This window comes from Devosia epidermidihirudinis, from assembly GCF_000971295.1.
Classification (GTDB): Bacteria; Pseudomonadota; Alphaproteobacteria; order Rhizobiales; family Devosiaceae; genus Devosia; species Devosia epidermidihirudinis.
The window spans coordinates 1-115,343 of the sequence record NZ_LANJ01000046.1 but is presented as its reverse complement, the minus strand read 5'-3'; the positions used below and the strand labels follow the sequence as shown (position 1 = coordinate 115,343).

The 115,343-nt window shown below is 61.8% G+C and carries 106 protein-coding genes, 3 tRNA genes and 1 riboswitch (1 of these 110 running past the window's edge); of the genes, 39 read left to right on the top strand and 70 right to left on the bottom strand.

From position 1 onward, the window contains the following. The 5 genes from WH87_RS17210 to WH87_RS17190 all read right to left on the bottom strand — a co-directional run. A protein-coding gene (locus WH87_RS17210) for a TIM barrel protein (RefSeq protein ID WP_046138926.1) crosses the window boundary here: on the bottom strand, positions 1-430 show its beginning. It extends 482 nt beyond the left edge of the window; the window shows 430 of its 912 coding nt (coding positions 1-430); its start codon is at positions 428-430; its stop codon lies off the left edge, out of view. A 14-nt stretch (positions 431-444) separates the two neighbouring features. Continuing rightward, positions 445-1,557, bottom strand: a complete 1,113-nt coding sequence (locus tag WH87_RS17205; RefSeq protein ID WP_046138927.1) for an ABC transporter ATP-binding protein — start codon at positions 1,555-1,557, stop codon at positions 445-447. 8 nt (positions 1,558-1,565) lie between these two features. Continuing rightward, a complete protein-coding gene (locus WH87_RS17200) occupies positions 1,566-2,483 on the bottom strand; it encodes an ABC transporter permease subunit (RefSeq protein WP_046138928.1) in 918 nt (305 codons plus the stop codon). 9 nt (positions 2,484-2,492) lie between these two features. Beyond that, positions 2,493-3,377: an ABC transporter permease subunit gene (locus WH87_RS17195; RefSeq protein ID WP_046138929.1), complete on the bottom strand. Its 885-nt coding sequence runs from the start codon at positions 3,375-3,377 to the stop codon at positions 2,493-2,495. Between the two features lie 74 nt (positions 3,378-3,451). After that, on the bottom strand, positions 3,452-4,792 hold the full coding sequence (locus WH87_RS17190; RefSeq protein ID WP_046138930.1) for an extracellular solute-binding protein: 1,341 nt from the start codon (positions 4,790-4,792) through the stop codon (positions 3,452-3,454). A gap of 381 nt (positions 4,793-5,173) precedes the next feature. Here WH87_RS17190 and WH87_RS19170 point away from each other — a divergent pair, with 381 nt between their 5' ends. The 5 genes from WH87_RS19170 (at position 5,174) to WH87_RS17165 (ending at position 11,409) form a co-directional block, all read left to right on the top strand. Further along, complete coding sequence (locus WH87_RS19170) at positions 5,174-7,897, top strand: DUF4344 domain-containing metallopeptidase (protein ID WP_052726386.1); 2,724 nt, start codon at positions 5,174-5,176, stop codon at positions 7,895-7,897. Positions 7,898-8,107: 210 nt separating this feature from the next. Further along, positions 8,108-8,722 carry an outer membrane protein gene (locus WH87_RS17180; RefSeq protein ID WP_046138931.1) on the top strand — a complete coding sequence of 205 codons (615 nt, stop codon included), beginning with the start codon at positions 8,108-8,110 and terminating at the stop codon, positions 8,720-8,722. Between the two features lie 35 nt (positions 8,723-8,757). Next, a complete protein-coding gene (locus tag WH87_RS19165) occupies positions 8,758-9,204 on the top strand; it encodes a BA14K family protein (protein WP_052726387.1) in 447 nt (148 codons plus the stop codon). A 190-nt stretch (positions 9,205-9,394) separates the two neighbouring features. Beyond that, complete coding sequence (locus tag WH87_RS17170) at positions 9,395-10,069, top strand: response regulator (protein WP_046138932.1); 675 nt, start codon at positions 9,395-9,397, stop codon at positions 10,067-10,069. After that, on the top strand, positions 10,066-11,409 hold the full coding sequence (locus tag WH87_RS17165; RefSeq protein ID WP_046138933.1) for a sensor histidine kinase: 1,344 nt from the start codon (positions 10,066-10,068) through the stop codon (positions 11,407-11,409). Before WH87_RS17170 ends, WH87_RS17165 begins: the two co-directional genes overlap by 4 nt. Positions 11,410-11,511: 102 nt before the next feature. On the opposite strand, the gene WH87_RS17160 is transcribed toward WH87_RS17165, so the two are convergent. From WH87_RS17160 to WH87_RS17120, 9 genes are all read right to left on the bottom strand, one after another. Continuing rightward, positions 11,512-11,916, bottom strand: a complete 405-nt coding sequence (locus tag WH87_RS17160; protein ID WP_342667191.1) for a YbaN family protein — start codon at positions 11,914-11,916, stop codon at positions 11,512-11,514. Positions 11,917-12,216: 300 nt separating this feature from the next. Continuing rightward, positions 12,217-13,242, bottom strand: a complete 1,026-nt coding sequence (locus WH87_RS17155) for an NAD(P)-dependent alcohol dehydrogenase (RefSeq protein WP_046138934.1) — start codon at positions 13,240-13,242, stop codon at positions 12,217-12,219. A gap of 5 nt (positions 13,243-13,247) precedes the next feature. After that, positions 13,248-14,237, bottom strand: a complete 990-nt coding sequence (locus WH87_RS17150; RefSeq protein WP_052726389.1) for an ABC transporter permease — start codon at positions 14,235-14,237, stop codon at positions 13,248-13,250. Between the two features lies 1 nt (position 14,238). Then, positions 14,239-15,741, bottom strand: coding sequence for a sugar ABC transporter ATP-binding protein (locus WH87_RS17145; RefSeq protein WP_046138935.1), 1,503 nt, complete (start codon positions 15,739-15,741; stop codon positions 14,239-14,241). Positions 15,742-15,824: 83 nt separating this feature from the next. Beyond that, on the bottom strand, positions 15,825-16,829 hold the full coding sequence (locus WH87_RS17140) for a substrate-binding domain-containing protein (RefSeq protein WP_046138936.1): 1,005 nt from the start codon (positions 16,827-16,829) through the stop codon (positions 15,825-15,827). 108 nt (positions 16,830-16,937) lie between these two features. Further along, positions 16,938-17,651 (bottom strand): GntR family transcriptional regulator, encoded by a 714-nt coding sequence (locus WH87_RS17135; protein WP_046138937.1) that lies wholly within the window; start codon positions 17,649-17,651, stop codon positions 16,938-16,940. Positions 17,652-17,794: 143 nt separating this feature from the next. Next, positions 17,795-19,027, bottom strand: a complete 1,233-nt coding sequence (locus tag WH87_RS17130; RefSeq protein ID WP_046138938.1) for an enolase C-terminal domain-like protein — start codon at positions 19,025-19,027, stop codon at positions 17,795-17,797. A 29-nt stretch (positions 19,028-19,056) separates the two neighbouring features. Further along, positions 19,057-20,247: an AGE family epimerase/isomerase gene (locus WH87_RS17125; protein WP_046138939.1), complete on the bottom strand. Its 1,191-nt coding sequence runs from the start codon at positions 20,245-20,247 to the stop codon at positions 19,057-19,059. Positions 20,248-20,252: 5 nt separating this feature from the next. After that, the gene (locus WH87_RS17120) at positions 20,253-21,044 is read right to left on the bottom strand and encodes an SDR family NAD(P)-dependent oxidoreductase (protein ID WP_046138940.1); all 792 of its coding nucleotides are present in this window, start codon (positions 21,042-21,044) and stop codon (positions 20,253-20,255) included. 153 nt (positions 21,045-21,197) lie between these two features. Here WH87_RS17120 and WH87_RS17115 point away from each other — a divergent pair, with 153 nt between their 5' ends. The 3 genes from WH87_RS17115 (at position 21,198) to WH87_RS17105 (ending at position 24,723) form a co-directional block, all read left to right on the top strand. Then, on the top strand, positions 21,198-22,106 hold the full coding sequence (locus WH87_RS17115; protein ID WP_082092777.1) for an SMP-30/gluconolactonase/LRE family protein: 909 nt from the start codon (positions 21,198-21,200) through the stop codon (positions 22,104-22,106). An 83-nt stretch (positions 22,107-22,189) separates the two neighbouring features. Continuing rightward, positions 22,190-23,026, top strand: a complete 837-nt coding sequence (locus WH87_RS17110; RefSeq protein WP_052726390.1) for an alpha/beta hydrolase family protein — start codon at positions 22,190-22,192, stop codon at positions 23,024-23,026. Positions 23,027-23,301: 275 nt separating this feature from the next. Further along, complete coding sequence (locus tag WH87_RS17105; protein ID WP_046138942.1) at positions 23,302-24,723, top strand: mannose-1-phosphate guanylyltransferase/mannose-6-phosphate isomerase; 1,422 nt, start codon at positions 23,302-23,304, stop codon at positions 24,721-24,723. 67 nt (positions 24,724-24,790) lie between these two features. On the opposite strand, the gene WH87_RS17100 is transcribed toward WH87_RS17105, so the two are convergent. The 11 genes from WH87_RS17100 to WH87_RS19690 form a co-directional block, all read right to left on the bottom strand. Continuing rightward, positions 24,791-25,135 (bottom strand): hypothetical protein, encoded by a 345-nt coding sequence (locus WH87_RS17100; RefSeq protein WP_156458274.1) that lies wholly within the window; start codon positions 25,133-25,135, stop codon positions 24,791-24,793. 158 nt (positions 25,136-25,293) lie between these two features. Beyond that, positions 25,294-25,369 (bottom strand) — tRNA-Phe (locus tag WH87_RS17095). 273 nt (positions 25,370-25,642) lie between these two features. Continuing rightward, positions 25,643-26,572, bottom strand: coding sequence for an ABC transporter substrate-binding protein (locus tag WH87_RS17090; protein ID WP_046138944.1), 930 nt, complete (start codon positions 26,570-26,572; stop codon positions 25,643-25,645). Between the two features lie 92 nt (positions 26,573-26,664). Beyond that, entirely contained in the window at positions 26,665-26,856 is a 192-nt protein-coding gene (gene yacG / locus WH87_RS17085) for a DNA gyrase inhibitor YacG (protein WP_046138945.1), read from the bottom strand. Next, positions 26,856-27,494: a Maf-like protein gene (locus tag WH87_RS17080; RefSeq protein ID WP_046138946.1), complete on the bottom strand. Its 639-nt coding sequence runs from the start codon at positions 27,492-27,494 to the stop codon at positions 26,856-26,858. The genes yacG and WH87_RS17080 overlap by 1 nt, the downstream gene beginning before the upstream one ends. Before the next feature lie 12 nt (positions 27,495-27,506). Next, the gene (gene infA, locus WH87_RS17075) at positions 27,507-27,725 is read right to left on the bottom strand and encodes a translation initiation factor IF-1 (protein ID WP_046138947.1); all 219 of its coding nucleotides are present in this window, start codon (positions 27,723-27,725) and stop codon (positions 27,507-27,509) included. Between the two features lie 75 nt (positions 27,726-27,800). Beyond that, positions 27,801-28,760, bottom strand: a complete 960-nt coding sequence (locus WH87_RS20355) for a UPF0262 family protein (RefSeq protein WP_197410842.1) — start codon at positions 28,758-28,760, stop codon at positions 27,801-27,803. 8 nt (positions 28,761-28,768) lie between these two features. Continuing rightward, on the bottom strand, positions 28,769-30,061 hold the full coding sequence (gene hisD, locus WH87_RS17065; RefSeq protein ID WP_046138948.1) for a histidinol dehydrogenase: 1,293 nt from the start codon (positions 30,059-30,061) through the stop codon (positions 28,769-28,771). An 8-nt stretch (positions 30,062-30,069) separates the two neighbouring features. Further along, positions 30,070-30,501: a DUF2948 family protein gene (locus tag WH87_RS17060; protein WP_046138949.1), complete on the bottom strand. Its 432-nt coding sequence runs from the start codon at positions 30,499-30,501 to the stop codon at positions 30,070-30,072. A gap of 264 nt (positions 30,502-30,765) precedes the next feature. Next, on the bottom strand, positions 30,766-32,058 hold the full coding sequence (gene murA / locus WH87_RS17055) for a UDP-N-acetylglucosamine 1-carboxyvinyltransferase (protein WP_046138950.1): 1,293 nt from the start codon (positions 32,056-32,058) through the stop codon (positions 30,766-30,768). Between the two features lie 131 nt (positions 32,059-32,189). Further along, the gene (locus tag WH87_RS19690) at positions 32,190-32,471 is read right to left on the bottom strand and encodes a hypothetical protein (protein WP_156458273.1); all 282 of its coding nucleotides are present in this window, start codon (positions 32,469-32,471) and stop codon (positions 32,190-32,192) included. 17 nt (positions 32,472-32,488) lie between these two features. Here WH87_RS19690 and WH87_RS17050 point away from each other — a divergent pair. Then, a tRNA-Thr gene (locus WH87_RS17050) sits at positions 32,489-32,563 on the top strand. Between the two features lie 391 nt (positions 32,564-32,954). Here the strand turns inward: WH87_RS17050 and WH87_RS17045 are convergent. The 3 genes from WH87_RS17045 to WH87_RS17035 all read right to left on the bottom strand — a co-directional run bounded on the left by WH87_RS17045 (position 32,955) and on the right by WH87_RS17035 (position 35,523). After that, entirely contained in the window at positions 32,955-33,437 is a 483-nt protein-coding gene (locus WH87_RS17045) for a RidA family protein (protein ID WP_046138951.1), read from the bottom strand. Positions 33,438-33,505: 68 nt separating this feature from the next. Continuing rightward, a complete protein-coding gene (locus tag WH87_RS17040; RefSeq protein ID WP_052726391.1) occupies positions 33,506-33,919 on the bottom strand; it encodes a c-type cytochrome in 414 nt (137 codons plus the stop codon). Between the two features lie 5 nt (positions 33,920-33,924). Beyond that, positions 33,925-35,523, bottom strand: coding sequence for a flavin monoamine oxidase family protein (locus tag WH87_RS17035; RefSeq protein ID WP_342667190.1), 1,599 nt, complete (start codon positions 35,521-35,523; stop codon positions 33,925-33,927). Positions 35,524-36,034: 511 nt separating this feature from the next. On the opposite strand from WH87_RS17035, the gene WH87_RS17030 reads away from it, so the two are divergent. Further along, the gene (locus WH87_RS17030) at positions 36,035-36,229 is read left to right on the top strand and encodes a hypothetical protein (protein WP_046138953.1); all 195 of its coding nucleotides are present in this window, start codon (positions 36,035-36,037) and stop codon (positions 36,227-36,229) included. Between the two features lie 68 nt (positions 36,230-36,297). Here the strand turns inward: WH87_RS17030 and WH87_RS17025 are convergent, their stop codons facing one another. Then, positions 36,298-36,690, bottom strand: coding sequence for a PRC-barrel domain-containing protein (locus WH87_RS17025; protein ID WP_046138954.1), 393 nt, complete (start codon positions 36,688-36,690; stop codon positions 36,298-36,300). Between the two features lie 238 nt (positions 36,691-36,928). Between WH87_RS17025 and WH87_RS17020 the strand changes: the two genes are divergently transcribed. After that, positions 36,929-37,537, top strand: a complete 609-nt coding sequence (locus WH87_RS17020; RefSeq protein WP_342667189.1) for a L,D-transpeptidase — start codon at positions 36,929-36,931, stop codon at positions 37,535-37,537. A gap of 78 nt (positions 37,538-37,615) precedes the next feature. On the opposite strand, the gene WH87_RS17015 is transcribed toward WH87_RS17020, so the two are convergent. Beyond that, positions 37,616-38,278, bottom strand: coding sequence for an OmpA family protein (locus WH87_RS17015; protein WP_046138956.1), 663 nt, complete (start codon positions 38,276-38,278; stop codon positions 37,616-37,618). Positions 38,279-38,379: 101 nt separating this feature from the next. Then, positions 38,380-39,150, bottom strand: coding sequence for an SDR family NAD(P)-dependent oxidoreductase (locus WH87_RS17010; RefSeq protein WP_197410841.1), 771 nt, complete (start codon positions 39,148-39,150; stop codon positions 38,380-38,382). A gap of 476 nt (positions 39,151-39,626) precedes the next feature. On the opposite strand from WH87_RS17010, the gene hemA reads away from it, so the two are divergent. Beyond that, a complete protein-coding gene (gene hemA / locus WH87_RS17005; RefSeq protein WP_046139705.1) occupies positions 39,627-40,907 on the top strand; it encodes a 5-aminolevulinate synthase in 1,281 nt (426 codons plus the stop codon). On the opposite strand, the gene WH87_RS17000 is transcribed toward hemA, so the two are convergent. From WH87_RS17000 to mscL, 4 genes are all read right to left on the bottom strand, one after another. Continuing rightward, complete coding sequence (locus WH87_RS17000; RefSeq protein WP_197410840.1) at positions 40,904-41,683, bottom strand: nucleotidyltransferase domain-containing protein; 780 nt, start codon at positions 41,681-41,683, stop codon at positions 40,904-40,906. The two genes, hemA and WH87_RS17000, sit on opposite strands and share 4 nt — an antisense overlap. A gap of 69 nt (positions 41,684-41,752) precedes the next feature. Next, the gene (locus tag WH87_RS16995) at positions 41,753-42,430 is read right to left on the bottom strand and encodes an HAD family hydrolase (RefSeq protein ID WP_046138959.1); all 678 of its coding nucleotides are present in this window, start codon (positions 42,428-42,430) and stop codon (positions 41,753-41,755) included. A gap of 77 nt (positions 42,431-42,507) precedes the next feature. Next, the gene (locus tag WH87_RS16990) at positions 42,508-43,143 is read right to left on the bottom strand and encodes a response regulator transcription factor (protein ID WP_046138960.1); all 636 of its coding nucleotides are present in this window, start codon (positions 43,141-43,143) and stop codon (positions 42,508-42,510) included. A 268-nt stretch (positions 43,144-43,411) separates the two neighbouring features. After that, a complete protein-coding gene (gene mscL / locus WH87_RS16985) occupies positions 43,412-43,846 on the bottom strand; it encodes a large conductance mechanosensitive channel protein MscL (protein WP_046138961.1) in 435 nt (144 codons plus the stop codon). A 175-nt stretch (positions 43,847-44,021) separates the two neighbouring features. Here mscL and WH87_RS16980 point away from each other — a divergent pair, with 175 nt between their 5' ends. Continuing rightward, positions 44,022-45,644: an ATP-binding response regulator gene (locus tag WH87_RS16980; protein WP_052726392.1), complete on the top strand. Its 1,623-nt coding sequence runs from the start codon at positions 44,022-44,024 to the stop codon at positions 45,642-45,644. Between the two features lie 151 nt (positions 45,645-45,795). Here the strand turns inward: WH87_RS16980 and WH87_RS16975 are convergent, their stop codons facing one another. Next, complete coding sequence (locus tag WH87_RS16975) at positions 45,796-46,467, bottom strand: response regulator (RefSeq protein ID WP_046138962.1); 672 nt, start codon at positions 46,465-46,467, stop codon at positions 45,796-45,798. A gap of 265 nt (positions 46,468-46,732) precedes the next feature. On the opposite strand from WH87_RS16975, the gene WH87_RS16970 reads away from it, so the two are divergent. The 3 genes from WH87_RS16970 to WH87_RS16960 all read left to right on the top strand — a co-directional run bounded on the left by WH87_RS16970 (position 46,733) and on the right by WH87_RS16960 (position 52,081). After that, a complete protein-coding gene (locus WH87_RS16970; protein WP_082092765.1) occupies positions 46,733-50,275 on the top strand; it encodes a peptidoglycan-binding protein in 3,543 nt (1,180 codons plus the stop codon). 121 nt (positions 50,276-50,396) lie between these two features. After that, complete coding sequence (locus tag WH87_RS16965) at positions 50,397-51,323, top strand: sulfite exporter TauE/SafE family protein (protein ID WP_046139707.1); 927 nt, start codon at positions 50,397-50,399, stop codon at positions 51,321-51,323. After that, the gene (locus WH87_RS16960) at positions 51,320-52,081 is read left to right on the top strand and encodes a TIGR02186 family protein (protein WP_046138964.1); all 762 of its coding nucleotides are present in this window, start codon (positions 51,320-51,322) and stop codon (positions 52,079-52,081) included. The genes WH87_RS16965 and WH87_RS16960 overlap by 4 nt, the downstream gene beginning before the upstream one ends. Positions 52,082-52,228: 147 nt before the next feature. On the opposite strand, the gene pdeM is transcribed toward WH87_RS16960, so the two are convergent. Beyond that, complete coding sequence (gene pdeM / locus WH87_RS16955; RefSeq protein WP_407060055.1) at positions 52,229-52,891, bottom strand: ligase-associated DNA damage response endonuclease PdeM; 663 nt, start codon at positions 52,889-52,891, stop codon at positions 52,229-52,231. A 41-nt stretch (positions 52,892-52,932) separates the two neighbouring features. Next, positions 52,933-55,416, bottom strand: a complete 2,484-nt coding sequence (locus WH87_RS16950; protein ID WP_046138965.1) for a ligase-associated DNA damage response DEXH box helicase — start codon at positions 55,414-55,416, stop codon at positions 52,933-52,935. 219 nt (positions 55,417-55,635) lie between these two features. Here WH87_RS16950 and WH87_RS16945 point away from each other — a divergent pair, with 219 nt between their 5' ends. The 3 genes from WH87_RS16945 to WH87_RS16935 all read left to right on the top strand — a co-directional run bounded on the left by WH87_RS16945 (position 55,636) and on the right by WH87_RS16935 (position 58,131). Further along, positions 55,636-55,929, top strand: coding sequence for a DUF6460 domain-containing protein (locus tag WH87_RS16945; protein ID WP_156458271.1), 294 nt, complete (start codon positions 55,636-55,638; stop codon positions 55,927-55,929). Beyond that, positions 55,929-56,594 (top strand): nucleoside/nucleotide kinase family protein, encoded by a 666-nt coding sequence (locus WH87_RS16940; protein ID WP_052726395.1) that lies wholly within the window; start codon positions 55,929-55,931, stop codon positions 56,592-56,594. The genes WH87_RS16945 and WH87_RS16940 overlap by 1 nt, the downstream gene beginning before the upstream one ends. A gap of 184 nt (positions 56,595-56,778) precedes the next feature. Continuing rightward, on the top strand, positions 56,779-58,131 hold the full coding sequence (locus WH87_RS16935; RefSeq protein WP_046138966.1) for an MATE family efflux transporter: 1,353 nt from the start codon (positions 56,779-56,781) through the stop codon (positions 58,129-58,131). A gap of 6 nt (positions 58,132-58,137) precedes the next feature. Here WH87_RS16935 and WH87_RS16930 read toward each other — a convergent pair whose 3' ends face one another. After that, entirely contained in the window at positions 58,138-59,247 is a 1,110-nt protein-coding gene (locus WH87_RS16930) for a quinone-dependent dihydroorotate dehydrogenase (RefSeq protein WP_052726396.1), read from the bottom strand. Then, positions 59,244-59,600 carry a DUF952 domain-containing protein gene (locus WH87_RS16925; protein ID WP_046138967.1) on the bottom strand — a complete coding sequence of 119 codons (357 nt, stop codon included), beginning with the start codon at positions 59,598-59,600 and terminating at the stop codon, positions 59,244-59,246. Before WH87_RS16925 ends, WH87_RS16930 begins: the two co-directional genes overlap by 4 nt. A 134-nt stretch (positions 59,601-59,734) precedes the next feature. Here WH87_RS16925 and WH87_RS16920 point away from each other — a divergent pair, with 134 nt between their 5' ends. Both WH87_RS16920 and aac(6') read left to right on the top strand, forming a co-directional pair. Continuing rightward, positions 59,735-60,376 (top strand): S24 family peptidase, encoded by a 642-nt coding sequence (locus WH87_RS16920; RefSeq protein ID WP_046138968.1) that lies wholly within the window; start codon positions 59,735-59,737, stop codon positions 60,374-60,376. Continuing rightward, on the top strand, positions 60,373-60,816 hold the full coding sequence (aac(6'), locus tag WH87_RS16915; RefSeq protein ID WP_046138969.1) for an aminoglycoside 6'-N-acetyltransferase: 444 nt from the start codon (positions 60,373-60,375) through the stop codon (positions 60,814-60,816). Before WH87_RS16920 ends, aac(6') begins: the two co-directional genes overlap by 4 nt. Positions 60,817-61,082: 266 nt before the next feature. Here aac(6') and WH87_RS16910 read toward each other — a convergent pair whose 3' ends face one another. Beyond that, a complete protein-coding gene (locus tag WH87_RS16910) occupies positions 61,083-62,696 on the bottom strand; it encodes a lysine--tRNA ligase (RefSeq protein ID WP_046138970.1) in 1,614 nt (537 codons plus the stop codon). A 134-nt stretch (positions 62,697-62,830) separates the two neighbouring features. Between WH87_RS16910 and WH87_RS16905 the strand changes: the two genes are divergently transcribed. Beyond that, the gene (locus tag WH87_RS16905; RefSeq protein WP_046139712.1) at positions 62,831-63,244 is read left to right on the top strand and encodes a tellurite resistance TerB family protein; all 414 of its coding nucleotides are present in this window, start codon (positions 62,831-62,833) and stop codon (positions 63,242-63,244) included. Positions 63,245-63,506: 262 nt separating this feature from the next. On the opposite strand, the gene WH87_RS16900 is transcribed toward WH87_RS16905, so the two are convergent. Continuing rightward, entirely contained in the window at positions 63,507-64,328 is an 822-nt protein-coding gene (locus tag WH87_RS16900) for a transporter substrate-binding domain-containing protein (RefSeq protein ID WP_046138971.1), read from the bottom strand. Positions 64,329-64,485: 157 nt separating this feature from the next. Next, positions 64,486-65,694, bottom strand: a complete 1,209-nt coding sequence (metZ, locus tag WH87_RS16895) for an O-succinylhomoserine sulfhydrylase (RefSeq protein ID WP_046138972.1) — start codon at positions 65,692-65,694, stop codon at positions 64,486-64,488. A 38-nt stretch (positions 65,695-65,732) separates the two neighbouring features. Beyond that, positions 65,733-65,808: riboswitch (SAM riboswitch) on the bottom strand. A 77-nt stretch (positions 65,809-65,885) separates the two neighbouring features. Here metZ and WH87_RS16890 point away from each other — a divergent pair. The 3 genes from WH87_RS16890 (at position 65,886) to WH87_RS16880 (ending at position 67,539) form a co-directional block, all read left to right on the top strand. Further along, positions 65,886-66,998, top strand: a complete 1,113-nt coding sequence (locus WH87_RS16890) for a 2'-deoxycytidine 5'-triphosphate deaminase (RefSeq protein WP_046139713.1) — start codon at positions 65,886-65,888, stop codon at positions 66,996-66,998. Positions 66,999-67,030: 32 nt separating this feature from the next. Then, positions 67,031-67,270 carry a type II toxin-antitoxin system PrlF family antitoxin gene (locus tag WH87_RS16885; protein WP_197410839.1) on the top strand — a complete coding sequence of 80 codons (240 nt, stop codon included), beginning with the start codon at positions 67,031-67,033 and terminating at the stop codon, positions 67,268-67,270. 195 nt (positions 67,271-67,465) lie between these two features. Beyond that, positions 67,466-67,539, top strand: a tRNA-Gly gene (locus WH87_RS16880). A gap of 35 nt (positions 67,540-67,574) precedes the next feature. Here WH87_RS16880 and WH87_RS16875 read toward each other — a convergent pair. From WH87_RS16875 to WH87_RS16815, 13 genes are all read right to left on the bottom strand, one after another. After that, on the bottom strand, positions 67,575-68,342 hold the full coding sequence (locus WH87_RS16875; protein ID WP_046138973.1) for a phosphodiester glycosidase family protein: 768 nt from the start codon (positions 68,340-68,342) through the stop codon (positions 67,575-67,577). Positions 68,343-68,454: 112 nt separating this feature from the next. Beyond that, positions 68,455-70,515 (bottom strand): DUF4139 domain-containing protein, encoded by a 2,061-nt coding sequence (locus WH87_RS16870; RefSeq protein ID WP_245622469.1) that lies wholly within the window; start codon positions 70,513-70,515, stop codon positions 68,455-68,457. Between the two features lie 119 nt (positions 70,516-70,634). Then, complete coding sequence (locus WH87_RS16865; protein ID WP_046138974.1) at positions 70,635-71,675, bottom strand: NAD-dependent epimerase; 1,041 nt, start codon at positions 71,673-71,675, stop codon at positions 70,635-70,637. Then, positions 71,672-73,024 (bottom strand): UDP-glucose dehydrogenase family protein, encoded by a 1,353-nt coding sequence (locus WH87_RS16860; RefSeq protein ID WP_046138975.1) that lies wholly within the window; start codon positions 73,022-73,024, stop codon positions 71,672-71,674. The genes WH87_RS16865 and WH87_RS16860 overlap by 4 nt, the downstream gene beginning before the upstream one ends. A 79-nt stretch (positions 73,025-73,103) precedes the next feature. Then, positions 73,104-73,499, bottom strand: a complete 396-nt coding sequence (gene mnhG, locus WH87_RS16855) for a monovalent cation/H(+) antiporter subunit G (RefSeq protein ID WP_046138976.1) — start codon at positions 73,497-73,499, stop codon at positions 73,104-73,106. Beyond that, positions 73,496-73,777: a K+/H+ antiporter subunit F gene (locus WH87_RS16850; RefSeq protein ID WP_046138977.1), complete on the bottom strand. Its 282-nt coding sequence runs from the start codon at positions 73,775-73,777 to the stop codon at positions 73,496-73,498. Before WH87_RS16850 ends, mnhG begins: the two co-directional genes overlap by 4 nt. Next, positions 73,774-74,262 carry a Na+/H+ antiporter subunit E gene (locus WH87_RS16845; RefSeq protein ID WP_046138978.1) on the bottom strand — a complete coding sequence of 163 codons (489 nt, stop codon included), beginning with the start codon at positions 74,260-74,262 and terminating at the stop codon, positions 73,774-73,776. Before WH87_RS16845 ends, WH87_RS16850 begins: the two co-directional genes overlap by 4 nt. Beyond that, positions 74,262-75,893 (bottom strand): monovalent cation/H+ antiporter subunit D, encoded by a 1,632-nt coding sequence (locus WH87_RS16840; protein ID WP_046138979.1) that lies wholly within the window; start codon positions 75,891-75,893, stop codon positions 74,262-74,264. Before WH87_RS16840 ends, WH87_RS16845 begins: the two co-directional genes overlap by 1 nt. A gap of 1 nt (position 75,894) precedes the next feature. After that, the gene (locus WH87_RS16835) at positions 75,895-76,230 is read right to left on the bottom strand and encodes a Na+/H+ antiporter subunit C (RefSeq protein ID WP_046138980.1); all 336 of its coding nucleotides are present in this window, start codon (positions 76,228-76,230) and stop codon (positions 75,895-75,897) included. Then, positions 76,230-79,169: a monovalent cation/H+ antiporter subunit A gene (locus tag WH87_RS16830; RefSeq protein ID WP_082092762.1), complete on the bottom strand. Its 2,940-nt coding sequence runs from the start codon at positions 79,167-79,169 to the stop codon at positions 76,230-76,232. Before WH87_RS16830 ends, WH87_RS16835 begins: the two co-directional genes overlap by 1 nt. Before the next feature lie 151 nt (positions 79,170-79,320). Beyond that, complete coding sequence (ligD, locus tag WH87_RS16825; protein ID WP_046138982.1) at positions 79,321-81,861, bottom strand: DNA ligase D; 2,541 nt, start codon at positions 81,859-81,861, stop codon at positions 79,321-79,323. 3 nt (positions 81,862-81,864) lie between these two features. Continuing rightward, on the bottom strand, positions 81,865-82,719 hold the full coding sequence (gene ku / locus WH87_RS16820; RefSeq protein ID WP_046138983.1) for a non-homologous end joining protein Ku: 855 nt from the start codon (positions 82,717-82,719) through the stop codon (positions 81,865-81,867). Positions 82,720-82,790: 71 nt separating this feature from the next. Then, positions 82,791-83,267 carry an Lrp/AsnC family transcriptional regulator gene (locus WH87_RS16815; RefSeq protein ID WP_082092761.1) on the bottom strand — a complete coding sequence of 159 codons (477 nt, stop codon included), beginning with the start codon at positions 83,265-83,267 and terminating at the stop codon, positions 82,791-82,793. A gap of 129 nt (positions 83,268-83,396) precedes the next feature. Between WH87_RS16815 and WH87_RS16810 the strand changes: the two genes are divergently transcribed. From WH87_RS16810 to WH87_RS16755, 12 genes are all read left to right on the top strand, one after another. Further along, a complete protein-coding gene (locus WH87_RS16810; RefSeq protein ID WP_046138984.1) occupies positions 83,397-85,775 on the top strand; it encodes a transketolase in 2,379 nt (792 codons plus the stop codon). Between the two features lie 320 nt (positions 85,776-86,095). Continuing rightward, positions 86,096-86,869, top strand: a complete 774-nt coding sequence (locus tag WH87_RS16805; RefSeq protein ID WP_197410838.1) for an IclR family transcriptional regulator — start codon at positions 86,096-86,098, stop codon at positions 86,867-86,869. Between the two features lie 10 nt (positions 86,870-86,879). Next, positions 86,880-87,185, top strand: coding sequence for an L-rhamnose mutarotase (locus WH87_RS16800; RefSeq protein WP_046138986.1), 306 nt, complete (start codon positions 86,880-86,882; stop codon positions 87,183-87,185). A 28-nt stretch (positions 87,186-87,213) separates the two neighbouring features. Further along, on the top strand, positions 87,214-88,395 hold the full coding sequence (locus WH87_RS16795) for an enolase C-terminal domain-like protein (RefSeq protein ID WP_052726398.1): 1,182 nt from the start codon (positions 87,214-87,216) through the stop codon (positions 88,393-88,395). 1 nt (position 88,396) lies between these two features. Beyond that, positions 88,397-89,458, top strand: a complete 1,062-nt coding sequence (locus WH87_RS16790) for an aldo/keto reductase (RefSeq protein ID WP_046138987.1) — start codon at positions 88,397-88,399, stop codon at positions 89,456-89,458. An 18-nt stretch (positions 89,459-89,476) separates the two neighbouring features. Then, a complete protein-coding gene (locus tag WH87_RS16785; RefSeq protein WP_046138988.1) occupies positions 89,477-90,226 on the top strand; it encodes an SDR family NAD(P)-dependent oxidoreductase in 750 nt (249 codons plus the stop codon). Positions 90,227-90,476: 250 nt separating this feature from the next. Further along, positions 90,477-92,078 (top strand): peptide ABC transporter substrate-binding protein, encoded by a 1,602-nt coding sequence (locus tag WH87_RS16780; protein WP_046138989.1) that lies wholly within the window; start codon positions 90,477-90,479, stop codon positions 92,076-92,078. A 59-nt stretch (positions 92,079-92,137) separates the two neighbouring features. Beyond that, on the top strand, positions 92,138-93,904 hold the full coding sequence (locus WH87_RS16775; protein WP_046138990.1) for an ABC transporter ATP-binding protein: 1,767 nt from the start codon (positions 92,138-92,140) through the stop codon (positions 93,902-93,904). Between the two features lie 13 nt (positions 93,905-93,917). Then, positions 93,918-94,850, top strand: a complete 933-nt coding sequence (locus tag WH87_RS16770) for an ABC transporter permease (protein WP_046138991.1) — start codon at positions 93,918-93,920, stop codon at positions 94,848-94,850. Further along, entirely contained in the window at positions 94,847-95,743 is an 897-nt protein-coding gene (locus WH87_RS16765; RefSeq protein ID WP_046138992.1) for an ABC transporter permease, read from the top strand. Before WH87_RS16770 ends, WH87_RS16765 begins: the two co-directional genes overlap by 4 nt. 1 nt (position 95,744) lies before the next feature. Continuing rightward, on the top strand, positions 95,745-96,920 hold the full coding sequence (locus WH87_RS16760) for an aminotransferase class V-fold PLP-dependent enzyme (RefSeq protein WP_197410837.1): 1,176 nt from the start codon (positions 95,745-95,747) through the stop codon (positions 96,918-96,920). 71 nt (positions 96,921-96,991) lie between these two features. After that, on the top strand, positions 96,992-97,705 hold the full coding sequence (locus tag WH87_RS16755) for a FadR/GntR family transcriptional regulator (protein WP_046138993.1): 714 nt from the start codon (positions 96,992-96,994) through the stop codon (positions 97,703-97,705). Between the two features lie 40 nt (positions 97,706-97,745). On the opposite strand, the gene WH87_RS16750 is transcribed toward WH87_RS16755, so the two are convergent. The 12 genes from WH87_RS16750 to WH87_RS16695 all read right to left on the bottom strand — a co-directional run bounded on the left by WH87_RS16750 (position 97,746) and on the right by WH87_RS16695 (position 111,173). Further along, positions 97,746-98,657, bottom strand: a complete 912-nt coding sequence (locus WH87_RS16750) for an ABC transporter substrate-binding protein (RefSeq protein WP_046138994.1) — start codon at positions 98,655-98,657, stop codon at positions 97,746-97,748. Positions 98,658-98,678: 21 nt separating this feature from the next. Next, positions 98,679-99,644, bottom strand: coding sequence for an ABC transporter substrate-binding protein (locus WH87_RS16745; RefSeq protein WP_046138995.1), 966 nt, complete (start codon positions 99,642-99,644; stop codon positions 98,679-98,681). Positions 99,645-99,666: 22 nt separating this feature from the next. Next, entirely contained in the window at positions 99,667-100,494 is an 828-nt protein-coding gene (locus WH87_RS16740) for an ABC transporter ATP-binding protein (protein ID WP_046139719.1), read from the bottom strand. Positions 100,495-100,505: 11 nt separating this feature from the next. Continuing rightward, the gene (locus WH87_RS16735) at positions 100,506-101,576 is read right to left on the bottom strand and encodes a FecCD family ABC transporter permease (RefSeq protein WP_046138996.1); all 1,071 of its coding nucleotides are present in this window, start codon (positions 101,574-101,576) and stop codon (positions 100,506-100,508) included. Continuing rightward, on the bottom strand, positions 101,573-102,640 hold the full coding sequence (locus WH87_RS16730) for an iron chelate uptake ABC transporter family permease subunit (RefSeq protein WP_046138997.1): 1,068 nt from the start codon (positions 102,638-102,640) through the stop codon (positions 101,573-101,575). The genes WH87_RS16735 and WH87_RS16730 overlap by 4 nt, the downstream gene beginning before the upstream one ends. Before the next feature lie 151 nt (positions 102,641-102,791). After that, positions 102,792-103,679, bottom strand: coding sequence for a siderophore-interacting protein (locus tag WH87_RS16725; protein WP_046138998.1), 888 nt, complete (start codon positions 103,677-103,679; stop codon positions 102,792-102,794). After that, positions 103,676-104,578, bottom strand: a complete 903-nt coding sequence (locus WH87_RS16720; protein WP_046138999.1) for an ABC transporter substrate-binding protein — start codon at positions 104,576-104,578, stop codon at positions 103,676-103,678. The genes WH87_RS16725 and WH87_RS16720 overlap by 4 nt, the downstream gene beginning before the upstream one ends. A 69-nt stretch (positions 104,579-104,647) precedes the next feature. Next, positions 104,648-105,571 (bottom strand): ABC transporter substrate-binding protein, encoded by a 924-nt coding sequence (locus WH87_RS16715; RefSeq protein ID WP_082092755.1) that lies wholly within the window; start codon positions 105,569-105,571, stop codon positions 104,648-104,650. Positions 105,572-105,637: 66 nt separating this feature from the next. Then, complete coding sequence (locus WH87_RS16710; protein ID WP_052726400.1) at positions 105,638-107,494, bottom strand: glycosyltransferase family 2 protein; 1,857 nt, start codon at positions 107,492-107,494, stop codon at positions 105,638-105,640. 227 nt (positions 107,495-107,721) lie between these two features. Continuing rightward, complete coding sequence (locus WH87_RS16705) at positions 107,722-108,723, bottom strand: Hsp33 family molecular chaperone (protein WP_245622467.1); 1,002 nt, start codon at positions 108,721-108,723, stop codon at positions 107,722-107,724. A gap of 198 nt (positions 108,724-108,921) precedes the next feature. Further along, positions 108,922-109,854 carry an ornithine carbamoyltransferase gene (gene argF, locus WH87_RS16700; RefSeq protein WP_046139001.1) on the bottom strand — a complete coding sequence of 311 codons (933 nt, stop codon included), beginning with the start codon at positions 109,852-109,854 and terminating at the stop codon, positions 108,922-108,924. A 119-nt stretch (positions 109,855-109,973) separates the two neighbouring features. Continuing rightward, on the bottom strand, positions 109,974-111,173 hold the full coding sequence (locus WH87_RS16695; protein ID WP_046139002.1) for an aspartate aminotransferase family protein: 1,200 nt from the start codon (positions 111,171-111,173) through the stop codon (positions 109,974-109,976). Between the two features lie 367 nt (positions 111,174-111,540). Here WH87_RS16695 and WH87_RS16690 point away from each other — a divergent pair, with 367 nt between their 5' ends. Next, positions 111,541-112,110 (top strand): GcrA family cell cycle regulator, encoded by a 570-nt coding sequence (locus WH87_RS16690; protein ID WP_046139722.1) that lies wholly within the window; start codon positions 111,541-111,543, stop codon positions 112,108-112,110. Positions 112,111-112,162: 52 nt separating this feature from the next. Here the strand turns inward: WH87_RS16690 and WH87_RS16685 are convergent, their stop codons facing one another. Both WH87_RS16685 and WH87_RS16680 read right to left on the bottom strand, forming a co-directional pair. Continuing rightward, positions 112,163-112,561: a VOC family protein gene (locus WH87_RS16685; RefSeq protein ID WP_046139003.1), complete on the bottom strand. Its 399-nt coding sequence runs from the start codon at positions 112,559-112,561 to the stop codon at positions 112,163-112,165. Positions 112,562-112,733: 172 nt separating this feature from the next. Then, on the bottom strand, positions 112,734-114,023 hold the full coding sequence (locus WH87_RS16680; RefSeq protein WP_197410836.1) for a sensor histidine kinase: 1,290 nt from the start codon (positions 114,021-114,023) through the stop codon (positions 112,734-112,736). Positions 114,024-114,120: 97 nt separating this feature from the next. Between WH87_RS16680 and ppk2 the strand changes: the two genes are divergently transcribed. Next, positions 114,121-114,978 (top strand): polyphosphate kinase 2, encoded by an 858-nt coding sequence (gene ppk2, locus WH87_RS16675; RefSeq protein ID WP_052726401.1) that lies wholly within the window; start codon positions 114,121-114,123, stop codon positions 114,976-114,978. Positions 114,979-115,343: the final 365 nt, after the last annotated feature.

Sequence of the window (115,343 nt, the reverse complement as noted above, 5' to 3'; positions counted from 1 at the left end):
AGGGGCGGGCAAATTCGGCCAGTTCGGTCAGCGCTTCGCGTTCGCGATTGTCGGCCCCGGCCCGCTCATGCAGCTGATCGGCACGCAGCGCGCCGCCATGCTGAACGAGAATGCGGGCATCTACGCGATCACAGAGTTCGACCAGCGCCTTGGCTGCCTGCATCTGGAACGGCGCCGTGTCGGGATCCATGAAGTTGGACGAGACCAGGCCGTGCACGGTGTAGCGGAAGTCGAACTGGCTGGTGATGGCCAGCAGGCGCTGCAGGCGCTCTGGCAGGATGCGGCCACCCGAGATCAGATCGATGCTGGTGAGGCCCAGCTCGACCGTATCGACGCCGATATCGGCGAGGTGACGCAGGTCTTCTTCAAGGCTGAAAAGCTCGCCGTCGTCTGAACCGGAATTGAAGCCGGTGGCGATAATATTGCCCATTGGTGATCTCCCGATCAGGCGTTGATGAGTGCAGCGGTGGCAGCAAGGCCAGTAGCGATATCGAGGCGGCGGCCATCGTCATTGCTGAAGACGTGCAGGTCGGCGGTGTCGAAGGCGAAGTGGACCGGCATGCCAGTGCCCAGCGCGTCGTTGGCGCTATCGACCGCGACGATGCGGCTGCCGTCGACATCGGCATAGATCAGGCGAGATGCGCCCAATTCTTCGATGTAGTCGACCACGGCATTGATGGCGCCCTTGGTGCCGGCGGGAACGCGGCGGACGTTTTCGGGGCGAACGCCGACTGAGACTTCCTTGCTCAGCAGATTGGGCGCGATGGTTGGCAGGTGGATCATGCCGCCCTTGCCGTGGCGGAAATAGCCATCATCGGCAAAGAAGCCGCGCACCAGATTCATGGCGGGCGAACCGATAAAGTCAGCCACGAACAGGCTTGCCGGGCGGTTGTAGACTTCGCTGGGCTTGCCGACCTGTTCGACGACGCCTGCATTCATGATGATGAGGCGATCAGCCAGAGTCATGGCTTCGGTCTGATCGTGGGTCACGAAGACCGAGGTGACGCCAAGGCCACGATGCAGGCTGCGCACTTCGGCGCGCATGGCGACGCGCAGCTTGGCATCGAGGTTGGAGAAGGGTTCGTCGAACAGGAACACCTTGGGCTCACGCACCATGGCGCGGGCCATGGCGACGCGCTGACGCTGACCGCCGGAGAGTTCGCCGGGCTTGCGATCCAGATAGGGTTCGAGGCTGACCGATTTGGCAACCTTGAGCACCTTGGCGTCGCGTTCGGCGCGCGGCATGCCGGCAACCTTGAGCGCATAACCGATGTTCTGGGCGACGCTCATATGGGGGTAGAGCGCATAGTTCTGGAACACCATGGCGCAGCCGCGTTCGCGGGGCTCGAGGTTGTTCACCACGGTATCGCCAATGGCGATGGTGCCCGAGGTGATTTCTTCGAGGCCAGCGATCATGCGCAGCAGGGTCGACTTGCCGCAGCCCGATGGCCCGAGAATGACGACGAACTCGCCGGATTCGATCTCGACGTCCACGCCGTGCACGACATCGGTTTTCTGGTAGCGCTTTTTGACGCTGGAGAGAGTGATGGCGGTCATAATGGGTCTCACTTGTCGCGGGAGATGAGGCCACGCACGAACCAGCGCTGCATCAGGGCAACGACAAGCAGGGGCGGCAGCATGATAATGAGGGCACCCGCCATGGTGACGTTCCAGTCGGGCGTACCGTTCTGGGCGGGGATGAGGGCTTTGAGCTGCATGACGACGGTGCCGAAATTGGCGCGGTCGGTGGTGATGAGCAGCGGCCAGAGATACTGGTTCCAGCTGGAGACGAACATGATGGTGGCCAGCGCCAGCATGTTGGTGCGGCTGAGTGGCAGCAGCACTTCAAAGAAGAAGCGCAGCGGGCCCGAGCCGTCCATCTTGGAGGCTTCGACCAGCTCGTCCGGAATGGTCATGAAGAACTGACGATACAGGAACGTGCCGGTTGCCGTCGCCACCAGAGGCAGGATGAGGCCGGTATAGGAGTTCAGCAGGTTCCACTCGAGACCAACGCGCACGCCAGACACGGTTTCCACCAGCCAGGTGATGCCCAGCGTGTCGAGAATAACCTGGAACGGCTGCAGCGCATTGGCGGCAATCGAATAGGTCGGCACGATACGCACTTCGAGCGGCAGCATCAGGGTGATGAAAATCAGCCAGAAGCAGAGCATGCGGGCGCGGTAGTTGAAGAACACGATGGAGAAGGCCGACAAAGCCGCCAGCGTGATCTTGCCCACGGTGACACCGACCGCGACGATCAGGGAATTGATCATCTTGGGGCCGAGATCGGCACGGGTCCACGCGACTTCCAGGTTTTCCAGCAGGTGGTTCGATGGCCAGAGCTTGAGCGGCACCTGGCTGACTTCCTGCAGGGACAGGCTGCCCGCCACGATGACGATCCAGAACGGCGTCAGAACGAGCAGCAGACCAAGGATCATCGTCGCGTAGGTGACGATGTTGAAGATGGGGGAGCGTTCAATCATGGCGCGTCCTCAGTTGTAATGGACGCGCTTTTCGACCCAGCGGAACTGGACGAAAGTGAGCGCGATGACGAGAAGCATGAGCACGATGGACTGCGCGGCGGCGCCCGAGTAATCGAGGCCTTTGAAGCCATCGACATAGAGCTTGTAGACCATCACTTCGGTGGAATTGATCGGGCCACCCTCGGTCATCACGTCGATCAGGCCGAAGCTGTCGGTGAAGCTCGATATCAGGTTCATGATCAAAAGGAAGAACACGGTCGGCGCGATCAGCGGCAGTTGCAGGTCGATCATGCGCTGGAACGGACGCGCACCATCCATGGCACCAGCCTCGGTGAGCGAGCGCGGCAGCATCTGCAGGGCAGCCAGGAAGAAGATGAAATTGTAACCGATGCCAAGCCAGGCGTGGCAGACGATGACCATGGCGAGGGCGTGGCCGCCATTGGTGGCGGGATTCCAGATGCCGGGCCACATCTCGTTGATCGAGCCGATAATGCCGGCCTCTGGCGCGAAGATGAAGCGGAAGGCCACGCCAGCAGCGGGTGCGGCAATGGCGTAGGGCCAGACAAACACCGACTGGAACAGCTTGGTGCCCTTGAGGGCGCGGTCGGCGAACATGGCCAGGGTCAGAGCGATGACCATGGAGATGCCGGTGGCTGCAATAGCGTAAAACGCGCTGCGACCGACAGTGGCCCAATAGCGGCCATCACCGAAAATGGACAGGAAGTTGGACAAGCCAACCCAGCTATTGCCGCCGCCCCAAGGTTGTTCAAGCGTGAACGCCCAATAGAGAGCCTGCGACGTTGGCCAGTAAAAGAACACCAGCACAAGGATGAGCTGGGGGGCGATCAGCAGCCAGGGCAGCGTGCCGTTGCGATAATATGCGCGTCGTTCCATGAGCCGTCTGCCTCAGTGGAGAAAAAAGGTGGCGCGGACGGCAGAACCGTCCGCGCCGTCATGATCGGAAAGGCTTATGGGAGCGTCTTGCCAGCGTAGGTGGCTTCGAACTTGCGGAGCACTTCGTTGCTGCGGGTGGCTGCGTCATCAAGCGCCTGCTGGACAGGAACGTTGTTGAAGAGCACGGCGCTCATTGCGTCCTGGATTTCCTTGCGGACGGCACCGAAATTGCCGAGGCGCACGCCGCGGGTGTATTCGGATGGCGGGGTGAAGGTCAGGCTCTTGAGAGCGAGTTCACGGCCCTTGTATGGCGCTTCGCTGTAGAAGCCCTTGGCAACCATGGCGTCGTAGCCCGAGTTGGTCACTGGGATGTAGCCGGTAACGGTCGACCACCATTCAGCCTGTTCTGGCTTGGCGATGAAGGCGTAGAACGCAGCAGCGCCCTTGTATTCTTCAGCCGACTTGCCCTTGAGGGTCCAGAGAGCGGCGCCACCAACCAGCGAGTTCTGGCGTTCGGTGCCTTCCCAGACTGGGAGCATGGCAACGTCCCAATGCATGCCTTCGACGGCCTGCTTGCCGATGAAGCCGTGGTCGGCAACCGAGCTCGAGCTCATCTGGCAGCGTGCATTGACGAAAGCGTCGTTGGCGGTGTCGCCGGTGGCCTTCGACTTCACGACGAACAGACCCTCGTCGTACATCTTCTTGAACCAGCCGAGCTGATCGACGAACTTGCCCTGGTTGAAGAGCACTTCGGCGTCGAGACCGCCATAGCCGTTACCGTTGGAGGCGATTGGCTGGTTGTGGATGGCAGAGAACTGCTCCCACCACTGCCACTGGCCGGTCGGGTCGAATGCGACTGGGCAATCATAGCCAGCAGCCTTCAGATCGCGGGCGATCTTTTCGACCTGTTCCCAGGTCTCTGGGGCGCCTTCAAAACCAACGGCCTTCAGCGCATCGGTGTTGTAGTAGAACATTGCGGTCGAGTTGTTGAACGGCATGGCCAGCAGTTCGCCGGTCGAGGTGGCGAAATAGGATGCGACGCCCGAGAAGTAGTCTTCCCAATTGATGTCGTAGCCGTTTTCTTCCATCAGCTGACGCACGGGCAGGTAGGCGCCCGAGAGCATCAGATCAACAGTGCCGCCGTCGCTGATCTGCGCGATGGTTGGCTGCTTGTTGGCGCGGAAAGCCGCGATGGTGTTCTGCAGGTTTGCTTCGTAGTTGTCCTGGCTGACGCAGACGATTTCGTAATCGGCCTGGGACGCGTTGAAGTCCTTGCACATGTCCTGGATACGGTCGGAAAGGTCGCCCGAAAGGCCATACCAGAATTCGAACTTGGTCTGAGCCAGAGTGGGGGCAGTTGCCAGCGCGAGCGCTGCGACGGTGGTTGCTGCGCCGAGCAGCCGGTTGAATGTCATTTTGGGCCTGTCTCCGAAAGGATTGCCTTGAGGCGGCGGCCGGACATCTAGGCGGTCTAATTGACAGCTAGGATTCCATGCGGTGACGGTTCACCGACAATTGGACGACGATCTTGTGACAATGCGGCGGGCGAGTTGCGCCGCATCGCCGACGGTGCGGCACATTAACTTTGTGATCGCGCTACACCCACTTTGGTGTCCCAAAAAAATTGCGCGATGGCGCCCAAGGACCTATTCATCTGGTACGTCTTAGGAAAAGTGCGAGTGCCAGAAGTGCCTGGTGCGGGGTTGTCCGTACCGCTGGGGAGCGGCTGTTTGCCAGGGGTTGAGGCCCCCTGCTCTTCACATTTCTGGCGGCAAGTTGGATGTCTAGGAAACAGAATGAACGCCGCTAAATTCGTATTCTCTCTTGCCATCTTGGCACTCGCCCCGATGACCCACGCCGTGGCTCAGGAAGAATTAGGGCCCCTGTCTGGCACCGTTCCCCAGCAATTGCTGAAGGGTTGGAAGGGTGGTTCGCAAGACGGCTGGTACGTGCTGCGCAATGATGCCGAGGCCGAATCCGAGCAGACGCTGGTGATCAATGCCGGCCCACCGCCAGAAAGCGGGCGCACCACCTCGGTCAATGTGTCGCTGAACTCCAAGATCCCGGACGCGGCCATCGGGATTTTGGCGCGCCACGTCACCAAGAACGACCTCTGCCTGATGGAAATCACGGCCAGTGCCACCGCAAACCTGTTTTGCCTGATCGACGGCAAGCGGCAGAACATCGCGAGCGTCGCCAATGCCGCCAAGATGGACGGCAGCGACATCATCGAGATGCTCGAAATCCCCGGCATGGCGCGATTCTTTCTCAATGGCACAGCCATTGGCGATGTCGACGCGGCCTCTGCTCTGGGCGGCGAGCTGGGCATCATGGCCTATGAACGCGGTACTTTCGGTATCGCCGATGTGTCGATCGTCGAGGAAAAGGCCCAGGCGAGTGGCTCAGGCCTGCCCCCCAAGGGTGGATCAACATCGAGCGATAGCGGCGGCTTGCCACCCAAGGGTGGTGCGGGCGCTGCAACATCAGGCCAGGGCACGGCCAGCGATAGCGTGCCCGCTGGCAGCACGGATGCGGCCACCCGCATGGCCGGAATTATGGGGCCACTGGCCGATACCATCATTTCGGCTCCCGACAGGGACGGCTGGCAGCTTGCCTTTGAGGGCAATTGGGCGGTGCTGGTCAACGACGAAAAGGCGTCGAGCGAGAACTATTTCACCGTGCATGCCGGCCCGGTCGGCAATGGCGAGCGGGTGACACGACTTGAGGTCGGCATCCTGCCGCCCCAGGGCAAGAAGGCCAGCGACTTCTCGAAATCGGCAGCGGGCATCGTCATCGAAAGCGAAGACGGCGCCACTTCATGCCTGGGGGAAATCACCGCAGCACGCGAGGGCCTGGTGCTGTGCTTTGCGGCAGACGGCAAAGCAACCGAAATTGGCCTGGTACCCAATGCCGCCAAGGGCGACGGCAGCGACGTGCTGGAGTTTGTCGAGCGCACCGGGCGCGGCGAGTTTTTCCTCAACGGGAAGTCCATCGGCGTCGTTGAGGGCCACCCATCGCTGGGCGCCGATATCGGCATCCTGGCCTATGAACGCGGCGAGTTTTACTTCGGCGGCTTCAGCATTTCATCGGGTGGCGCAAGCGGCGCGTCTTCGGCGGCAGCGCCGGCATCGGGCGCGTCGACCAGCTCGGACGAAGGCCCTCTGCCGATGTTCGGGGGCGAGGAAAGCCGCATTATTGGCGTCTATCTGGGCATCACCAATGGCATTTTCATGCACGAATTTGGTCATGCGCTGATCGGCGAATTGCAGGTGCCCTCCACGGGCCCTGAAGAAGATGCCGTGGATATTTTCTCGGCGCTGAAGGTGGTTGACCCGACGATGTACCCATCGGGTGACCCCAAGATCGACGCCATCGGGAGGCAGGTCGCGATCTATTCCGCCCTGCCCTGGTACTATGGCGGCCTAATCAACGAGGCGCGTGGCAGCTCGACGCCCTGGCAGGACGAACATACGGGCGACCTCAAGCGCTTCCGCAACGTGTTCTGCGTGATCTATGGCGGCAATCCCGAGCTCTATTCGAGCATCGCGGCCGAAGTGGATATGGATGAGCGCACCCTGGGACGCTGCGAGGAAGAGTTTACCCGGCAGAGCCGCGCGTGGCGCACGATTCTCGCCCCCTACACCCGCGTCGACGCTTGGCATCCTGAGGGGCTGCTGCCGGCCAATGCACCGGGGGCCGGCATCGAAGTGGTTTTTGAGCCGTCCCAATCGCGCATTGGGCGGTTTATCACTGAGGCGTTCTCCGAAGGCATTACTGGATTTGCCGATGATCTGGCCAAGACCTACGCCCTGCCACGTGGGCTGAAGGTCATCTACAAGGATTGCGGCGAGCTCAACGCCTGGTACAGCCCGCGCGAGGGCACGATCACCATGTGCTACGACCTGATCGAAGATCTGGCGATCATGATCTCGGACGTGGAAATGGGGACCAAGGGCGGCATCGAGACCAGCGCGGCGGCCTCGACCTCGTCCAATGCAAGCTCGAGCACCACCGCCAATGCCGACGCCAGCGACGCGCGTGCCTCGATTGCAGCGATCGGCGCCCGTGCCAATCTGGCCGATGAAGAGGTCGACTTCGGTATTCCGGGCACCAATGTGCTGTTCCCGTCGCCCTATGCCGGGCCCACCCCGCGCACCCATCCGCGCGCCAAAGTGCTGACCACGGCCGACTTGGCAAAAATGTTCGGTGATTCCACGCCCATGCTGCTGATCGACACCAGCGGCAAGATGGACACGATTCCAGGTGCCTATACCGTGGTGGACGCCGGCAAGGATGGCAGCGTAACCGATAGCTTCCAGAAGATTGTCGACAGCTGGCTCACCGAGGAAACCACCAACGACAAGTCGTTGCCCGTGGTGTTTTTCGGCAAGAGCCTGCAGGACCGTTCCGCCTACAACGCCGCCCTGCGTGCCGGCCTGCTTGGCTGGAACGCCCAGTGGTATCGCGGCGGCGCCGAAGCCTGGCAGGCCAATGGCCTGCCCCTCGTGCCACAGGACTAAATGCTTTGAGCGATTGGCGCCCACTGCGCCAATCGCCCCATTGCGGCGCAGGTTGAGCTCTGCCCCACCATCCCGTTCCAAAAAATCCATCATGTAATATTGCCGTAAGTCCCGACGGCAAAATGGCACGCGTGTTGGCGGGCAGTTTGTCCCGCGATCATCCACGCGTACCGCGCAGGCTCAGGTCTGGCGCCATATGGAGTTCAGCAAATGAACGGAAAAAATGTACTGCGCCTGGCGGCGCTTGCGGTAATTGCCGCGGTAGGATCGGCCACAGCAGCCCACGCGCAGAACTATGGAACCTATGGGTCCGCCTTTGACTGGAGCGGCTTTTACGCCGGCGTCTATGGCGGCCTGGCCCCAAGCGAAATTGGCAGCCCGTTTTCGGACGTAACCCTGCAGGGTGGCGCAGTGGCCGGTTACAATCTGCAGATCGGCCCCGGCGTGATCGGCGCGGAACTGGAAGGCGGCTATCTTCATGGCCGGAGCTATCAGACCAGCGCAGGCGGCGAGCTGACCCAGGACTGGTCCGCAGCAGCCAAGCTCAAAGCCGGTCTCGCGCTGGACCGCACCATGCTTTATGCGACCGCCGGCTATGGCGTTGCTCGCCTCGACCCGCAGGGCAATGTCAGCTCCAAGGCTGCTTGGCAGGGTGGCTGGATTTTTGGTGGCGGCGTGGAGCAGAGCATCACCAGCAACCTGTCGGCCAAGCTGGAATACACCCAGATGCGTCTCGACAACGTGCCGACCACCATTGCTGGCACCAACTACTCTGATGACCTGGTCAATCATTCGATCAAGGCCGGCCTCAACTTCCGCTTCTAGGCGCCATTCACGCTCTGAACTTCAAGGAGACCAGCATGTCCTGGAAACCCCTGCTGCATGTCGGCATGATTGCCTGCCTGCTCGTTTCGGCCACCGGACCATCGATGGCGCAATCCATGCGGCCCGTGCCGCCAACGGGCCAGCCCATGGCCCCTGTCGGCCAGCCGGTCGCGCCGGTCTATGGACCGGACTACCAGAGCTGCAATCACATTCGTGACCAGCGCGAGCGTCAGCGGTGCCTGAACTCCCCCAGCCAGAGCCCCAAGAACAACGATTGGGGCGCGGCGGTCGGCGCAGGCATTATCGGGCTTACGCTGGGCGCGATCATTGCCGGTGCTGCCGCCTCGGCAGAGAACAACAAGGCTCGCCCGCAATCGGACTATGAGCGCTGGCTGGATTATTGCCGCGCCAAATACCGCAGTTTCGATGCCGCCAGCGGCACGTTCAGAGGCAATGACGGTCGGCGGTATCAGTGCCGCTAACCGCGCGGGGCCAAGTATTGCGTACCCGCATCGCTTTCCCGGCGCTCCAATAGACCGGGAACAGGCCGGCGCGACCCCAGCGGTTGCGCCGGCCCAATTGCAACCTCTATCCCGTGCCAAGCGTCATGGCAGATGGAGGCCGGTCTCCAACGCCGCAGCCTGACCCTGTCTGGATCAACCAGGAACATCAATGCGCCTCCTTCTCGTGGAAGACGAACAGCAGATGGCGGAAGCCCTGAGTGCGGCCATGGCCCGCTTCAACATTGTGGTGGACCATGCGCCAACCCTGCAATTTGCCGAAGAAGCGGTTCAGAACAATGTGCATGACGTCATCGTGCTGGACCGCCAATTGCCAGATGGCGATGGCATCACGCTTCTGTCCTATCTGCGCTCCATTCGCTCGTCGGTGCCCGTGATCGTACTGACTGCGATGGACAAGCTGGATGACCGTATTCACGGGTTGGACCTGGGGGCAGACGACTATCTGGCCAAGCCCTTTGCCGTGGAAGAACTGCTGGCGCGCGTACGGGCGCTGCTGCGCCGACCAACATCACTTGTTCCATTGGTGACGCGGATCGGACGACTTGATTTTGACCTCGGTCGACGCGAGGCCAGCATCGATGGCACCCCGCTGCCGCTGACGCGGCGCGAACTCAATATACTGGAATCGCTGGTGCGGCGACAGGGGCGCACGGTGTTGCGCTCGACGCTTGAAGACGCGGTCTACAATTTCGACGACGAAATCCAGTCCAATGCACTGGAGGCCAATGTTTCGCGCCTGCGCAAAAAACTCTCCGATGCCGAGACGGGCGTCGAAATCCACGGCATTCGTGGCGTTGGCTATTTGATCCGGGCGGCAGAATGAAACCTTTTCCTCGCAACTCGCTGCGCCTGCGGCTGATCTGGCAATTGCTGGCCTTTCAGGCGGGGATTGTGGTGCTGCTTGCTGCAGCGCTCACCGCCCTGATCATGCAATCGGACCTGCGGGGTCTGCTGGTTGATCCGCAGGCGCTGGACATTCCGGCGAGCGCCGTGCGCATCGTCGACGGACGCCTGGTGCTGGAGGATACCGCAGAACTCAAACAGCTCCGCGCATCGGCCCCGGGGCTGTGGTTCGTCATCCGCACCGACGATGGCCTGTCGCTCGAAGACGGCCCGGTGCCCGAAGCCTATTCAGAGCTCAGCCGCAAGCTATCTAACGTCAATCACGTCGATATCCGCGACTTCGAGGCGCCCTATACCCTCTCCACCTCCGGACGGCGCATCGCCGGACCGAACGGCACCTTCAGTGTTCTGGCGGGCGGCGCATCATCCTATCCCGTCAGTGTGACCGTGATGTTCCTGGCCTATGGCCTGCTCGGCCTCGTGTTGGTGCTGATCGGGTTGATCGCGCTGGTCACCATTCCCTGGATTGTCTCGCGCGGCTTCAAGGGATTGTCGGCCGTGGCCGAAGAGGCATCGGGGATCAATATCGACCAGCGCGGAGGCCGGCTGGCACATACCGACGTGCCGTCAGAAGTGCAGCCGCTGGTGATCGCGGTCAACGACGCACTGGCGCGGCTCGACAAAGGGTATGAGCAGCATCGCCGCTTCATTCTGGACGCTGCCCATGAGCTGCGCACGCCCATCACCATTCTGCAGACCCGCATCGAATCCCTGCCCCCCGGCAAGCTGCAGGCGCGGCTTCTGGCCGACGCGGCACGCATCGGAGCGCTGGCCGAACAATTGCTCGATCTGCAACGGCTCGACCGCAAGGAAGAGACCTTTGCATCGGTCGACCTTGTGGCCATCTGCGAGCATGTCGCGGCCGAGCTCGCCCCCCTGGCCATCGCCTCGGGCTATCAGATTTCGCTGAGCAGCGAGGACAGCTTGATTTTCGTTAGGGGATCGGCCGGGGCGATCGAGCGCGCCGTGATCAATCTGGTGCAGAACGCCATCGACCATGGCGGCCAGAACGGTACGATCGATATCGAGGTGACGCGCAATGGCACCATCGAAGTCACTGACGACGGCCCGGGGATTCCCGAAGGCGAACGCGACCAGATTTTCGAACCCTTCTACCGCGTGCATCCGCGCGAGCGCGGCGCGGGACTGGGCCTGAACCTCGTGCGCGAAGTGATGCGCCATCATGGCGGACAGGTAACCGCTTTTGAAAGCCCCAGCGGTGGCGCCGGTTTTCAACTGGCCTTCCCAGCGCAGAAATAACCTCGCTCACGCCCCGACGCAAACGGCACGCCGTCGGCTGTAAAATGGAGATCGTGCAGGAACGCCTCTCCTCACATCTTGGGATGTCAAAGCACGTTTTGTCTATGACTGCCCATCGGGCTCAGGGCGGGACACGATGAACCAGGCACAAGCTAACATCACTGCCAGCACTCCGAGCCACAGCCAGAGACCGGGACGGGCCCCAATCCAGAACAATACGAAACCGAGCGTTATGCCCAGGCACGCCATGATCTTAGCGCGGCGGGAAATCGCCCCGTGTTCGCGCCAGGCTCGCAAGGTGGGGCCGAATTGCCGGTGATTGAGCAACCAGTTTTCCAGCCGCGGCGACGAGCGCGCAAAGCACCACGCGGCCATGATCAGAAAAATGGTGGTTGGCATCAAGGGCACGAAGGCACCGATAATGCCAAGTGCAAGCATCACCAAGCCGGCAATCAGATAAAGTGGACGCATCATGGGGTCGGTCGCGAGGCACAGCTGGTCACGCAACCAGCAGATGCCGTAGCTCTCCTTGTCTGCGAACCGCCTGGGAAATGCGGCGCGGCACAATCACTTCATGCGGCCAATCGGTAGTTATTTCAACCCGGCTCGCTGCAGTGCTTGCCAAAACAAAGCTTGATCGAAATTGTCCACCGGCTTCCTTGAGGCCAGCGCGTGTGCCGCAAAATGACAACAGCACCCCGCCCTTTCGGGGGGATGCTGTTGCGACATGCGACCTGAAGTGTGAGCCCTTTAAGGACAGATCAAGCGCGATCCGGCCTACGTGGCGAGGGCCTCCAGAAAACTGGCTTAGATGCTCACAACAGATTTCAGAGACGACATGTCCTTGGCGGACTGCCCCAGCGCCGCCGCCGATTCATCGAGCGTGAAACGATGGGTGATGAGGGCCTTGAGATCGACCTGTCCCGTAGCCGCCAGCGCGATGGCACGAGGATAGATCGAGGCGTAGCGGTAAACACCGACGATGGTGATTTCCTTGGCCATGACCGGCCAGAGATCAATCGGGCCAGCGCCATGCACATTGATTCCGACCAGGGCGAGGCCGCCACGCGGACGAATGCGCTTGAGCACGCGATCAACAATGCCCGGTGCGCCACTGCATTCGATGACGTAATCGACCGGCTCGACATTTTCGAGCTGCGGGTCTTCGGCAGCATTATGCGCCTCAAAGCGCGGGAAGCGCTTGAGCACATCGAGGCGGGCCGTATTGATGTCGGAGATCACGATGCGCCCCGCGCCGCGCGCAGCGGCCATCTGTGCCGCCAGAACACCAATGGGCCCTGCCCCGGTGATCAAAACGCTGGTGCCCGGCTGCAGATCGAGACGGTCGACAGCCCAGAAGCCAACGGCCAGCGGTTCGATCAATGCAGCTTCTTCGAACGAGAGGTGATCGGGCACGACGAAGGTGAAATCGGCCGGATTGACCACGCGACGCGCAAAGGCACCGTGATAGGGCGGGTTCGCCATGAACTCGACGTCGGGGCAGAGGTTGTAGGCGCCGGACCAGCACTGCTCGCAATGCCCGCAGGGCCGCTGCGGCTCAAGGGTGACGCGATCACCAATCTTAAGATGGCGCACATTGGCGCCAATAGCGGTGACGGTCCCGGCGGCCTCATGACCGAGGACGATGGGCTTGTCGGCTATGGTATCGCCGATCCGGCCATGGCGGAAATAGTGGACGTCCGAGCCGCAGACGCCAACGGCAGCGATATCGACCACCACATCATCGGGGCCACAGACTGGCTCATGCCAGTCCATGATCTCGATGGTTTCAGGCGCCATCAGAACGGCAGCGCGATTGGGCAGAGTTGTCACGGATCTTACCTGGAACGAACGCGTCGGATGGAGATGATGTTGATCATCACGGCGGCCAGAATGACGAAGCCACGCACGATGCCCTGCGCGAAGGGATCGACACCCATCAGCACGAGACCATTGACCAGTGCGCCGATGAACATGACGCCGAGCAGCGTGCCGAGCATGGTGCCGCGACCGCCAAACAGGCTCGTGCCGCCCACGACGACTGCGGCGATGATGTCGAATTCCAGCCCCGTCGCCGCGCCGCTATTGCCCGAACCAAGACGGCTGGCCATCAGAATGCCGGTGAGCGCTGCGAGCACACCCGAAATAGCAAAGACAATGGTACGAACCTTGGCAACCGGAATGCCGGACAGGCGCGCCGCTTCCGCATTGCCGCCCACGGCATAGACCGAGCGGCCGAAGACCGTGCGGGTGGCGATGAAGGTGAAGACCACGAACAGCACCAGCATGATGATGGCCGGGATCGGAATGCCGAACAGGGCGCCCGAGCCGAAGCGCTGGAAGTCGAAGTCCATGATGACGATCGGCACGGCATTGGAAATGACCTGAGCGATACCCCGCAGCGCCAGCCACAGCGAGAGCGTGACGATGAAGCTTGGCACTTCAAAGCGCGCGCGGAGGAAACCGGCGACGGTGCCAATGAAAGCGCCGAGCACCAGAACCAGCAGGACGGCCATGGGCAGTGGCACGCCCGACGCCGCCAGTTTGGCCAGCACGACGCCGGCAAAGGCCACGTGTGGACCAACGGAAATGTCAATTTCGCCGCTGATCAGCACCAGCGTCATGCCCCAGGCAATGATACCGACAAAGGCAGCGTCGCGCAGGATGTTGAGCTGGTTGGCTGGCGTCAGGAAGTTTGGCGCCATAAACGCCAGGAAGGCGTACAGAACGACGATGCCGACGACCAGACCAACTTCGTTGGCACGGCCCGACAGGAAACTGGACAAGCTGAACGCTGGCTTGGCCGGTGAGGTTGGTGTCGCGGTCATTTTATGCTGGTCTCCTCTCGCCCATGGTTGCGTCGAGCAACACCTGGGTACGAACGTCATCTCCGGTCACTTCACCGGTAATTTGGCCATCGCGCAGGATCAGCACCCTGTCGCAAACTTCTGGGAATTCCTCGAGCTCGCCCGAGACGAACACAACGGCGAGGCCCTGCGTCGCGAGGTCACGCATCAGGGCGTAGATCTGCCCCTTGGCACCAACGTCGACACCGCGGGTTGGCTCATCGAGCAGCAGGACTTTTGGCTTGGCATTGAGCGCCTTGCCGATCACCACCTTCTGCTGATTGCCGCCGCTGAGATTGGCCAGCGCTTCGCCGGGGCGGGCAAGCTTGACGCCAAGCTGGGCGATCGACTGGTTGACCGTCTGGTTCATCTTGCCCGACTGGATGATGCCGAACTTGGACACCGAAGCCCAGCTGGCCATGACGAGGTTTTCGTCAATGCCCAGCATGGTCACAGCGCCTTCGTGGCGGCGATCTTCCGGGGTCATGAACACACCAGCAGCGAGTGCAGCGCGCAGATCCTTGGGCGCATAGGCAGCGCCTTCCAACGTCATCTGGCCGGACGCCGGACGGCGCAGACCAACGAGCGCCTGCAACAATTCGGTGCGGCCCGAGCCAAGCACGCCGGCAATACCGAGCACTTCACCGGCACGCACTTCAAAGCTCGCCGAAGTGACGCGTGGCAGCACGGCCAGATTGGTCGCCGACAGAATTGCCTTGCCGGCAACGTGGCCCGCTGGTGCACGGTGTGAGCTGGCGGTCGTGGCGTCGCCCAGCATCAGCTTGACGATGTCGGAATTGCTGACCTCGTCGACCGGCGCGGTGCGAATATGGGTGCCATCACGCAGCACGGTGACCGAGGTCGCGATGCGGCGGATCTCGTCCATGCGATGGGAAATGTAGATGATGCCTACGCCAGCAGCCGACAGGCGCTGGATAACGGCCAGCAGCACTTCGACTTCCTGAGTCACCAGCGAGCTGGTTGGCTCATCGAGAATGAGCACCTTGGCGCCCTTGCTGATGGCACGGGCAATCTCGACCAGCTGACGCTGCGCCACCGAAATCTGCGACGCGGAGACGCGCGGATCAATGTTGAACCCGAGTTGCGCCAGAATGGCAGCGGCTTCGGCATTGAGCGTGTTCCAGTCGATGGAGCCAGCGCGGCGCGGCCAGCGACCGAGGAAAATGTTTTCGGCGACCGACATCTCAGGAATGATGCTGAGTTCCTGATGCACGGTGGCAATACCGGCCTTGATGCCTTCGGCGGGGCTGCGCAGGGCGCCCTTGCGGCCATCGACATCAATATCACCGCTATCGGGCGTTTCGACGCCCGCCATGATCTTGATCAGGGTCGACTTGCCCGCGCCGTTCTTGCCGAGAAGCGCACGCACCTCGCCGCGAGACAGTTCGAAATCGACGTTACGAAGCGCCGTAACACCGGGGTAGGCTTTAGAAATGCCGCGCATTTCAATGAGGCGTTGCTGCATGCCCTAAATCCTTGCTGAGCGGCCCGTCACCATGAAGTATGCGGCCGCTCGGGGGGAGCGGCCGCACAAGCATTATTCCACGATCAGGGGATACCGTCAGCGTGTGCCTCGAGCCAGGCCTTGACCTGATCGGGGTTGGCGGACAGGAACAGCTCGGTTGGAACGGTGGTGAGGTAGTTCTCGATGGTCTCGCCACGGACAGCAGCAAGCGCTACCTTGATCGAGTCGCGGCCCATTTCCTGTGGCTGCTGACCATTGGTCGCAATCAGGGTGTCTGGGCTGTTGATCAGGTACTGGGCCAGCTGGGCGCTCATGTCGTTGCCGAATACGACAACCTTGCCTTCACGACCAGAAGCCTGAATGCCCTGCACCGCGCCAACGGTGCCGTTGTCGGTGGTGGCAAACATGGCGACGATTTCGGAATCGCCGGTCAGCATGGTGGTTGCAGTCTCGGTCGACTTGCCTGGCTCAAAGCCAGCCTGGTCGGCGCCCCAGATCACGCCTGGAACGAGTTCTTCAACGGCCGCCTTGAAGCCAGCCTTACGCTCAACGCAGGCCTCGTAGACGTCGCAGTTGAGGATGCCAAAGCGAGGAGCAGTGACGCCCTTGTCGACGAAGTACTGGCCAGCAACGACGCCAACGTCATGGCCGAGCTTGTACTGATCGGTGGTGACCAGAGCGGCAACATACTGCTTGGCGAATTCGTCGCTGATGCAGGTGTTGTAGCAGATCACTGGAATGCCGGCTTCGAAGGCCTGACGCACGACTGGAACCGATGCGGTTGCCGACACTGGCGACATGATGATCGCGTCAACACCGCTGGAGATCAGCGTCGAGGCAAACTGTGCCTCGCGGGACGCATCGCCCTGGCTGTTCTGACCGAGCAGACGCAGGTTCTCATCGGAAGCGCCGGCTTCGATGCCCTTCTTGATGCCGCCGTAGAAACCCTGTGCGTCGAGGTAGAGCGCGCCGATCGAGATCTCTTCCTGCGCGAATGCGACGGAGGAAAACGCGGCAAGAGCAATCACCGAAGCAGCGCAGGCACGGCCAGCGCGGCGCACGGAGAGCAGTTCATTTGACCAATTCATAAGGACCTCCCTGAAGTTTGGTATATTTGTATACACGTATCCAAAACAATGAGTCAACGTGCGTCATCAGCCAGATAAACCGGCAAATTCATTATATTTTACAGTGAGTTAGGCGATTACTGAATCGGAATCGCGAAATTCCAGATCGGCGATTTCAGGCTCGAAGTAATCCGGGAAGCGCTTGGCCAATTCACGCAGGTCGGACATGACCCGGCGCAGATGCAGCCGCATGATTTCCTGGGCACTGGCAGCATTGCCTTCACTGACCGCCGCGAGCAGTGCGAGGTGATCCTGCAGCAGCAAATCGAGGTGGCCAGTCTGCACTGAAAGACGCCGAACGCGATCCATGTGCTTCTTGGCATCGGCGATCACTGCCCATACGCCTTCACGATCTGCCAGACCGCAGAACATAAAATGCATGCGCTCGTCGGCCTCAAAGAAGTGCTCGGCAACCCCTTCCGAGATGGCTAGTTCCTGCTCTTCGATGGCCTGACGAATACCCAAGAGCACGCGCTTGTCGGTGCGACCAGCCGCATCGGCGATCACCGCCATTTCGAGCTTTTCGCGCACATATTGCGCAGTGCGAACCGCCTCATAGCGGATCGGCGAGATGACAACGCCACTGCGCGCCCGCAGATCTACCAACCCTTCAACTGACAGACGGGACAGCGCCTCGCGCACCGGCGTGCGGCTCACCGACAACATCTCGGCAAGCATCTGCTCGCCGACGGCCTCGTTTGGCTTGAGTTCGAGCGAGATGATCTTGCGATAGAGGATGCGGTACGATCGTTCCGCAGCTGAAATCTGGTTTTCTTGAGCCATGGTCCACTTGAGTCTGATGCGCCACTCTTGTGGGGATGACGCTGAACTATCGTCAACCCCACAGGCAGCTGTTTCACGCTAACCAGTCAACCTAGTCACGTCTGCCTCGGCGCATTTCTGCGCCATGGCCGTTTGAACGGGCGTTATGCGCCGGTCTTGGGATCGGCCCAACGCGTGTTTGGCGTCAGAGCGAACCAACCCGGACGAGCTGGATCGCGGTCATATGGATAGCCGCCGGTCTGGCGGTAATATTCGGCATACTGGCCGAGCTTTTCGCGGTCGAGTTCCACGCCAAGGCCCGGGCCGGTCGGCACGGCGATAGCGCCATCGACATACTTCATCAGGCCGCCGACGATGATGTCGTCCTTAAGGTGGTGGTAGTGCGCGTCGGCGGTGAACACCAGGTTTGGCAGCACGGCACCGAGATGGAGCATGGTGGCCAGCTGAATGCCCAGCTCACCGGACGAGTGTACAGCAACACCAAGCTGGAAGGTTTCGCAGACCGCAGCGGCCTTCACGCAGGCGCGGATACCGCCCCAGAACGTGGTGTCGAGCAGAATGACGTCGATCGAGGGATCGCGGACGTTGGTGGCGAGCTGCTCGAAATTGATCACGACTGTATTGGTCGCGGTCGGAATGCGAACGGCTTCGCGCACGCGGCGCATGCCATTGAGGCCCCAGGTTGGATCTTCGAAATAGTCGTTGTTCAGATCTTCGATGGCCCGGCCAAAGCGGATCGCCTCTTCTACCGAATGGGCAGCGTTGGGATCGTAACGAACGGTGTCGCCGGGGAATTCGTGCGCCAGCGCGCGGAACAGCTCCAGTTCGTAGTCTGGCGGATAAACGCCGGCCTTGAGCTTGTGGGCGTGGAAGCCGTGCTTCTGCTTGAGCTCGCGCGCATGGTCGAGCAGCTGGTCCAGCGTGCGCACCTCGCCCTCGCCAGCCTCATTGGCATGACGGAAGAACAGGTAGGAGGCAAAGCCAACTTCGTCGCGCAGCTTGCCGCCGAGCAGATCATAAACCGGCACGCCCAGATGCTTGCCCACGATATCGAGGCAGGCAAATTCAATGGCGGCGTGCAGCTGCGTGCGGTTGTTGTAAAGGCTCGCAGTCGGGTTGCAGATCTTGAAGCGCAGGGCTTCGAACTCGAACGGATCGTGGCCGATCAGGTACTGCTTGAGGCCAGCGAAGGCCAGCTCGGCAGACTCGCCGCCACCGCCCATTTCGCCGAGGCCGATAATGCCGGTGTCGGTCTCGACTTCAACAATGGTGCGGACAAACTTGCCCCAGTGGGCCCCGTTGGAATGGCGCAGTGGCGCCTCGAGCGGGACCGCAACCGTGGTGGCGCGGATGTCTATGATTTTGGGTCGTTTCAACGCGTAAACTCCAGTATGCGGCGCGCAGATCAGTGGTGATCGGCCAGGCGCAATGCCTCGATAACCTCGAAGCATGCAGCCAATGGGTGATAGTCGGTCTTGGATGGGGGGCTTTTCTGGTTGCTGTATTTGCGACCATCACGATCCAGCAGGCGGTACCAGCCGCCATAGCTGTGATCGACAAAGTGCTTGTCGGCATAGGCCCAGACCTTGTCGTAACACTGCCAATAGGCGTCATCGCCCGTTGCCAGCGCCAACAGGGCCGCGCCGCCGAAGGTCTCGGAGAACACCCAGTGATAGCGGTCGGTGTCGAGGATTTCCCCGTCCGGCGCATAGGAATAGTTCATGCCGCCATGGACATCGTCCCAGCTCTTGGCCAGCGCCACATCAAACAGATGCTTGGCGCGCTCGATGTGCCAGTCCTCTGGACGATAGCGATTGAGGATGACCAGCAGCTTGGTCCATTCGGTGAAATGGCCGGGCAGATAGCCATAGGGCTTGAACAGATGCTTGGGATCGTCCTTGTTGTAATCCCAGTCGTGGCTCCAGTCGGTCTTGTAGTGTTCCCACACGACGCCATCGGAGAGATCGGCCAGATCCTTGCAGATACGCTTGGCAAGCAGCGCCGCACGATCAAGGAACCGCTCATCCTTGGTCGCCTCATAGGCGGCCAGCATGGCCTCGCACATGTGCATGTTGCAGTTCTGGCCGCGATAGGGCGAGACGGCAGACCAATCGCCAGCGGCGATTTCATCGACATAGAGCTGCGCTTCGGCATCCCAGAACCGCTCTTCGAGCAGGTCGTAAACCTCGCGCGCATAGTCAGCCGCGCCGTCGATACCGGCCTTGACGGCACCGGCAGCGGCAAGCAGCACAAAGGCATGGCCGTAGCAGAAGCGTGTGCCATCCTCGACCACCCTGCCCTGCAGGATCCAGGCATAGCCGCCATCGGGCTGGCGATGCACATTGCGCAGGAAATCGAGGCCATGCTTGGCCGCGTCACGATAGCGCTCATCGCCGAAGGTCAGGTAGCCGAGCGAATAGATGTAAACAAAGCGGCAGGTGCCAACCAGATGCTTGGTCATCCGGTCAAAGACGGTGCCATCATCGAGCAGCTGATTGATGTAACCGCCATATTCCTGGTCGATCGACCGGGGATAGTAGAAATCCAGAATGCTCTGGATTTCATGGCGCAGGTGCTCGGGGGAACGATACGTCACGAGACTTACTCCGGCAGAATGATGGCAAGCTTGGACAGGGCGCCGCCATCAACCTTGATGTCCGCGCCAGTCATGAAGCCGCATTCGTCGCTGGCGAGGAACGAAGCCAAAGCGCCGATTTCCTCGACGGTGCCGACGCGACCCAGCGGATGGGCTTTGCCCCAGCCCGCCATGGTGGCCTCGGCAGTGCTATCGCCTTTCCACAGATCGGCGGCCCAGCGCAGCATTGGGGTATCAATCGAGGCCGGGCAGATTGCGTTGACGCGGATGCGGGCGGGTGCATGATCGAGCGCCATGGCGCGGGTCAGCGCCAGAATGGCACCCTTGGTTGCTGTATAGGCCGCGACATTGGCCTGGGAGGCATAGGCCTGCACCGAAGCAATATTGATCACCGAACCACCGCCGCGCTCTTCCATCTCGGGAATGGCATGCTTGGAGGCCAGGAAAATGCCTTTGATATTGACGTTGAAGACTTCGTCCCAGGTCTCTTCTGTGGTGTCGACCACCGTGCCGTAGCGCTGCAGGCCCGCTGAGTTCACCAGAATATCGACACCGCCGAAAGCCGCGACGGCATCTGCCGTCAGGCGCGCCATATCGGCGTTTTTGGACACGTCGGCGACGCAAATGCGCACGCGATGGGGCGTGGCAAGCGCAGCCGCTGCGGCTTCGAGCCCAGCCTGATCGATGGCTGCAAGCACAACGCTGGCGCCGTCGGCAACAAGACGCTGAGCGATACCCAGGCCCATGCCGCTTGATGCGCCGGTGACGATGGCGACTTTACCTGTCAATTTCTGCATATGACGCCGCTTCCTTCTGTTCGTACGATGCGCGCTAGCCTACCAAAGCTGCACGGCTCAAAGTTTCGGGGTCAGAATCCAACACTTTGCTTGCATACAAGTATTCTTGCATGCGAAATCTCATCTGGTCAAGCGAGCCAAGGAGAAATGCATATGGGTTCGACCGAGGTCACACAGGTCTTTGCCGCCGCCGATATCGTGGGCGAATCCATTGTGTGGGATGAGCGAAATGCCGAACTGTTCTGGGTCGATCTGGTCGGCAAGCGGCTGCACCGGATGCATCCCGAAAGCGGCCGCCATGCAGTGTTCTCAGCCGATCAATTCGTAACGTCTGTTGGCCTCTGCGCCGATGACAGCGGCCGCCTCATTGTCGGCCTCGAACGCGACGTTGCGCTGTGGAGCTGGGGCGAGGACTTCAAGATCGTCGCGACGCCCGAGCCAGATCTGGCAGACAATCGGCTCAATGAGGGTAAGGTTGGTCCCGATGGCGCCTATTGGGTAGCCACCATGCGCACCAATCTTCATCCCGATGGGCAGCCCAAGCCTATGAACACCCCGGCCGGGCACCTTTATCGCATCGCTGCCGACAGCACCTGCGTCACCGCCACACCAGAGATCTTCACGCTGCCCAATACGCTGGCCTGGACAGACGATCGGCGGCTGATCATCGCCGACACCGCCGCCAACACCATCTATCAATACACCCTCGGCGCCGACGGGCTGCCACAGGGCGAGCGCCGCACCTTCGCCCTCCCCTTCGAGCGCGGGTTCCCCGATGGTTCCTGCATGGATGATGAGGGCTACCTGTGGAACTGCCGCGTCGATGGCGGCTATGCCGTCGCCCGCTATGCGCCCGATGGCACGCTAGACCGCGTCGTCGAACTGCCCTGCGCGTGGCCGACCAGCTGCTGCTTCGGCGGCCCCAATCTCGATCGCCTCTACATCACCTCCGCCCGCTTCACCATGAGCGAAGACCACCTCGCGCAGAACCCGCAGGAAGGCGCGCTGTTTTCGGTCGATGTCGGCGTAAAAGGCCGCCTGGAGCACCGGTTCGGCGGCTGACAGATCGCGGCTGAGGGACCTTGTGCGCCCCATGGCATCGGATAGGCTCATCGCACCATCTCACCACTAGAGGAGACCGTGCGATGAAATTGTTCCCCACCCTGGCGATCGCCATTATGGCCCTGCCGAGCCTTGCTCAGGCGGCCGATCAGGACGTCACGATTGCCGGCACCCAGCGCCCCATAGCGGCAACGATTACCCTGCCGGACGGCGATGGGCCGTTTCCTTTTGTGGTGATGTATCACGGCACCGGCTCCAACCGGCACGAGGCAGGCAACGGTTATGACCTGCTTGCTCCCAAGCTCGCCGAGGCCGGCATTGCCAGCGCGCGATTTGACTTTGCCGGCAACGGCGACAGCCCTGTCGACTATGTGGAATATCGCCTGAGCACAGGGGTGCAGGATGGGCTCGACGTCATTGCCTATATGCGCGGGCTAGACCAGATCGACGATGCGCGGCTGGGCGTGCTTGGCTGGAGCCAGGGCGGCACCATCGCCATGCTCACTGCGGCGCGGACCCCTGATGTCAAAAGCCTCGTGACCTGGGCGGGCGCCGTGGACCTCAGCCAGATGGCCGCCAACCAGCTCGCTGAAGCTGAACAGAATGGTTACGCGGTCCTAACGTTTGACTGGCGCACCCCGCTCAACCTCTCGCTCGGCTGGTTCCACGAGGTCCGGGATACGGACGTGGCCAAGGAGCTCGCCGCCTATAAGGGCGCCGTGCTGGCCATCGCCGGCTCCAAAGATGACGTCGTCGACCCCTCTGTCACCGACACCATTCTCACCGCGGCCCCGACGACGGACAAACACAAGGAAATCATCGAAGGCGCCGACCACACCTTCAACATCTTCTCCGGCGACATGTCGGCCTTCGACACGTTGAGCCAGATCACCGTCGACCAGTTCAAAAAGGCGCTCTGAGCGATCTTGTTCCGCCCGCCCGCGCCGCCATAGTGTTGGCCAGGCGGGCGGGGTCAGATAGGCGCGAAGGCCCAACGCTCAGAAGGGTTGGCTGCCTACTAGAGTGGGCCAGCTCTTCGCCCACGACCAATGTCGCGACCTAAGATATCATCCAGCATCAAAACGTTAAGGCGATAGCGAAGCAATCAGCCAATCACGCAACCGACCCATAAATTTGATTTAGTTCCTGGAGTGTGACTAGTAACGGCAGTGTCGTGCGTGTGGGGACCAATTCATTGTATCAGATCATTCCCGTTATCCTTGCTGGCGGCCAAGGCACACGTCTTTGGCCAAAATCGCGCGCAGCACGGCCAAAACAATTCATCGATCTGGTTGGTGACACCAGTCTCTTCCAGCAGAGCCTGGAACGGGTCGCCAACACCGAGCGGTACGGCGCTCCCATCGTCATTACCAACACCGAATATCGCTTCATCGTTGCCGAGCAGGCGCTGGAGGCAAACGTGCCGCTGGGGGCGATCTTGCTGGAGCCGGTTGCGAGGAATACCGCTGCAGCCATAGCGGCCGCTGCGCAGGTCGCCGTGAATGCGGACGAGAACGCGATTCTCCACGTTCTTGCCTCCGACCACCTGATCCCCACCACCGCGGAGTACTTTGCTGCGGTCGATGCCGCTGCAGCTGCCGCAAGGGGCGGCAATCTCGTCACCTTCGGCATTGCGCCTGATCGTCCGGAAACCGGCTATGGCTATATCGCCATCGGCGATGCACTCGCGCATGGCGCCCATAAAGTGGCGGCGTTTGTCGAAAAGCCGAACCTCGACAAAGCCCAGAGCATGCTGGCGCAAGGTGGCTTTGCCTGGAACTCTGGCATGTTCATGCTGCCGGCAAAACTGTTCCTCGCCGAATGCGAGCGCCTGGCACCGGAGGTTTTTGCGGCCGCAACCGCCGCTGTCGCCGACGCCAGGCGCGACCTCGACTTCATCCGGCTTGATGAAACCGCCTTCGCCGCCTCACCCAACATCTCGGTCGACTACGCCATCTTCGAGCGTACCGATAAGGCTGCCGTGCTGCCTGTTTCGTTTGCCTGGTCTGACCTCGGCGCCTGGGACGCCGTCTGGAAAGGACAGACGCGCGATGAGGCAGGAAACGCAGTTTCCGGCCCAACGCTGTTGTCGAACACCACCAATACCCTCGTCGTCAGCGACGGCGCGCATGTGGTGGTCGATGGGCTGGACGATATCGCCGTGATCGCCACCGAAGATGCAGTGTTTGTCGGCCGGCTGTCTGCAGCGCAGAATGTCGGCAAGATTGCCAAGACCCTTCGCGCGGACGCAGCTACCCGCGCCCTGACCGAGACGCACAAGACCTCGTACCGCCCCTGGGGCGGCTATTCTTCCATCCTGATGGGCGAACGCTTCCAGGTGAAGAAGCTCTTCGTCAAACCCGGCAAGAAGCTATCTCTGCAAAAACACCACCACCGCTCGGAGCACTGGGTCGTGGTGCGTGGAACGGCAGAAGTGACACTCGATGGCGCCGTGACGATGTTGGCCGAAAATCAGTCGATCTACCTCCCCTTGGGCTGCACCCACCGCCTCGCCAATCCCGGCAAGATCGAGCTGGAACTGATCGAAGTCCAGACCGGCTCCTACCTAGGCGAAGACGACATTATTCGTATCGAGGACGAGTTCGGGCGGCAGTAGGGAAGGGCATCTACTGGAAGGACAGGACGCGTAGAACTCAAGGCTGGGAACGATCGACCGACCTTTCTTAGCCCTTGTTGATCTTGTGAGCCAAAATCACCTTTAAGGCGTTCAGGCTGATTTCTTCAGCTGTCTCTGGTTCGACTGCGACACGCTTTGCTCGATGAGTGATCCCACTAAATGGCCCATGGGATATGGCGCCATGCGGATCATCGGCGGTGCCCTCCATAACTTCTCTGATGACGTAGTCGGGCGCAGTCGACTTTGCGCCCACCACCAGAGACACAAGGGCATCGTCGGCACTGAGGCCGAGGCCGCGAACATTTCGCCATACAGCGCGCAAAAAAACAGGCGCATCAGCTATCTCTGCGACGCCGTCCCTGAAGGACATCCCAAAGCGCACGGCTCCCATTTTCGTCGCCCCCCGTATCCACGGGTATCTCGCATGGATTCGCGGAGGCTGTCGAGAAATGCGAGGAAACGCTGGGGATCATGTCGCAACAAGAATGCGACACAAAGGAGCTTTCACGAGCGCCGGCACCGCAAACTACTGATCTTAATAAAGAATTTTGGTGCCCGGGACCGGAATCGAACCAGTGACACGCGGATTTTCAATCCGCTGCTCTACCAACTGAGCTACCCGGGCAACGGGGCGGAAGGTCCGCCCGGCGTCAAGCCATGGGCCTTATAGGTGATGGTTTTTGGGCGTGCAAGCGGGAAAAGCGATTGTGGAAAAGGAGTTTGCAGGATTATCGCCAAGGCCCGGAATTCCGGGGGTTAGAAGCCGGTGCCTGTGCACAAAATCAACCTTTGCGATGAGCCTGCCCCACCGGATCGCGCTCTAATGCAACCAAAAAGTACGGCCACACTCCACTTCGGGAGCATGGCCGCAGGACCGTTGAACGCTATCGCACTGGCGTCAGAGCAGCGCGGCGCGGACGTCGTCAATGATGACGGCGAAGCTGATTGGGCCGACGGACTGGTTCCAGGGTTCGATATTAACCTTGTAAACGTGGCCAGCCTGAACGGCTGGCAGGCGCTGCCAGAGGTCGGACTGCTCGATGGTGGTCATCTTGTCGGCATCTTCGACCATGATGAAGATATGGTCGGCAGTGAGTTCGGGCAGGTTCTCGAAGGAGATTTCCTGATGGTCTTCTTCGCGCGGCACCAGCCCGTGTGGGTTGAGACCGAGATCTTGATAGAGCACAGGGCCCGAGCGGCGGGCACCGCCATAGACGCGCATGTCCTTTTCGCGGACGCGCAGCAGCAGCACGGTCTCGTCGGGGCGTTTGGCGGCCAGCTCAGCCTTGGTGGCGGCGGCTTTGTCGTCATAGGCAGCGATGGCGGCTGCTGCGGCCTCTGGCTGGCCCAGCGCATCGCCAAGGCCGCGATACCAGTCGCGCCATTCCGCTTCCGGCTCATTAAGCAGCAGGGTGGGCGCGATGGCGGTCAGACGCGCGTAATTGTCGCCGTGTTGCTTTTCCTGCGCCAGGATCAGATCGGGCGCCAGCGTGAGGACGCGCTCCAGATCGGGCTCGGAATGGGAACCAACGGTTTCGGTGTTCGCGAGGGTCGCGGCCAGCTGCGAGGGCATGCCGGAAGGACGATCAACCGAACCCACCGGCGACAGGCCGAGGGCAGCAAGGGCTTCGGCGAAGACGTTGTGAAGCGCCACGATGCGTTGGGGCGAAGCCGGGATCTCAGCCTGCCCGGCGGCATGCTCAACCACGCGGGTCGTCGGCGTCGATGACACCACTTGGGCAACCTGCGCCAGGGACGGCGCGGCGGATATCAGCGCGCCCACAGCCAGAGCGGATGCCATAAGCACCCATTTACGAGACATGATCATCAGCAGTTCCCCAAATTAACATGATTTTTCTATTCATGTTAATGCGGCTACGCTGGAGCGGTTGTCAACCGCTGGGGCAAACTCTTGGCGCGTCAGAAGTTCTCGTCTTCGTCCGCGTCGGGCAGGCCATTTTCGGGAAAGGGCTCGTCATCGCGCGCGGGGATGACATAGGCGCCGGTGAACCAGCGGTTGAGATCAACGTCGGCACAACGGGAGGAGCAGAACGGGCGGAACTTCTCGACCGCCGGTTTGCCGCAAATGGGGCACTTTTTGGGGGTGATCATCAGACGCCCGAAGCGTGTGACTGATTGAGCCAGTTGAAGTGCACCGGATAGCCCTCGCCCGCCAGAAGGTCTGCTGTTTCGAGCAGAGGCAGGCCGACAACGCCGGAATAGGAGCCGACGAGCTTGACGACAAAAGCGCCGGCAATGCCCTGAATGGCATAGCCACCGGCCTTGCCGTTCCATTCGGCCGAGGCCAGATAGGCTTCCATCTCGCGATTGGAGAGGCGCTTGAAGCGGATGCGAGTCTCGACCACGCGCTGGCGCTTGGCGCCAGAGGGGGTGAGCACCGTCAAACCGGTAAAGACGCGGTGCGCCCGGCCCGAGAGCAGGCGGAGGCATTCGGATGCCTCTTCCATGGTCTCGGCCTTGGGCAGAATGCGGCGGCCAACGGCCACCACCGTATCGGCGCCCAACACCAGTGCGCCCGAGCCGAAACCGGCCGAGCGCGCTTTGTGTTGTGCCGTAAGAGCCTTGAGGTCCGCCAGGCGCTGCGCGAGCTTGCGCGGCAGTTCGCCTTTTTCCGGGGTCTCATCGACGTGAGCAGGCACCAGATGTTCAGGTTCGATCCCGATCTGGTTAAGCAATGCCAGCCGACGCGGCGAGGCGGAGGCCAGGATCAAATCCGGACGACTGGCCATGCGCTCTGCCTACTACTTGAAGCGATACGTGATGCGACCCTTGGTGAGGTCGTATGGGGTCATTTCGCACAGAACCTTATCACCAGCCAGGACGCGGATGCGGTTCTTGCGCATGCGGCCAGCGGTGTGTGCAATGATCTCGTGCTCATTTTCCAACTTGACCCGAAAGGTCGCGTTGGGAAGCAATTCAACCACTACGCCCGGAAATTCGAGCACTTCTTCCTTCGCCATACTGTCTCCTGAAAAGACCCCGCGCCGCGTGAATGTGCGCGCCGAGGTCAGAATTTGGGCGGAACCTACTTCAATTCAATGGATTTGTGAACCACCGGAAACCAGTGGTTCCAAGCGTTCTCGAACGCGCTTGCGCAAGCTGTCGCGCAATTGACGATAAGCGCTCAGAACGACCTCTCTATTGCCCTCGACAAGGGAAGGATCTTCCACGGTCCAGGCTTCGATTGCACCAGCTTCGAGACCCTTGCGGGCTACAGCTTCAGGCGCATCGTCAGAGAGGGTAATGACGAGATCGAAGCGGTTTGCCACGAGCTCATCGAGGATGTGGGGGGTGTGAACGGACATATCAATGCCCACCTCCTCCATCACTTCATGCACGAACTGGTCAGCCTTGCCGCCGTTTACGCCCACTGAGCGGGTGATGACGCGGCCGGGAAAGGCCTGACGCGCCAGCGCTGCCGCCATGGGCGAGCGCACCGAGTTCATCGAGCAGACAAACAGCACGCTGGGCAGCTCGCTTTTGCTCTCGTCGATCCGGCTCGCATAGGGCTGCACAGCGCAGATCAGAGTAAACAGGCGCCGCGCCGTATTGAGATCCATAATGATCTTGTTGGTCAGGCGCGTGCGCAAAAGTTCGGCGGCTTCGTTGTGCATGCCGCGGCGCGCCATATCGACGGTTTCGATCTGAAACGGCTGCGCCGAACGAATCGCATCGTAATAGCTATCGCGAATCCGGAAGTAGTCGCGGATCAGCCGACGGAACGGCGTCAGCGACAGATAGTGCGCCGCAATCGGCTGAAACGTCTCAGGGTGGCGAACGTCCAGCACGATGAAATTGCCGGTGATGGACATGTGCAGCGCAAACGGCCCCGTCGCGGTGACGCGGGCGGGCCGGAACGAATTGTCCTCGAGCAGATCAAAAATGGCGATGCGCCATTCATGCACCTCATCGGGATTGATGGAGGTGATGGTATTGGGGTCGAGCGTGACAGTGACCAAGCGGTCCGTGTCGGCGGTTCGGGCCCCAGTCCCCATTGAAATGCTCAACGGTTGAGCCGGATTGAAATCGAGCGACCATGACCATCAAGCGCCTCGACCTCTGAGAGGACGACGGCAGCTTCAGCCAGAGCCGACAGCGATGAGGGATCGCACCTCAGCAGCGACGTGCGCTTCATGAAATCGAGCACGCCGAGGCCAGAGGCAAAGCGCGCCGAACGGGCGGTGGGCAACACGTGGTTGGAGCCGCCGACATAGTCGCCAATGGCTTCGGGCGTGTGGTGGCCAATAAAGATCGCGCCGGCATGGCGGATGGCGCCCAGAATCAGATCCGGATTGTCCAGCGCCAGTTCAACGTGTTCCGAAGCGATGCGGTTGGCCAGCACCACGGCCTCATCCAGCGAGGCGACGGTGATGACAGCGCCGAACTCGTCCCAGCCTTCGCGAGCAATGGCCTGCTTGGGCAAAAGGTTGAGCTGGCGATCGACATCAGCTTCCACTGCGTCAGCCAAACCCTTTTCGGTGGTGATGAGGATGGACTGGGCCCCTCCCCCATGCTCGGCCTGCGCGATGAGATCGGCGGCAACCCAGGCGGGGTTGGCCGAGCCATCGGCGATGACGAGGACTTCGGACGGACCCGCGATCATGTCGATGCCGACCTGACCGAAGACCTGGCGCTTGGCTGCGGCGACAAAGGCATTGCCGGGGCCGACAACCTTATCGACCTTGGCAATGGTGGCGGTGCCATAGGCGAGTGCAGCAATGGCCTGTGCGCCGCCGACACGGTAGATCTCGGTGACGCCGGCAATCTTGGCGGCCAGCAGGATGGACGAGCTGATCTTGCCATCGGGCGTCGGCACGACCATGGCGATGCGCTCGACACCGGCCACCTTGGCCGGCACGGCATTCATCAGCACCGACGATGGGTAGGACGCGAGACCACCGGGCACATAGATGCCCACGGCGTCGACCGGCGTCCAGCGGGAGCCGAGCGTCACGCCCAGGCTATCCTGATAAACGTGATCCTCTGGCTTCTGCTTTTCGTGGTGCGAACGGATACGATCATGCGCGAATTGCAGCGCTTCGCGCACTTCGTCGGTGACACGGGCGGCAGCGCTCTCGATTTCGGCTTCCGAAATGCGCAGATCGGCAACAGAGAAATGGGTGCGGTCAAATTTGTTGGTCAGCTCGACCAGCGCGTCGTCGCCACGGGTGCGGATGTCGGAAATGATGGCAGCGACGGTGTCACTGACATCCTGAGAACTTTCGCGCTTGCCGGAGAGGAGCGCTGCAAAGCGATCCTGGAAATCGGCATCCTGGCTATCGAGGCGAATGGGCATGGAGAATCCTAGTCGAGGACGTGGGCAGGCTTGGCCGATGCGGCCCAGGCGGCGCCGAGATCGGCAAGGCGGGCTTCGAGGCATTCAACGCCCAGACGCACCGTGCCGCCGCCGGCAAAACTAAGCTCGATGATGCCCGCAGGCCCATCGACGGGATGAAAGGTCAGCGCCAAAAGGTTGAGCACGCCTTCCGGGGACGCCGGATCAAAACCGTTGGTGACGACCGACTGCACGGCATCAAAGTGCAGCGCAGCGCGCTTGCGCAGGCCCTTGTCGCGGCCCTTGGCTGTTTCCCAATCATAGCGGTTCATCAGGAGCGCAAAGCGACGATCGGCGCGGGCATAGCCCATATCGGCGACGCGGACGACGGCATCCTGCACATGGGCAGACAGCACATCCAAATCTTCGGCATCAAGCGCGATGAGCTTGAGATCGGTCATGGTTCAAACAGCCCTCTTGGCGTGGAGACGAGCATATCTGGTCACGCCCTGTTCGATCTACAAGTTTGATGACGCGGGGGCAATGCGGGCGCATTGAAAAGAGCGCGTTGCGGTTGGGACGCCTGCCGCAGAGTCTCCAGGCCCACCGCTCGTCACCCTCGGGCCTGACCCGAGGATTTTCTCTGACCGCTCGACAAAAAAACACCCTCGGGTCGAGCCCGAGGGTGACGATGTGTGCTTAAGAATCAGAAGCCGAAGTTCCGACTAGCCAGCGAGGCGCTCGATCTCCGCGCCGCAGCGGCTGAGCTTTTCTTCCAGCCCCTCAAAACCGCGATCAAGGTGATAGATGCGGTTGACGATGGTTTCGCCCTTGGCGGCCAGACCGGCAATGACCAGCGACACCGAAGCGCGCAGATCGGTTGCCATGACCTGTGCGCCCTTAAGCTGGGGCTTGCCATGGACGGTCGCTAGCTGGCCATCGACCGTGATGTCGGCGCCAAAGCGGGCCAGTTCGGCCACATGCATGTAGCGGTTCTCGAAGATGGTTTCGCGAATGTGCGAGGTGCCCGAGGACATGGTCATGAGAGCCATGAACTGGGCCTGCAGATCGGTGGGGAAGCCGGGGAACGGATCGGTTTCAATATTGACCGGCTGAATGCCATTGCCATTGCGGTAAACGCGCAGGCCTTCTGGCTCAACGGTCAGCTCGACACCGGTCTGGGTCAGAATATCCAGCGCCGACTGCAGATGCTCCGGGCGCGCGCCCTTGAGCAGCACGTTACCGCCGGTCATGGCTGTCGCCATAGCGAAGGTGCCGGTTTCGATGCGGTCTGGAATCACGTCGACCGTGGCACCATGCAGCTTGTCGACGCCTTCGATGGTCAGCGTGCGCGTGCCAATGCCCGAAATCTTGGCGCCCATGGCGACAAGGCACTCGGCCACATTGGTGATCTCTGGTTCCTGCGCCGCATTTTCGATGATGGTCGTGCCCCTGGCGAGCGTCGCAGCCATCAGCAGGGTGTGGGTTGCACCAACCGACACCTTGGGGAAGACGATATGGGCGCCAACGAGGCCGCCCTTGGGCGCCTTGGCGACCACATAGCCATCATCAATGTCGATCTCGGCGCCGAGCGCCTTGAGGCCGAACAGGAATAGGTCAACCGGACGGGTGCCGATGGCGCAGCCACCAGGCAGCGAGACGCGGGCTTCGTGGCAGCGGGCCAGCAACGGGCCAATCACCCAGAAGCTGGCGCGCATCTTGGAGACGAGTTCATAGGGGGCCGTCGTATCGACGATATCGGCAGCATGGAAGGTCATGCGCTGGCCGACGACATCGAGTTCGCCACGGCGACGACCGTGCACGGCGATGTCGACGCCATGATTCTCGAGGATTCGTTCCAGCTGTTTGACGTCGGCCAGGCGCGGCACATTCTGCAGCACCAGAGGCTCATCGCTCAGCAGCGAAGCGATCATGAGCGGCAGAGCAGCGTTCTTGGCGCCCGAAATTGGGATTTCGCCATTGAGTTCGTTGCCACCGATCAAACGGATGCGGTCCATTGTCTATTCCTATATGGCGGGCGCAAGCGCCCTATCTACCTGGGGATGGAGGTAGGCCAAGTCCTAGTTGCCACGTAAGCCAGACTCGCCGCACTCAGCGTTGAAGAATTTAATAGTCGCCCGAAAATGGTTTACGGTTTCTTGACCGGCACCGTTTCGGGGGTCGTTTGGGGGTCTGGCGCCTGGCGCTCCGAATCGGAGCGCGCCTTGGCCTGTCCCTTGCGACGCTTGAGGTTCTCGCGAAGCTTTGCGGCCAATCTTTGCTCACGTTGGGCAGCTTGATCTGTTTTGCTCATCGGTGAACTAAATTGGGTACAAAGTGAATCGCGGTTGCTCGAAGCGGTAATAGGCGTTTTTGGGTCTTGCGTCGAGATAATGGCTATGGCAAAGGAGCCGTCGTCGCCGCCGATCACACAGATCAGCGCCAGATGCTGCCGTAGCTCAGTGGTAGAGCACCCCCTTGGTAAGGGGGAGGCCGACAGTTCAATCCTGTCCGGCAGCACCAGACAACGCCTTCAAATCATTAAATAATGCTGTTTCGCGACGATAGATCCGCGCGGGCGCCACTACATGTGACATCCGGTTCGGACCCACCGTGATTCTTGGCGCGCTGGTGCAGGCACCGAGGGTGCGTCTCCCGCCTCAGCACAGCCGATAGGGCCGCACTCCTGATCGTGGAGGCGGCGCGCATTTTGAGCGTCCCGCCGCCGCACATCGCTGTGGAGCAGCTGAAGTTACAAGATTCGATTCGTGGCACTTTTTGAGGACGCGCCCGCGGCAGCGCTGGGCGTCTATCCGCAGCCTTAGAGGCCTGCGGGTCGGATGGCGGGCTCTCTTGCTTGAGGCCTAGCCGCAAAGTCATACGGCCCGGGCGTACCGGGCCGTATGGAAGGGCGTCAGTCGCGGACGGCGACGACTTCGATCTCGACCAGCCAGTTCGGGTTGGCCAGGCCAGCGACCTGGAACACCGAACGGGTTGGGAAATTGGGCTGTTCTTCGGTGGCGAAGAACTGGGTGTAGCCTTCCATGAAACCGGCAAAGTCCATGCTGCCGCTGCTGTCTGCAACGAGATAGACCTGCATCTTGACGACATCACCCATGGTGAGGTCGAGGGCTTCGAGGTTGGCCGTGATGCGTTCGAGAACGGAAACCGTCTGAGCCTTGGTATCGCCGAACGACTCTGGGGAGCCCTGAGCGGCATCTTGGTTGGTAACGCCGGGAACCACGCCGCTGAGATAGACGAGCGTTGCTTCAGGCGGGATCTCTACTGCGCGCAGGATTGGAAAGTTCGAGCCTGGTGTTGTGTGGCGAATGACTTCGGCGCTGGCGCTGCTTGCCATTGCCAGGATCAGTCCTGCTGCCAGTACAATTTTCTTCATCGGGTCTCCTGCTAGTTGCGAGTGTAAAAAACCCGGCGCGTCGAGTGGACGCGCCGGGCAAGGTCAGATCACCGGGTTTCGGCGACCATTTCCGGGGTTGCCGGATCTTCGTTGTAGGTGTTGCCGAAGCTCGTGCGGATGTAGTTCACGACTGCAGCAATCTGGTCATCGTTCAGCACGGTGCCGAGCGCCGGCATGGCGCCGCCACCCATGGTGACCATGTAGATCGGGTATTCCGGGAACTCGAGGGTTTCGTTGCCAGCCAGCGCTGGGTACTTCCCTGCACCGACAGCGCCTTCGCCCTTGGGCATGTGGCAGCTGGCGCAAACGGCCTTGTAGATGCCTTCGCCAGTCTGCTGGGTCAGGACCGACGAGCTACCGAACCAAGCGGTGCTGTCGTCGACCTTTGGAGCTGCGTCCTGGGCGAATGCCGCACCGGTCAGCAGGCAAGCAGAGACGATGAGTGATGTGAAAACACGCATGGGTCTTACTTTCCTGCTGCGTTAGTTGCGGTTTCGTGCAGACGCGAGATGGCGTCGAGCGACGACAGGAGTGCGCCTTCCATCCAGGCTGGCAGATAGGACAGGTGCTCGCCAGCACAGACGATGCGGCGATCCATTGCCACGCCATCCTGATACTGCGCTTCCTTGTCCTGCCATGCGCCGTAGCAACCCAGGGTCCATGGAACACGATGCCAAGCCACAGCGACGCCGGACTTGAATTCCTGCTTCATCTGCGGGTGGATCTGGCTGCCGAAGTCGAGCGAACGGCTGATGCGCTCTGCTGGCTCCATCGAGGAGAACTGGTAGGCCGTTGCGCCCCACGAGTAGCAACCGAGCAGCACGCCTGGCTTCTTGGACAGATAGTCGTTCGAAGGGTACGAGATCTGCGAGATCGGCAGGTCGGTATAGGTCGTGCCACCGAAGATGTGCTCGTCTTCTTCCCAGAAACGACGGTTGAACTCGAGGCCAACCTTGATCGAGGAGTTGTACGACATCGACGAGATGACATTGGTCAGCGGACGCGCGAAGTCGTGGTCGATCTGGCTCAGGATCGAGAACGGGATCGTGCAGACGCAATAGTCAGCGGTCGTGGTGACTTCCGCATCGCCATTGGCCATGTCCTGATAGATGACTTCGACGCCATCTTCGCTCTGGCTGATCTTGGTGACCTTCTTTTCGTACTTGACGAGGTCGCCGAGGTTGGCAGCCATGGCGCGCGCGATCATGTCCATGCCACCCTTGGGCTGGAAGATCGGCATGGAGCTATTGAGGGTCTCGCTGGTTGCAAGACGGCTCCACAGGCCCGAGCTGAGCAGTGTGGACAGATCCATCACTTCATTGGCAATCGGTGCGCCATCGACGCCGCCGCCAGGTGCACGCTCGTAGCCACGACGGCCGCTTGCGTTGTTGCCCGACACGTATTCGTTGTCAGCGTTCAGGGCACCAAAGGTGCGCAGGCCGGCCAGGAGGCTGGTCTTGTCTTCTTCCGACAGGATCTCGTCCAGCGCGCCCTGATTGGTCACCTTGGAGAGCAGGTCAGAAATGTGACCGCGGAAATCGGTATTGATTTCGCGGTAGCGCACTGGCTTGCCGTCGAACGCCTTGGTCGAGTGGACATAGGCCATGTTGTTGATCTGGATGAGCGCTTCGAGCTCGACATCCAGGCGACGGCAATAGTCGATAATGCCGTAGTGGTTGTAGGGAACGCGCCATGGGCCTGGGTTGAAGTAGTTGCCTTCGGCAAAATCAACCTTCTGCACGGCCCCGCCGAGTTCTTCGTAGGTATCGCCCGAGCGCAGCGTCCAGCAACGGCCGCCTGCAACACCACGATACTCGATGACTTCGACTTCATAACCAGCGTCACGAAGCTCCATCGCGGCAACCATGCCCGCGATACCAGCGCCGAGCACCAGAACCTTGGCACCAGCTGGCGCTTGACCAAGCTTGATCGGGCCGGAATATGGGGAGGCTTGCGCCAGGCCCATCATACCCATTGCCTGATACATGACCGCTGCACCGCCGAAAGCGCCGACCATCGAGAGGAACTCTCTCCTGGTTGGGCTCTTGTTTTCTTCGACGTCCACTGCGTCCTCCATAGAAATTTAGTTTGAAATCTCAGCATTCCTTGGAATGGCAATGCGGTCCAGTGGCGCTGCGACAATAAATCTCCCAAACCACCCTCAAAATCAGGTTGCAATGTCGGACAAAGCAAGAATGAGACCACGACCAAAAAACCTTCGTGTTCCACTCCAGTTTTGATGTGAAACCGACATCAGGAGGACACCAAAGATGCACTGTCGCCGGTTACTTCGAGCACCGCGAATTCAACTCGCGATGCCCAATATTCTGACGCTCTAGTGGCAACACACATCGATAGATTACTAGGGCACCCGCATGATTCCCGCCGGACATATCTCGCGGTCTTCTAAAGGCAGGACTGAGAACCGCGGCGCGCTACGCGCACCATTGGCGCCTTAGCCCCATAGTGAGATGCCGGGTTGCGCAAATGGCACAATTGACCCGCTAGTCCGGCCATGCTGATTGCGTGCCGAGGCGTGACTCTCACCCTGATGGAGTTTGAACGTGGCGAAACGGATGAGCCGGACATTGGCGATCGAGTTGGCGGAGCGGACGCTGGCTGTGGTCAATCCGCAGAACAGGGAGCTGGCGCTGCGGGCCGGGCTGAGCCGACATGGGTTTGCGCTGGCGGGCGTGGCGTTTCCGGAAGCTATCGCGGAGCGAGCTGCGCTCGTGGCCTGGCTGCAGGACACGTTTGCGCCGAAGGACTGAATAAAAAAAGCCGACACTCGTGAGAGTGCCGGCCGCAATATAATTTGGTGCTGAAAATTTGGGGGGCGTTAGAGCCAGTACGGCGCCACACCATAGTAATCATAGAGGCGTCGACCATTGTCGGCCGTCCAGTATTCCTCATCGTCATCGAAATCATATTTCGGAGCGCCTTCGAGCTGCTCCTTGGTCACATCGACGCGGTAGCCGCCGAGGGACTGGTCATAGGTGAGCTTGGACCATGGCAGCGGATAGTGATCCGTGCCCATGCCCAGAAAGCCACCAAAGCCAAGCACGGCGTAAGACACCTTACCGGTGCGCTTTTCCAGCAGAATACGGGCAATCGAGCCAATGTGCTCGCCACGAGGATCGTAGACCTTAGTGCCTTCGACCTTGTCGGACGCGATGAGGTCGTGGGTTTCCTTGACGTTACTTTCGCCAACGCGGTTGTCGTCATAGGCCATTTTCGAACTCCTCTTTGTTGCGTGTGACAGGACAACGCGGCATTGCTGGAGGAGTTCCGGTTTACTGAAAAGTGATTATTCCGACAGTCTCCGTTAACGGCCTTTGCGGTATGAAAAGGGCCCGAGGTACGTCGCGCGGAAGCCTCCCGCATCTCAGCCCCAGTCGATTTTCATGACAAACGTCCTTTCCCTGCCTCAACAGATTTCCCGTCGCAGCTTTCTTATTGGCGGCTCCAGCTTGAGCGCTCTTGCGCTGGCCGGTTGCGCCACGGTCCCCCAACAGACCATTGCCCAGCCGTCGTTTGATCGCGCCTATGTCGAGATGTACGCCGCCCTGCCCTATGAGAAGTTTCCGGTGCCGGCGGTGGACCTGACGCGGCTCAAGCCAAGCCATTTCCGTCAATATGTCGCTGACCCAACGGGCGAGCGCCCGGGCACCATCGTGGTGGATACCGCGGCGCGCTATCTCTATCTGGTGCAGGAAGGCGGACAAGCGCTGCGCTATGGCGTGGGCATTGGCCGCGACGGCTTTACCTGGTCGGGTCGCGCCGAAATCGCCCGTAAGGCACAGTGGCCTACCTGGACCCCACCTCCCGAAATGGTGGCGCGCGATCCAAACGCTGCGCCATGGGCCAAGGGCATGCCGGGCGGCCTCGATAATCCGCTGGGCGCGCGCGCCATGTATATTTACCAGAACGGTCGCGACACCATTTATCGCCTGCATGGCACCAACGATCCCGGCACCATTGGCGAGGCCGTATCGAGCGGCTGCGTGCGCCTGATCAACCAGGACATTATCGACCTTTATGGCCGCGTACCGGTCGGCACGCCCATTCTGGTCAAGTAAGCATCGGCCAAGCGGCCAGTTGCACAAACAAAAGGGGCGGCCGCGAGGCCGCCCCTGATCATTTCAGGCGTTGCGCAATCAGCCACGGATGGGCGAGAGCTGGATTTCAACGCGACGGTTCTGTGCGCGGCCCTGCTCGGTCGCGTTCGAGGCGATCGGGCTGGACTTGCCCTTGCCTTCGATGAAGAAGCGGCGCTGATCGATACCCTGATTGGCCAGAATGGTCGCGACGGAAACCGCGCGGCGCTGGCTCAGGCTCAGGTTGTACGCGTCATTGCCCTGGCTATCGGTGTGGCCATAGACGTCGACGATCGAGCGATCATACTTCTTGAGCACGAGCGCGACCGAAACCAGGGTCTGGTTGAACGATGGCTGCACTGTCGACTGATCGGTCGCGAAGGTGATGTTGGATGGCATGTTCAGGATAATCTGATCGCCAACGCGGGTCACCGAAACGCCGGTGCCCTGCAGCTGGGCGCGCAGTTCTGCTTCCTGCTTGTCCATGTAGTTGCCGATGGCTGCGCCGGTCAGGCCGCCAACACCAGCGCCGATCAGCGCGCCAACACGTGGATCGCCACCAACAGCTGCGCCGACCAGCGCACCAGCCAGAGCGCCGCCGCCCGTACCGATCAGCGCGCCGCCGGCGGTGTTCGAGAGCTGGCTTTCGCCGGTGTAGGGATTGGTGCTGCAAGCGGTGAGAGCGAGCGTCGCGGCAATTGCGACAAGAATTTTCGACTTCATAGAATGTCCCCCTGAAGGATCATGACTGTGGCCCGTTGGTGACCATTGAATACGGCAGGATGGTGGTGAAGCAAAGAGGATGAATATGGAATGAACGCCGATCAAGCGCTCGCCCAACCACCATCGACCACAAATTGCTGCGCCGAGATCATTTTGCTGTCTTCAGAGGCCAGAAACAGCGCCATGCGCGACACATCATCGGGGAAGACATTTCCGGCCAGCGTCTGGTTGTCGGCGATGTTCTTAAGCGATGCTGCGTCGAGCCACAGCTCGAGCTGGCGCTGCGTAAGCACGGCGCCGGGGGTGAGCGTATTGACGCGAACGCCGGACTGGCCAAGTTCGCGCGCCATGGCGCGGGTCAGACCATGGGTGGCGGCCTTGGCAGTTTCGTAGACCGGGATCTTGGGCGACATGATCATCCAGCTGATCGAGCTGGTATTGATGATGGAGCCGCGTTTGGCGGCGACCATAGCTGGCGCGACGGCCTGAATGGCAAAGAAGGCGTGCTTGAGATTGACCGCCATCCGGTTGTCCCAGAAATCAGGTGTCACCTCGGACCATTCGTGGCGCATGTCGTGGGCAGCATTGTTGACTAGCACCAGCGCATCGCCATGAACTTCGGCAAAGCCGGCGATCGCGGTTTTGTAGGCCGCCAGATCGGTGATGTCGCAGGGGGTGAAGCGCACAGTGTGCCCGGCGGCGTTGAGCTCGGCAGCAAGCGCTTCACCGGCCTCGACCGCGATATCGACAAAGCCGACTTTTGAGCCCTGCGCTGCAAAATTGCGAACGAGGCTTTCGCCAATGCCCGACGCTCCGCCGGAGATGATAACGGGGGTGCCGGCCAGGCTTGGGTAGTGCGCAAATTGGGTCATGATGTCCTCCATTGAAGCTTTGTTAGCGCGGGCTTTTTCAGGCGGCAAGGGCGGGTAAAGCGCTCGAAAGCCTAAAAGACTCTGGGCCAGTACCAACTACTCATCACATTCTGAGGTACGTACGTCAAAATCCGCAATGTCTGCACTGACTTACGGGTCTGGTGGGGTTCTGCCGCCCTTCCGTAATGGTGGCTCAGCAATAAGTATGAGACGAGTGCTACCCCGGTTAACCCGCTGAGCCACATGCAGGGAAGGTTGCGATCTTCCATCACGAAACGTCCAGATGGGTTTGGCAAACGGGTGAGTCTACTTTAGAATGGCTCTCATGTTGACGGTCTCGGCCCTTGACGAAAAACGAAATGGGCTGGCGGTCTGCGCGTCGAATTGACCTATGTCAATGCACGGGTCGCAGGCCTAGATATGACCGCGTTGCGATGGAGTTGAGCCAACTCGCAGCGGACGAAAAGGACGAAAAGATGGACTATCGCAGCATTTTCGAAGATGCGGTGGATACTTTGCGGGCCGAAAAGCGCTACCGCGTATTCGCCGACCTCGAGCGTGTGGCAGGGCAATTCCCGCGCGCCATCTATCGTGACGAGGCAGACAATGCCCGTGAGATCACCATCTGGTGCTCCAACGATTACCTCGGCATGGGCCAGCACGAAAAGGTCATCGGCGCCATGCAGGAAACTGCGGGTAAGCTGGGTGTCGGTTCGGGCGGCACGCGCAATATTTCGGGTACCAACCGCCCGCTGGTCGAGCTTGAGCGTTCGCTCGCCGACCTGCACCGCAAGGAAGCCGCCCTCGTCTTCACCTCGGGCTTTGTGTCCAACGAAGCCGCTATCGCGACCATTGCGCGCCTGCTGCCCGATTGCGTGATTTTCTCTGACCAGCTCAACCACGCCTCGATGATCCAGGGCGTTCGCCAGTCGGGCATGGAAAAGAAGATTTTCCGTCACAACGACGTCGCGCATCTGCGCGACCTGCTCGCCGCGACCGACCGCAAGCGCCCCAAGCTGATCTGCTTTGAGTCGATCTATTCGATGGATGGCGACGTCGCGCCGATCAAGGAAATCTGCGATCTGGCCGAAGAGTTCGGCGCGCTGACCTATATCGACGAAGTCCATGCCGTTGGCATGTACGGCCCACGCGGCGGCGGCATCGCCGAGCGCGATGGCCTGATGGACCGCATCGACATCATCGAAGGTACGCTCGCCAAGGGCTTTGGCACGATGGGTGGCTATATCGCTGCCAACCGCGCCATCGTCGACGCCGTGCGCTCCTATGCGCCGGAGTTCATCTTCACCACGTCGCTGCCGCCAGCCTTGTGCGCCGCCGCTCGTGCCTCGATCGAGCATCTCAAGGGCAATGGCCATGAGCGCATGTTGCATCAGCGTCAGGCGCGCCTGACCAAGGCCATCCTGGCGGACGCCGGCCTGCCGGTGATGGACACCGACACCCATATCGTACCACTGATCGTGGGCGATGCACGCCAGTGCAAGGCCGCCAGCGACATGCTGCTGGAAAAGCACAATATCTATATCCAGCCGATCAACTACCCGACCGTGCCCAAGGGCACCGAGCGCCTGCGCATCACGCCGACGCCGCTGCACACCGATGAGATGGTGTTTGCTCTACGCCACGCACTGGTGAGCGTGTGGACCAGCCTTGAACTGCCACGCGAGCGGGCCGACGCGGCCATCACCGCGCGCAAGCTCACCTCGGGCGACCTGACCCTGCCGACCACCGGCGGCTAAGCGTCCGAGCGGATCACAGCATCCATAAAGCCGATCAACTCATGTCGCCGCGCTAGCGGCGACTGATAGGCCGACGCGCCGAGCGGATCAGTGCGCAGGCGCAAAGCCTCGCTGATGATCTCGGCATATTCGGGAAATACCACCAGCGCATGCGCGGCAGCTGCGGTTTTTGACGGTACGCGGGCATTGACGATTGTTGCGTGGACGCGCGCCACCCCCAATGCGCCCCACACCACAGCTTCATCGATCAGCAGCGTTTCTCCTTCAGCCGACGTCAGATGACGGCGGGCTTCCAACCAAGACCGCCAATACCCCTGCAAATTGGCGCGGCTATAATCCACGGTGGCGGCTCGGTCGACCGCGACCCAACTATCGTCGGCCACCCTACCCCGCAACGCGATGCCGTCCTCGGCCAAAACCTGCCACACCACCGGCGAGCGTTCCTCGGCAGAATTAGGGTTCACCTTGCCCGCGCGTACGGCAATTCCCTGGCCACCGGGCGGGCGTGACAGCTCACCGGGCAGCAGATAGATGCCATCGCAATCGGTGCCGGGAAATTCCTGATGCAGCGTTGTATGCGCCGTTGCCAGCGCGGCCAGCTCGATGGGCGGTGACATAACGGCGACGAAATCTATGTCGCTCTGCCCCGCCTGATAATCGCCCTGCGCCACTGACCCGACGAGGTAGAAGGCCTCAAGCTGACCCGGCAACAGCTCATCAAGCAGCCCAATCAGCCGCTGTGTGATCGTCGATACTGCCGCTGCCAGATGTGCCATCGCGCGCTCCTCCATCTGCAGAAAGCAAGCCAATTGCGCACTTTACGTGGCGGCGAGCCATGCGGTGCGTCAAGCAGCGTTCAGCGTTCCGATGACATCGATGAGCTGATCCATCGCGGTGATGGAGTAGCGTGCTGGGGACAGATCGGTGGGCCATTCGGTGGAGCTGTGAAACCAGACCGCGTTCAGCCCGGCATTGGCTGCCCCCTCGACATCAACCGCCGGATTATCGCCCACGAACACGGCATCGGCTGCAGCCACATCCAGCCGCCGCATCGCCAGTGCAAACACCGCCGGATCCGGTTTGCTCATGCCTTCCGTCTCGGACACGAGCACGACGTCGAGCAACGGCCGGAGGCCAGTGGCGTCGATCTTGCCGTTCTGCACCACGCTGTTGCCATTGGTGACGATGCCCAGTTTGAGCCCCTGCGTCCGCAGCGCGGTCAGCGTTTCCCGGGCACCGGGAGTGAGCACGACAAAGCGCGGATACACCGCCTGATAATCAGCCAGAAGCTCTGCAGCGATCGCAGCATCCAAGCCCAATTCTGCCGCGAGCTGCGGATAGACCGTGACCTTGGGCACCCTGCCCTCATCCTCGAGGCCCAGAAACCGCGTCACATATCGCGCGCGCTCGACCCCCGCTAGGCCCGCACTGTGGCGCTGATACTGGTCTTCAATAAAGGCCCTGATCGCCGCCTTGCGCACCAAAAGGGTTTCATCGAGGTCGAACAGAACGGCTTTGATCACGGCGCGTGTCCTCCAGCGGCTTGAACGCCACTGGACCATGCGCCTACCCGCCCAGCAAGCGCGGCACGCAGGCTTGATCAGCTGGTCAGCACGATGCGCATGAGATCGGCGGTGTTGCGCGCACCGAGTTTTTCCATCACGCGCGCCCGGTGCACCTCGATGGTGCGGGGAGAGATACCCAGCTCGCGTCCCGCTTCCTTGTTGGATTGACCATTGGTGATGAGCTGCAGCACTTCGCGTTCACGTGGGGTCAGCTGGGCAAAGCCGCGCACTTCTACCGGTCGGCGCCCAGCCTGCATGGCGCCGAGGTGCACATCGCGGCGCAAGGCATCGCGCACCACGCCGAGCAGGTGTTCGGTATCGATAGGCTTGCTGATGACATCGGATGCACCCAGCTTCATGGCGGTGACGGCGGCTTCGAGCTGTGGCGTGTCGGCCAGGATGAAGACCGGCGTACCCATGCGCTGTGACTTGACGCGGCGAAGCAGGCTCAACCCGCTTTCCTCTCCAAGCCGCAGATTGAGCACAACCACATCGGGCCGACGCCGTTCGATGCCGATGATAAAGTGGGTCGCATCCAGCGAGAACGTGGTCTGGAAGCCCTCAAGCCTGAACAACACGCTCAACGCTTCACAGGTGGCAAGATCGGCATCCACGATGTGGATCAGGCGGTCGCGATTGAGGAACGAGTGGTAGTAGAATTCGTCGGTCATAATACCCCCCAAGGTCTGTCCGGTTCTACGCGCGACGTTCCAACAGCAACGGCACAGTCCTGCACGACGGGCTGAGGCTATCCGGAGAATCGCAGAGGTAGTTTGCGCTAAGTGTTCGTCTCGTCCGACCGAGAGAACCCGTAGGATGAACCACCTATATACTAGGCATATTTCCCTATCTTAAGCCTGTCAACAGAATTTATTCCTTGTTATGGGACAAAAAGAAAGGCCAGCACCAACGGGCCGACCTTTCCGAATTTGACAGGATTTAGCGCGGGGTGGCGCGCAGTGCGTCACGGATTTCAGTGAGCAGCACTTCTTCCTTGGTCGGCGCTGGGGTGGTTTCCACTGGCTCTTTGGCGGCTTCGCGCTTGAGCGAATTGATGCCTTTGACAACCAGGAACAGCACAAACGCGATGATGGTGAACTTGACCACCGCATTGATGAACAGGCCGATGTTGAGGGTAGCGATGCCAGCGGCCTTGGCGGCGGCAAGCGAAGGCACAGCAACATTGTCCGGATTGGACAGAACGACAAACAAATTGGAGAAGTCGATGCCGCCGATGATGAGACCGATCAGTGGCATGAAGATGTCGTCAACGATAGACGAAACAATGGCACCAAAAGCGGCACCGATGATCACGCCGATCGCCAGATCGATCATATTGCCTTTAATGGCGAAGTCCCGGAATTCCTTAAACATGACTGCCCTTCTCACTGTGAATAACCGCTCTTCCCAAAAGCGGTCGCGCGACCTCGCGAACACAACACATTTATCACATCTATACGGAAAGCAATGGGTAGAGAGTTCAACTTGCACGACAATGGCGCGGCGCAGATAATCTGCCTCAGATCACCAAAGCCTTGGACTCGAACCCATGTCGCCCCAGACAAACGCAGCCATGGCCAGCCTCAGGCTGGCGATAGACCACATCCCGCAAGGGATTGCGGTGTTCAACAGTGGTTTGCGGCTGGTCACGTCCAACGAGCGCTACAATGAGCTGCTGCAGGTCCCAGAAGAGTTAATCAAGCCCGGTACACCGCTGTTCGACATGGCGCTCTATCTGGCCGACCGAGGAGATTTCGGCCCCGGAGACGCCGCGCGGCTGGCCATCGAGCGGATCAATCAGCTGACCGCCGCGCCGATGACGGTGTCCCAGAGGCTGGGCAATGCCGGGCAGATGTTGGAGTTCTATTCCAGTCGCCTGCCCGATGGGGGTCTGGTGATCAGCTTCGTCGATGTGACAAGCCGCGTGAAGGCCGAGCATGAGCTGGCGCGACTCAACCATTCGCTCGAGGGCCACGTGGCCGAACGCACGGCTGCGCTGACGCGGGTCAATGCCGAGCTGGAAAGCGCACGTGCCAAGGCCGATGCGGCCAATCACGATAAGACGCGGTTTCTGGCCGCGGCGAGCCACGACCTGCTGCAGCCGCTGAATGCGGCGCGGCTCTATACCTCGACCTTGATCGAGCGAGCGAAATCAACGGGGCTAGCCGATCTCGCCAATTCCATCGAGGCATCCTTGACCGCGGTGGAGGACATCATGTCAGCCCTGCTCGATATCTCACGGATCGACAGCGGGGCCCTGCGTCCTGTTCCGGCGCCAGTCAGCGCGCGCGACCTGCTCAAGAAAATCGAAGTCGAATTTGGTCCGATGGCCCGGGAACGCAACATCGCCCTGCGAATTGTCGGCAGCGATTCAACAGCGCTGGCCGACCGCACGCTGGTGGGCCGTATCGTGCAGAACCTAGTCTCCAACGCCATCAAATATACCATGCCGGGCGGCAAGGTTCTGGTGGGGGTGCGGCGGCGCGGCAATCGCATCCGGCTCGACGTGATCGACACCGGTATTGGCTTTAACAGGGACCAACACAAGCTGCTGTTTGCCGAGTTTTCGCGGCTGGAACGCGGCGCGCGCATGGCGCAGGGGCTGGGTCTTGGCCTCTCAATCGTGCAGCGCCTGGTCGCCGCTCTGGGCCTGACGCTAGAGCTCGATAGCCGGGAAGGTCAAGGCTCGCGCTTCTCGCTGTTTCTGCCCGCGACAAGGACAGTTCGGGCCCCAATCGAGACCGGCAAAGTGCCGAGCGAAACCAGCTTTGGCGTCATCAATCTCAAGATTCTCTGCGTCGACAATGAGCGCAATATTCTCGAGGCCATGGAGGGGCTGCTGACACATTGGGGCTGCGATGTGCGCACAGCGTTATCGCTCAAGCAGATCGACCGTGAAGGACTGCTCGACGGCTGGTATCCCGACCTGGTGCTAATGGATTATCACCTCGACCAGACCTCTGGCCTCGATGCCATCGAATGGCTAAGGCACAATCTAGGCGGGCACTTGCCGGCGGCGCTGGTGACGGCGGACCGCAGCCCGGCCGTGCGCGCATTGGCCGAAGAACGTGGTATTGCCGTGGTCACCAAGCCCGTTAAACCCGCCGCATTGCGGGCTGCAATCAGCGGCCTGGCCAACCAGACCGGGCGCATGGCAAAGCGGGTCGGGTAAAGGACTGCCTGAGATTACGACGGCGCGGCCACTGCCATACGTCGCCCTACCGCCGCTCGTCACCCTCGGGCTCGACCCGAGGGTCCTTGCAGACCAGCAGCAAATGCAGAGTCCGGGTCAAGCCCGAGGGTGACGACCTGTGGGTGAAACCCTAAACCTTCTCGGCACCCGTCGCGAACAGGGCCTCAAAGTGCCCTTCCTCGATGCGCGATGCGGCGATCACGGCCTGCGTGCGGCTGTCGACGTCGAGCTTTTGCAGAATGGCCGAAACGTGGGCCTTCACGGTAGCTTCCGAAATCGTCAGCTCATAGGCGATCTGCTTGTTCATCAGGCCATCGCTGAGCATCATCAGCACACGCACCTGCTGGGGCGTGAGGGTCGCGAGACGACGCATCAAGGCTGTATAGCTGTCGTCGGCACCAAGCGTTGTCCCTTCGGGGATGAACACTTCGCCTGACAGCACGGTTTCGATGGCGCGGCGGATTTCAGTCGGCCCCACAGACTTATGCAGGTAGCCAGCCGAGCCAAGCTCGAAGGCGCGACGAATCACGGTGGTGTCCTCGACTGCCGAAATGATCATCACCGGAATATCAGGGTATTGGGCGCGCAAGAGCAGCAGGCCCGAGAAGCCGCGAACGCCGGGCATGTTGAGGTCGAGCAGCACCAGATCGCAATCGCGGTCGGCGTCAAGGGCGGTACTGAGCCCCGCCAGATCACCGGCTTCCTCGACATTGACCGTGGCGTCGCCACCCGAAAGGGTCTGGCGCAAGGCGGCGCGGAACAGAGGATGGTCATCGACGATGATGATACGACGGCGGGTCATGGACAGGCTCTCCCAGGGCACGAGCGCGACGGGGCAACCCCGAGCACGCAAGACCTCTCTAGCAAATCACTCAATCGACAGCCATTAGCGATAAGGACAAGACCCTATGAGCCGGCGCGAGATCACGGATAATCAACACTTAGAAGGGGTCGGATTCGCAATGTGAGTGGGTATTTAACGGGTTCTTTACCATGTTTTCTCAAGAGTAGGCTTTAATCTCCGTGTTGAATCGCGGGGTGAGTGCTTCTCATGACAGGGACTGACCATGGCCCGCGCCTACCCACTTTCGGATATGTCCGACCCAGCTCATGAGCCTCATCCGGGCGAATGGCAGGCGTTGCGCGGCGAACTCGTGGCTCTGCTCGATCAGGTCGAGGGGCGCTATGCACGGGTTGAAGAACCCGAACCAGCAATGGCCGGCTTTGCACAACGCGTTCGCTCCCTGCGTGAACAAGTGGTCACGCCAGAGCCGACGGTCCGTCGCCGCGAGGCGCTCCGCACCGTCAAGCGCGCCGTAGATCGCTTCAGCGAACGCGACGACACTCTGGTCAGCGACGAGCATGACGCGCTCAGCTCAGCCATCGCCGAAATTCGTGGCCGACAGATGTCGGCCTCCGCACCCGCCCCTGCGCGCCGTTCGGCAGAGATGCCGGAACTGCGCGATCTGACCTCGCTGGTGACCGGCCTGTCGGGCCGTCTTGAGCGGCTGGAAGGTGAGCTGAAGGCGCAGCGCGGCAATGGCAGCGTTCGCGAAGTCGCCATGCAGGTCGAACAGCTGACCCATGTGGTTGAGCTACTGGCCGGTGCTGTCGGCGAGACTGGTCAGGTCAAGCGGCTTGAGGCGCAGATCGGTGCGCTTGCCGCGATGATCGAAGATGGTCCACGCGTCGATCTCTCCACCATCAACAATCGCCTCGACGACGTTTCGGCCACTGTTGGCAAGCTTGCCGAATTGCAGGCTGAGCAGATGGAACGCGAAATCGTGCGCGAGGAGCGCAAGGCCAGCGAGCCCGTCCGTGACGGCGCCGAAGTGCTGGTTCCGGTGATGGACGCAATCGAGCAGAGCGTCCGCAATGTCTATGACCGCATCGACGCCATCGAGCGGAACGTGGCGCTGGGCTCCAACGACTTTGAACGCCTGACCTCTGAGCTGTCGGCCTTCACCCTGGCGATGAAGGACCGCGACGCTGCGCCGGACCTGCTGATTGGTAAGGTGGACGAGATTGCCGCCCGCATTGGTGGCCTCGACAGCTCCAACCGCGACATTGCCGGCCTCAAGTCAGATATTTCCGATCTGCGCGATGCCGTCATGTCGGGCATCGAGCCCCGCTTCATGCGTCTCGAAAGCCAGATCGACGCACTGTCCGACCGCATCGTGCCAACTGACACGACGCAGGTCGAAAACCAGCTCAAGCTGCTGATGGCGCGCATGGACGAAACCGGCGCGCAGCTGAACACGCTGGCGTCGCTGTATTCGAACCAGGAAGGCCCCGATTTCGAGGCTCTGGCCACCATGGTTGCCGAGCGCACCAGCGAAGCGGTGACCCGCAAGTCGCCCTCGCCTGTTGCCATGTTCGGCCCCGACAGCCTCAAGAGCATCGAAGATCGCCTGACCTCGCTGATCAAAAGCGCGGGCAAGACGCCGGACTATGACGCTCTGGCCGATCTCGTCGCCGAGAAGACATCTGCTGCCGTCGCCAAGACCAGCGCACCAGCCGGCGCCACCAAGCTTTCCGATGAAAGCATGGGTGCACTCGAAACCCGTATGACCGCGCTGTTCAACACGGCTGGCAAGGAAACGGCTGAGCGCCTGACCCGTCTTGAGGCCACGCTGAGTGCACGTCAGGCCAAGGCCGCGACTGAGACCAGCAAGGCCGCACCGGCTGTTGCAAAGGCAGCGTCGACGGCAGCCGCCACGGTAACCGCCGCACCCGCTGATGAGCCAGCAGAAGAGGCCCGTATCGAGGCGATGCTGACCGCGCTTGCCGGTCCCAAGCTCTCCGCCAAGAGCGACACTATGCCGGCCAATCCAGCCGATGATGCGCCGCTGATCGATCCGGGCTTCAAGGACCTGGCGCCCGTGCGTACCGCAATCGAGGCCCGCAGCACCGATCGCGCACGCCCGAACCCGGCTGCACCGCGCTTCAACCCCGCCGATGCCGAATTGCCACCGCGGCCCAAATCGAGCTTTGCCGGGGCAGAAGCGGATCCATTTGCGCCGCGCCCGGCTGAAGCTGTGCCGCAGGTTGAAGCGCCTGCGTCCCACAACAGCACCAGCACCTTTGTTGCCGCTGCTCGTCGCGCCCAGCGGGCCCGTCAGGATGGTGGTGCGGCTGCGGTGTCTGCCAATTCGGCCATCAGCCGCGCCTTGTCGCGCTTCCTGCCAGAGAAAGACGCCGCCCCCGCGGTTGTCGATCAGCCCGATGTGCCGGCCAAGGCCAAAAAGCCTGCCAAGCCCGTCCGCGAAAAGAAGGCCCCAAAGGCCGAGCCTGTCGCGGCGCCAGAACCGGCCCAGTTCGCTTCGGTCACCGATGGCGACGTCAGCATTGAGACGACAGAAACGCAGCAGAGCTTCCTGATCCGTTACCGTCGCCCGCTGCTGCTCTCGGCTGCGCTGGTGGCCGTGTCGCTCCTGGCGCTCAATCTTGTCATGCAGCGCAGCGGTGGCGACGCCACTCCGGCCCCGGCTACATCCGCTGCGGCCGCCGACGTTCCAGAGCCGACCGAGCCTGCGCCCGCCAGCAATCCAGCGCCAACCGCCTCTGACGAGGTGTCGTTGGTGCGGCCCGAAGCGCGCGTTATCGACATGCTCGACAATACCGCAGTGGGCTCGATCACTCCTGCCTCCGCTGGCTTCACCAAGCCAACAGCGTCGACAGCAATGCCATCGACACTGGTGGCGACCCCACCCAGCGCGCTGCCGGCAACGCCTGCGACGCCCGCCGCCATTGCCTTCGAGCTGCCGCCCGAAAGCGTTGGTCCGCTGGAATTGCGTCAGGCCGCCGCCGATGGCGACGCCCGGGCGCAGTTTGAAATTGGCGCCATCTACACCGAAGGTCGTGCGGTCACGCAGGACTATGCCGAAGCCGCGAAGTGGTACGAGCGCTCCGCAGCGCAGGGCTTCGTGCCCGCTCAGTATCGCCTGGGCAACCTCTATGAGGGCGGCACCGGCGTCGACAAGGATCTCGAGCAGGCAAAGCTCTGGTACCAGCGCGGCGCGGAAGCGGGCAACCGCATGTCCATGCACAACCTCGCCGCGCTTTACGCCAGCGGTCAGCTGGGCGAGCAGGAGTTTGAAGCGGCTGCCGAATGGTTCCAGCAGGCAGCTGCCCGCGGCATGACCGACAGCCAGTTCAACCTGGGCATGCTCTATGCCCGTGGCCTGGGCGTCGAGCAGGATTTCTCGCAGTCCTACAAGTGGTTCTCGCTGGCCGCCCGCAGCGGCGATGCCGATGCCGCCAAGGCGCGCGACGATATTGCCAAGTCCCTGTCGTCGGAAACGGTCAGCGCGGTCAACGCCGAGCTTGCAGGCTGGAAAGCGGAATCAATCGATCTGGCGGCAAACTTCGCGCCGCTCGGCACTTGGACCGACAAGTTCGACCCCGGCCAGGCAATCAAGACCCGCGATGTGGTGTCCAAGGTGCAGCAGGCGCTGACGCGCCTCGGCTTTGATGTCGGTTCGCCCGATGGTGTTGCCGGCCCCAAAACCGCCGATGCCATCAAGGCCTTCGAGCGCGGCACAGGCATGACAGAGGTCGGTGCGGTCAATCCGCGCCTGCTCGCCGTGCTGGGCAGCCAGCCGGTCTGATCTGTTTCAAAACATTACGCAAAAAAGTGAAGGCCCCCATCAGAAGATGGGGGCCTTTGACCTATTGTTGACAGACCTCGGGTTAGGGTAGCGCACAACCTATCTGTGAACGGACTTGATCTTGCAGATTTATCTGCCGATCGCTGAGCTTTCCATGAACCTCTTTTTCCTTGTGGGAATTGGGGCGGCTGTGGGATTCCTGTCGGGCCTGTTCGGCGTGGGCGGCGGCTTTTTGCTGACGCCACTGCTGATTTTCTCGGGCGTTCCGGCGCCGGTGGCCGTGGCTTCGGTGACCGGTCAAGTGGTGGCCGCGTCCACCTCTGGTGCGCTCAGTCACTATCGCCGCGGAGGCATAGACCTCCATCTGGCAATGTATCTGGTGTTGTCGGGTGTCTTAGGGGCCTTTGGCGGGGTGGCGACCTTCGCCGTGCTCCGCGACGCCGGCCAGCTCGACCTCTTCATTTCGCTCGGCTTTTTGATCCTGCTCGGCTTTGTCGGCACGCTGATGCTGATTGAATCGACGCGCGCAATCCTCAAGCAGCGCAAGGGCATCGTCGTTCGCGACCGCCTGCCCAATCAGCACAGCTGGATTCACGGCCTGCCGATGCGCGTGCGGTTCAAGAAATCGCGGCTCTATATTAGTGTCCTGCCGGTACTGGTGATCGGGCTTTTCATCGGCTTTGTCGGCTCGCTACTGGGTATCGGCGGTGGCTTCATCATGGTGCCTGCGCTGGTCTACCTGCTGCGCGTGCCGGGCAATGTCGTTATCGGCACGTCGCTGGCGCAGGTTGTGGCGATGATGGCCGCAACCACCATTCTGCACGCCGTGCAAAGCCAGAGCGTCGATATCCTGCTCGCCTTCTGCCTGATGGTGGGCGGCACAGCCGGGGCGCAGTTTGGTGCTTCGGCAGGCAAATATCTGCGCGGCGAACAGCTGCGCGGGTTGCTCGCTATCCTCGTGCTGGCCGTGGCCATCCGCTTCGGCCTTTCGCTGGTGCTGGCTCCGGCCGACGTGTTCAGCATGGCGGTGCTGGGGGCGCGGCAATGATGCGTTTGCTCGCCCTGTTCGCGATCCTGTTTGGACTGGTGGCGCCGGCCCACGCGGCCCGCCTTGTGTCCCAGGTATCGAACGACACGGTGGAGATCACCTCGAGCTTTGACGGCGAGCGCATGAGCTTTTTCGGCCAGATCATGCCCGATGCCGGTTCGACCGAGAAGGTTGTCGAAGGACCATTCCAGACCATCGTGGTGGTGCTTGGCCCAACCCAGAACCGGGTGGCGCGGCAAAAGACCCACAATTTCGGCATCTGGCTCAATACAGATCAGGTCGAATACAAGAATTTCCCGAGCTATTTCCATGTCTTGGCCAGTGCACGGCTTAAGGACATCACCGACGTCACGACCCTTACCACCAACTACATCCTGCCCGAGGCGCATACGCTGATGCCCAGTGGCGTCGACTGGTGGAAGAGCGCCGTTTTCGGCCGCGAACTGGTGCGGCTGATGACCGAGGAAGGCCTGTTCGGCATTCAGGAAAATGGCGTCAACTTCCTGTCGGACAACTTCTATTCGGCGCGCCTGACCCTGCCGAGCAATGCCCCACCGGGCCCCTATATCGCGCTGACCTATGTGTTCAAGAACGGCGAAATCATCGCGCGCAAGTCCGAGGGCTTCTCGGTGCGCAAGATTGGCTTCGAACGGTTCCTGGCGCTGTCTGCAGTACAGCAGCCGCTGCTCTACGGCATCATCTGCGTGCTTCTGGCGCTGGTCACCGGCTGGCTGGGCGGCGTGCTGTTCAAGCGGTAGTTGGGTGAGAAAGAATACCCCCTCCTACCCTCCCCCTGAAAAGGGGGAGGAACTACATCGCGGAATGGACACGATCTCCCCCAACCCACCGGCCGTGTCCCTCCCCCTATCAGGGGGAGGCTAGGAGGGGGTATCCGCGCAAAAAATCTATCCCCGCACCAGCCGCTTGGGGCTCACCGGATAGGTGCGATCCCTCCCCAGCATCGTCACCTCCAGCCCCGGCCAGTTGAACAGGCCAATGAAGGCTGGCGACATGATGTTGATCGAGCCGGTGGATGCGCCATAGGCGGGCAGGATCATCAGGCGGTTGTCGTGGACGAAGCACGGGCGGCGGGTGGAGCGGCCTTCGATGTGAATATGCGCGGCAGGATGGAGATGCCCGGAAATCAGGCCCGCTGCGCCGCGTCGGGGCTCGTGCGTCAGCGTCAATCCGGCCAGTTCCAGCTCGGGCAGGCAGGTGCCGCCGATGGCGTGGGGGGCGGGATCGTGGTTGCCGGACAGCCAGATGCAATCGACAATATCGGTCAGCGCATCCAGTCGCATCCGGTCGGAATGCGTTAGCAGACTGCTAGCATCGGCGCGGTGAAAGCTGTCGCCGAGCGAGATGAGACGCTTTGCGCCCGTGCGGCGCAGATCGGCCTCAAGCCGCGCCAGCGTCATGCCGGTATCGTAGGGCGGCAGCATCTGGCCGCGACGGGCGAAGCTGCTCATCTTTTCCAGATGTAGATCGGCCACCAGCAAGGTTTGCTGGCCCGGCCAATGCAGCGCCCCCGATGGGAGCGGTTCAAAATTATGGCCGGCAAAGCGCAAGATCGGGGTCTCCGTAATCTCGGCTTTATATAGAGGCTGGCTCAAATCTGGCCCATGGCTTCGCGGATCAATTCGTCGGCAGCATCAGCCATAGCCGATTCGCGGCCTTCCCCGAAAATGGGCTCCTTGCCGATATCGAGCATGAGGGGCACGGCCAGCGGGGAAACCCGCTCCAGCGGCTTGTGCACGATATGGCTGCGAATGCGGCGCAACATGTCGCCCAGCCGCTCGATATCAAGCAAGCCGCGCGCCGCATCATGCCGGGTTGCCTGAATGAGGATGTGATCGGGCTCGTGCTGATAGAGCACGTCATAGATCAGGTCCGACGACATGGTGATCTGCCGCCCGGTCTTTTCCTTGCCGGGGTGACGGCGCTCGATCAGCCCGGCGATGATGGCGCAGTTGCGGAAGGTGCGCTTCATCAGGGCGGACTCGTCGAGCCAGTCTTCGAGATCATCGCCCAGCATGTCCTCGGAAAAGAGATCATCGAGGGAAAGCCGGTCGGTGCGGATCAATCCCGAGAGATCGCCCAGTCCCCAGATGGCCAAGGCATATTCGGAAGCGATGAACCCCAGAGGCCGGGCGCGGGCGCGCTCAAGCCGTCGGGTCAACAGCATGCCCAGGGTCTGGTGCGCCAAACGCCCCTCGAAGGGATAGCAGACCATGTAGTTCTGCGCGCCGCGCGGGAAGGTTTCGACCAGCAGGCTGTCGCGCCGGGGCAGTACTGAAATATCGCGCTGCAGGCGCAGCCAGTCGCTGACCTGATCGGGCAGCTTGGTCCATTCCTCAGGGCTATCCATGATGCGGCGGACGCGCTCGGCCAGATAGGTCGAGAGCGGAAACCGGCCACCCATATAGGATGGGATTTTGGGATCGCTGGCCTGCGCCCGGCTGACGAAGGCCTCATTGTCCTTCATGCCCTCAAAGGCGACGATTTCGCCGCCGAACATGAAGGTGTCGCCGATCAGCAGGGTGCCGAAGAAATATTCCTCCATTTCCCCCAGCACGCGCCCGCCCGCGCCGATGGGTCCGGTGGTCTGGCCCTTTTTGAAGCCCCTGCCACGCACCAGTCTCACGCGCACCATGGGCTCTTCAACAATGGTGCCGATATTGAGCCGGTACTGCTGGGCGACCTGCGGATTGGCGATGCGCCAATGGCCGTCCTCGGTTTTCTTCAGCCGTGCATAGCGCTCATAGGCGCGCAGCGCATAGCCGCCAGTGGCGACGAAATCGAGCACCCGGTCAAACTGGGCGCGCGGCAGATCGCGATAGGGCCAGGCGCGGCGGATTTCCTCAAACAGCTCATCGGCCAGAAACGGCTCGGCACAGGCCATGCCAAGAACATGCTGGGCCAGCACATCATAGCCACCCGTGATGGGGTCTTCGCTGTCCTGATGACTTTCCGCGACGGCTTCCAGCGCCGCTTCGCACTCCAGCACCTCGAAACGATTGGACGGCACCAAGAGGGCCTTGGACGGTTCATCGAGCCGGTGATTGGCCCGGCCAATGCGCTGCAGCATGCGCGAGCTGCCCTTGGGCGCGCCCACTTGCACCACCAGATCGACATCGCCCCAGTCGATGCCCAGATCGAGCGTCGAGGTACAGACCACCGCCTTGAGCCTGCCCTCGACCATGGCGCTTTCGACCTTGCGGCGCTGCTCGACCGAGAGCGAGCCATGATGCAGGGCAATCGGCAGCATGTCGTCATTGATGGCCCAAAGGCCCTGAAACAGCATCTCGGCCTGGCTGCGCGTATTGACGAAGAGCAGCGTGGTTTTGTGCAGCTTGATGGTCTCGTAGAGATCGTGGTGGGCGTAATTGGCCGAGTGCCCGGCCCAGGGCAGGCGCTGGCTGGTGTCGAGAATTTCGAGCACGGGCGGCGCACCGCCGGACGTGGTCAAGAGATGGGTTGGCTTGTCCGGCAATGGCTGCGCGATCCAGTCGCGCAACAGATCGGGCCGGGCCACGGTGGCGCTGAGCGCGGTGATGCGCAGATCGGGCGCGAGCTTGGCCAGCCGCGCCAGGGCCAGCGACAGCAGTTCGCCGCGCTTGCTGGTCACCAGCGCATGCAATTCGTCGAGCACGATGCGACGGAGCGAGCCGAACAGCAGTTCGGCCTGCGGATGGCTGAGCAGCAGCGCGATCTGTTCCGGCGTGGTCAGCAGAATATGGGGCGGCTTGACCCGTTGGCGGGCGCGGCGGGAGGCAGGCGTGTCACCCGTGCGGGTTTCGACCTTGATGGGCAGGCCCATTTCCGCGATCGGCGTCGTCAGGTTGCGCGCCACGTCGACAGCGAGAGCCTTGAGCGGGGAAATATAGAGCGTGTGCAGGCCCTCGAACTCCCCGTCCACCAGATCGCTCAGCGTCGGCAGAAACCCGGCCAGCGTTTTGCCGGCACCTGTGGGGGCAATCAGCAGCGCCGAGGCCTTGGCATGCCAGCTCTCCAGCACCGCCAGCTGATGCTCACGCGGCGCCCAACCCTTTGCGGCGAACCAGTCGGTGATGACGGGAGGAAGGTCAGTCAAGAGTACCCCCACCTAACCTCCCCCTGAACAGGGGGAGGAACTGTGTGGTGCTGGTGAACTGATAGCGCCCCAAACTCGATTGGCTCCTCCCCCTCATCAGGGGGAGGCGGGGTGGGGGTATGGGGCGTGCACGAGCTCAACAAGGACAACTCTTCTGCAAATCATAAAAGAGACTATATGATCGGCGACACCACCGACAGAGCCAGTTGGAGAACAGCCTTGAGCGACGAACCCAAACGCGACGTCTACCACCGCCCCTTGCTTGAGCGCCTGTTGGGCGACAAGCCGAGCGGCGTGATCATCCGCCTGGTGCTGATGTCGCTGGTTGTCGGCTTTCTGATGAGCGTCTTTGGGGTCAGCGCGCGCGACATCTTCGAGGGCACGCTCGAAATGTTCCGCAATGTGCTGCGCGACGGACTTGGCGTGTTCGGCGACATCGGCACCTATATCGTGACCGGCGCTGCACTTGTGCTGCCGATCTGGCTGATCCTTCGCCTGACCAAGGGACGCTGATGGACCGCGTTAAACTTACGCCGCAGCAGGCTTTGTCGCGGCTGGTTCCGCATATCGTTGACATGGAAAGCCAGGCCCATCGCCGCATTGCCATCGGCATTGCCGGTGGCCCCGGCTCGGGCAAGTCGACGCTGGCCGCCGAGCTGGTGACCATGATCAACGCCACCCATCCCGGCAGCGCAGCTCTGGTGCCCATGGATGGTTTTCACATGCGCCACGCCAAGCTCGAGGCCATGGGGCAGGTGGATTACAAAGGCGCGCCGCACACCTTCGAAGGGGCGGAGTTCGTCAATTTCCTGCATCGGCTCAAGGTGGCGGATGGCGATATCAGCGGACCAGCCTACTCCCGCAAGATCGAGGACGTGGTGGAGAACGCCTTCACCATCCCCGCCGACGTGCGCGTGCTGATCGTCGAGGGCAATTACCTGCTGCTCACCGAAGGCCCATGGGCCGGGGTCAAGCCACTGCTGGACTATTCGGTGTTCGTCGATGTGCCGCGCGATCTGGTGAAGGCCCGGCTGCTCAAGCGCCACGGCGAAGAGGGCCTCTTCACCGAAGAGCGCAACCGCGCCCATATCGAGCGCAACGATATGCCCAATTTTGATCTGGTGACCCTGTCGCAGGATCGGGCTGATGTGGTGATCGAGATGGATGTGGCGCAGTAAGGGTACCCCCACCTAGCCTCCCCCTGAAAAGGGGGAGGAACCGGCCGGTGTATTGGGTGCGTTGGTGCCCATGCCCAAAGCGAATTCCTCCCCCTATCAGGGGGAGGCTAGGTGGGGGTACTCCGATCCCGCCGTCACACAATCCGTGCTAGACGAGCGTTCCAGCCACGCGATTCCTCATGTCATGACCACGCCCCGCCCCCAGCATCCCTTTACCGTGCGCCACGCCGATGTGTGGAAGATCGCCCTGCCCGCCTCGGTGGCATTCATCACCGAGCCGCTGGTGGGCATTATCGACATTGCGGTGATTGGCCGGCTGGGTGATGCCGGCATGTTGGGTGGGCTGGTGCTGGGCGCGCTGCTGTTCGACATCATTTTCTCGCTGGCCTATTTCCTGCGCATTGGCACGGCCGGGCTGACGGCGCAGGCCGTTGGCGCGCGTGACCCGCGCGACGGGCTGCTGCATGTGACGCGGGCCCTGCTGCTGGGCGTGAGCATTGGCATCGTCATGATTGCGCTTAGCGCGCCGATCCTGTGGCTGGCGACGACGCTTCTGGCGCCCGAGGCCGGGGCCAGCGCTGCGCTGGCCGAGTATTTCAACCACCGCATCTGGGCGGCGCCGTTTTCGCTGATTAACTATGCCTTGCTCGGCTGGTTTTATGGTCGCGCCGCGGCCAAGACCGGCATGATGCTGCAGTTGCTGCTGCATGGCGTGAACATCGTGCTGTCGATCCTGTTCGTCTATGTGTTCCATTGGGGCGTGACCGGCGCGGCCACCAGCACGGTGCTGGCCCAGGCGACAGCCGCCGTAGTCGGGCTTTTCGTGATGCTGCGCCATTATGGTGGGTTCGGCGCCATCGTCGCCAAGATAGCCCCCGGCGAGTTGCGCGACGCCACCGCGCTCAAGCGCATGTTTGGCCTCAGCCGCGACCTGATGATCCGCTCGATGGCGCTGATGGGCGCCTATGCCTGGTTTGCCGCGCAGGGATCACGCATGGGCGAGGTGGCGCTATCGGCCAATGCGATCCTGCTGAACCTTTTGATGCTGCTGGCGTATTTTCTCGACGGCATTTCGCAGGCCGCTGAACAGCTGACCGGCAAGGCCGTCGGCGCCAATTGGCGACCGGCATTTGACCAAGCCTATCGGCTGAGCTTTGCATGGGGGCTGGGCCTGACGCTGACGCTTGGGCTGGGCTGGTATCTGAGCGGGCCATGGGTCATTGGCGCCATGACCACAAATGCCGAAGTGCAGGCTTATGCCCTGACCTATCTGCCGATCGCCGCACTGTGCTCGGTGATCTTCATGCCGGCCTTCCTCTATGACGGCATTCTGGTCGGCACGACGCTCAACAGCGTCATGCGCAACGGCATGGTGGTGTCGCTTGGCGTGTTCCTGCTGGCGGCTTTGGCCTTACAGCCGGTCTTCGGCAATTGGGGCCTGTGGGCAGCGCTGCACTTCTGGTTTATCGCGCGCGGCGTTTATTACTATCTGGCCATCGAGCGGCGGAAGGCGTGGCTCTTCGCCCCCGCCGCCTAGCCTGCTTTAGAGCGAGATCTTGCCGCTGGCCCAGTCGGCGGTCTTGGTGCCGACGAGCTGGGAGATATTGGTTTTGCCCTCGGCGCGAACGGCCGCGACCATGCCACGTTTGATGGTGTCGAGCAGTTCCAGCCCCCCAAACACCATCGCAGAATAGAGCTGGATCGCATTGGCGCCAGCCTCGAACTTGGCCACAGCAGACTGCGCCGAATGGATGCCACCCACACCGATGATCGGTAGGTCACCAACGCGCTGGCGGACCTGTGCCAGCTTCTGCGTCGAGAGGTTGAACAGCGGCTTGCCGGAGAGCCCGCCGGTTTCGCTGGCATTGGTCTGGCCCGCTACCCCGTCACGGGTGATGGTGGTGTTTGAGACGATCAGCCCGTCAAGATCAGTCGCCAGCACAACGGCGGCGATGGCGTCGAGCGCCGCTTCATCCAGATCAGGCGCGATCTTGAGCAGCACCGGTACGCGGGTGTTAGCCTTGGCGCGCGCGGCCAGCACTTCACCGAGGAGGCGGCGCAGGGCTTCGTCAGCCTGCAAATTGCGCAGGCCGGGCGTATTGGGCGAGGAGACGTTGACCGTCAGATAATCGGCCAGATCGGCAAAGCGCTCGACACCAAGCACATAGTCGGCAACGAAATCCTCGCTGTCCTTGTTGGCCCCGATATTGACGCCCAAAGCCGCTGGCACACGCAGGCCCTTGAGACGCGCGAAGGCGGCTTCATGGCCCTCATTGTTAAAGCCCATGCGGTTGACGACGCCTTCGGACGGGAAGACGCGGAACAGGCGCGGCTTGGGATTGCCCGACTGCGGGCGTGGCGTCACCGTGCCGATTTCGACAAGACCAAAGCCCAGCCGGGCCAGCGGGCGCGGCACTTCGGCATTCTTGTCAAAGCCAGCGGCCATGCCGATGGGATTGCTGAGATCAATGCCGCAGAAGCTCGACTTCAGCTCGGCGCCATCAGGATGGGTCTGCTCGGGCGCGAGGCCCAGACGCAGCGCAGTGATGGTCGCGCTATGGGCCGTTTCGGCATCCATCTTGAGCAGGGCTTCACGCGTGAGGCCAGACAGCGCCGGAATGCGCAGCAGCGGAGAGAAAGCAGACAGGATCATCGAACGGCCTCAGGCAAAGTGCAGGACCCGTCAGCGGCAACGCTGAGCGGCGCTTCCCAGGCGATGGCGCTGGCGGGCAGCGGACGGTCATAGAGATGGGGGAACAGCGCGCCACCGCGCGACGCCTCCCACACCAGATCAGCCGCGATATCGGCCGTACGCACCGCCAGCAGCACCAGATCGGCTTGCCCGGCGAAGTGCAGACGCAGCGTTTCGGAAAGCTGTTCGGCGGTCGAAAAATGCATGTAGCCGTCGTTTGCGTCGATGGGCATGCCGGCAAAACTGTCGGCATGGCGGGCGGGCGTAAAGGCGGCTTCGGTGGCGATTTTGTAGATCAATTCTGGCGTGCTCATGGGCGCGACCCTAATGGCGGGGACCACGCGCCGCAAGCGCTCCGCGATGCTCTTTACAAGGGGGCGCGCGGCCTGTATTTTAGGACTTCTTTCCGATTTTAAGATTTCATTCCTCTCGTTTAATTGGCTCTTTAATGCTCTCACACCGCGCAATATGGGACGGCATCGATGCGCTGGCGCGGCGGCACGGTCACTCCGTGTCCGCTTTGGCAAGGCTTGCGGGCCTGGATGCCACCGCCTTCAACGTCTCCAAACGCATCAGCAAGGACGGGCGTGAACGCTGGCCCTCCACCGAAAGTATTTCGAAAATTCTCGAAGCCACCGGAGAGAGCTTTGATTCTTTCCTCAATGGCACCGGCGCCTTCATGCAGCTCAATGACAATGGCCCAATCCGGACCGTGCCGCTTCTGGGTCTGGCGCAGGCTGGTTCGGGTGGTTTTTTTGACAGCGCTGGTTTTCCGGCGGGGCAAGGCTGGGACGAGATCACCCTGCCCTCCCCCGGGGAAGCGGGCATCTATGCGCTCGAAGTGCAGGGCGATTCCATGGAGCCGCTCTATCGCGAGGGCGACCGCATTGTCGTTTCGCCCACCGAGCAGGTGCGCCGGGGCGACCGCGTTGTGGTCAAGACCAGCGATGGCGAAGTCATGGCCAAAATCCTTGCCCGCCAGAGCGCCAAGCAGATCGAGCTGCATTCGATCAATCCCGCCTTCGGGCCGCGCCTGATCGACATTTCCGATATCGAATGGATCGCCCGCATCATCTGGGCCAGCCAATGATCATCGCGACGGCCTCTCCAGCGGACGCGACGGATTGGGCCGCTATGCGCCAAGCCCTGTGGCCCAGTCATGACATCGCCGAGCACGTCGCCGACATCGCCGACTACCTTGCGGCACCGGGAGACACCCTGACGTTGATCGCCCGCGACACGGCTGGCGCCGCCATCGGATTTGCCGAGGCCAGCATCCGCCACGACTTCGTAAACGGCTGCGATACCTCGCCCGTGGGGTTCCTTGAGGGGATTTACGTGGTGCCTGAGCATCGGCGTACGGGGATTGCCGGGAAGCTGGTCGATGCCGTGGCCGATTGGGTGCGCCAGCGAGGCTACACGCAACTGGCGTCCGACGCAGACATCAACAACACGCAAAGCCATCAGATGCATGAGGCGCTTGGCTTCGAGGAAACTCAGCGGGTTGTGTATTTTAGGAAGCAACTTTGAGCTGCGGCCTCCCCAAAACGCCCTCGGGTCACGCCCGAGGGTGACGATCCGGGATGGGGTTGGTCTTTGTGATGGGGATGTTGGAGAGCCGCGTTTCGGAGTCTACCCTTGGCCACTGCGCGGGTCCGCACTCCAATCCCGCAGTCGTCACCCTCGGGCCTGACCCGAGGGCTCTTCACTTGGCCAAAAACAAAACACCCCCGGGGTGAACCCGAGGGTGTGGATTATTCCTGCGCGAGGACTGTCTCAGCCCGCACTCGCATTATTCAGGCTTTCAGCATCTTACCGGCTAGCGCATCTTCTATCAGTTTGCGCGTCTCTGCGACGCCGAACAGCGCGATAAACGAGCCGAAGCGTGGGCCCTGATCGTCGCCCAGCAGCACCTGGTAGATCGCCTTGAACCAGTCCCGCAGCGGCTCGAACTTGTGGGCATTGCCGATGGCATAAACCAGATCCTGCAACGCACCACCATCGGTGGAGCCTTCGTAGTCGGCCAGCTGATCGTAAAGATCCTGCAGCGCCGCGCGTTCCTGCTCGGTCGGCGCGCGATAGGTCTTTGCCGGCTTGACCTTGTCGTTGAAGTACCGAACCGCATAGCCCGCCAGACGGTCGATCTCCGGATGGGTCTCGGCCGTTGCGCCCTTGAGGTAACGCGAGATAAAGCCCCACATCACCTTGGTGTCTTCGGCATTGGCCGTTGCCACCAGATTGAGCAGCAGCGCAAAGCTCAGCGGCACTTCGGGGTTTGGCACGGTGCCGTAGTGGACGTGGAAGGCCGGGTTTTCCAGACGCGCAGCAATGTCCTGGCCCTGATAGGCCGCGACAAAAGCGTAGTACTCATCGACGGCGCGCGGGATGACATCGAAGTGCAGCCGCTTGGCCGTACGCGGCTTCTGGAACATGTAGAGGCCCAGGCTGTCATTGCTCGCATAGGTCAGCCACTCGTCAATCGTCAGGCCATTGCCCTTGGACTTGGAGATCTTCTGGCCTTCGCTGTCGAGGAACAGCTCATAGACATAGTGCTCAGGGGCCGTACCACCGAGGATTTCGCAGATCTTGTCGTAGATCGGCGCATTGGTCTGGTGATCCTTGCCGAACATTTCGAAATCGACGCCGAGCGCAGCCCAGCGCATGCCGAAGTCGGGCTTCCACTGCAGCTTCACATGGCCACCCGTGACCGGCACCGTGGTGTCGCGACCGTCTTCGTCGGTGAAGGTAATCGTGCCGTCCTTGGCGTTGACTTCCTTCATTGGCACGTAGAGCACGCGGCCCGAAATCGGGGAGATCGGCAGGAAAGGCGAGTAGGTTGCCTGACGCTCGGCACCCAGCGTTGGCAGCATGACCTTCATGATGTCATCATAGCGCTCGGCGGCGCGCAGCAGCACGGCGTCGAACTTGCCCGAGCGATAATATTCGGTGGCGCTGGCGAACTCGTAGTCGAACCCGAAGGTGTCGAGGAACCGGCGCAGCATGGCATTGTTGTGGTCGCCAAAGCTTGGATATTCATTGGTCCAGGGATCGGGCACCGACGTCAGCGGCTTTTGCAAATGCGGTTCCATGGCCTCCTTGGAGGGCACGTTGTCCGGAATCTTGCGCATGCCGTCGAGATCGTCCGAGAAGCAGAGCAACCGGGTCGGAATCTCGTCGCGGGTCAAAAGGCGGAATGCCGTGCGCACCATGGTGGTGCGGGCGACTTCGCCGAAGGTACCAATATGGGGCAGGCCCGAGGGGCCATAGCCGGTCTCGAACAGGGCTTCGCCCTTGCCCGATTTCTCAAGCCGTTTCACCAGTTTTCGGGCTTCCTCAAACGGCCAGGCGCGGGCGGTTTGGGCAGCGTCAAAAAACGCAGGATCGAGCTGAGGCAAATGGGCGGACGACAAGGGTTATGACCTTCCAAGAGGGGCAGAGAGGTGGTGTGTTGCATTGCTGAGCCGCGTCGTCAACGCTGGCAATGCTAGGCAAGCGCTGTGAGCGTACCTATGTGTTGCGATACGTCCTCTTTTCGGAAGCTGCCATGACCCTTTCTGCCCATGACGCGCTGATCCATCTGATGCTGGTTGCCGCATCGTCCGACACGACGATGACCGACAAGGAACTGACCCGCATTCAGGCTCTGATCGAGCGGATGCCGGTGTTTGAGGGCTTTGACAGATCGCGCTTTGCCGCCGTCGCTAATGAATGCGCCGACAAGCTCAACCAGCCCAACGGGCTTGATCATGTGGTGGACGACGCGATTGCCGCCCTGCCGGCAAAATTGCAGGACACCGCTTATGCCGTGTCGGTCGAAGTCACCGCAGTCGATCTGTTTTTGGAGCAGGAAGAACTGCGCTTCCTCGAATTGCTGCGCGATAAGCTGGACCTTGATCGCCTGACGACGGCTGCAATTGAAGTGGCTGCGCGGGCACGCAACCGGCGCTTGCCGGGGTAGAGTGCGTGGACTTCATATCACCCGCGACGTCATTCCCGCGAAAGCGGGAATCCCCCTTATGCTTTGTTGCATAGGGAAGGGAGATTCCCGCTTTCGCGGGAATGACGCAGTGACGGGGGCAGACGCTGCGAACGCCGAAATCTCGGTGTAAAGGCCTCCGTTAGGTGAGACTGACTTCGCCAGATCCCCACCCACCGCGCTGCCCTCGGACCTGATCCGAGGGCAGCGCGGTGTTTGTTTGAGGTGATGTGTGGGCCCTGCCCTAATAAAACCCAACCGGGAACCAGCGCAGGTACAACTCGTCCAGCGTGCCATTGTTTTTCAGGCGCACCAGCGCCCAGTCGATGGCGTGGCGGACGGGGTCGGCGCCGGCAGGCACGGCGATGGCGAGACCCTCGCCAAACTGGGTCGGCCGGAAATAGGCGTCGCCAGCAAAGGCACAGCAATCGAGATTTTCGTTGAGCCAGAACGAGGCGCGCATGGCGTCGCCAAAGAACAGGTCGGCAGCGCTGGATTGGACTGCGGCCAGGGCTTCAACCTCATTGGCAAATTCGGAAAGCTTGGCGCGGGGAATGTAGCGCTTCAAAAACGCTTCATGCGCGCTGCCCTTGCGCACGGCAACGGTCTTTCCTGCCAGCTTGGTTGGATCGAAGGCGGCGGTATCGGCGGCGCGGGTCACGAAGCGGCCGGGCAGTTCGAGATAGGTCGCAGAAAAATCAAACAGCGCGCCATTGTCGGGCGACATTTCTAGCCCGGCGATCAGTGCATCGCCCTGGTTGTCGGCCAGCGCATTGGCTGCCTGATCCCAAGGCCAAGCCTGAATGGTGCAGGCGACATTGACCTCGGAACAGATGCGTTTGGCCAGATCGATATTGAAGCCGATCAATTCGCCGCCGCTATCGCGAAAGTTGAAGGGCGGAAAATCGGAGGAGGTGAGAAAGCGGATGGCCGGCACGGCATTGGTCGCCGGCAGGATTTCGCGCGCGCTGGGATCGACGTGATAGGGCAATGGCTGGGCGATGGCAGCATAGACAAGCGCGCCCAGCCCAATGAGCAGGAGCGACAGGGCTCGCGTTGATTTCATCAATGGCAGCACCGGGGCACGCCCTCATCCTTCGACTGGCTCAGGATGAGGTCTACTTCATAATCGTGCATATTCAGTAGACCTCATGGTGAGCCTGTCGAACCACGAGGCCACTTTACCTCTCCCCCGAAGGGAGAGGTAAGGGAGCCGTGGCTTCCTAGATCTGATCCAACCCATAGAGCAGATCGGCGATCAGGTCGTCGCTGGCTTCCAGACCAACCGACAGCCGCACCAGACCCGGCGTGACGCCGGTTTCCAGACGCACCTCTTCGGTGAGGCGCTGGTGGGTGGTGGTGCGTGGATGAGTGATCAGCGAGCGGGCGTCGCCCAGATTGTTGGAGATCAGGATCACCGACAATGAATCGCACAGCTTGAACGCGGCTTCCTGCCCGCCCTCCACATCCAGCGCAATCAGGGTCGAGCCCGTCTGCATCTGGCGCTTGGCCAGATCATATTGCGGATGGCTCTTGAGGTGCGGATAGACCACGCGGCCGATCTTGGCATGCCCATCGAGCGCCGCGACGATCTTGGCGGCGCTGTCGGTCATCTGGCGCACGCGCAGCGGGAAGGTCTCGAGCCCCTTCATCAACACCCAGGCGTTGAAGGCGCTGAGCGTCGCGCCGGTCTGACGCAGCAGGGTGTGCACATCGCCCTCGATGAGCTTTTTGGAGCCCAGTACGACGCCGCCCAGCACCCTGCCCTGACCGTCAATATGCTTGGTGGCCGAATAGGTGACGAGGTCGGCGCCCAGCTCCAGCGGCTTCTGCCAGAGGGCTGTGGCAAACACGTTATCGACAACCAGCACAGCGCCATGGGCGTGGGCGATATCGGCCACGGCCTTGATATCGACCAGCTCCAGCGTCGGATTGGTTGGCGTTTCGATGAACACCAATCTGGTGTTGGGCTGCATGGCGCGGGCGAAGTTCTCGGGGTCGCGGCCATCGACCAGCGTCGTCGAGACGCCCCAACGCGGCATGAAGTCCTCAACCACATACCGACAACCGCCGAACAGCGCGCGGCTGGCGACGATATGATCGCCGGCCTTGACCTGGCTCATCACCGCATTGGTGACGGCGGCCATGCCGCTGGCGAAGCCGCGTGCGGCCTCGGCGCCTTCGAGCAGCGCCATGCGCTCCTGAAACACGTCGACGGTGGGATTGGCAAAGCGGGAATAATTGTGGGCGCCCGGGATCTCTCCCATGAACAGCTTTTCGGCGTGGTCCGAGCTGGGATAGCTGTAGCCGGAGTTGAGAAACAGCGCGTCGCTGGTCTCGTTAAACGCCGTGCGCTGGGTGCCGCCGTGAACCAATTGGGTTTCGGGGGACCGGCGCGCCGGATCATTGAGGGGATTGTTCGCCTTGGACATTATCACGCCTTCAAACAAAAAAACCGGCACGCATACGGCGGCCGGTTCAAACGGTCTTTAGCAATTTGTTTTAAGTGGCTGCAACCGACCGGCCAAATCACCACTGGAATGTGATCTAAAGGCAATTGGGCGTTGGCGTCAATTACAAGGGTTTGCTAGGGATCGGCACGAGCCAAAGGAATATCGAAAGCATGGACAAGCAACAGACCTGGCCGCAGGGCGTCTTCCCCGCACGGCTGATCGAACTGCTGGCAAGCCAGGGCGCGATCATGACATCGCGGCCATTCGATATCGATCAGGTTCAGCCCGCCAGCCTCGACCTGCGTCTGGGCGATGTGGCCTATCGCGTGCGCTCGAGTTTTCTGCCCGGCCCCAGCCATTCGGTGGCCGAACGCATCGAAGCTCTGAAGCTGCACGAGATCGACCTGACGAAGGGCGCCGTGCTGGAGCGCGGCTGCGTCTACCTCGTGCCGCTGCAGGAAAGCCTGGCGCTGCCGCCTGAAGTCAGCGCCTCCGCCAATCCCAAAAGCTCGACGGGGCGCCTCGACGTTTTTACCCGCGTGATCGGTGATCGCGCGCGTGGGTTCGATCAGATGCCAGCCGGTTATCACGGCCCGCTCTATCTCGAAGTTAGCCCCCGCACCTTCCCCATTCTCGCGCGGACCGGCTCCCGCCTCAGCCAGATGCGGTTCCGCTCCGGCGATACAAGGCTGAACATTGCCGAACACAAGGCGCTGCACGAGCGCGACACGCTGGTGTTTGACGGCAGCATTCCGGTTGGCGAGGGCGTTGCGCTCTCCATCGACCTCAAGGGCGCAGGCCGTGATGGCCTGATCGGGTTCCGCTCGCGCCGCCATACGGCGGTTGTCGACGTCGACAAAAAGGGTGCGCTGGACGTGCTCGATTTCTGGGACCCGCTCTACAATCGCGGCCGCGAAGAGCTGATCCTTGATCCCGACGAGTTCTACATTCTGGTCAGCGACGAGGCGGTGCATGTGCCGCCGACCCACGCCGCCGAAATGGTGCCGTTCGATCCGCTGGTAGGCGAATTCCGCGTGCATTATGCTGGCTTTTTCGATCCCGGCTTTGGCCATTCCTCGGCCGGCGGCACGGGCAGCCGCGCCGTTCTCGAAGTGCGCAGCCGCGAAGTGCCCTTCCTGCTCGGCCACCAGCAGACCATTGGCCGGCTGATCTATGAGACGCTGGCCGAAGCGCCGGACCGGCTCTATGGCTCGGCGCTGGGCTCAAACTACCAGGCCCAGACCCTCAAGCTCTCCAAACACTTCAAGCCTTTCCCCGCCTAGCGCTGGGGAGAGGCCATGTCGGAGAGCGTTGCTTGGCTCCTGAAAAGGAAGGCGTGATGATCACCAGCACGATCACGACCCGAGCGCGGACGACGATACCGCGGGCTGTTCTGAGCGCGTTGTCACTCAGAAAAGGCGATACCGTGGCCTATGCGATACGGGGCGACACGGTCATTCTGAGCAAGGCAGAGATGCCTCCCTCCGAGGACCAGTTTGGTGCATTCAATGAATGGCATGGCGAAGCGGACCGGGAAGCCTATCGCACGCTTTGACCGCAGCTATTGCTGACCTCACCACGCCGGGATGTCTTCTTCCCATCGCCGAAACGCATGCAGTTTTCTGGGCTAATCTGCGCCCGATATGCGCCCTAAGTCTGTGCCCAAGTGCTACCGAACGCGGGACAGGATGGGCCAAATCAAAGCTTCCTATTGACGTTGCAATGGTTTTACGGCATCCGATTGCGGCACGCGGGTGTATCTCAATGGTAGAGAAGCAGCTTCCCAAGCTGATGACGAGGGTTCGATTCCCTTCACCCGCTCCAACCCTCCACCATCACAGCATTCATCGACGTGCCGCCTAGCGGACGAGGCCAATGATTGGGCCGAAGCCGCCGTGCCAGGATATGTCGTTGCGGCCCAGCTGCGGGCTATAGATGCCTGCGCCACGGCCACCGTCGAGGAAGAGCGCATTGGGGCAGCCTAGACGGTCTTTGAAGAACAGCGCGAAGTCGTAAAAACTCACCGGGCTGTCGCTGATGGCGATCTCGACCTTTCCATCGGCGCAAAGCCCGATACCGGTGCGCCGCTTGCGGTCCGAAGACCCCTTGATGAAGGCGGGATGCACCGCGCCATCAATGACCAGCATGGGACCTGACTGGGTTGCGTAGACGGCTTCAGGCGCGGCATCAGCAAAGGCTTGGGTGGTCACTAGCCCCGGGCCCTGCCCGCTCAGATAGAATACGCCATTGGGCGCCTTGTAGAAATTGGGCACCGATGAGGCGGGACCATCTTTCTGATGGGTGTTCAGCTGCACCCTGGTCGAGCCGTCTTCGACATAGAGCCCCATGGGGGCAAAGTTCTCGAAATACATGCCAGCGTTGAAGGCAAAAACCAGCGTCTCGCCCTCTTGCGCCAGTGCTTCGGCTACGGCGCTGAAACGGCGATAGGGGTGACCGTCACTGTCTTTCCAGAACAGGCGCAGACCCGCATTGTCGAGCGGCGGGGTACAGACGACATAGGGCGTGTCGCCATAGGCGAGCTTCTCGCAAAACTCGCTGTCGGCCGCATGAGCCACGCCGCCAAAGAGCACCACCGAAAAGGCCAGCAGGGCCACAACGCGCTTCAAGTCAAATCACCTCAACACCGATCCTGTGCGGGCAAAGAGGTACACCCTTTTGGGGCACGACCAAGGCCGAAGCAGCCCCAGCACGGGTCAAAGCGCTGGGGCGGAACGGTTCTTACAGTGCCTGCACCGCCTTGGCGAAGGCGTCGCGTTCATCGCTCAGGGCCTTTTCGGCCTCCCGGCGCTGCATCTCCAGCGCCGCAATCTGGTCTTCCTGCTGCTCGAGCATGGAAATGTAGCGCTGGGCCAAGGTGCTGTCGCTGGGCACCGCCGCGAGATTTTCGCGAACACGGGACTGCGCGGCCGTGGTGTCGTAGAGTTGCTGCACGATATCGCCCAAAGCCTGCTCGCGCTTGGCAAGCTCGCTGCGCAACTTGGTCAGGCTATCGAGCGCGGCGGTGGTCTTGGCGTTGCCCACCTGGTTCGACCAATAGAGCAGCGTTGATGGATCGGCGTCGATCAGCGCCACCTCGTCACTATTGGTACGCTCAATGCTGGCTTTGACCGTCGCAGTGCCACCCGCCTCGACCTCGGCGCGCAGGCGATAATTGGTCGGGGTATCTTCATCGAGCGCGTCCGACGTGAATGTCCAGCCGTCGAGACGGGGATGCTCGATAATCACCGTGCGCGACGCGTCTGGCGCACCCTTGATCGTATAGGTGGTGTCGGCCCGCGTGGTGCTGATGATGCGCAGCACGCCATTGGCAATCGTGGCGCGATAGCTGGTCTGCTCATTGCCGCGCTCGGTGGTCACCTCCACCTTGCGGTCGGCAGCAAAGCTGAGGATACGGCTTTCCGCGCTCGGCACGCCCATCAACTGCGCGTCGCCGGCATAGCCTTCTTCCTGCGGCGCGTAGACCGTGACAATGCCGGGCGGCAGGCTGGTGCCGGTGGCGTTTTCCAGCTTCAGCGCTGAAATGGGGTGAGTGTCGCCGCGATCTGGATAGAAAATTGCGATGCGTTCGGCATCGAGAGTGGTGTCGATATAGGGCACGGACAGGGTCTGCCCGGCGCCGAGGTCGACTGGCATGGGCAGGCGATAGATCGCCGCCGTCTGGCCATCGGACGCGGTGGCTTGCGCCACGGGAGCCGAGGGCGACATGGAAATGGGCGCTGGCGCATAAACCGCCTGGGCCGGAACGGCCATCATTTCGTAGGCCATGTCCTGATTGGCGAGGCGGGAGCGTTCATCAACCGCGCCGCCTTTGTAGAGATCGGGTGGCGGCGCCATGACGGATTGTGCGAGAACGGGCACGTCCTGCCGCTCATGCCAATAGCGTTCGTATAGTCGCTGCGACAGGGTCACCGGTGCGCCCGAAGACAGAGTGATTGCAACGTTGGACCAGTCTTCGCCGGTGGCGTTTTCAATGACCGCCCATGCCTGCAAGCGCGCCTTGCCATCGGCATCGAGCATCAGGCGATAGGCCGTTTTCCAGATCGGCGCGGGCACGACATAGTCAAGGAACACATCGCGTTCCCCAGTACCCTCCAGCCCAACATTGATGGTCCGCATGTCTTCGACACGGCTTTTGCCGCTGACGGTGGCGGCCGCACGCAGCTTGTCGCGCATTGCCACATCGAGAATGTCGAGCTGGGTATCGGAGCGCAGACGCAGCACAGCGATCTGCCCCTCTGCGGTCATAACGGAGAGCAGTTGGCCACGCTCGCTGTCATCCTTGGCGGGCTGGCTGTCTTCGGCCACGCCCATGACCATGCCCTCGACGGTGCGCCCCCCTGAGGTGACGCGCACCGAGGTCCCCTGAAGGGTTTTGAGCAGGCTTGGAAGGCCGTTCATGTCTTCGGGCGTGAATGGCAGGCCGCGGAAGGTCTCTTCCACTGGCGAGGGGCCATCGAGCCGGATGGAGGCGACGCCACCAGCGGCATCATAGACAAGCAGGCTCTTGAGGATGTCACTGACCTGATCGAGCGGCACGTCAAAACCAAGATCGGAGGCACCATCGACCTGCACGCCGCGCCGGATTTCTGCAAGGCCGCCCGCCGACAGCGTCACCGCTTCGATGCGATAGCCGGAGCCATCGGCGGCGACAGCCAGCCCGATCGGGGCGAGAAGCGCGACCGATGCGCCCAGCAGCGCCGCGCGCAGCGAGATTGTGGTCATGCCACCGCGCAGGCGCGGGGCCATCACTGTGGTGGTCAGGTCTGTGCAATCACTCATTTTTCAATCCCATCTCGCCGATGTGCAGAAGTGTCATCGTCTATGAGACGACAGCAAGGCAGAGATCCTTTGGGCGGGACTGAAAAAACTTCGCCAGCTGGGTGGGGACGCTTCAATGTCTAGGGCGTTGCGCCCCCCTTGGGCGCATAGAACGCCAGATACCATTTCACAAAGGCCGCTACGCCATCCTGAACTGAGGTTTGGGGCGCATAACCCGTGGCGCGGGTCAGCTCCGACGTGTCCGAGAAGGTGTCAGGCACATCGCCCGGCTGTAGCGGCAGCAGGTTGCGGATCGCCTGTTTGCCCAAGGCCGTTTCGAGCGCCTCGATATAGTCGGCCAGCTTTACCGGGTTGGAATTGCCGATGTTGAAGATGCGGAACGGCGCGTTCGACGTGGCGGGGTCGGGATGGGCCGCGTCCCAATCGGGGTTGGCTGCAGCAGGCGCATCCGACGCGCGGATCAGGCCTTCAACGATATCGTCGACATAGGTGAAGTCGCGGCTGTGGTTGCCGTGATTGAACACATCGATGGGTTTGCCTTCGGTAATCGCCTTGGCGAATTTGAAGGGCGACATGTCGGGCCGGCCCCAGGGCCCATAAACGGTAAAGAACCGTAGACCCGTCGTCGGCAACCCGAACAGATGGCTATAGGAATGGGCCATAAGTTCATTGGCGCGCTTGGTGGCGGCATAGAACTGCAGGGGGTGGTCGGCGCCATCATGCTCGGAAAACGGCATCTTGGTGTTGGCGCCATAAACCGACGAGGTCGAGGCATAGACCAGGTGGCCCGTCTGGTGGTGGCGGCAGGCCTCAAGAATATTGGTGAAGCCAACAATGTTGGACGCCACATAGGCGCGCGGGTTTTCGAGGCTGTAGCGGACTCCTGCTTGGGCGGCCAGGTGGATCACCCGGTCAAACCCGTGATCGGCAAAAACCGTATCGACTGCGGCCTGATCGGCAATGTCAGCCCGGATAAAACTGTAGCTTGCGCCCTGCTCGGCGGCGAGTGCATCCAGCTGCGCCAGGCGCGCTTCCTTCAGCGCCGGGTCATAGTAGTTGTTGACCACATCAAACCCGACCACCTCATCGCCACGCTCGATCAACCGCCGCGCAACATGAAACCCAATAAACCCGGCGCTGCCAGTGACGAGGACTTTCATGATGCTGTGTCCGGATAGGCGGGCGCGCGGCCGATGCTCAGATAGGTCCAACCGTCGCGGCTGAGGCGCTCGGGCGAATAGATATTGCGGCCATCGACAATCAGGCGGGACGGCATCCGCTCGGCCATCCCAGCGAAATCGGGTGCGCGGAACTGCTGCCACTCGGTGCAGATCGCGAGGGCATCGGCGCCATTGAGAGCAGCGTATTTATCGGCTGCAAAGGTGAGGTCGGCGCGCGAGCCATAGATCCGCGCCATCTCGTCCATCGCGACGGGATCGAACACAGTCGCTGCCGCGCCCGCAGACCAGAGCGCTTCGATAAACACCCGCGCAGGGGCCTCGCGCATGTCGTCGGTATTGGGTTTGAACGCCAATCCCCAGACGGCGATGCGCTTGCCCTTGAGCGCCGCGGCGCCACCAAAATGAGTAGCCAGCTTTTCAAACAGCGCGTGTTTCTGGCGATTGTTGACGGCTTCCACAGCGGCGATCAGGGGCGAGTCGTAACCAACGTCAGTTGCGGTGCGTCCGAGTGCCTGCACGTCCTTGGGAAAGCAGGAGCCGCCATAGCCCATGCCCGGATAAATGAAGTGATAGCCGATGCGCGGATCAGCACCGATGCCACGGCGCACTTCCTCGATGTCTGCCCCCAGCCGTTCGGCCAGATTGGCGATCTCGTTGATGAAGCTGATCTTGGTGGCGAGCATGGCATTGGCCGCATATTTCGTCAGCTCGGCCGAGCGCACGTCCATATAGAGCGTGCGATCGTTGCTGCGATTGAAGGGCTCGTAAAGCTCCTTCATCACCTCGCGCGCCCGCTGGCTGGCCGTGCCGACAATGATACGGTCAGGCTTAAGGAAATCACTGACCGCGGCGCCTTCCTTGAGGAATTCCGGGTTCGATACGAGATCGCATTGCAAGGTTGACTGCCGCGCAGCGAGGACCGTTGCGATGCGTTCGCCGACCTTGTCGCTGGTGCCGACAGGCACGGTCGACTTGACGGCAACCACCTTGCGATTGGTCATGGCCTCGCCAATGGTCTGGGCGACAGACAGCACATATTGCAGGTCTGCCGAGCCATCCTCATCGGGTGGCGTACCGACCGCGATGAACAGAAGATCTGCATGGGCGACGCCTTTTGCGGCATCGGTGCTGAACGCAATCGTGCCCGCGGCGAGGTTGCGCGCCACGAGCGCGTCGAGGCCCGGTTCGCGGATCGGCACGTCGCCCTTGTTGAGCCGGTCGACCTTGCCCGCATCGATATCGACGCAGAGGACGCGATGGCCAACGTCCGCCAGGCATGCGCCGGTGACAAGGCCCACATAGCCCGTGCCAAAGACGGTGACGTTCATCGCGACATTCTCCCGAAAAGCAGCGCATGCCGCCCTGCGCTACGCTGACACCCAATTGGGCAAAGCGCAAACGGGTCGGTTATTGGGGCGAGGATGGTTGCGGGATGTCGTCGCCAGCGGCGGCGTTTTCCAGGGCGTCTCCGGCGGAGCGGGGCACGATGGCATTGCCTTCGGCGCGGTCGCGGTAAAGGGCGGCGCGGGCGAGGAGCATCATGGTGACCGGGGTGGTGACCGACACGAAAATCAGGATGATGATCTCATGGGCAGCGAAGCGCTGGCCGGACACCGAGAAATACAGGATGGACGCCAGCAGCACAGCGATGCTGCCAAAGCTGGTGCCCAGGGTTGGCGCGTGGATGCGCTCGTAGAAGCTATCAAAGCGCGCAAGGCCGAGGCAGCCGAGCAGCGTCAGAACCGCACCAATCAGCGACAGCAGGCCAACTATAATGGCGAGCCAGACTGGAATATCCATCATTCGATCACCTCGCCGCGCATGAGGAATTTGGCGAGTGCCACAGTGCCGACAAAGCCAAGAATGCCGATGACCAGGGCCACCTCAAAATAGACCGACGAGCCAATGCGAATGCCGAACAGCACAAGCATCAGCATGGCTGCGACATAGAAGGCGTCGAGCCCGAGGATACGATCCTGCGCGCGCGGGCCGCGGATCATGCGGGTGGCGGCGGCCACCATGGCGAGCGCCAGCAGCACCTGAGAGATCAGCAAGGACCAATGGAGAATGTCTGAGCTCATTGGAAGATCTCCAGCAACAGGCGCTCATAGGTGTTCTTGATGATGTCGACCCAGGCCTGTTCGTCGACCAGATCGAGGACGTGGATTAGAACCGAACCGCGGGCGGCATCATATTCCAGCCAGGCGCTGCCGGGCGTTGCCGTAATGATACAGGCCAGCACGGCCAGAGCCGAGCGGTCGCGCAGCTCGAGCGGCAGCACCAGGAAGCCGGACGTCGTATCGCGGCGCTTGCCGGCGATGACAAGGCGGGCAACGGCGATGTTTGAGCGCAGGATATCCAGCGACACCAACCAGATCAGCTCAACAATCTTGCCGATCTTGCGGATGCGAGGCCGCTCGGGCTGCAGGGCCGCCATGGCACGACCCGCCAGAATGGCGATGAGCGCACCGAGCAGGATATGGCCGAGGCCGACGGATTGCTGCAGCAGCAACCACATGACCAAAAGGAACAGCGACAGCAGCGGATAGGGAAGGATTTTGCTCATCAGTGCGCCCCCGCCACAGTGTCGACAACCAAGGGCGTGGCCAGAACCTGGCTGACCTGATCGGCCGAGGCATAGAGCGTATCGGCCAGAGCGTGCATGTAATCCATGGCGGGACCGGCCAGGATGGTCAGGGCAACGGTCAGGCTGAGCAGCAGGATCACCGGGGCCATTTCAATCACACGGACGGGCGCTGGGCGTTCGGCCATCGTCACCCAGAAGGTGTTGATGCCGGTACGGGTCAGCGAGATCAGCGCCGAAAAGCCCGAGAAGATCATCAGCCCGGCCATCCACCAGGAGGCGGCGCCAATCGGGGTCGCTTCGGTCAGCCCATCAGGGTTGACCATGGCCGAGATGATCGAGAACTTGGCCAGGAACCCGGCCAGTGGCGGCAGACCCGCCAGCAGCAGGACGCAGAGGCCAAAGCTGATGCTGAGCATGGCCAGCGCGCCGGGAATGGCGACGCCAACTTCTTCTTCGGCCTCTTCCTCGTCGTCACCATAGGCTTCGAGCGTGATGGCGAGAACGTGGGCGCCTTCAGCACGAACGCGGTCCAGCAGTTCGACCAGAAGGAAGAAGGCGCTGATCGCGAGGGTGGAGACCACGAGATAGTAGAGAGCGCCGCTGGTGACGCCGGCATTGCCCATGCCGATGGCGCCGAGCAGCGTGCCGGAGGACACCAGCACACAATAGCCAGCGAGGCGCGCTGTGGTCTGCGATGCCAGAACGCCGATAGCGCCAAAGGCGATGCTGGCCATGCCGCCGACAAGCAGCACGGTCTGGCCGAATTCGGCAGATGCACCGGCGTCGGCGCCGAAGGCGAGCGTCGAGATACGCAGCACGGCGTAAATGCCGACCTTGGTCATGATGGCAAAGACAGCGGCCACGGGAGCGCTGGCGGCGGCATAGGTGGTGGGCAGCCAGAAGCCGAGCGGCCACATGCCGGCCTTGAGCAGGAAGGCGAGACCCAAAATGGCTGCGCCCGCCTCAAGCAGACCGCGATCCGCCTCGGGGATCATGGCAACCTTGGCGGCCAGATCGGCCATATTGAGCGTGCCGGTGACGCCATAGATCAGCGAGGCACCAATGAGGAACAGGAACGAGGCAGCCAGGTTGACAGCGATATAGTGCAGACCCGCCTTGACGCGCGCACTGCCCAGGCCATGCAGCATCAGGCCGTAGGATGCGGCCAACATGACTTCGAAAAACACGAAGAGGTTGAACACGTCGCCGGTGAGGAACGCCCCGCACAGGCCCATCAGCAGGAACTGGAACAGGCTGTGGAAGCTTGGACCTGCGGCGTGCCAGCGGGCCAGCGAGTACATCAGCGCGGACACGCCGAGAATGGCCGTCAGCAGCACCATCATGGCCGACAGGCGATCTGCCACCAGCACGATGCCAAACGGGACCGGCCAGTTGCCGACGGCATAGCTGGCAACAGCCGCGCCCTCGGGGCCCTGTGTCGACGCCTGCATCACCATAAAGACGGCGATGACCAGCAACATGAAGGTCGAGGTGACGTTGATCAGCGCCTTGGCAGTGCGCTGGCGATCGTCAAACATCAGCAGGAATGCACCAGTCGCCATAGGCAACAGGATGGGCAGGATGATCAGGTGATCCATCAGAGAATTCATTCTAGCGCTCCCGTCCATCGACGTGGTCGGTACCGGTCAGGCCGCGAGCCGCCAGCAGGACGACGAGGAACAGCGCTGTCATGGCAAAGCCGATGACGATGGCAGTCAGCACCAGTGCCTGGGGCACCGGGTCGGCATAGTGAGAGGGGTCGATATCGCCGTGACTGATGACCGGCACGCCGCCCACAGTCAGCCTGCCCATGGCGAAGATGAACAGATTGACCGCATAAGACAGCAGCGACAGGCCGATAATGACCTGGAAGGTACGCGGACGCAGCATTAGAAAGACACCGCAGCTGCACAGAACGCCGATGGCGATAGCCAGAATGATTTCCATCAGCGTGTCTCCACCGGTGCGTCGGGTGCAACTTCGGGCACCTTGACCACGGGCCGACGCGCCACCTTGGGCGAGCGGACCGATTGGTGAGCCAGCGCGATCAGGATGAGCACCGTGGCGCCAACGACGAGGCCGAACACACCCAGATCAAAGATCAGCGCGCTGGCCATCGGCACTTTGCCGATGAACGGAATCTCGGCGTATTGGAAGCCGGTAGTCATGAACGGATAGCCCAGCAGCTGGGCGACGACGCCCACCAGCAGCGCGGTCAACAGACCCGTGCCGATCCACTTGACGGGCAGAATGCGCAAGCGCTCTTCGACCCAGCGGGTGCCGCCGGCCATGTACTGCAGGATAAAGCCAATCGACATCACGATACCGGCGGCAAAGCCGCCACCGGGCTGATCGTGGCCGCGCAGGAACAGGTGCAGCGACAGCACGATGATAACAGGGAACATCCACTGCATGATGACCGCAGGGATCATCAGATATTCATTGACGGTGTCACCGGGATTGCGCTCGGCGACGCGTTCGTCAAAGGCGTTCTGGATCTTCTGCTGTTCCGGCTTTTCAATGGAGTCAGCAGCCGGGCGGAAGCGACGCAGCACCGCAAAGACCGTCAACGCAACAATGCCCAGCACGGTGATTTCGCCCAGCGTATCGAAGGCACGGAAGTCGACCAGCATGACGTTGACGACGTTGGTGCCGCCGCCAAGGCTATAGGCGTTTTCGACGAAGAAGCGCGAGATACCATCGGGGATCTGGCGGGTCATGACCGCATAGGCCACCACCGCCATGCCGAGGCCGGCAATGCCCGCCAGCGCCAGATCGCGATAGCGACGGATGAAGGCGCGCTGGATTAGCGCTTCGTCGTTCATGCCCTGCACGCGCTTTGGCAGCCAGCGCAGGCCGAGCAGGATCAGCACGGTGGTGACGATTTCAACCAGCAGCTGGGTGATTGCAAGATCAGGTGCGGAAAGCCAGACAAAGGTGATGCAGGTAACAATGCCCGTACCGCCCAGCAACACCAGCGAGAACAGGCGATGGAACTTGGCCTGATGGGCAGCGCCCACGGCGCAGACCACGCCGACAGCCCAGATCAGCGCGAAGGCTGGATCAAAACCGGCGAGCGAAAGATCAACCGTGCCCAAACGGCCTGCCAGAACGGCAAAGGCAGCGGCAACAGCAAGGAAGAACAGCAGGAACAGCTGGGGCTGCAGACGGCGCGTGCCGAGCAGGCTCTCAAGCCGGCGCGCCCACTTGGACGTGATCGTCAGCATGATACGCTCGAAAATGCGCTTGCCCTGCAGACGGCGAATGACTGGCGGCCCTTCGATACCCTTGTTGAGGTAACCATAGAGCGCCCAGTAAAGCAGCACGCCACCAACCAGCGCCACGCCGCTCATGGCCAGCGCGAAGTTGAAACCGTGCCAGACCGAGAGGCTGTAATAGGGCGTTTCGGGACCGGTGACGGACACGACAGCGGCAGCCAGATAGGGCGCGATGGTGATGCCCGGAATGATACCGACGAGCAGGCAGAGCAGCACGAGGATTTCGATCGGGCGGCGCATCAGCGCGGGTGGCTCATGGGGGACCTTGGTCAGCCCTTCAGGCGGAGGCCCGAAGAAAACGCCGTGCACGAAGCGCAGCGAATAGACCACCGCAAACATGCTGGCGAGCGTTGCGCCGACTGGCAGGGCGAAGTTGACGAAGGGGTTCGCGTCGCGCAGCGCGGTTTCGGCGAAGAACATTTCCTTGGACAGGAAACCGTTGAGTAGCGGTACGCCAGCCATGGCCGCGCTGGCCACCATGGCGAGCGTGGCCGTGAACGGCATGAATTTGAAGAGCCCACTGAGCCTTCGAATATCTCGCGTGCCGGTTTCGTGGTCGATGATACCGGCGGCCATGAACAGCGAGGCCTTGAAGGTGGCGTGGTTGGCGATGTGGAAGATCGCGGCAACCGTTGCCAGCGGGCTCGACATGCCCAAAAGCGTGGTGATCAGGCCGAGATGGCTGATGGTCGAATAGGCGAGCAGACCCTTGAGGTCTGTCTGGAAGATAGCCGCATAGGCCCCGAAGATGAGGGTGGCCAATCCAGCAAAAGTGACGATCCAGAACCAGGCATCGGTGCCAGCCATGACGGGCCAGAAGCGGACCAGCAGGAACACGCCTGCCTTCACCATGGTGGCCGAGTGCAGATAGGCCGAAACCGGGGTTGGCGCCGACATCGCGTGCGGCAACCAGAAGTGGAACGGGAACTGCGCCGACTTGGTCAGCGCGCCCAGCAGCACCAGCAGCAGGGCCGGCAGATAGAGCCCGCTTTCGCGGATCGCATCGCCCGAGGCCAGCACGACATCGAGATCATAGCTGCCAACGATATGACCAACGATCATCATGCCGATCAAAAGGCCAAGCCCACCCAGGCCGGTCACCGTCAGCGCCATACGCGCGCCGTCGCGCGCCTGGGCGAGGTGGAACCAATAGCCGATCAACAGGAACGAGGTGACCGAGGTCAGTTCCCAGAAGATGACCATCTGGATGATATTGCCGGACAGCACCAGCCCGAGCATCGAGCCCATAAACGCCAGGAAAAACGCAAAAAAGCGCGGCACCGGGTCCTTGGGCGACATGTAATAGCGCGCATAAAGCACGACGAGGAAACCAACGCCGGTGACCAGCACGCCAAACAGCCATGCAAAACCATCCATGCGGATGATCAGGTTGAGGCCAAGGGAGGGAATCCACTCGATTTCGTGGCGCACAACGCCGCCATTGGCGATCTGGGGATAGAGCCAGACCATCACGGCAAGACCGACGACAGCCACAGTACCGGCTAACCACGCCTCCGCGTTCCGCGCGTTCGAAGGAAGAACAGCCGCCACAAGGCTGGCCAGGAACGGAAGAAGCACGACAAGGGTGAGCAATACTGATGACGTCATTGTCTCGGCGGGTACCTTCCAAATCAATGTGTGGGTGACGCACGAGGAAGTGCGCCGACTCGTTTTCATCTGTGGCGCTGTTTTACGCAACCCCGAATTTTGTCGCGCATGACATAAGTTAGCGTCGGAGGCGATACCGACGACTAATACCTTAGTCGGGCAGCTTGTCCGTCAGCGCCTTGCCGATGGTTTGCGTCACCTCAAAATAGCCCGTCCATGGGTCCGCATCGCCCGCGCGCTCGGCCGCCTCGGCGAGGCCGAACTGGTCGGCTGACGTCACGCGCTCCAACTCGGCCCAGCTGACGGGAACGGCGGCGGGTGCCTTGTCGCGCGAGCGGCTGGACCAGGGGGCAATGGCGGTCGAGCCGCGCTCGTTGCGCAGATAATCGACGAACAGCTTGCCCTTGCGCTTGGCCTTGCTGAGGTTGGCGGTGAAGCGGTCGGGCTCGCGCTCGGCCAGCAACTGCGCCACGGTCTTGCAGAATTCCTTGACCACGGGCCATTCGGCCTTGGGCACCAATGGCGCGATAACGTGCACACCCTTGCCACCGCTGACCAGCGGATAGCTCTTGAGCCCCACTTCCTCGAGCAGCGCGCCGATATCCTTGGCGGCCGATTTCACCGCATCAAAGCCAAGCCCCTCATCGGGGTCGATATCGAAGATGATGCGCTCGGGCTTTTCGATATCCTTGTTGCGCGCCCCCCACAGATGCCACTCGAGCACGTTCATCTGCGTACCCGCGATCAACCCGGCAAGGTCCTCGACATAGAAGTAATCTTCCTTGCTGCCGTCCTTCTCGGTGATCATCAGCGACTTCATTGCGTCGGGGAAACCACCCGTGTCGTGCTTCTGAAAGAAGCAGTATTGGGCGTGTCCCTGCGGACAGCGCAGCAGGCTGAGCGGACGTCTGGCCACATAGGGCAGCATGGCATCGGCCACGGCGGCGTAATAGGCAACGAGATCGCCCTTGGTGACGCCCTGCCCCGGATAAATCACCCGTTCGGGACTGGTGAGTTTTACCCCAACAGCCGCCGCCGCATCGACCCCGACATCACCCGAAGCAGTCGTTGGCTCTTCCACGGCAACCTCCTTGGCGGGCTTATCCTCGCGCAGCCCGATAAACGATGGGTGGCGCAGAATGCCGTCGGGGGTGAACTCCGCGTAACCGATTTCGGCGACCAGCTTGGGGGTCACCCATTTGGCCGTGCGGGCAATGGCAGCGGGCACCTCGACAAAGGGCGAGCTGTCGCGCGTAAGCTCTTTCAGCTGGTTCTGGAGAGCCTCGGCCACATCTTCGGAAAAGCCGGTGCCGACGCGACCGCGATAGACCAGTTTCTTGCCCTCCCATGTCCCCAGCAGCAGTGAGGCAAAGGACTTGCGCTTGGCGGAGGGCGACCAGCCGGCGATGACGAACTCCTGCCGTTTGGAGCATTTGATCTTGAGCCAGCTTTTGTTGCGCTCGCCGCGATAGGGCGCGTCGGCGCGCTTGGCGATCACGCCTTCATGGCCCGCTGCGCAGATGGCGTCGAATACCTTCTGTCCATTGCCACTGACATGGCTGGAAAACTGGATGGGAGACGCCTTATCGGTGGCCCCCAGCAATGTCTCGAGCTTGTCCTTGCGCTCCAGCAGCGGCAGGCCGGTCAGATCTTTGCCATCCAGCTCAAGCAGATCAAAGGCGAAGAACACCAGCGGACCGCCATCGGACAGCGCGTCCTTGAGGGTGGAGAAATCGGTTCGCCCCTTGTCGTCAAAGGCGCAGATTTCGCCGTCGATCAGCGCCGTGCCATTGGTCAGCGCGGCAAGTGGGGCGACCATGGCGCCGAATGTGTCGGTCCAGTCGAGGCCGGTGCGAGTGAACAGGCGCACCGTGCCCCCGGCCACCGCCGCCATACAGCGATACCCGTCATATTTCATCTCGAACACCCAGTCCGCGCCCTCAGGCACGCTATCGACCAGGGTCGCCAGTTGCGGGCTCTGAAACGCCGGCAGATCACCCACCGGGCGGACCTTTTTCGCCTTGGGCGGGGCTTTGTCCGGGTCGGAGTGCCAGACGGCCTTGGTCGGCGTGGGGCTGGCCTTTTTGGCCTTGAGCCCCTTGGCGATGCCGTCAAAATCACGACCTGTGGACACCGACTTGATGAAAGTCTCGGTCAGCGAGTCATGGTCCCTGGCATAGTCATCGCGGTGTTTGATGAGCAGCCAGTTTTCGCGATCAGCACCCGTCTTGCGCTTGGTGTCGCGCCCCTTCATGTGCACCAGAACCCATTCGCCCTTCATACGCTGGCCATGAATGCGCATCTTGAGGTCGCCTTCAGCCAGCCCCCGATGCGGATCGTTGATCGGCTCCCAGGTGCCCTCGTCCCACAGCATGACGGTCCCACCGCCATACTCGCCCTTGGGAATGGTGCCCTCAAACGTGCCGTACTCCACCGGGTGATCCTCGACACGCACGGCCAACCGCTTGTCCTCGGGATTATCGGAAGGGCCACGCATCACCGCCCAGCTTTTAAGAACCCCATCCATTTCGATGCGGAAGTCGAAGTGAAGCCGCGTCGCATCATGCTTCTGCACCACGAAGCGCCCACCCGCCGCGCCTTCTGCCCCCGCACTGCCAGCCGGCTCGCTGGTTTTGGCGAAGTCGCGCTTGGTGCGGTATTCCTGCAGCAAGTCGGTGGATTTGGCGGCCATGGCCTAGACCGCCTTCTTGCGCGGACTGGCCTTGGGCTTGGTGGCGGCCTTGCCCGGAGCGCCGGTGCCTTCAAGGCTCGATTTGAGCGCGGCCATCAGGTCGACCACATTGGAACCGCTGGGGCGTTCTTCGGGCTCTTCCTCTTTAGTGGAGACGCGCTTGCCCTTGGATTTGAGCTTGCGCCCGATCAGCTCGCGCAGGGCTGCCTGATAGTGATCCTTGAAAATGCCCGCATCGAACTTGGCGGTCTTTTTGTCGATCAGCGCCGTCGCGACTTCCAGCAGGTCTTCATCGGCCTTTTTGGCCGATATGGAGGAAAAGAACGGGTCCGCCTTGCGGATTTCATCTTCGTAATGGAGCGTTTCCATCAACAGGCCGGTGCCGGTGGGCTGCACCGCCACGAGGTATTCCTTGCCGCGCAGGGCCAGCTGGCCGAGGCCGACTTTCTTGCTGGCGCGCAGCGCGTCGCGGATCACCCGAAAGGCGTCTTCCGCCAGCTCATCGGCAGGCACCACGAAATAGGGTTTGTCGAAATAGATCGGGTCGATCTCATGGGCATCGACGAACTGGGTCAGCTCCAGCGTCTTGCGGGTTTCCAGTTTGACGGCGTCAATCTCGTCATCGGTGAGCAGGACGTAGTCGCCCTTCTCATATTCGAACCCCTTCATGATCTCGTCTTTGTCGACAGGGCCGATCCCCGCCACCACCTTTTCGTAGTTGATGGGTTTGCCGCTGGGCTCGTGAATTTGGCGAAAGCTCGGCTTGGCATTGGGCTTGGTGGCCGAGAACAGCTCCACCGCAATCGAGACGAGCGACAGGCGAAGCTGCCCTTTCCAGATCGGACGCGAGACGGGCATGACGCACTCCACGGGTTCTGAGACTCATGAAGAACGGGACTCCCCGTGCAAATGTTCCGCGCCCTGCCCCGCTACAGCGGCAAGACTCGGGAATATTTGACCTGGCCGAGCGAGAAGCTACTCTCGATGGAGGCGACGCCCTCCACCTGGGTCAGCTTTTCCCGCAGGAAATGCTCATAGGCTTCGAGGTCGGCACAGACCACGCGCAGCAGAAAATCGAACTGCCCGGTCATGAGGTAACACTCCATCACCTCGGGCCATCGGCTGATGGCCGCGCCAAACGCATCGAGTTCATGGGCGCGCTGGCGCTCCAGCTTGATCGAGATGAACACCGAAACCGGCAGGCCCACCGCCTTTTGATCCACCGTGGCGCTATAGGCGGCGATGATCCCCGCCTTTTCCATCTGCCGGATGCGGCGCAGGCAGGGCGAGGCAGACAGGCCAACCCGGTCGGCAATGGCCTGCACCGTCATGCGGCCATCTTCCTGCAGCGCGCGCAGGATTTTGCGATCGACCGCAGTCAGCTCAGTTTTGGCAGATTCCGCCAATTCAGTACCCCAAGTTTATCACTTCATGCGCAACGACCCGCGCGAACGGTCAGAATAGACGAGAACAATCCACTGGCAAGGCGCACACTCCGAGAAAATACCCGGGAGGATTTTGTGGATATTGGCGGCATGGGCGGCGGGCACGACGCAGATCAGCGCATCGCTGTGATCGAGGCACTGACGAAAAAGGCACTATGGCTCTCCAATTGGATGATCCATCACGCCAACCATATCCGTCCCAATGTCGATGGCGTGAAGGTGGGCGGGCATCAGGCCTCGTCCGCGTCGATGGCCGCGATCATGGCCGCTCTCTATTTCGGCGTGCTGCGCCCTGAGGACCGGGTTGCGGTCAAGCCCCACGCGTCGCCGGTGTTCCATGCCATTCAATATCTGTTCGGCAAGCAGAGCCTGGAAAAGATCGAGAACTTCCGCGCCTTTGGCGGCGCGCAGTCCTACCCCTCGCGCACCAAGGACACCGATGACGTGGACATTTCCACCGGCTCGGTGGGCCTTGGCGTGGCCTTCACCGCCTTTGCCTCCCTGATCCAGGATTATGTCCGCGCCAAGCCATGGGCGCGCAAGGATGTTGCCGAGGGCCGCATGGTCGCTCTGGTGGGCGATGCCGAGCTCGACGAGGGCAATGTCTATGAATGCCTGCTCGAAGGCTGGAAGCATGGCCTGCGTAATACGTGGTGGATCATCGACTATAATCGACAGAGCCTTGATGGCGTGGTGCGCGAAGGCCTCTATGACCGCATCGAAGCGATCTTCCGTGCCTTTGACTGGAATGTCGTGACGCTCAAATATGGCGCGCTGCAACGCGCGGCTTTTGCCGAACCAGGCGGCGAAAAGCTCAAGAGCTGGATCGACGCGGCCCCCAACGCGATCTATTCCGCCCTGATGTTCCGTGGCGGCGCGGCATGGCGCGAGCGCCTGCTCGACGAGATCGGCGATCAGGGCAATGTCACCGCCCTCATCAATCGCCGCAGCGATGCGCAACTGGCCGAACTGATGGCCAATCTGGGCGGCCATTGCACACAGAGCCTGCTGGAACAGTTCGAAGCCGCCGGCAGTGACAAGCCGACCGTGTTCATCGCCTATACCGTCAAGGGCTGGGCAACGCCTTTGGCTGGCCACAAGGACAACCATGCCGGGCAGATGACCGGGACGCAGATCGACATTCTGCGCAAGTCTATGAATGTGCGCGAAGGCCATGAGTGGGACAAGTTCGAGGGCATGGCCGATGCGGCTGGCATTGAGCGCTTCCTCGCCACTGTGCCGTTCAACACCTCCAAAACGCGCCGCCTCAGCTCGCCTGCCGTCCCCACCATTGGACCGCAGTTTGTTGGTACCGGCGCGACCTCGACCCAGACCGCCTTCGGCAAGATTCTTGACGCCATCGCCAAGACCGATAGCGAGCTGGCGCGCCGCATCATCACCACTTCGCCCGACGTGACCGTCTCGACAAACCTCGGCACCTGGGTCAACCGCCGCAATCTCTACGCCAACCGCGAAATGGTGGACGTGTTCCAGAAGGAATCCATTCCCTCGGCGCAGAAATGGCGCTTCACGCCAGAAGGCCAGCATTTCGAACTCGGCATTGCCGAAATGAACTTGTTCCTCGCCTTGGGCGCTGCCGGCCTCAGCCATTCATTGTTCGGGGAGCGCCTGCTGCCAATCGGCACGCTCTATGATCCGTTCATTTCGCGTGGCGCCGATGCGCTGAACTATGCCTGCTATCAGGACGCGCGGTTCCTGCTCGTGGCGACGCCGTCCGGTGTATCGCTGGCCGGTGAAGGCGGCGCGCATCAGTCCATCGCCTCGCCGTTGATCGGTATGGCGCAGGATGGGCTGGCTTCGTTCGAGCCTGCCTTTGCCGACGAGCTCTCTGTTATCATGGATTGGGCCTTCGACTATATGCAGCGCGAAGGCGATGCCCGCCCCGATCTGGCCGATTGGCCGCGCGACGTTACCGGTGGCTCGGTCTATCTGCGCCTCTCCACCCGCGGCATCGAGCAGCCCCCGCGCACCGTCGACAAGCCACTGGCCGACGACATCATTCGCGGTGCCTATTGGCTCAAGGCGCCCGATCCAAGCTGCGAAGTGGTGATCGCCTATCAGGGCGTGTTGGCCAGCGAAGCCATCGCCGCGGCCGCTGCCATCGGTGGCGACCGTCGTAATGTCGCCATCCTCGCAGTCACCTCGGCCGACCGCCTCAATGCCGGCTGGCACGCCGCCCAGCGCGCCCGCATGCATGGCGACAGCGATGCCCGCAGCCATATCGAAACGCTTTTGGCCGATATCCCCTACCGCGCGGGCCTCGTGACCGCCATTGATGCCCATCCGGCAACGCTGGGCTGGCTGGGGAGCGTGCTGGGTCACCGCACCATCACGCTCGGCGTCGAGCATTTCGGACAGACCGGCACGGTCAACGACCTCTATGCCCATTTCGGCATCGACGCGAACGCGATTGAGACAGCGGCACGGAGCCTGTCGTCCGGGCGCTAGTCCGACCCGCCAAGGCCGCCACACCCACCAGTCGTCACCCTCGGGCTTGACCCGAGGGTTCTTCACTTACAGCGCTCTCCGCAAGAGCCCTCGGGTCAAGCCCGAGGGTGACGATCTGTGGGGAGGATAGCTAGGGGCAGAACCGGCTCCGTGACGATCCGTGGGCGAGACTCGCTCCGCGCATCCGCCAAAACCTCCACCCCACATTTGTCAGTTGACAGACATATCTTCCCTTCGCTCTACTATTGGAACACACCGTTCCAAATATGGAACACCCGCAGAAGCCGAATGGCACGCGGATCGAGGGAGGATTGCCACGCATGTCGAGCGTGAGACGCGCAATAACTGTGCTGGACCTGTTGGCGCGCAAAGGCGCCATGGGCGTCCGTGCCGTTGCGCAGCATCTCGACCTGCCCGTCGGCTCCACCCATCGCCTGCTGGAAGATCTCGCTGCCGAACGCGTGGTTGAACGCAACGAGGCCGGGGACTGGCAGCTGGCTTATCGCCTGCTCGAAATCACCGATTTGCAGATGGACGGCATTCAGCTGCCGCGACTCGCCCGTCCGTTCTTTGACGCGATGGCCGAGGCCACGCGCGAAACGGTCAATCTCAACGTGCTCAGCGACGGCAACTGCATCTGCGTCGACAAGGTGCGCGGCAATGAGGGCATGCAGCTCGATTGGCGCATCGGCACCAGCAGTCCGCTGCATTGCGGCGGCAGCGCCAAGGCGATCCTGGCCTATATGAGCGAGGCCGAAATCGAGCGCGTAGCCCAAGGCCCCCTGCCCGAATTTACCGCCCACACCATTACCAGCCCGGACGCGCTCAAGGCCGAGCTGGGCCGCATTCGCCAGCGCGGCTACGCCATCGACGCCGAGGAAATGGTGCTGGGTATCATGTGCGTCGGCATGCCGATTTTCGACCGCGCCGGCAAGCCGGTCGGCGCGATCAGCATTTCGGGCCCGTCGCACAAGGCGCCCGGCGAGTCGGTGCAGCATCTGGTCGATATGCTCAGCAATGCCTGCGGCCAGGTCAGCCGCGCGCTTGGCTATATCGGCGGCTGGCCACCAACCCACCTGTCAGCACGCAATTGAGGAGCCCGGTATGCGATCCGCATGGGTGATGACGCTCAAGCCCGGCCAAGAGGCGAGCTACAAGCAAAAGCACGATGAAATCTGGCCCGAGATGATCGACATGCTCAAGGCCCAGGGCATCAGCAATTACTCGATTTATCGACATGGGTTGACCCTGTTTGCCCATCTCGAACGCGATGAGAGCGCCACGCCCGACGAAGCGGCGTTCGAGGAACTGGCGCAGCGCTGGAAGGAATGGATGGCGCCGCACATGGAAACCCATGCGGACCTCACCCCGGTCGTCGACCACGTCGAAGAAGTTTTCCGGCTCGATTGAGCCAATTCACCATGCGGAACATCGCACTATGAAGATCGCGTCCATTCAGGCCTTCGCCATGACCAACCCCCTGGGTGTTGGTCCCTATGAAGAGGAAAACAAGGCGAAGGCACGCCGCCCGGCCTGGCACCAGAATGATGAAGTCGCCAACCCCATGTCCCGCTATCCGCGCTACAAGGCGCATCGGTCGAGCTGGCTGGGCAGCTATCCGGCCGTCGGCGTCATCGTCACCGCCGATGATGGCAGCTGGGGCTTTGGCAGCAGCGGCTATGGCGCGCCGGTGGTCAGCCTGATCAATGATCATATCGGCCCGCTCCTGCTGGATGAAAATCCGCTGGCGACGGAAAAGCTCTACGACATGATGATGCGCATCACGTCGCCCTATTCCTCCTCGGGGCTGGCGTCCTACGCCATCAGCGCCGTCGATCTGGCGCTGTGGGACCTTAAGGGGCGCCTCCTCAAGATGCCGGTTTATGAGCTGGCTGGCGGCCCCGCCCGCGACAAGCAATTTTGCTATGCCACCGGCAATGACACTGATTGGCACATGGAGCTGGGCTTTGGCGCCACCAAGCTCGCCTGCCCCTATGGCACCGCCGATGGCCTCGCCGCGATCAACAAGAACGAGGATTTCGTCGGCAAGGCGCGCCAGCTGATCGGGCGCGATGTCGAACTGATGCTCGATTGCTGGATGGCGTTTGACGTAGAGTTCGCCGTGCGGCTGGCCGAGCGCCTGCGCCCCTACAATCTCAAGTGGATCGAAGATTGCCTGATCCCCGAAAACATGGGCGCCCACCGCGCCCTGCGCGATCGCCTGCCCTGGCAGACGCTGGCGACCGGCGAACACTGGTACACGCCGCACACCTTCTTTGACGCTGCCAAGGACCGCGTGGCCGATATCTTCCAACCCGACATTCACTGGGTCGGCGGCTTCACCGCCTGCCAGCGCATCGCGGCGATTGCCGATGCCGCCGGGCTCGAAGTGATCCTTCACGCGGGCATGAACACCCCGTTCGGCCAGCACTTCAGCTATGCCAATACCAATACGCGCTGGGGCGAGTATTTCGTCGGTGGTGCGCCGGGCATTCCGTCCGAACGCACCCATGGCTATCCCGGCATGGCTGTGCCGGTGGACGGCTATTGTGTACCAAGCGATGCGCCCGGCTTCGGTCATGGCTTCACGCTCGACACTCTGGCAGCGCTCAAGGTCTGAGATGGAACAAGGTTCTCTCCCTCCTACCCGTCAGGTTGGCAAAACCAGCCTCCGCCTGCCCGCCCTGGGTTTTGGCGCGGCCCATCTGGGCGGCATGTATCGGCGCGTGCCGGGCGAAGAAGCCCGGGCCACGCTCGATGCCGGCTGGACCGGCGGCGTCCGCTATTTCGATACCGCACCGTTTTACGGCAATGGCCTCAGCGAACACCGCACCGGCAGCTATCTGATCGATAAGGATCGTCGCGATTTCGTGCTGACCACCAAGGTCGGACGCTATCTGCGTCGCCCCGCCGATCCCGACACATTTGACCGTGCGCCATGGGGCGGCGGGCTCAATTTCGAATGCGTATTCGACTACAGCTATGATGGCTTCATGCGCTCCTATGAGCAAAGCCTGCAGCGCCTGGCGACCGACCGCATCGACGCCCTGCTCGTGCATGATCTCGATGCGGGCGCGCATGGCGACCAGTTCGAAAAGCGCCTCAACGACATGACCACCAGTGGCATTAAGGCGCTGGAAGAACTCAAGCGCGCTGGCGATATCCGTGCCATCGGCATGGGCATCAATATCGCGGCCTCGCTCGACAATATCGCAACGCTCGTCGATCTCGATTTCATCGTGCTGGCCATGCCCTATACCCTGCTCGATCAGGGCGTGTTGCATGATGGTCTGGCGCGGTGCCTGCGCGACAATATCGGCGTGGTGGTCGGTGCGCCGTTTGCCTCGGGCATTCTGGCCACCGGGCCGGGGCCGGATGCGCGCTATGGCTATGTCGTTGCGTCCGACGCCATTCAGGACAAGGTGCGCCGCATTCAGGCGGTGGGCGATGCCCATGGCGTGACGCTGCAATCGGCAGCGCTGCAATTTCCGGTTGCGCACCCAGCCGTCGTCTCGGTCATTCCGGGCGCCGCGCGGCCATCTGAAATTAGCAACAACATCGCCTCGATGCAGGCGGTCATTCCAGACGCTTACTGGAGCGACCTCAAGAACGAGGGCCTCATCCATATCGACGCGCCCGTGCCCCAGGCGGCCGGACGCATTCAAACCAACGCGATGGCATAACCAGCCAGGGATAGTGCAGTGAACACATATGATTTCGACGGTCGCATTGCGATCATCACCGGCGGCGGTCAGGGCATCGGCCTCACCACGGCAGAGCGTATACTGGACAATGGCGGCCGCGTCAGCATCTGGGATATCGACCAGAAGCTGCTCGACGCCGTTACTGCCAAGCATGGCACCGAGCGTGTGCAGACCCTGCGCGTCGATATCAGCGACAAAGATGGCGTCACCAATGCCGTCGACGCCGTCATTGCCCGCTTCGGCAAGATCGATGTGCTGATCAACAACGCTGCCATTGTTGGCCCTAATGCCCCGACCTGGGAATATCCCATCGAGGACTTCATCAAGGTGGTGCAGATCGGCCTGGTCGGCACGTTCCTCGTCAGCCGCGCCGTCGTGCCCCACATGATCGCTGCCAATTATGGCCGCATCGTCAATCTGAGCTCGGTGGCGGGCAAGGAGGGCAACCCGAACGCTCCGGCCTATTCCTCCACCAAGGCGGGCGTGCTGGCGCTCACCAAATCGCTGGGCAAGGAACTGGCCGGCTACAACATCGCGGTCAACGCCGTGACGCCTGCCGTCGCCAAAACCACGATGGCGCTGAGCCAAGCCCCCGAATTCCTCGCGATGATCCTGTCCAAGATCCCGCGCGGCCGTATGCTCGAACTCGATGAAGCTGCCGCGATGATCTGCTGGCTGGCCACGTCGGAAAACTCATTCACCACCGGATCGACCTTCGATCTGTCCGGTGGACGCGCGACCTACTAGGGTCGCGCATATCGGAAAAGCCTGCTTAAGCAGGGATTTGAACCGGCCGAACGCCCTCGCGTCGTCCCCGGCTTGTTCAGTCCAAAAGGATATGTCAGACATATGTCATTCGACTTTTCTTTAATCTGCGACTGCAAGCTGAGCGTGGGGCAGGAGCCATCCACGAGCCGGAACGGAGAGGGCATGAGATCCTCCCGCAATGGCATTTGTCGGCGAACAAAACTTGGCTCTTCAATCTAGGAGGAACGGAATGAACTTCATGCTCAAGGTCGGTGGCGCATTGGCGCTGGCCGCCGTGCTGACTGCCCCGGCTCTGGCTCAGTCCAGGCTGGTCGCGCCCGGCCTGTCTACGACCGGAACCTATATGGACTATATGCGCACCGTTTACGCCCGCGCTGCGGGTGCTGATCTGGTGCAGGTGCCGCTGAGCGGCTTCGACAAGAACTACGAGCTGACCGCGCTGGCTGCCGAAAGCTGGGAACAGTCCGAGGATGGATTGACCTGGACGTTCAAGCTGCGCGATGGCCTCGTGTGGAGCGATGGCGAGCCTCTCAAGGCGTCGGACTATATCTTCTCGCTGCAGCAGGCTGCGACCTCGGGCTATGACTTTGCCTGGTATTGGGACACTGCCGCCAGCATCGCCAACTGGAAGGAAGTGACCGACGGCACTGCCGACGTGTCCACCCTTGGCATCAAGGCCGTCGACGATCACACCATCACCGTCACCACCGTCACGCCAAAGCCCTATCTGCCAAGCGTTGTGAGCCTTTGGTACCCAACGCCTAAGCATCAGTTCGACAAGGTCGGCGAAGACTGGTCGACCAATGTAGACACCATCGTCGCCTCCGGCCCGTTCAAGGTTCAGAGCTGGGAGAAGTCCAACAACACGGTCGTTCTGGAAAAGAACGAGAGCTATACCGGCCCATGGCAGGCTCAGGTGGATGAAGTCGAGATCGACTCCTCGCTCGGCTTGCCCGAAGTTGGCCTGCCCGCCTTCCTGGCTGGCGAAGCCGACATCTCCAACCTCAATGCCGGCCAGATCCCGGTGATGCGTCAGCGCATGCCGGACAATCTGCGTCAGGATGCGGTGTTTGCCGTCTCCTACATCTCGTTTGATCTGGATTCCCCGCCCTTCGACAATGTCGACGTGCGCCGCGCGTTCTACTATGCGGTCAATCGCGACGAGCTGACCTCGACCGTGCTGCGCGATCTGGCGGCACCCGCTGGCTCGATCCTGGCGCCCGGCTATCCTGGCTACAATGCCGAGATGGCGGCCAAGGCCGTGTTCGATCCGCAGAAGGCCAAGGACTTCATGACCGCCGCTGGTTATCCGGACGGCAAGGGCTTCCCCGAGGTGGAAATCTGGTTCCGTGAAGAAGGTGGCGCCAATGGCGCGATCCTGCCGCCAACTGCTCAGTACCTGCAGGCACAGTTCAAGGAGATCTTGGGGATCACCATGAACATCAAGATCATGCCCGGCAAGGACTGGATGGAAGGCCTTCTGGCGCGCAAGAATAACCTCTATATCGCGCCCTACGGCTACGATTATCTCGATCCGTCCAACTTCTTCGGCATCTTCTACAACGGTGGTCGTCACAACTACCACGTCGCCGAATATGACGCGCTGGTGGCGCAGGCCGACTCCAATCCCGTCTGGGAAGAACGCCTCAAGCTCTACGCGCAGGCCGAGCAGGTGATGATCGATCAGGGCATGATTGTGCCACTGGTGCACCCGCTGACCACCAGCGTCATCAGCGACGCCATCGGTGGCGATGCGACCGTGCCAAACGAGAACGGCTACACCCCGTTCGGCGCCTTCAGCTACATGTACACCCACATCACCAAGAACTAGCCCGCTAGTGCTGCGCGCTCCCGGTTTCGGCCGGGAGCGCAAGTTACGGAGAAACGTGAATGGCACTTGTCGATATCAGCGGCCTCAAGGTGAGCTTCCGCCAGCATGGTGGGGATGTCACGGCCGTCCACGACGTCAGCTTCAAGCTCAACGAAGGCGAAAGCCTTGGCATTGTCGGGGAATCCGGTTCCGGCAAATCGGTCACCTGTCTCGCCCTGATGCGCCTGCTCGCCTCCACCGCCAAGGTCGAGGCCGACCGGCTGATGCTGGACGATGTCAATGTGATGGACGCCAGCACCGGCGCCATGTCAGCGCTTCGCGGCAAGTCCGCGGCAATGATCTTTCAGGACCCGATGACGGCGTTCGACCCGGTGTTCACCATCGGTCAGCAGATCGTCGAGACCATCCGCACCCACCGCAAATCCTCAAAGCGCGCTGCTCTGGCCGAGGCCGAGCAGATGCTGCTCAAGGTTGAAATCAAGAACGCCAAAGACGTTCTCAGCTATTACCCGCACCAGCTTTCGGGCGGCATGTTGCAGCGCGCGATGATCGCCATGGCGCTCTCCTGCCAGCCCAAGCTGCTGATCGCCGATGAGCCAACCACCGCGCTCGACGTCACCATTCAGGCGCAGATCCTGCAGCTGATCAAATCGCTGCAGGCCGAGCTGGGCATGGCGCTGATCGTCATCACCCACGATCTCGGCGTCGTTGCCGAAACGGTGGATCGCGTCGCCGTCATGTATCGAGGCCGCGTCGTTGAAGAAGGCAGCGTTGCCGAGATCTTCGACAATCCGCAACAGGCTTACACCAAGTCGCTGCTCGCGAGCCTGCGCGCTGGCGAAGCGCGCCAGCCCGACGTCGAGAGCATCGACACTGCTGCGCCGGCGCTCGAGCTGCGCGGTCTATCCAAGACTTACCGCGTGCGTCGCCGTCGCCGCATCATGCATGAATATCTCGACTTCCACGCCGTGCGCGATGTGAGCCTCGTGCTGCCACGCAACAAGATTGTCGGCCTTGTCGGCGAATCCGGGTCCGGCAAGAGCACGACCGGCATGATGGCGATGCGGCTGACCCCGCCTTCGAGCGGGGAGATCCTCGTGGATGGCACCGATATCGGCGGGCTCGACGGCCCAGCCCTCAAGCAGTTCCGCCGCCGGATGCAGGTGGTGTTTCAGGACAGCTATTCGGCGCTCGATCCGGTCATGACACTGGCTCAGATCATTGCCGAGCCGCTGCACATCCATAACCTGCACACACCCAAGCAGCAGACAGAAATGGCCCTCGACTGGCTCGAACGCGTCGGACTCGATCGCAGCTTTGGCCAGCGCTATCCCCATGAACTGTCCGGTGGCCAGCGCCAGCGCGTAGCGATTGCTCGCGCGCTGATCCTGGGGCCCTCCGTGCTGGTAGCGGACGAGCCGACCTCGGCCCTCGACGTCTCGGTCAAGGCGCAGGTCATTGGTCTGCTCAAGCAGCTGCAGCAGGAAATGGGCCTCTCCATGCTGTTCATCAGCCACGACCTCAGCGTCGTGCGCTCGCTGACCGATAGCGTGGTGGTGATGTATCGCGGCCGCGTCGTCGAACAGGCGCCGACCGCACAGCTCTTTGCCAGCCCGCAGCACCCCTACACGCGCGCCCTGCTCGACGCCATTCCGGTGACCAATCCGAGCCTGCGCCGCGACCGTACCTTCCTCACCGCCGAGCAGATCGCCTCGGCAACGCCGCGTGTGTCGCGCTCCAGCATCGCCGATGCGCTGCCCGGCGAAACGCCACAACTCATCACTATCGCGCCCGGCCATCTGGTCGAAGCGATCGTCACCCATTGAGGACCGAAAACCCATGATCCTCTTCATCATCAAACGTCTCATCTCGATCGCGGCCACGTTCTTTGCCGTGTCGATCATCATCTTCCTGATGATGCATGCCGTGCCCGGTGGCCCCTTTGACGGCAATGACATGCCGGTCTCTGCCGCCGTGCGCGAACAGCTGATGGCCAAGCTCGGGCTCGATCAACCGCTCTGGGTGCAATACCTGAACTATATGGGCGGCGTGCTGCGCCTCGACTTCGGCGTGCCCTATCAGAGCCCCGGAGAGTCCGTGTTGTCGCTGCTGGCCAATGCCTGGCCTCCAAGCCTGATCCTCGGTGGTCTCGGCGTGCTGATCGGCGCGCCGCTGGGCATCCTGCTCGGCATGGCCGCCGCGCTTAACCGTAATAGCTGGATCGACTATCTGGCGTCCGCCGTGGCGACGCTGGGCCTGACCATTCCGGTGTTCGTCACCTCCATGCTGCTGATCCTGGTGTTTGCCGTCTGGCTCAACTGGCTCCCTGCCAGTGGCTGGGGCAAGCCGGAACGCTGGATCCTGCCGATCGTGGCCTACGCCGCCATTCCGCTGGCCACCTATGCCCGCTACACGCGCTCGGCGTTCCTCGACAACATCAACAAACCCTTCGTCACCACGCTCCGCGCCAAGGGCCTCAGCGAACGCCGCATCATCTTCCAGCATGTGCTCAAGAACTCGGCCATTCCGATGGTCACCGTGTTCCTGCCCATGTTCATCGGCACCGCCACCGGCTCGATCTTTGTGGAATCCATGTTCCGCGTGCCCGGCCTTGGCTCCTACTTCGTCTCCAGCATCCAGAACCGCGACTATCCGCTGGAAATGGCGCTTGTGCTCATGGTCACCGTGGCCATCTGCCTGGCCTATCTGATCTCCGACATCGTCTATGCCCTGATCAATCCGCGCATCCGCTTCGGAGGAAACAAGCAATGACCACCGAAACTGACGTCGCCCTCGCCGTGCCGCCTGCTTATGTGCAGCGCAGCCCCGCCTATTTCGCCCTTCGCCGCTTTCTCGCCAATCGGGCAGCGGTGGGCGGCGGCATCGTGTTGCTCATCCTGATCCTCGCGGCGATCTTTGCGCCGCTGCTCAGCAAGAGTGATCCGACGGCGCAGGCCTTCCTCAAGGACTCCCTCGCCTTCCCATCGGCCGAACACTGGTTTGGCGTCGATGATCTGGGGCGTGATTTCTTCACGCGCATTCTCTATGGCGCGCGCGTTTCGCTCACCATCGGCTTTGCCGCTGCGGCCTTCAGCGTCTTGATCGGCGTGCCACTCGGCGCGCTGGCCGGCTATTTCGGCGGCAAGACAGACTGGTTCATCATGCGCCTGATCGAGCTGTTCTCGGTGGTGCCGCCGCTGCTGGGGGCTATGCTGCTGGGCGCTTTGACCGGTGGTGGCTTTGTTACCATCATTGCCGTTGCGGCCCTGTTTGGCTGGGTCGGCGTGTGCCTGCTGGTGCGCGCACAGGTCAGCGCCTTCCGCGAGAAGGAGTTCGTCCGCGCAGCGCAGGCGCTCGGCGCTTCCCCCTGGTACATCATTCGCCGCCACCTGATCCCCAACTCGGTCTCGCCGATCATCGTTGGGTTTGTGCTCTCCATTCCGCTCGCCATGATGCTCGAAGCTGGTCTCAGTTTCCTCGGCATCGGCGTGCCACCACCCACGCCCAGCTGGGGCCAGATGATCAATGTCGGGATGAACTTCGTGTTCTTCTATTGGCACATGGCCCTGTTCCCAACCGCCGCTCTCGCCATTACCGTCCTCGCAACCACGCTGTTCGGCGATGGCCTGCGCGATGCTCTCGATCCTACCCAGAAGGGGCGCTAACGTGTCCGATAATCTTGCCAACCACTTCCTGCTCGGCGACGACGTCGTGTTTCTCAATCACGGCTCGTTCGGCGCCTGCCCGCGCCCGGTGTTCAAGGCCTATCAGGATTTCCAGCTCGAACTGGAACGCCAGCCCGTGGCGTTCCTTGCCCGTGAGCTGACCGAGCGCATGCGCATGCCGCGCGTTGCGCTCGCCGCAGAGGTTGGCACCAGCCCCGACAATGTCGTCGGCGTCACCAATGCCACGTTCGGCCTCAATATCGTCGCCCAGTCGCTAGACCTCAAAGAAGGCGATGAAATCCTGACCACCGACCATGAATATGCGTCGCTGGAAAAGACCTGGGCCTATGTGGCCCGGCGCACCGGCGCCAAGATCGTCGTCGTCGACATTCCCATTCCCCTGCTTGAGGAAAGCCAGTTCACCGACACCATCATTGGCGCGATGACCGATCGGACCAAGGTGCTGTTCCTCAGCCACATCACCTCGCCCACTGCGCTCTATTTCCCCATCGAGCGCGCCGTGGCCGAGGCGCGCAAGCGCGGCATCTATAGCGTCATCGACGGCGCACACACGCTGGGCCATGTGCCACTCGATATGGAAGCGCTGGGCGCCGATTTCTACGCCTCCAACTGCCACAAGTGGCTGATGGCCCCCAAGGGCTCAGCTTTCCTCTATGCCCGCCCCGAATTGCAGCACCTGCTCAACCCGCTGGTGATCGGCCATGGCTGGACCGCCGAGTCCAAGCAGCCCGGTGCCAAGGGCACCTTCGGCAATAGCCCCTTCATCGACGAAAACGAAGTGATGGGCACGCGCGATCCTGCCCCCATGTTGGCCGTTGCCGACGCCATTGCGTTCCGCCGCGAGCATGACTGGGACAGCGTCGCGCGCCAGTGCCAGCAGCTGGCGCACGAGACCGCAGCGCGGGTGCAAAAGCTCACCGGCCTGACGCCGCTCAGCGCGCCGCAGTTCAGCGCGCCGCAAATGGTCGCGATGCCAGTTCCCCATATCGCGGAGCCGCCAAAGTTCCAGCAAGAATTGATGGACAGGTACAGAATTGAAATTCCAGTGTTGAACTGGAAGTCCCATTCAATCGTGCGCGTGTCCGCCCAGGGTTACAATTCCAAACCCCAGATGGACTTACTTGTCGAAGCTCTCAAAGAAATGCTCGACCTCTAGCGAACAATTCGCTGACAAACTCGCTGAACTGTGGTGTGTGTGCGCCGGGACGCGAGGGATGGATACTGACGATGGCGCATGACGATGCACTGAGCTATCTCGAAAAGCTGGATTCGCGCAGTCGGGGCACGGCTGTATTGGATGCGCTTGCCGAGATGGTAGAGCGCGCGGGACTATCGGTGGGGGATCGACTTCCACCCGAGGTCTCGCTGGCGTCGACACTGGGGGTCGGCCGCTCGACTATTCGCGAGGCGCTCAATCGTTGGGAGGGCCTTGGCCTGATCAATCGGCGTCGCGGCGATGGCACTTACCTTGCTGCGCGGGTGCAATCCGCACATGGCGTTGCCCCCACCATGGTGCGGCTGGAGGGCGAGGCTCTGCTGCGCCTGCTCGAAGTGCGCCGGACGCTGGAGCAGGAAGTGGTGCGCCGCGCCGCGATCAACGCCAATCCACAACAGCGCAAGCGGATCGCCGCCCTCTGCGTTGCCCTGCTCAACGAAGTTGACGCCGGTCGCTCTTGGACCGAGGCCGACGCGGCCTTTCATGGTGCCATCTATGAGGCCTCGGGCAATCCGATGTTCGCCCAGATCCTGCGTAGCCTGGGCCAGGCACAGGAACGCTCCAGCGGCTCGCCCTTTGGCAGCGATGAGTTCGCACTGGCATCATTCCCGCTGCATCGCCTGTTGGCCGATGCTGTCGTCGCGGGCGATGCGGATGGCGCCAGCGAGGCCGTCAACCGCATGCTGGACGCGGTTGAAGAAGATATTCGCCGCCTGATCGCCTAGGCAGGGCGTCCGGGTCTTTTGAGCCCGGACTGAACCAGCCTTAAGCCAACTTGCCGTAAAGCTCGTCGAGGAACTTGGCGATCTGCATCGCCGTGTAGACACCACCAAAATTGGTATTGCCGACGGGTGCCAGCGTCTTGCCGGCGGCCACGGCAGGCACGCGGTTCCAGATCGGGTCGGCCGAGATCTGCTCGACGACACCCTCGCCGTGATTAACGTAGAGAATGGCGTCAACGTCACCGAAATAGGTGCCGAAGTTCTCGGCCGAGATGATGTTGCCTTCAACCGGTGGCGGGGTGATCGAGCCGAGGTCGGCCATGATCTGTGGCTGCAGCAGGCTGAGTTCAGCCTGCAGATACACCGTGCCGTCGGTCCAGGGCTGCACCACGGCGATCTTCTTCGTGGCGATCAGCTCGGCACGGCGCGTCTTGATGTCAGCGATCAGAGCATCATATTCGGCGATGATGGCGTCGGCCTGACCTTCGCGACCGGTCCAGGCGCCGAGCTCGGCGACGATGCTCTTCCATGGCTGCGCGTAAGCGGGTGGCAGCAGCGGCGCGATGTCCTTGAGCTTGGCGATTGGCCAATACTCGCTGTTGTGATCGCCCACATCGGTGCAGATGATCAGGTCCGGATCGAGCGCCAGCACCTGCTCAAGCACCGGGGCCTCACCCACGAACACCCAGCTGTCCTGTGCAGGAACCCATGGCTCTGGCTTCCAATAGGCATGCCCGACGACGTTGAGGCCCAGCGCCACAGCGGGCTCCAGATCAAGGCGGCTGTCGATGGCGATGACACGCTGCGGATTGGCCGGAATGTCATAGGTGCCCAGCACCGTGGTGACACTGCGGGTTTCCTGCGCAAAAGCGGCCTTGGGCAGCAGCCCGGCCAGCGCAAGACCGGCAGTGCCGGCGCCAAAGGCACGACGAGAGAGTTTGAATGACGAGGTCATATCGGTTGGTCCTTGAGTGAACTATTCGGTCGCTGGATCGCCATCGAGCGCTGCGGCAAGCAGCGGCGCGAACTGGCCGGTGACGTAATTGATCGAGAGTGGAGTCTGGAACCACAGTGCCGCGGCCAGATCGCCTGCCGGATCGGGAAACACCGAGCGACCTTCCTGCGACAGGCGGAGCGTTGAGTAGATCGGCAGCGCTTCCACATCGGCGCGTGGCGTCTCGGGCCAGATGACCACGTCGAGGTCGATCAACGCCGCCTGTTCCAGACTGAGGTAAATCCAGCCGCTGTCATCGGCCAGCGCATCCAGCTCGGCGGGGAAGGTAAAGCCCAGCCCGGCGAGGAAGCGCGCGGTCGGCAGCTCTGAGCCCCACAGCACGATCTTGCCCTCGCGGATCGCCGCCATCGAGGCGGTCTTGCCGGCAAAGTCAGGATACTGCGCCGCCACTGCAGCCGTCTTGGCCTCCACATCGGCAACGACGGCTTCGGCACGTTCGGTGCCGCCGGAGGTCGCACGGTCGATCTGGCGCAGCTGATCCTGCCATGGCGTGCCCCAAAGGGGGAACTCGGCCGGCTGGGTTACCACCGGCGCGATGGCCGAGAGACGCGCATAGGTCTCTGGATTGATATCAGCGAAGATCGCTAGGATCAGGTCCGGGTCCTGCTTGAGCACCCATTCTTCATCGAGCATGCGCGGGCCGACCTGCGGCTCCGCTCCGCTCGCGGTGCGGGCCTCGTCTGCCCAGGTCCAGCTCGCATAAGGCTTGCCGCCCCACCATTCAGTGACGCCAACTGCGGGCTCGCCCAAGGCGTAGAGGAAATCCTGATCGTTGAGGCCGAGCGTAACGATACGTTGCGGCTTGGCTTCCACGATGGTCTCGCCGCGCACGTGGCTGACGGTGACGGGGAACCCCTCGGCCTGCGCCGATACGGACGTGACAAGGCTTGCTCCGCACATCAACAGAGCCAGAACAGACGCTTTCATGATCGATCCTGTGGTTTCGGGGTTAGTCGGCGCGGGGCACCGAGCCGCGCGGGATCACCAGCGGCGTACCCGCAATGGGGTCATCGATGATGATGCAGGGCAGCCCGAACACCTTTTCCACCAGCTCGGCCGTGACGATGTCGCGCGGCGCACCTTCGGCGATCACCTGACCATCGCGCATGGCGATAATGTGCGTGGCGTAGCGGCAGGCATGGTTGAGATCGTGCAGCACGGCGACGATGGTCTGCCCGTTGCGGCGATTGAGGTCGCCCATCAGTTCGAGCAGTTCGATCTGGTGGGTGATGTCGAGGAAAGTGGTGGGCTCATCAAGCAGCAGCAGTGGCGTTTCCTGCGCCAGAACCATCGCCACCCAGACGCGCTGCCGCTGGCCGCCGGACAGCTCATCAACCAGACGATGGCTGAGCTCGGTGACCTTGGTCGCCTCCATCGCCGTGATGACGGCCGCCTCGTCTTCCTTGGACCACTGCTTGAGCAGCTTCTGGTGCGGATAGCGGCCGCGCGCGATCAGATCGGCAACGGTGATGCCATCGGGGGCAATCGAGGTCTGTGGCAAAAGCCCCAGGCGCCGCGCCACTTCCTTGGCCGGGAAATTGCTGATCTCCTGCCCGTCCAGCACCACGCGACCGGTCTTGGGCTTGAGCAGGCGGGACAGTGCACGCAGCAAGGTGGACTTGCCGCAGGCATTGGCGCCCACGATGACGGTGAACGAGCGGTCGGGGATGGACACCGATAGGTCGCTCGAGATGACCCGGTTGTCGTAACCAATCGTGGCGCCTTCGGCGAACAGGCGCGGCTCGGCAGCAGCAAGGGCAGGATCGTGTCGGTTCATGGTCTTGTCCATTATTGCCGCCGCGCTTCGCGCAGCAGGAGCCAGACGAAATAGACACCACCCAGGCTGACGGTCACGATACCGACCGGCAATTGAGTGGGCGCGAAAGCCCGTTGGGCGATATAGTCGGCCGCCGCCAGCAGCAGTGCGCCCATGGCCGCGGCAGGCAGCATGGCGACCCCGGGCGAGCCGGTCAGGCGCCGCGCCAGTTGGGGCGCAGCCAGTGCGACAAAGCCGATTGGGCCAGCTGTAGCAGTCACCGTTGCGGTCAGCGCCACGCCGATGACCAGCAGCGCCAGTCGCGAGCGTTCGGCATTGATGCCCAGCGCGCGCGCTGCATCATCGCCCAGTTCCAGCTGGGCCATCGGGCGGGCCATCAGTAACGCCATCGGGATCAGCACGGCCAGCACCAGCGTTGCCGGGCCAAGCCGATCGAGCCCCAGACCATTGAGCGAGCCTGCGCCCCAGATCGCGGCGGCCATGGCCACTTCGAGCTTAGCCCGCAGCAGCATCCAGGTATTGACCGAGTTCAGCATAGCCGAAACGCCGATGCCGACGATGATCAGCCGGAAGCCCTGCACGCCACGGTTATAGGCGAGGAAATAGACCATCAGCGCAGTGATGAGACCGCCGACCAACGCGCCACCGGCGATGGCGTAGTAACCGCCCTGCAGCAGGATGATCACCACCAGAGCACCCGAATAGGCACCAGCGTCAAAGCCGATAATATCGGGGCTGCCGAGTGGATTGCGCGTCAGGGACTGGAAGATCGCGCCACCAATGCCCAGCGCCGCGCCAAGGATCAGCGCCAGAGCCGTGCGTGGCAGACGCCACTCGACGACGACCATGTGGATGCGCCCTTCGGCCTGACCGAACAGCGCCCGCACCACATCGGGCAGCGGCACCTGATATTCGCCGCTGGAAATGGTGATCAGGGCCACCACCACCGCGATCACAGCCAGAATGGCGCAGACGGTGACGGTCTTGAGATCGACGCGGTGCGACACGGCTTCGCCGAACAGGCGCACGGCACGAATGGGGCGACCGAAATTGATGCCCTGAGGTTGGTCCTGCACACTCATAGTCCGCTCACCCGACGACGACGAGCCAGCGCAATCAGCACAGGCGCACCCACAAAGGCGGTGACGATACCGACCTGCAATTCACCCGGACGCATGACAATGCGGCCCAGAATATCGGAGGTCAGCAGCAGCACGGGTGCCAGCACCACGGTAAAAAGGAAGATCCAGCGTTGATCGGGACCAACGATCCAGCGCGCCGCGTGGGGCACCATCAAGCCGACAAAGCCGATGGGACCCGCCGCAGCCGTTGCCGCGCCGGCCAGCAGCGTCGTGGCGATCACCACGCCGATGCGCGTGCGCATGATATTGGCGCCCAGCGCCGAGGCCAGATCATCGCCCAGGGCCACCGCATTGAGAGGACGGGCCATCAACATGGCCAGCACCAGACCGGCCGCGATAAAGGGCATGGTGGCCCAGATGGTTTCGTAACCCGGCGCTACGAGCGAACCGGCGCCCCACTGGCGCATACGGTCAAAGGTGGTGGGGTTGAGCAGGGTAATGCCCGAGGAAATGCCCGACAGCACCGCGCCAATGGCGACACCAGCCAGCGTCAGGCGAACCGGGGTTGCGCCAGCGCGACCGACCGAGCCCACCGCATAAACCAGCACGGTGGTGACGATGGCACCAAGGAAGGCAAACCAGATGAAGCTCTGGATCGAGGTCATGCCGAAAATGCCGACGCCCAAGACGACGAAGAAGGCAGCACCGGCATTGACGCCCAGAATGCCGGGATCGGCGAGCGGGTTGCGGGTCAGGGCCTGGATCAGCGCACCGGACATGCCCAGCGCCATGCCGACGCCAATGCCCAGAATGGTGCGCGGCACGCGCAGCGCCTGAATGATGGCGTGATCGTCGCTGTCATTATAGGCGAAGATCGCGTCGAACACGGTGCTGACAGGAATATCCTTGGAGCCGATGGCAATGCTGGCCACGATGACAGCGAGGAGGACGGCAACGGCAACCAGCAGCCAGAGCAGGCGCTTGGCATTGGTCTGGGCCAGGCCGGGGCGCTTTTCTTCCTCGCGCGCGACCGTGCGGCTGGTGACAGCAGCAGCAGCGGTCATAGCGCGCGCCGCCCGATTGAGGTGATGTCTGTCATGTGGCCCCTGCCCCGTGTTGCATTCGGCAAAACCGGCTGCATTAGTCTGTAGTTATCATGAATTTTGTAGTCAAGTTACGTTCGACGCCCCGTTCACAGATCGGGGCGCCGAGTGCCTAGAGGCCGAAGCGCTCCAGCGTGTCGTCATACTCGTCGCGCAGTTCTTCCTGATCGCGGCCCGAATCCCAGGCGGCATCGATCTGGGCGCGCACGGACGGATCGAGCGCCTCCCACTTGGCCTCCCACTCCTCGGCATTCGCGGTCCAGTAGCCGACGAGCTCATAGCGCTCGGCGGGAAGCTTGAGCTCCTGACGGACGAATTTGCGGATGCCGCGCACCACCTTCTGCTCGCCAGCCACCCAGACATAACCGGGCGTGGTGGGGAGCGGGACAGCGCGCACCACGTCACCCAGACGGCTTGGCGCCACGCCATTGCCGCTCTTGTGCAGCCAGGTCACGGTCGCGCCGGAATGGGCTGGCAGCTCCTGCTCGTCCTCGGCCTGCGCCACTTCGACGAAAACACGCGACTGCACGTTTTTTGGCGTCTGCTCAAGAATACGGGCCAGCGCAGGAAGGCCGGTCGCATCGGCCACCAGCAGCTGCCAGACGATATCGGCTGGCGGGGTATAAAGACCGCGTGGATTGTTCAGCGTGATCTTATCGCCGGGCTCGGCGCGCTGCGCCCACTCGCTGGCGACACCACCCTTGTGCACGACGAAGTCGATATCCATTTCGCCCAACGCAGCGCGATAGTTGCGCACCGTGTAGGTCGAGCAGCGGATCGCATCCTGCCCGTCCGGATAGGTCCAGCGGCCATCCTCGTCGATATGAGGCAGATGCAGCTTGCCGGTTTCCTCATTGGGGAAGAACAGACGCAGATATTCATCGCCCACACCGGTGCTGGGGAAGCCCCGCAAATTCTCACCACCGAACGTGATCCGGATCATCCCTGGGGTGAGATACTTGCGGGAGAGAACAACTACGTCATGAAATTTCTTGGTCATTGTGCGTCTGCCTTTTCGAGCACGGCCATGGCTTTGAGCGTATCGGCGACAAGGTCCGTGGCGGTGAGTGCGAAGCCCCAGCTATTGGGGGTGTCCATTCCATATTGTGCGCCACGTGCGATGGCGGGGATGCGTTTCCACATCGGGTCATCCGCAACGTCTTCCGCCCAGAGCGACATGATCAGCGCCGCGTCCTGATAGGCGTCGAGGTTCTCCGCGCTATAGACCTGATAGCCATCCGGCGCTTCCGCCGTGCCACGGGCGATGTCGATGCCCAGATCGTGGGCAACTGAGGTGCTGAAGGTGTCGACCTGCAACGCGAACTGCTTGCCCCACACATCGGTGATGGCAACCTTGCGGCCCTTGAGCACGCGCGCGATCTCCGGCTTTGCGGCGGCCACCGCCGCATCATATTGCGCCAGCAGTTCGGCGCCCTTTTCTTGGCGGCCATAGGCGGTCATCTGCTCGGCGAACAGCCGACGCCAGTCAGCGTTATTGCCGTCCTTGACCACCAGAACGGGCATGCCGCTGGCGTTGAAGCTGCTGTTCTCTTTCCAGTAGTTCCACCAGCCTTCACCCACCACCACGAGATCGGGGTCATAGGTCAGCACCAGCTCGGCATTGGGCTCACCGCGAAATTCCAGGCGATCAACATCGGCCGGCAGGAACGCATCGAGATGCATTTCTTCATCGGGGTCCCAATCGGTCGCGACCACGGGAAAACCCGCGCTGACGGCGAAGTCGAGGCCCGAGCGAGAATCCATGACGAAGACTCGCTGCGGATTGACCGGCAGCTCGGCGGTGTAACCGTCATAGGAGTAGGTGAAGGTTTCGGCGGCCATGGTCGGCAGCGCGAGTGCAAAAGCAGCAAGAGCGAGGATTGCGGGACGGATGGACATTTCGGTTACCTGGCGCGGGAGCTGGGAGGAATGCGCAGCTTCTGCCGCGCATCATGAGGATGGCAGCAATCAGGCTTCAAACAGGGCGAAGACCTTGTCCCACTCGCCCAGCAAATGCCTTGCCGTGTAACAGCCGCCATAATAGGCGCCGCTGGTCAGCACCACGCGCCCGGCCTTGACCGCCGGCAGACGCTGCCAGACCGGAGACTTCTCCAGCCCCTCGATTTCTTCGGCATCAAAGCTGTCGACGATAATGGCGTCGACATCGCCCAGCACGTCCCCCATCAGCTCGTAGCTGATATTGGCATATTCGCCCAAACCCTCGGTCGAGACGGTCACGCCGCCCAGATCGTCGAGCACCTGGCCGATAGCGGTGACCTGAGGGGAGTTCAGACCAAGCAGGAAGTTGATTTCACCCACATCCGGGCTGCTCCAGATGGCGGCGACCTTCTTGCCCAGCACGGACGCGCGGCGCGCTTTGACGGCAGCCAGCTCCAGCTCATAGTCGGCGATAAAGGCGTCGGCACGATCGCGTCGGCCCAGCCATTCGCCCATGTCGGTCAGAATGGACTTCCAGTCGCTCTCGAACTGCACCGGCAGCACCGGGGCGATATCGGTCAGCTTGTCGATGGGCCACATTTCGGTGCCCGGCAGATTGGTGCAGATGATCAGATCGGGGTCAGCCGCCAGCACGGCTTCGCGGGTCGGGGGTCGGCCGATGAACACGGCCTTGCCATCATGGGGCACCCAGGGCTCGATGGTTTCAAAGTAGCTGTATCCGACCACAGGCAGACCGAGCGCCACGGCTGGCTCGAGATCGAGCCGCGTATCGATGACGACAACGCGCTGCGGATCGGTGGGAATGTCATAGGTACCCAGGGGCGTCGTGATGGACCGTACGCTGGACTGCGCAAAGGCTGGACGGGTCAGCGCCAAGGCCCCCAGACCAGCCATGCCAACCGAAAACTGACGCCGATTAACCCGGTTACGCATGCACTTCCCCCAGCAGCTCAATCTCACCTGCGGGGGTGACTATATATCATGAGGATATTAGTCAAGTTATCTTATGGCCAGCCCCCGCAAATGCCGCAGCATTTGTCGGACCGGTCCGCTGCGCCCCTCGACGGTCATCGGCGCATGCGGCGACTTGTACCAATGGAAGGGCTGCGTCATCAGCCCGCGCAGCGCCTGCAGTGTAGCTCCGGCCATCAGCAACCAGTAAAGCGGCAGCAGCAGACTGGCCGGGATCAACCCCGCGCGACGCTGCCGCCATAGGCCCACAACGGTCATAGCGAAGGCACTGCCATGGCCTAGCAGCAGGATAGAAAAATAGTATGCCGACCAGCCCCCTGCATGGATAATCCCATCGCCACGCATCAGCTGCAGCACGCACATCGCGACGAACCCCACATGCAGCAGCGGCGCCAGCAACATGCCCACCACCAGCACTTCGAGCACCAGCGCGGGGAACAGCCCCATATCCCTGACGAGGCGCAATGGCCGACGGTTGTGCACGATAAAGGTCTGCATCCAGCCCTTCATCCAGCGCGACCTCTGCCCCTGCCAGGCGCCAAAGTTGGGATGGGCCGCCTCGCGGGTTGCCGAGGCCAGCATATCCACCCGCATCCGCCGCCGTCCCAGCCGCACGCCCAGATCGGCATCCTCGGTAACGTTGAACGCATCCCAACCACCCAGGGTGCGCAGTGGTTCGAGGCGAAAATGGTTGGATGTACCGCCCAACGGCATTGGCAAGCGCCACTGTGCCAGCGCGGGCAGCAGCACCTCGAAAATCCCGGCATATTCCCCGGCAAACAGCGCCGTCAGCAGGTTACGCCGACCATTGGTGACGACCAGCCGCGCCTGCAGGCACGCGATCTCCGGCGCGTCGCGAAACCGCGCCACCGCCTTCCACAGCTGGTCCGGATCCGGCACGTCCTCGGCGTCATAGACCACCACGAACTCGCCCCGACACAGCGGCAGCGCAAAATCGAGGGCTTTGGGCTTGGTGTGCGGCAGCGCATCGGGCACCACAACCAGCGAGAAGCGCGGGTCTCTCAATCCCTGCCGCACCGCTGCAATGGTGTCGGGCGACCGGCTCTCGACGACGAATTTGATGTCCAGCCGATTGGCAGGATAGTCCAGCGCCCCCATCGCCTCGAACAATTGCGGCACCATCTGCGCCTCTGCCCGCAGCGGGATCAGCACCGAATAGAGCGGCAGGTCTGCGTCCTCGGGGCGGCGCAGCGGGGGCTCCGGATCAAGCGGGGTCAGAATGGCGATCCAGCGGATCGCGGCAGGTCCCAGGAGCAGGATCAGCGACAGCGGCAGGAGCCAGACCTGCGCCACAAAAGGCGCCAGCAGCACCAGTGCCGTGACAGCAACCATGCCCAACAGGAACATCAACCGCGCCGCAAAGGTCAGCTCCAGCTGCGCGGTGGCGAAGGGCCAGTGCCGGGCCAGGTTCTGCCGTGCCCAATCTACCAGCGGTTCAGCGGCGGCCTCGACCAGATAGTCCCGCAGCGCAGCCTGTGGCACAAGGCAGATGCGCGACCGCAGGTGTGGCGTCGCCTCGGCTCGCTGCCGCAAGCGCAACACCCCCGGAAAGTCGGGCGCGGCAAAGGCAATGTCGCGGTCGAGCACTTGGACCCGCACCATGCGCACATCAGCGAGAGCCTCCAGCCGCATGGGTTGAGTATGGCCCTTGAGCCCGCCCGGCACCTTGTCGAAAAAGGCAAAGCCGCACCAGAGCGCGGCTCGCTCCATCACCTCGGCCTCCGGGATACCGCAGGACAGCGCCACATGCAGCAGCGGATCGATCTCCCGCTCGAACGCCGTGTCGAGCAAATCGAGCGCGTCGGTGACGTCAACGCAATGAGCCCCCGCAACCGCCATGATGAGGTCGAGGGCGTCCGACATCAGCGCACCCGGCCTAGAATGAATGGCAGACGGCTGCGCGCGCCCGCCAACGGTCGCCAGGCGCAATGCTGTGCGGGTGTGCTCGGTCCCCTCATCTCGCCCCCCGGGAGATCATCCGTATATTTACGCATGCTCCCAGGGGACGACGATATCGTGATTAATGACAGGTTAACGTCCAAACAAAAACGGCCGCCCGAAGGCGGCCGTTTGACCAGGTGTCAGGCCGGTCAATGCTTGGCTTCGAACTGATGCGGATTGAAGTGATAGGCGGTTGAACAGAACTCACAGACCACTTCGATCTCCCCATCCACCGCCATTTCCTCGCGGTCTTCGGCGGTAAAGCTGGTCGAGAGCATGTCCTCGATGCGGTCGGCCGAGCAGGTGCAGCGCTCGACCATTGGCATGGGCGAAAACACGCGCACGCCGGTCTCGTGATAGAGCCGGAACAGCAGCCGTTCTGGCGACAGATCGGGATCGGCCAGCTCGACGTCTTCGAGCGTGGTCAGAAGCGCCTTGGCCTCGCTCCAGCCATCGGCTTCGTCGGTGTTCTCGAAATTGCCATCGCCCGGCAGATCGGCAACATGGCTCATGCCATGCTCGGGCAGGTGCTGGATCAGCACGCCACCGGCGCGCCAGTGCGGACGATGATCGCCCTTCTGCTGGAACTCGGCCACCGCCAGACGCACCATGGTGGGGATCTGTTCGGACTGCATGAAATAGGTATGCGCGACCTCTTCGAGCGAGGCGCCTTCGAGCGCCACGATGCCCTGATAGCGCTCTGTATTGGGGCCCTGGTCGATGGTCATCGCCAAGTGCCCCTTGCCCAGCAGGTCAGCCGGGCGGGTCTTGCCTTCCTCGGCAAACTTGAGCAGCGCATCATGGTCAAACCTCGCATAGCCACGCAGGCCATCTGGCGCGTCGAAATCCACCACGATCAGCTTCACCGGACCATCGGTCTGGGTCTGCATGATGAAGCGACCTTCGAACTTGAGCGAAGAGCCGATCAACGCTGCCAGCACAACGGCCTCGCCGAGCAGGCGGGCGACAGGAGCCGGGTAGTTGTGGCGGTTGAGAATGGTGTCGAGCGCATCGCCGAGACGGACGGCGCGACCACGCGTATCGAGCTTGTCGAGCGTGAACGGCAGCACGGCGTCATCGCCGGTTTCGGGGCGGTCCAGACCCAGGGCGGACATCAGGTCATCAGTCATGGCGGTCAGTTCCGTAGTCATTCAATTGGCTTTCTTGAGGCTAAACCCTCAAGCGGTGACGTTCCACGGTCTCGCGCAATATCCACCGTGTCACAGCCAACCACAATGTCATTCCCGCAGGGGCGGGACGACTTGTAGCTATGGCTCCCAAAAGGGAGATCCCCGCTTTCGCGGGGATGACACGGTGTTTGATGCAACCGTTGGCAGCGGATGGAACCGCTAGTTGACGTCGACCCCGAGGGACCAGCACAGGATGGCTTTTTGGGCGTGCAGGCGGTTTTCGGCTTCGTCGAACACTACCGACTGGGGACCATCGATCACTTCGTCGGTCACCTCGTCGCCGCGATGGGCGGGCAGGCAGTGCATGAACAAAGCGTCTTTGTTCGCCAAGGCCATCAAATTGGTGTTCACCTGGTAGGGTTTCAAGACCCGGCGGCGTTCGGCGGCGTCGGTGTCACCCATCGATACCCAGGTATCGGCGATGATGAGGTCGGCATTCTCGGCCGCTTCGCGCGGGTCCTCGATTAGCTTGACCCATTTGCCGGCCTTCTCGATATCGAGCATCAGGTCCTTTTCGGGCCAGTATTCGTCTGGCACCGCTATGGTCAGCTCGCATTCGAACAGTTCGGCCGCGTTGACCCAGGAGTGCAGCACGTTGTTGCTGTCACCCACCCAGGCCACCTTGGCACCCTTGATCGGGCCACGGTGTTCCTCAAAGGTCATCAGGTCAGCCATGATCTGGCAGGGATGCGCGCGGCGCGTCAGCCCGTTGATCACGGGAACGGTCGAGTAGTCGGCCAGCTCGGTCAGATCGGCGTGGCTGAGGATACGGATCATGATGGCGTCGACATAGCGGCTCATGACGCGTGCCGTATCGGCCAGCGTTTCTTCGCGGCTCAGCTGCATTTCCTGGCCCGACAGCATGATGGTCTCGCCGCCAAGCTGGCGCATGCCCACGTCAAAGCTGACGCGGGTGCGGGTCGACTGCTTGTCGAAGATCATCGCCAGCACCTTGTCTTTCAACAATTGCGGGCGGTCACCGTCTTTGAGGCGCGCCTTGAGCGAGCCAGCGGCGTTGAGCATGCCGCGGAGTTCAGAATAGGAGAAGTCGTCGATATTGAGAAAATGCCGTGGGGTGCCGGTCGAGGTCATGGGCCGGTTTCCTTTGATAAAGCGATGTTGATGAGCCAGTGCTCGGCGTCTTGCGTCCCGCCCGTCAGGGTGGAGGGAACAAGCTACCTCGTCGCCGAGTATCGCGGCCCATCACCATGTTAGCCAACCGCCGGGGCCGTGACGGCCTCCGCCTCGATTGCCTCAAAGGCCGCCGCGAGCTTGCCCACGGCCTCTTCGATATCGGCTTCGGTTACGATCAGTGGTGGCAGCAGCCGCAGGACGTTATCGCCTGCGCCAACGGCCAGCAGCTGATGATCGTCGCGCAGACGCGCCACGAAATCCCGCACGGGCGGCGCGATCTTGATGCCGGCCAGCAAGCCCTTGCCGCGCAGCTCAAGTACGTAGTCAGGGTATTTCTGCGCAAGCTGCTGCAGATGCCATGCGAGACGCTGGCCCATGGTATTGACCTGGTCGATGAAGCCCGGTGCCAGAATACGATCCAGCACGGCATTGCCAACGGCTGTGGCCAGAGGGTTGCCGCCATAAGTCGAGCCATGCGTGCCGGGGACCATCGAGGCCGCGACATCGCCCTTGGCGAGGCAGGCGCCGAGCGGGAAACCGCCGCCGATAGCCTTGGCCACCGCAACGATATCGGGAACGATGCCGCTCCACTCAAAGGCAAAGAAGCGCCCGGTCCGGCCATAGCCGCACTGTACTTCGTCAAGGATCAGCAGCAGGCCGTGCTCGTCGCACAGCGCGCGCAGGCCCTGCATGAATTCATTGCTCATGGCGGTCACCCCGCCCTCGCCCTGCACCGTTTCGATCAGGATGGCACAGGTCTGCGGTCCGATCAGCGCCTTGACGGCGTCGAGATCGCCGGGCGCGGTGTGCTTGAAGCCGGGCATGACCGGGCCGAAGCCTTCGAGATAGCTCGGATTGCCGCCAGCAGCGATGGTGCCCATGGTGCGGCCATGGAAGGAGCCGGTAAAGGCGATGACCTCGTAGCGGTCAACCTCGCCCTTGGCCCAGAAATAGTGCCGCGCGGTCTTAATGGCGCATTCCAGCGCTTCGGCGCCTGAATTGGTGAAGAACACCGAGTCCGCAAAGGTGGCATCGACCAGACGCTGGCCCAGCTTTTCCTGCTCGGGAATGGTGAACACATTGGACGTGTGCCACACCTTTTCAGCCGCACTCTTGAGCGCCGACACAATATGGGCGTCGCCATGGCCCAGCGCGTTGACCGCGATGCCAGAGTGGAAATCCAGGTATTCTCGTCCGTGCTGATCGTATAGGCGCATACCCTCGCCCCGCTCGAAAGCGAGATCGGACCGGGCGTATGTGCCATAGAGCGCGGACATATTGAATTCCTTGAATTTGGACGATTGAACAGCGGTGGGACGAAGCGTGGCATTCTAGCCACACAAATGAAAAACGCGCTCTATGCGCAGCGCGTTTTGTGGGTGTGAGTTAGGCTAATTTTGTCAGGCAAGTCAATGTTCCCGCGGCAAGCCGCTGATTTGACTCAGAATTTGTTAGGACAATTTTAACCACTGAATTTACGGGGAAACTCTGCCCCGACTCTTGATCCCGATTCCTGCAATGGCGTAGTCTAAGAACCGTTGGGAACACGATATCTCGTGTGGCGGACCCACTCAACATACGACTTCTAGACGTTTACGGCTGCCAGGGCCATTTGGCAGCACAATGAAGGATTCTGTTTTGACGATGGATTCAGGAGCACAAGCGGCGGGCTGGACTGACGAGCGCGTCGAGACCTTGAAGAAGCTCTGGATGGAAGGTCTGAGCGCAAGCCAGATCGCCGGAGAGCTGGGCCAGGGCGTCACTCGCAATGCCGTCATCGGCAAGGTGCACCGTCTCAAGCTGTCGGCAAGAGCAAAGCCAACCAATACTGCACCGCGCGCCCGTCCGGCGCCACGTCCGGCCCCGCGCCGCGTTGCAAGCCCCTCGGCAAGCCATTCTCCGATGAGCGCAGCGGCCAAGCCGCGCCCGGTTATGCAGGCCGCACGCCCGCAGTCGATCGGCGCAACGGCGCTGGCGATGGACCCGGAAATGGAAACCGAGCTCTATGTCGCGCCAGTCGCCGCAGAGCTGTACATCCCCGAAGACAAGCGCCTGAGCCTGCTGCAGCTGAACGAACACACCTGCAAGTGGCCAATCGGCGATCCGCTGAGCAAAGAATTTTATTTCTGCGGTCAGCACAGCCTGGAAACCGGCCCCTATTGCGACTTCCACTCGCGCCGAGCCTACCACCAGCTCGACAAAAAGCGTCGTTAATCGACACCGAGATCATCAAAGGGCGCCACCGGCGCCCTTTTTGTTTGGGCGCTTACGCCAGATTGAGCTGCCAGGTGACGCCGAACCGGTCGCCGACCCAGCCGAAGAGTTGCGAGAAGCCATAATTGTCGGCTGGCATATAGACTCGCCCGCCCTCGCTGAGCGCCGCAAACGCCGCCTCAAGCTCGGCGCGCGACTGGCATTCGACATAGACCGATATGGCGGGCGTAAAATCCCAATCGTGGGTGATGAAGCTGTCCGACGCCATGAACGTGCGACCACCCAGCGTGAACTCTGCGGTGATCACCGTGCCCTCCGGCCCCGGCATCCCCACTGTGTAGCGGTTGATGCGCGTGATCTGGCTATCGGGAAATACCGAGCAATAGAAAGTCATGGCCGCTTCGGCTTGACCGTTCTGAAAGGTCAGGAAGGGGGTAAAGGTCTGGGACATGTTCGATACCACTTTCTGGATGATACGAGCACTCTAGATCGCCCCAGAAGATGAAAAAAGTCCCCAAGACCTCATGGTGAGCCAGTCGAACCACAAGGTCGAGCCCGCGTTGTCATCAGCACACGCCCTCATCCTTCGACAAGTTCAGGATGAGGTCTACTGAAAACAAAAGTTACGGCAGGAACACGTCCACGCGCATGCCCTCGCCGGGCTTGCTGCGAATGGTCAGCTGGCCACGGTGGCGGTTGACGATGTGCTTGACGATGGCAAGGCCCAGGCCGGTGCCCTTCTTCTTGCGCGTGATATCGGCATCGATGCGATAAAAGCGCTCGGTGAGGCGCGGCACATGCTCGGGCTCCACGCCGGGGCCGTGGTCGATGATCGTCACCTGATGCTGAAAGCCCGGACGGCTCGATGGCGCAAGGCTCAGTTCGACCGTCTTGCCACCCGCACCATATTTGATGGCGTTATCGAGCAGGTTTTCGAACACTTCGTAGAGCTGGCCACGGTCGCCCGTTGTGGTCGTCGGGCCTTCGAACAGGCTGAGCTGCACATCGAGTTCACTCGCCTTGGCCTGCATCGACAGGCCCTCACGCACTTCGCGCAACAGCCCGGCCAGATCAATGCTGCCGGTGGGGCGCACATGCTGGTGCATTTCGATGCGCGACAGGCTCAGCAGATCGTCGATCAGCTTGCTCATGCGTTCGGCCTGCCCGCGCATGATGCCCAAAAACTTCTCACGCGCTACGGCGTCCTTGGCAGCGGGGCCAAGCAACGTGTCGATAAAGCCCAGGAGCGAGGCCAGCGGCGTGCGCAATTCGTGGCTGGCATTGGCGATGAAATCGGAGCGCAACGCTTCAACGCGCTTGAGCTCGGTCAGGCTCTGGACCGTCACGATCCACTGCCGGTTTTCGTCACTGGCCCAATCGATCCCCGGCCGCGCCAGTGGCGCAACCACCACGCGATCCCAGGTTTCCGACGGCAGCGTTTCATGCAGCTCGACAATTGCTGCAGCGCCAGTGCGGTTCACCGTGTCGATGGCATTGAGCAGTTCGGGATTGCGGATGGAGAGGGTAATCGGGCGACCATCGGCCAGCGTGGTGAACTGGCGACGGGCAGCGTCATTGGCGTGTAGCAGCACCATGCGGCGGTCCAGCACCATGCAGGGGTCGGTCAGCGCATCGGCAAAGGCAAAGACGGGAATGTCCTCGGACACCGAAGGCAGCGCCGGCGCCGCTTCGGGAACGGTCTGCGTCACCGTAACGACACCCAGTGGGATTACGGCGACAGCGGCAACAATCGCGAGAAACCCAAGGATGGCCGGAACAATGGCCAGATCACCAAACAGCGTCAGCGCGATGAAGACACCGGCAACGCCTGCCAACAGGCTCGCCTGTGCCACGATGCGCGTCACAGCCGCCGTCAGAGGCGGCACGGAATGGTTTGAACTTGTTTCGTCCATGGATCGTTTCGTCAGCAGCAAAAAAAGGGCGGCGCGTCGCCCCTTGCGCGCGGAACCGCCTTCATAGCACGATGAACATGACAACGGAGAGACAAGAGTGAGCGATCCCTTCGACGACTTTGATATCGACAATCCAGACCTGCCCAAAGCCATCAAGAAAAAGGCGATGGGCTCGGGCGGCTATCCCTATGATGATAAGCTGGATTGGGACGTCTATGAAGCCCAGATGCTGGACCTGCAAAAGCAGCTCGTCCTGCTGCAGGATCACCTCTCCAAATCCGGCGAGCGGGTCATGGTGGTGTTCGAGGGGCGCGACGCTGCCGGCAAGGGCGGCACGATCAAGACCTATCTCGAAAATCTCAACCCGCGCTACAACCTGATCGCCGCTCTGCCCAAGCCCAACGACAGGGAACGCACGCAATGGTATTTCCAGCGCTATGTCGACTGGTTCCCCGCTGCGGGGGAAACCGTGCTGTTTGACCGCTCCTGGTACAACCGCGCTGGCGTCGAGCCCGTCATGGGCTTTTGCACGCCCGAGCAGACCGCCCATTTCCTCGATGAAGTGCCATCATTTGAAAAGCACATCACCAATGAGGGCATCCACCTGTTCAAGTTCTGGCTGTCGATTGGCCGCGAAATGCAGCTCAAGCGCTTTCACGACCGCCGTCACGATCCGCTCAAGGTCTGGAAGCTTTCGCCCATCGATCTGCAGGCTCTCGACAAGTGGGACGCCTACAGCGCCGCGCGCGACGTCATGCTGGACCGCACCGACAGCACCCACGCCCCCTGGACCATCATCCGCGCCAACGACAAACGCCGTGGCCGCATCAATGTCATCCAGACCGTGCTCGATCAGCTCAGCTTCAAGGGCAAGGATCGCGACGCCATCGGCGAGATCGACCCCAAGATCACCTTGTCGGCCCAACATTTCATGAAACTGGAAAAGGGCGACTGAGGGGAGCATTCCGCCAATCCCCCCACCATCGTCATCACCCGGCTCGTCCGGGTGATCCACGCCTCCACGCACGCCGAAAGATGGATTGCCCGGACAAGCCGTGCAATGACGGGAGGAGGGTACGTGCCTCCCCAAAAGGCCCATAGGGCCTCCCGCAAAAACCCCCACCATCGTCATCACCCGACTTGTTCGGGTGACCCATCCCACCACGCCCGCCGAAAGATGGATTGCCCGGACAAGCCGGGCAATGACGGGGGGAGAGTTTCGTGCTTCCCCCAACGGCCCATAGGCCCCCAATACCCCCACCATCGTCATCACCCGGCTTGTCCGGGTGATCCATCTTTCGGCGGGCGTGGTGGGATGGG

Coding starts and splice junctions, on each gene's coding strand:
- WH87_RS17205 (WP_046138927.1), bottom strand. CDS start 1,557: ATGACCGCCATCACTCTCTCCAGCGTCAAAAAGCGCTACCAGAAAACC.
- WH87_RS17200 (WP_046138928.1), bottom strand. CDS start 2,483: ATGATTGAACGCTCCCCCATCTTCAACATCGTCACCTACGCGACGATG.
- WH87_RS17195 (WP_046138929.1), bottom strand. CDS start 3,377: ATGGAACGACGCGCATATTATCGCAACGGCACGCTGCCCTGGCTGCTG.
- WH87_RS17190 (WP_046138930.1), bottom strand. CDS start 4,792: ATGACATTCAACCGGCTGCTCGGCGCAGCAACCACCGTCGCAGCGCTC.
- WH87_RS19170 (WP_052726386.1), top strand. CDS start 5,174: ATGAACGCCGCTAAATTCGTATTCTCTCTTGCCATCTTGGCACTCGCC.
- WH87_RS17180 (WP_046138931.1), top strand. CDS start 8,108: ATGAACGGAAAAAATGTACTGCGCCTGGCGGCGCTTGCGGTAATTGCC.
- WH87_RS19165 (WP_052726387.1), top strand. CDS start 8,758: ATGTCCTGGAAACCCCTGCTGCATGTCGGCATGATTGCCTGCCTGCTC.
- WH87_RS17170 (WP_046138932.1), top strand. CDS start 9,395: ATGCGCCTCCTTCTCGTGGAAGACGAACAGCAGATGGCGGAAGCCCTG.
- WH87_RS17165 (WP_046138933.1), top strand. CDS start 10,066: ATGAAACCTTTTCCTCGCAACTCGCTGCGCCTGCGGCTGATCTGGCAA.
- WH87_RS17150 (WP_052726389.1), bottom strand. CDS start 14,237: ATGACCGCGACACCAACCTCACCGGCCAAGCCAGCGTTCAGCTTGTCC.
- WH87_RS17145 (WP_046138935.1), bottom strand. CDS start 15,741: ATGCAGCAACGCCTCATTGAAATGCGCGGCATTTCTAAAGCCTACCCC.
- WH87_RS17140 (WP_046138936.1), bottom strand. CDS start 16,829: ATGAATTGGTCAAATGAACTGCTCTCCGTGCGCCGCGCTGGCCGTGCC.
- WH87_RS17135 (WP_046138937.1), bottom strand. CDS start 17,651: ATGGCTCAAGAAAACCAGATTTCAGCTGCGGAACGATCGTACCGCATC.
- WH87_RS17120 (WP_046138940.1), bottom strand. CDS start 21,044: ATGCAGAAATTGACAGGTAAAGTCGCCATCGTCACCGGCGCATCAAGC.
- WH87_RS17115 (WP_082092777.1), top strand. CDS start 21,198: ATGGGTTCGACCGAGGTCACACAGGTCTTTGCCGCCGCCGATATCGTG.
- WH87_RS17110 (WP_052726390.1), top strand. CDS start 22,190: ATGAAATTGTTCCCCACCCTGGCGATCGCCATTATGGCCCTGCCGAGC.
- WH87_RS17100 (WP_156458274.1), bottom strand. CDS start 25,135: ATGGGAGCCGTGCGCTTTGGGATGTCCTTCAGGGACGGCGTCGCAGAG.
- WH87_RS17090 (WP_046138944.1), bottom strand. CDS start 26,572: ATGATCATGTCTCGTAAATGGGTGCTTATGGCATCCGCTCTGGCTGTG.
- yacG (WP_046138945.1), bottom strand. CDS start 26,856: ATGATCACCCCCAAAAAGTGCCCCATTTGCGGCAAACCGGCGGTCGAG.
- WH87_RS17080 (WP_046138946.1), bottom strand. CDS start 27,494: ATGGCCAGTCGTCCGGATTTGATCCTGGCCTCCGCCTCGCCGCGTCGG.
- infA (WP_046138947.1), bottom strand. CDS start 27,725: ATGGCGAAGGAAGAAGTGCTCGAATTTCCGGGCGTAGTGGTTGAATTG.
- WH87_RS20355 (WP_197410842.1), bottom strand. CDS start 28,760: ATGGGGACTGGGGCCCGAACCGCCGACACGGACCGCTTGGTCACTGTC.
- hisD (WP_046138948.1), bottom strand. CDS start 30,061: ATGCCCATTCGCCTCGATAGCCAGGATGCCGATTTCCAGGATCGCTTT.
- WH87_RS17060 (WP_046138949.1), bottom strand. CDS start 30,501: ATGACCGATCTCAAGCTCATCGCGCTTGATGCCGAAGATTTGGATGTG.
- murA (WP_046138950.1), bottom strand. CDS start 32,058: ATGGACCGCATCCGTTTGATCGGTGGCAACGAACTCAATGGCGAAATC.
- WH87_RS17045 (WP_046138951.1), bottom strand. CDS start 33,437: ATGAAGAAAATTGTACTGGCAGCAGGACTGATCCTGGCAATGGCAAGC.
- WH87_RS17040 (WP_052726391.1), bottom strand. CDS start 33,919: ATGCGTGTTTTCACATCACTCATCGTCTCTGCTTGCCTGCTGACCGGT.
- WH87_RS17030 (WP_046138953.1), top strand. CDS start 36,035: ATGAGCCGGACATTGGCGATCGAGTTGGCGGAGCGGACGCTGGCTGTG.
- WH87_RS17025 (WP_046138954.1), bottom strand. CDS start 36,690: ATGGCCTATGACGACAACCGCGTTGGCGAAAGTAACGTCAAGGAAACC.
- WH87_RS17015 (WP_046138956.1), bottom strand. CDS start 38,278: ATGAAGTCGAAAATTCTTGTCGCAATTGCCGCGACGCTCGCTCTCACC.
- WH87_RS17010 (WP_197410841.1), bottom strand. CDS start 39,150: ATGACCCAATTTGCGCACTACCCAAGCCTGGCCGGCACCCCCGTTATC.
- hemA (WP_046139705.1), top strand. CDS start 39,627: ATGGACTATCGCAGCATTTTCGAAGATGCGGTGGATACTTTGCGGGCC.
- WH87_RS17000 (WP_197410840.1), bottom strand. CDS start 41,683: ATGGCACATCTGGCAGCGGCAGTATCGACGATCACACAGCGGCTGATT.
- WH87_RS16990 (WP_046138960.1), bottom strand. CDS start 43,143: ATGACCGACGAATTCTACTACCACTCGTTCCTCAATCGCGACCGCCTG.
- mscL (WP_046138961.1), bottom strand. CDS start 43,846: ATGTTTAAGGAATTCCGGGACTTCGCCATTAAAGGCAATATGATCGAT.
- WH87_RS16980 (WP_052726392.1), top strand. CDS start 44,022: ATGTCGCCCCAGACAAACGCAGCCATGGCCAGCCTCAGGCTGGCGATA.
- WH87_RS16975 (WP_046138962.1), bottom strand. CDS start 46,467: ATGACCCGCCGTCGTATCATCATCGTCGATGACCATCCTCTGTTCCGC.
- WH87_RS16970 (WP_082092765.1), top strand. CDS start 46,733: ATGGCCCGCGCCTACCCACTTTCGGATATGTCCGACCCAGCTCATGAG.
- WH87_RS16960 (WP_046138964.1), top strand. CDS start 51,320: ATGATGCGTTTGCTCGCCCTGTTCGCGATCCTGTTTGGACTGGTGGCG.
- WH87_RS16940 (WP_052726395.1), top strand. CDS start 55,929: ATGGACCGCGTTAAACTTACGCCGCAGCAGGCTTTGTCGCGGCTGGTT.
- WH87_RS16935 (WP_046138966.1), top strand. CDS start 56,779: ATGACCACGCCCCGCCCCCAGCATCCCTTTACCGTGCGCCACGCCGAT.
- WH87_RS16930 (WP_052726396.1), bottom strand. CDS start 59,247: ATGATCCTGTCTGCTTTCTCTCCGCTGCTGCGCATTCCGGCGCTGTCT.
- WH87_RS16925 (WP_046138967.1), bottom strand. CDS start 59,600: ATGAGCACGCCAGAATTGATCTACAAAATCGCCACCGAAGCCGCCTTT.
- WH87_RS16920 (WP_046138968.1), top strand. CDS start 59,735: ATGCTCTCACACCGCGCAATATGGGACGGCATCGATGCGCTGGCGCGG.
- WH87_RS16905 (WP_046139712.1), top strand. CDS start 62,831: ATGACCCTTTCTGCCCATGACGCGCTGATCCATCTGATGCTGGTTGCC.
- WH87_RS16900 (WP_046138971.1), bottom strand. CDS start 64,328: ATGAAATCAACGCGAGCCCTGTCGCTCCTGCTCATTGGGCTGGGCGCG.
- metZ (WP_046138972.1), bottom strand. CDS start 65,694: ATGTCCAAGGCGAACAATCCCCTCAATGATCCGGCGCGCCGGTCCCCC.
- WH87_RS16890 (WP_046139713.1), top strand. CDS start 65,886: ATGGACAAGCAACAGACCTGGCCGCAGGGCGTCTTCCCCGCACGGCTG.
- WH87_RS16870 (WP_245622469.1), bottom strand. CDS start 70,515: ATGAGTGATTGCACAGACCTGACCACCACAGTGATGGCCCCGCGCCTG.
- WH87_RS16865 (WP_046138974.1), bottom strand. CDS start 71,675: ATGAAAGTCCTCGTCACTGGCAGCGCCGGGTTTATTGGGTTTCATGTT.
- WH87_RS16860 (WP_046138975.1), bottom strand. CDS start 73,024: ATGAACGTCACCGTCTTTGGCACGGGCTATGTGGGCCTTGTCACCGGC.
- mnhG (WP_046138976.1), bottom strand. CDS start 73,499: ATGATGGATATTCCAGTCTGGCTCGCCATTATAGTTGGCCTGCTGTCG.
- WH87_RS16850 (WP_046138977.1), bottom strand. CDS start 73,777: ATGAGCTCAGACATTCTCCATTGGTCCTTGCTGATCTCTCAGGTGCTG.
- WH87_RS16845 (WP_046138978.1), bottom strand. CDS start 74,262: ATGAGCAAAATCCTTCCCTATCCGCTGCTGTCGCTGTTCCTTTTGGTC.
- WH87_RS16840 (WP_046138979.1), bottom strand. CDS start 75,893: ATGAATTCTCTGATGGATCACCTGATCATCCTGCCCATCCTGTTGCCT.
- WH87_RS16835 (WP_046138980.1), bottom strand. CDS start 76,230: ATGGAAATCATTCTGGCTATCGCCATCGGCGTTCTGTGCAGCTGCGGT.
- WH87_RS16830 (WP_082092762.1), bottom strand. CDS start 79,169: ATGACGTCATCAGTATTGCTCACCCTTGTCGTGCTTCTTCCGTTCCTG.
- ligD (WP_046138982.1), bottom strand. CDS start 81,861: ATGGCCGCCAAATCCACCGACTTGCTGCAGGAATACCGCACCAAGCGC.
- ku (WP_046138983.1), bottom strand. CDS start 82,719: ATGCCCGTCTCGCGTCCGATCTGGAAAGGGCAGCTTCGCCTGTCGCTC.
- WH87_RS16810 (WP_046138984.1), top strand. CDS start 83,397: ATGGGCGGCGGGCACGACGCAGATCAGCGCATCGCTGTGATCGAGGCA.
- WH87_RS16805 (WP_197410838.1), top strand. CDS start 86,096: ATGTCGAGCGTGAGACGCGCAATAACTGTGCTGGACCTGTTGGCGCGC.
- WH87_RS16800 (WP_046138986.1), top strand. CDS start 86,880: ATGCGATCCGCATGGGTGATGACGCTCAAGCCCGGCCAAGAGGCGAGC.
- WH87_RS16795 (WP_052726398.1), top strand. CDS start 87,214: ATGAAGATCGCGTCCATTCAGGCCTTCGCCATGACCAACCCCCTGGGT.
- WH87_RS16790 (WP_046138987.1), top strand. CDS start 88,397: ATGGAACAAGGTTCTCTCCCTCCTACCCGTCAGGTTGGCAAAACCAGC.
- WH87_RS16780 (WP_046138989.1), top strand. CDS start 90,477: ATGAACTTCATGCTCAAGGTCGGTGGCGCATTGGCGCTGGCCGCCGTG.
- WH87_RS16775 (WP_046138990.1), top strand. CDS start 92,138: ATGGCACTTGTCGATATCAGCGGCCTCAAGGTGAGCTTCCGCCAGCAT.
- WH87_RS16770 (WP_046138991.1), top strand. CDS start 93,918: ATGATCCTCTTCATCATCAAACGTCTCATCTCGATCGCGGCCACGTTC.
- WH87_RS16765 (WP_046138992.1), top strand. CDS start 94,847: ATGACCACCGAAACTGACGTCGCCCTCGCCGTGCCGCCTGCTTATGTG.
- WH87_RS16755 (WP_046138993.1), top strand. CDS start 96,992: ATGGCGCATGACGATGCACTGAGCTATCTCGAAAAGCTGGATTCGCGC.
- WH87_RS16750 (WP_046138994.1), bottom strand. CDS start 98,657: ATGACCTCGTCATTCAAACTCTCTCGTCGTGCCTTTGGCGCCGGCACT.
- WH87_RS16745 (WP_046138995.1), bottom strand. CDS start 99,644: ATGAAAGCGTCTGTTCTGGCTCTGTTGATGTGCGGAGCAAGCCTTGTC.
- WH87_RS16740 (WP_046139719.1), bottom strand. CDS start 100,494: ATGAACCGACACGATCCTGCCCTTGCTGCTGCCGAGCCGCGCCTGTTC.
- WH87_RS16735 (WP_046138996.1), bottom strand. CDS start 101,576: ATGAGTGTGCAGGACCAACCTCAGGGCATCAATTTCGGTCGCCCCATT.
- WH87_RS16730 (WP_046138997.1), bottom strand. CDS start 102,640: ATGACCGCTGCTGCTGCTGTCACCAGCCGCACGGTCGCGCGCGAGGAA.
- WH87_RS16725 (WP_046138998.1), bottom strand. CDS start 103,679: ATGACCAAGAAATTTCATGACGTAGTTGTTCTCTCCCGCAAGTATCTC.
- WH87_RS16720 (WP_046138999.1), bottom strand. CDS start 104,578: ATGTCCATCCGTCCCGCAATCCTCGCTCTTGCTGCTTTTGCACTCGCG.
- WH87_RS16715 (WP_082092755.1), bottom strand. CDS start 105,571: ATGCGTAACCGGGTTAATCGGCGTCAGTTTTCGGTTGGCATGGCTGGT.
- WH87_RS16710 (WP_052726400.1), bottom strand. CDS start 107,494: ATGTCGGACGCCCTCGACCTCATCATGGCGGTTGCGGGGGCTCATTGC.
- WH87_RS16705 (WP_245622467.1), bottom strand. CDS start 108,723: ATGACTACGGAACTGACCGCCATGACTGATGACCTGATGTCCGCCCTG.
- argF (WP_046139001.1), bottom strand. CDS start 109,854: ATGACCTCGACCGGCACCCCACGGCATTTTCTCAATATCGACGACTTC.
- WH87_RS16695 (WP_046139002.1), bottom strand. CDS start 111,173: ATGTCCGCGCTCTATGGCACATACGCCCGGTCCGATCTCGCTTTCGAG.
- WH87_RS16690 (WP_046139722.1), top strand. CDS start 111,541: ATGGATTCAGGAGCACAAGCGGCGGGCTGGACTGACGAGCGCGTCGAG.
- WH87_RS16685 (WP_046139003.1), bottom strand. CDS start 112,561: ATGTCCCAGACCTTTACCCCCTTCCTGACCTTTCAGAACGGTCAAGCC.
- WH87_RS16680 (WP_197410836.1), bottom strand. CDS start 114,023: ATGGACGAAACAAGTTCAAACCATTCCGTGCCGCCTCTGACGGCGGCT.